Source organism: Rhizobium sullae (assembly GCF_025200715.1).
GTDB lineage: Bacteria > Pseudomonadota > Alphaproteobacteria > Rhizobiales > Rhizobiaceae > Rhizobium > Rhizobium sullae.
The window spans coordinates 2136125-2248464 of sequence record NZ_CP104143.1 but is presented as its reverse complement, the minus strand read 5'-3'; the positions used below and the strand labels follow the sequence as shown (position 1 = coordinate 2248464).

Genomic DNA, 112340 nt, shown 5'->3' with positions numbered 1-112340 from the left:
ATTCCTTTCATGCTCAATGCCTTGACCGTCGCGGGCTATTCCGTCCTGCACAAGGGTGAGATTCCGGGCGAGATCGAGCAGGCCGACCGGCCAAACTGATACCAGCTATTGGGTCGCGATGGCGTCAGCGATGATGCCATCGTTGAGCATTACGCTACCGACCTTGCCCCTCACGGTGATAGAGCAGCCGCCCTCGCAGTTTTCTAGAATGTATTTCCGCTCCTCGCGCGACAGCTTTTTGTTGTCGACGAAGAGCCTATTGGTGCTGAACGGACTGTCCCCAAGCATTGCCATGTCGCCCATCGTGATAAGGACGCCGGAAACTTCCACCTTCTTGCCTTGCATCTGTTTCGCATCGAGCTTGACGTCCGTGAGGGACATAGCCTCGTATCCGCCAGGCTTTACATCAGCGGGTTTCGCCGCGAGAGCATCCACGGTTTTCAATGAAGCTGCCAAGCGCAACACGGTCGCAGACACGCCGTCGTTTGGATGCGCCGAGCATTCTCCGACCACCTTCTTTTCAAACTCGCCAAGACCCGAAGTGTTGGCCTTTCGAAATCAGCGCCGGTCTTTGCGAAGTAGGAACCCATCAGGAAACCGGCCGCCTGGGCGAGGTTTACATTACTGCTCGATTTCAATTTGTCAGTTGAGGAGATCGACATGAAGTCGGCCACGAAATTCTTGCATCGATATTGGTCTTCGCCGTGCGCTTAAAACGCGGCACTCATAAAGAGTGCGAAATAAGCGATAGTCTTCATAAAAAGTTCCCCCCGTACAGCGAGCGGCAATCTGCTCGAAAACAATAAGGGTTGCAACCGAAGTCGGCGGATACCGCCCTTCGTGCAACCTGAGAACGGCGATGGCGGACAGCTTTGTCATCTGGCGGCAGTCCAGTGGGTTAAATCTAAACAAATTTGCGATCCCCGCGAGGCCTAATCCCAGGTCTTCGCGCCGTCGGACGCCAATTTCCCCACCCAGATTTGAAATGGGTCAATTCGGTTGCTGCGTTTGGATGGCGATAAGTGTTACCCCCGCCAAACGACACCGCTGCGAAGCCCACTGTACCGATTCGGGCTATTGGGACGCTACCCACGGGCATCGCTGCTCCGTGATGGCTGACGAGTAGATAATCCACGGGTGCTGTCATAGTGGCAGGAAGAGTTGAATAGTCAGCATCGCCAGTCAGCAATGCCTCTCGTCCTGCACGCAATCTAGCTCTCAGCGTGAGGCCAGTATTGTTCGCGTTTCCAAATTTCCCAGCGCATTCTGCGATAGACAAATCGGGAGTGGTGAAGGCGGCACCGTATGGCCACACAAAAAGGTTTCCGCGCTTTGCAATCGCCATCGCTATTCGGGCAGCGCCCGGGCCCAGCCGCTGACTGGGAACGATCCATTTGGCATCGTAGAGGTCCTTGATCGTACAGGGAGCATGCAAATGGTCCCAGTCCCAGTGAGACAGTATCACGATCTGGTCTTTCGCAAGGTCAACGTCAAGTTTCTTGGGCGCTGTGTATCCGTTCCATGAGACAGGAAGGCCAGTGTCGAAATGGAGGTAGGATCGGCCCTCCTTGTCGACAAATGACACGAAACTTGCTTGTCCGACGTCGCGAACTACGATCTCCGTAGGAGCAGCGATTGACTTGAGGATTGGCTCGATATCGCTCCATTTCCTGCCTACCGTGAAGCGGTTCGAAAGCTCCGCAATGCACGTCGGCAGCGGTTCTTTCGCAGAGGCTGCGCCCAGTGATTTGGGTGAGGGGCCTGAAGGCGGCGACAACGGGTCAACAAGAGGGCTGCCGCCAACGGTGACGACGCGCGTTTGGGCGTAATATCCAAGAGGTCCCAGTTGCGCTTGCCAAGTCATCAAGCCATCTCCGCTCGGCTCAATCTTCAGGCGAAACCATGATCCTACAACCGGTGGAGCCCCCATGACCTCTTCAAACCGACGCGGCGTCGTGACGATACGGGTCAACGCGAAAGCCTTGAACTCCTTCTCGTTGAAAAGCTCACCTTCCGGGTTCCTGGAATCATCGACTTGATCGGCGTCTACACCATCAAATTCTATGGAGGCTCGTCGGTATGGGGATGCGCTCAAAAAGTCGATGCGGGACAGACGGGCGTAAAGGGCTCGCGGTCTGTCGTCTTCAGGGAAAGTGGGCGTAGGTATATCGATTCTCACGGGTTGGCTCCATCAAGCAATTCACGTCATGAATGATAGATGCAAATGTCGCGAGGTAATTGCAACCGGTCAAACGAAACTGATGGGAAGACCGGACGTTTCATTCAACTCGTGAAAATCGAATAGTGGCCAAGATCATTAGGGGAAGTCTACTTAACAGCGTCCGGTCGCAAAGCAGGTGTCCACGCAGTTTGGTTCTAAGGGCGAGCCCATCGAGGTTTTCAAGCAGCTTGATCGATATCTTGATATTTGGCGCTGGACCGTTGATGGCGTAAACCTTTCTTCAGTTGTTGATTTGGGCAAACTGGCAACAGCCAAGACATGCCTGCTTCTCACTCAGGCTTTCCAATCCGTCATGTAGGAATAACCTATATTTTCAAGCCTGAGCACTGACGAGCAGTTTTTCCAAGAAATATTGATAAAACAAGCGTGGATACCGTGAGATGTATTGGCGGAATCATTGTCCAGTCATAGGTTGTGATAACACCAGCTGGGAGTCATCTTCGCATGACGGGCGTCTATCATCATAGAGAGCAGACAGAAGCCAAGCATTTCATCTTGCGGAAATATCTGCAGACATTGGCATTCAAAACCTTACACGGCGGTTGGAGCACCCTTGCTTATATCGACGGCTTTTCAGGACCATGGCAGTCAAAGACGCCGGACCATTCTGACTCCTCTTTCATGATCGCAATCGAAGTGCTGAAGGATGCCCAGGCCAAGGTGCGGGCGTCAGGAAAAAAACCTCGCGTCAAATGCCTTTTCATTGAAGAGAACGCTGCGTCGTTCGCTCAGCTTCATCCGGTGGTGACTGCCCATCACGACCCAGCGAACGATTTCTTTGTCGAGACCTTCAATGGCAAGTTCGAGAATACGCTGCCCCAAATCCGACGGACCATTTCTAACGCCTTCGCTCTGACGTTCATCGATCCGACCGGCTGGACCGGATACGAGTTCAATAAGGTCAGACCGGTTTTCGAACATGCGCCTGGTGAAGTGTTGCTTAACTTCATGTTTGACTTCGTCAACCGGTTCACGGCCTCTTCAGACCCTAAGACGCTCGCCTCATTCGAGGGTATCCTTGGTCCAAACTGGAAAGCACGGCTCAACCCGTTGGTGCCGCGTGAAGAGGCCTTGATGGGCCTTTTCAATGAACAGTTTTGGAAAGCTGGCAAATTCGCACACGTTCTCAGCACCCCGATTGAGAAGATATCTGATCGCACGCACTTTCACATTGTGTACGGAACGCGCAGCCCTGAGGGGCTGGCGGCCTATCGCGATGTCGAATATGCGGCTCTCAAGGATCACGGTATGCGCCGCGCAGCAGCTCGCGAGGTTATCAGGGAAAGCAAGACGGGGCAGACCGATCTGTTCGGGGCTGAGGGAGCGGCTTCTCTAGCGGAAGACTCGATGGAAACTCAAATTGCGAGCATCAAGGTCCAAGCGAAGGACTGGCTTCGCCAACAATTGCCAAGCTGTCCGAAGCCATTTTCCGATATCTGGCCGCCAATGCTTGATAATTTTATGCTCAGAAAAACCGACGCTAGAGACATATGTGTAGAGCTAGGGAAGGCCGGAGAAATCAAGGAAACCTGGCGCATGAATGGGTCCAGGCGGCGTAAGCCTGACGACACCGATAAGATCGAGCGGTCTTAGGCTGCGACAGCGGGCATATTGTCCCAGGTGCGTCCTCGATATGATCGGCCGGTCTTCTTCTTGTTGTAGCCGCCCCACTGCTTAAAGAAGAAGGCAGTGTCAGCATCGGTGCACATGTCGAAGATTTCGTCGATCCAAGCACGGTCCATGGGGCGAGCCTGCGGACCTGATTCACCTCCGACGATGGCCCAATGAATTCCTTTAAGACTCCCTGAGAAGACTGAGCCGATGAGCGGCTCGAACGATACGAAACGGACCTCCGCAGGGACTTCGCGTAGCTCGTCGAGACGATGGATCACCCTGCCGTCCTCAACACTCGCGCCGAGCCAGACATTCGGCAGCACCTCGAAATCATTTTGCAGTATAGCAGCCATCCGATCAGGTCGCTTCGTCAGAATTTGATAGGTGTGGCGGGGTGTCTCCGCCATCACCGACCAAACTTTGCCGATGAAGTCGACCGGCACATCCGGATGGAAAAGGTCCGACATGGAGTTGACGAAGACGTTCCTGGGCCTAGACCAGGTCGTCGGGATTCGGAGAGCGTTCTCATCGAGGTAAAGCGCCCCCGTCCATTTCGCGCGACCGCCTGTTTTCCGCGTCAGACTTCGATACTTCTCAACGCCCATTGCCTCCAGGCGTGCTGCCATCCTCATAGCATAACAGTTGGTGCAGCCAGCGCTCATGATCGTGCAACCTGCCACCGGGTTCCACGTTGCATCCGTCCATTCGATAGTTGTGTCGGCCATCGCCCAGCTCCAGAATGTTTGGCATTGTACCGCGTTTGGTAAACAAACTGATAAAAAGGCTCACTCATGTTGGAACGTGGTGGCACACGAGGATGGATGCTAGAGGCGGCTCTGATCATAAAAAGTCGAATGCCCACGCCATCGCGCCTACGCCGGATCGAAACGTCGTCCCGCTGACATAGGATACCCATGCAGCGGTCGGAAGAGTGGACGATTGACGTGGTACAATACTTCTTACCGCACTTATTATCGTCGATACGACTGCCGTAGGAAACGATGGGACCGCATCATGCTCCGTTTTGAGAAGCGACGTCGCATGTTCAAAGGCGTTGACATTTTTTTCGCGTAGGAGCCCATCGCCCAAATCGACGGAGCGACTACACTTGTTCCGGATGACATCGTCATTGGAAAATTGCACGTTTTGTCAGAAGCTCTTTCTCGACAAACCGTGCGGTTGAGGTGTCGATGCGTAAGTAAACCTTGAGATGCACATTCCCACTTATCGAGTCTGTTGCGGTCGTCACATACTGAGCGTCGCCCTCTTCGACGTCGGGGTCTTCGTAAATATAGTCTACCGACGCTTGTAGGACGCATGGTACATCGAGAATGAGAGAAACGAAGATGTCATCGACTGCCGCGAGAGTATAACCGTCAACCGCCAAAATCTCATCAAGCCAGATGTCCTTTACGCTCCCGTCTGTTAGATCGCCGAAATAGAGGCCTTCAAGATAAGGCGCTTCGTTAGACAAGACCTCAAATAGCTGATCATCGAATCCAGGATGCTCAAAAAGCTGGTCTACTAAGGGCTCCAGATCAATGTCACTTTCGGCAGCGCACGACGCCAAAAGGTCATCAATGGAACCTAAAGGGATCAGCGCGGGGTGCGATCCTGCGGCGGAACGGAGCTGCGCATCCCCTGAGATGACATACATTCTTGCGGAGTTTTCGGCGCAGAAATCCGCAAGCGCCTCTACCATAAATGCGTCCGGGAATTCCTTACTGCCTCGTTTTGCGAATGGGGCAGCGCCAGCGAAATACTTCTCGAAAATCCTGCGAACAGGTATCTGCTGCGCCAAAATGTGGTTGGCGTTGAAGTCGTTGATAATGACGTCGAGGAACGCTTTCCAGAGAGACTGGCCCAACTCCTTCTCATCGACTTCCGAAAGCTTGGGAAAGGCATTGCTCAATTGGGACATGCGTTGAAAGTCATGGGCAATCTTCTTCAACCGCGCGGCGCGTTCCGAAACCAATTCCATAATTTGGCGGCTGACTTCAGCGTACGTGATGTCTGTCGTGTGAAGGACAAGCTTCCCTGCGAGGATATAATCTCCAAAGACTTTGAACTGGCTGTTGCGGACGTTGTATCCTGCCCGCCTATACACCTCGGTATCGAGAAATACGTGTCTGGTCTTTAAAGGTCGAACCTCCTGACGGGTGGGTTTAGAACTCACGACTCGCTCCTGTTTTTAGAGGCCTTTTTAACGCCTGGCGGACAATATGATACCCGCAAAAAAGGTGAGGCGTTTACGGGGCGAGATATTGGATTTCATCGACCGATCTGACGGAGCAGATTGGGCATATTTATCAAGCCGTCGACGTGGGCGGGTACGCCGAAGATGCAGCAATCGGAAGCGACTTGCGCGGCTTCTTCGCGCTTGCCTGCGAAAGAAAAGCGGTTATCGCCAGCGCGACGACAAGCAGGAATCTGAAGCGTTTCACGAGACCTCGCTACGTGCGTGTCGGCCTGGCCAGTACGACCAGAACAGCGGGTCTTCCATCCTGATGAGATCGTTTCCCTGCCAAGCACCTATCTGATGCCTAGTGGCATCGACTGCCGTAGCCATCGTGCCATCGGGCCGCAGCACGGTGAGGTCAACCGCGTCGATCCAGCTATCAATCATCAAACCCCGTGGAAGCCCCTGCACCTTAATTGCGAAGTTGGGGGATTGGCCCTTGGCGTCAGGGCCGATTGGAAAACCTGCCTCCCGCAATACGCCGCGAAACGATGGATGATTGATCACGTCGCCATCGAATCTGATCCCAAGGTGCTGCCATGCCCTCGTGAAGTGTTCACCCTCAAAATTTAGGGTTTCTTCCTTCTGTGATCCAGCTGGAGCGGAATCGTCGAAATTCTTGCCAAATGGTGCCGTCACTGACGGATCGGTTTCGTAATAATCGATTGCATTGTTGACGTGCACGAAATTCGAGAAGCGCTTCTTCTTCGCCAGCGGTGCACGCAGCACCCAGCTGTTGTTGAAGACGTAGTGGGGGCCGTCGGCGACGTGCTCTGTCGGGAATTTGAAGAACTGACCCCTGGTGTGCGTGTCTTCTTCGGGACCGGGCTTACGCAGGTTCCAACCGATGTTTCCGTAGATATAGAAGTAGCCGGAGCGTGCCATTTCCAGCGAGAACGGCACGTAGCAATCGACGATCACGTTGTGCCGGACCGTCCAGTTCCAGGCAAAGTGCTCGGGTTCAATGGCATTGTCTCGGATGCGAATGAACCAATTTCCTTCGATCAATACGTTGCGCGAACAGCTCTCAACAATGGGCTCGGCCACCTGGTTGAAAAAGTGAATCCCATTGAAGGCGTCAGCGATGATGTTGTTTTTGATGACGACGTAACCTGCGATGCTCCAGGCGCGAAAGAAGTCGCCGTCATACGCCCGCGCGTCGCTCTCGACGTTGACCAGCTTTCCCGTTTCTTGACGCTCGCCATGCACTTGCTCCCAATCTATATCTCGCCAAAGCCGCGATGGAGTGCCTTCCAGCTCTTTTTCGATTGTTCGTCCGCAGCGGATCGCCTCGCATATTTCCCAGCCATTTCCACTGGGGTCCTGCACCCAATCACAATCGACGACCAGTATATGCCGAGTGTTGATACCCGTGGCACCTATCGCAAAGGTGCCACCGCTGATTTTTAGCCCGCGAATTGTAATGTGCTGGCAGTTCTCCAGATAGATCGCTGTCGGCCAGCAACCTTCGAAATGCAAGTTCTCGATGGTGACCCACTGGCAGTTCTTCAGGACAAACGCGCCATTGTCCGCAAGATAATAGAGACCAGGGAAACGACCTCCGGCCTCTTGCGCGGCGGCGAGCCTGTTGCCGGTTTCTTTGTACTCCTCAAACCTGACTTTCGGTCCGACCACCGCACCGGAACCGCAGATGATGATCGGGTCGGATTCGCTCCCGGCAAGCGACGACAGTACGATGGGCTTTCCGTAGTCCCCCTTCGTCAAGTGCAGCTTATCGCCCGCTGTAAGTTGTCGAACCTTTCTGTGCACGTTGTCGGGACGTGCGTCGCGCGATCTTCCCATGCTGGTTTTCTCCGTTCGAACGGGCGATCAGGGACCGGCAGTCCAGGCGGTGAAAATTGGGAAGTGATCGGAGCCGAATGTATCCGATGCCACTTTTGGCGCGGCAAAAGACGCAGCTTGGGCGGCCGGTGCGGATATATGGTCGATTGCTTTGTCCGCGAATTCGGTGTCCTTGAAAGTCCGGCCAAGGTCCTTCGTCAGCATCGTCCACTTTTGGCTACCCGCCAGCGGCACTGTCATTACCGCAAAGGTGTCGTCGAAGCCATCACCCGTACAAGTGCTGGCAGGAAAGGGCGCTTTCGCGCAAGTGAAGGCTGCCAGTTGGCAATCGTCGAACGACTGGCCAAACTTGCCTGGTTCGAAGGATGTGTTCCAATCCCCGGCGATCAACACCGTACGGCCATCGGCAACAGCGTGGTCGGCGACCACTTTGGTCGCTGCTATCACTCGCTCGCGTTTGAAGGCGTTGTCCTTGTCTGCCTTGGCCTTCACGTCTGAACCGTTGTCCAGAATGCTTTGAAGGGCAGGGGCCGGAGGTAGGTCGAGCTTTTTCAAACCCTTGATTGCGTCGCCTGCGGCGAAGCAAGCGTCATTGGAATTGGATTTCAGATGAACCGGGAAGAGGGTCAGACCGTTTGCCAGGTCAACACGCAAGGTTCCTCGATCCGTAGCCGCCAAGCCCATCATGTCGATGCCCTTCAGCGGCATCTCGCTTACGGGTATCGAGCTGTCTCCATCTGGCTTGGAGTTCGTGAAGACCTGGACAGTGCGGCCTTCGGGCTTGGGATCGAACTCGATGACCGAAGTGATCGGTATCTTCGAGAGGACACCGACTTCCAGACTTGCATGGATTTCGTCGCCCTGGACCTGACCATCAGACGTTGTTGCATAGTACGTCGGCCACCCGATGGCCTCGGCGATTGCCTTGATGTCAGGCCGCCCGGTCAGCTCGATCAAAACGATCACGTCAGGGGAGAGGGTGTCCGCCATCTTTTTGTAGTCGGACGCTCGTACGAGAAGCTTCTCGTAAGGTGACGCAGCGATGTTCCAGGAGACTATTTTGACGTCGGCAGCCCAGGTATTGGTTGCAAGCAACGCACCGGACGCGAGAAGAAGCGAACGCAAGCAGTTCATTTCGATAACCCCTCAAGTTTGCGAAATGCGGATGCGATGTAGATTTTTGGATGCCCAAGCGATATTACTCGCCTAACGTGAATTTCTCAAGGCTGTAACTACCAAGGCGACAAGACTATAATTGGTATTATTCGCTTGCAGTGATTAAACGCGCGATGATCGGGCCCGAGCGAGCACCCTGTCCCCCAGCCTTATGATCCGGCTCAAGTTTTCGGCTTTACGAAGGTCCCGTTGATCCAACCTTCCGCGCCGGAGGCGGCGGACTTCACACGCCACCACTTCCCTTGTCTTTCCAATACCGTCAGTCCGCTCCCTTTTCCAAGGGTTTCGATTTTCAGATAGGCAGGTGCAGGACCCTCGCGCAGGTTGAGGTCGGTCGTCGTCACGAACGGCTCGACGGAAGCGGGGATATTATTTTCGTCACTTGAGGCGACCGGCGGCGGTTCATCGAATATTCTAGGCGACGAAGAAACCTCTTTTCTTTCCAAGGGCGGCAGAAATGGTTCCGAAGAAGATGCGGGTTCGTTTAAAATCTGTGTCTTCACGGCAGGGGGAACAGCAAGGGAGATTTCCATTGCCTTGTCGAAGGCCGCTTGAAAATCGGGCTCGATCGATCGTGTCTCAACGGCGGATTTTGACGGATCGGCCGAAACTGAAAGGTTTTCCTCAGGCTGACTAGCCGACGGGGAGAGGGTGGTTCCGGTTGGCTCGGGCGTGATTGGGGTGGATGCTGTTGTTGATGACTGCGGGGACGAAGAACTCGGAAAAACAGACTTCGCGCTGCCAGACTCGCTGTAACCCGAACGACCGAAGTTCGACGAGTGGCGAGGCTTCGCCGTCGACTGCGCGATGACGACTGCGCCGACAGTCATGCCGATAATTATCCAGAAGCCCTTATAAGATGTAGACACTCGTCCCCCTAACCGATGTCCAACTCGACTTGTTTGAGGCGTGTGTAAGCATCGACAAGTTGCTGCGGCGGCTTGACGCGAAGTGCTGAGGCGGCGTCAGCGATCTGCTTTAAGTCGACCGGAGCCTTCAACAGCTCACGTTCAATTTCAGCTCTCTGCTTGGCAATCTCGGATTTGACCGCCTGAACGGCTTGTGGGTCTGTCGGTATCGATGCATTGAACACGAATTTGCGTTCAACAGATCGCGCCCATGCCTCGATGTCACTAGCAAGTGACGGGCCAAAGCCGGGCACGCCCGTCACAGACCTTTGCCGAACATCCAACGCGCTTTCGAAACCATAAGACGCAAGCGTTGCTTTTCGTCCCTGGCCAATGCGCGGGATTTTGGCCCGGTCGACAAGGTGCGAGTCCATGTGCTTTTCAAGCTGCAGCTGCCTCTTCTTCTGCTCCAGCGCAGCGAGTTTTTCCCGTTCTTTGGTGGGCAGGGCCGAGTGAGCGTTCGCAAGGGACAGATAATGGCTACGCCGTGCTTCGAATGTTTCTGGCCCTGCCTTGCTAAGCCATATTTTCTTCTGTTCCTCCCAGCCCGATTTGGCATTGTTATGCTCGGTGGCAAACTTTGCTTTCAGGTCGAGCGATCTTGCGGCAACGATACCCGCGCCTATTACCAAGGCGAGACCCCAGAAGCCGCTGACCTGCGACATAAGATAAAGCCCCACTACGATCGCCCCAAGACCAGCGAGCACGGTTAGATTTCGTTCGCTGCGAGCACCTCTTCCTGCCGAAGACATGGCGAGTTGGGGAAGCGGACCCAACGCCGACTCCGGGTTAGGCGGAGAAGGTGGAGCTGGCATTGTTTTGATAGCGGTCAGGAGCTGCCCGATGTCCATGATCGGAGCAGTCGGAGAGAACTGGGCTGGGAACAGGGACCTGCCCATTGAGTGCTCAAGCTTGCACCAAGGGCAAGCCCCAACATCTCGCTTATACGCGTGGGATTTGTCTACTGTGCAGATTGCCAAGATCGCTTCGGCGTTCTTGAGTAGTCTCACCCAGTCAGCGGCAGCGGGCCGACCTCCAGGTTGTCGGGCAGGCGGCATGAAGGCTGCCTCGAATGCTCTGCGGATGTCGTCACCGTAATCGCCAAGACCTGGCACAAAGGGCGGCGGCTCCATCATGGTTTCCGACTTGCGTGAGCTGTAGGCAAAGCGCCCACCGCCTATCGCCGTCTTGATGTCCATGTCGCCTTTGCCCAGGTACCTGCCAGCATAGGGATGGCGACCAAGGAATAGAAGCTGGAAGAGCAGGACAGCGAGACCGAAGTTGTCATGGTTTGGCGTGCGATCCACCTTGTCGAAAGACGCCCCCTGCAATTCAGGCGGGGTATATTCTGCTACGCCGACAAGCGACCTATATGTTGTCGATCCAGAACGGTACTGGAAGGAGTCGCTGTCGATGAGTGTGACCAGCGCCTTGTTACTGACAAGGATGCCCGAATGATTGATATCCCCGATTACGCACCCGGTCGCATGGATGCTGGCGACCGCACTGGCCAAGTTGATCGCCGACCGCAAAAGGAACTGCGAGTCCGCCGTTGGGAACTCGGTCTTTCGGCTGCCAGGACCGTAGAGGTCGTGGACACTCTTATACCCGGCGACTTTTTTCATTGTGAAACCCAGAAACTCACCGGATGGTGACTTGAGGGTATCGATAGGGAAGGCGACATAATCGGACCGGACATGCAGCCGGTCTGCCACCATCGCAGTTACCTTATCGCGCCTGTCTTTCGCCTTGCCTGGATTGTAGATTTTCGCAGCGAGGTCTGCGGTTTCAGCGATGTGATGGACCGCGCCTTCACCACCCTTGCCCAACGTCGCGCCCAGCGTCAATCGGCGGCCATCAGAGGAAATTACCGTAGTCACGTTCGAAGCCCCAGGATCAAAGATTTGTCATCGTCGGTCCGTTCACAAACATTTGGGCTGTCGAGGTACGCCCGAAGCGCGTTGGAAAGCTCCTTATCGACGGAGCGGGCCGAGGACAGTTTCAGGGGCGCGAGCATTCGATTGAAGAAAGGGCCATGGGCGGTCTTGGCTATGTGATCGAGGACGAGACGCTCTATGCCGTCTGAGAAGACTGCAAACTCCGCGATTTGTCCTTCGACCACCACGACCTCAAGGCGAGGCTGGGGATCGTCGGTCACAAACGATGTGGTAGATGCATATTCGCCCTGATAGGGCCAGGACGGGACCTCCCATTCTTCTGAAGCTGAGCGCCGGATTACTGCGGCTCCATCGCCAATATGAATGACGACCGACGCCCGATCTCCAACAAGTACCGCAACCAGCGTCGCAGCAAAATCTCGCGGCCGAGCCTCAGCAGCTTTGGCTTTGTGATTGATGGCTTCCCGCACTGTGTCGATCCAATCCCACACGACATCCTCGTCCAGCTCTGCGAGCGAGGATCGAACGAGAAACTGGCGGCAGGCCTTGAGAAAGGCGATGCAGACGGTGCGAGAGCCAAATTCCGCCAAAGAGGCGCTTCCGGCACCGTCGGAAACGACAGCTACCATTACCGAGCCGTCGCCTGTGAGAAACTCTTTTGCGCAGGCGTAGTCCTGGCACGGCGCATTTTTCTTTATGTGGGACGTGCCGATCGAACGGGCTCCCGCCCATCGCCATGTGCCATTCATGAAATAGAGGCCCACCCATCCGGCGTTGCCGGGTTCGACAGCGGAACTGCATCGCCGGGGTTCGATTGGGAAACCGAGCTGAGGGAGCTGGACAGCCAAGAGAACAAATCGCGGAAGCGGAGTTCCTTCAAGGCGAGCGGCGCACGGGTGCTGATCTGTGAAAGCACCTCCATATTCGCGCCTTCGACACCAACCGCAAAGAAGGAGAAGGCCTTTTCAGCTTCACCGGCTTTCACAAGACTCGCGGCATTCTTCCAAGCGTCGGTCGGGCCACCGTCGGTGATGAGGAATACCCAGGGACGGTAGTAGGAGATGCCATTCTGACGATACTGGTTTTTGCGATCACGGAGCAGCTGCAAGCCTTGCTCGATCGCGGCACCCATGGGCGTGTCACCGTGCGATTCAAGGTTCGGCGCATACCAGTTCTGAACGCTCTGGAAATCGTTGACGATGCTTACCGGGCCGAAGGTGACCACCCCGACCTCAACGCGCTTTGCTGCCAGAGCGTCAGCAAAAAGCTCATCTTTGAACTGAACGAGGCCATCGTTCAGTTCTCGGATCGGCTTCCCGTTCATTGAGCCGGAAACGTCAAGTAGCAGGAGGCACGGGCAGCGCGGTTCCGGATTGTCAACGAATTCGGCACCTTCAAATGGCTGCTGCTCGAAAGGATTGGTCATTGGGAACCTCGTTGATGGAAATGATTAGTTCGCGGCGATACCGAAGGCGTCCAGAACCTCGGGGGTGATCGTCCCCGTCGCCCGCAGGCGATAGTCTGTCTGCATGGCGAGTAGCGCGGTCTTGCAGGCTGGACCAACCTTTCCGTCGATCAGACCGGAGTAATAGCCATAAGCGGTCAGCGCCGTCTGCACCCGCATCACGATGCGGGTGAACTTCTCGCTGTTGCCGGGTAAGGTCTTTAAAGGTGCTGCTAGTGCCGGTGCAGCCGGTGCAACCGCATAGGCAGGCGTCCGTGCTGCCGGAGCAGGAGCGGGAGCCGGGGCGGGTGGCATGTAGGTCGGAGCAGGCGCGGTGTACGTTGGTGCAGTGTAAACGGTCGAGGGACGTGTGTAGGTCGGCGAGCTATACGTTCGATAGCTGTATCCCCCGCCGCTGCTCGAACGATGGCTCGAATGCGATCGATGGGAACTATGGGAACGGTGGCCAGCTAGCGTGTAGATATGTTTGAGCTTCAGTCGCTCAAGCACCGACGGCACCGGATTTGGCTTTGCGACGAGGTCGCCTGGAAGCATTGCATCTGCCTTCGACGGCAGGAAGCCCGCCGCAAAAAACGACGGAATTAAAAACAGCCTCTTTTTCATATTGAACCTAGCCCAGCGAACCCCTCGTTGTGACTATACCATTCGAAAAAACCACCACAAGCTGCGCGAGAGCCACACCCCGAGCAAAAATCGAGATACTTCCGTTTCCAATCAGAGATGGTTGAAGGAGCGTAAGGGCGATACTCAGGTGGGACCGAACAAAGCGGGAAATTATACAATGCAACCGATGTGCCTCGGGCCACGCTTCGATCGATAGCCGTCGCAACTGGCAGAAAGTCAGAGGATGTATCGAAAAACGACTTGGTCCAGTTCATCCGGCCATAGCCGATGCGTTCCATTTGCATCAGAGCCCAAACGTGGACGAAACTCAAACGGGTGAAGACGAAATCTGCTAGGTCGGCAAGGTCCGAAGCGTTCTGTCGCATCACTACTGTCCGCAGTTCGACGGACGCCCCGCAGCGCATCAAGATGCCAAGCCCCCTCTCAAGCCGTCTGAATGCACCAGCCTTACCGACGATTTTATCGTGCGTGTCCGCGTGGGCGGAATAAAGGGGCACACCCCACAAGATGCGACTTGTTCCGATTTCCAACAGCTCAGCGACGTCGGATGCCTCAAAGTGCTGCCCATTGGTCAAGATGTGGAAGGTCACGTCCGGTCGCGCAGCGGTCACGGTGCGCAACATCTCGAAGAGCCGATCCTTATGGAGAAGGGGCTCTCCGCCTGAGATTCCGATCACTGCTCCCTTGGGTGAAAGCAAGGCTGCTTCAGCAAATTGACTGAACAGGTCCGTATGATGCCGCTTTGGCGGCTGGGAGCACATAACGCAGAGCTGGTCACATTGTTCGGTGACGAGGAAGGTATTGTGCTGCGACGAAGCGCGGATCAGCCTGTGCGCGGTCGCTTGACCAGGCAAGACAAGGATGACGTCGCCGTCGTACTCTTCGGGCTCTGCCGGATGGATCACAAGGGAAAAGCCGTGGAAGTCATATTCCAGGCGACCATCATCGCGAGCGATCAGGATCGCGTCGGCCTCGGACGGGGTGTTGGAAAGTGAATTGCGCAGCCGAACCACGATGGGCTCGTCCAACGGTAGGGGATCGATTTTGACCCGGAGATTGATCATCGATGCCACCTTGCCAGAGCCTCATCGAAGTGAGGAACACCAGCCCAGATTGCCATGGATTTCCTGACCTTCGGATCGTCGGAGTAGATCATTGAGAAAATTTTATCGAAGATATGCGTATGCCGCTGACAGAAGTCAGTTAGGTGCTTTGGCATATCGATCCGGCCATAGCGGGAGAGATCGTCGATGAGGTCGACGCCGCAGAATGGCTGATAAGGGCAGTGCAGGCAGTCTGGGTGATAATTGTTTAGAGCTTCCGAGTTCAACGTATCGATAGTCGTTCGCTCAATCCCGTCGAAGACGTTGCCCATGGATAGATCAAACTGGCCGACGCGGGTGACCATCCTCGCTTCATCCGTTGGGTAAAATTTGCCGTCGTAGTCGACGACGAGGTATCCGTGACCAACGATGTTCGGATTTCTGAGGTCTACGTGCCCGTTGTGTCCTGACCTCAGGACCCGGCGAAGACAGTGGACGAAATAGTATTCCTCCACAGCGAGGTTAGCTGTCCAGTTGTACTCGATGAGGTCGTCGATAAATGCCGAATGATAGACGTTCCAGACCTCGGCCGCCGCCGCCGCGTCGAACTTCTTACGAGCAAACCCCTGAAAATTTATGGGCCGCAAATAGATCGATCGCATTCCAAGGGACGCGTAGGTTTCGATCACAGATCGCGTTGGCGGTGGACGATGTGGATTGATCGTCGGCAACGCGGACACCTTGTCACTGCCCAACTGTTCAAGAGCGCGATGAAGGTTCGATGAGAACGCCTGGGTTTTATCGGGGCTGAAAGTCCTCTGACTTTCGTGCGTGAACATATCACCGTCAAGTGACGTGCTGACGAATACGTCCGGCAATTCCAAGAACCGCCAAGCGTCTTCGCTCATATCCTGCAGGTTCGTACAAACGACGAACTCGCAGGTTTCGAACTTCGTCAGACAAAAGTCGCGAACCCTGTCGAGCACATCGAGCCGCAGCGTAGGCTCACCGCCCTGAAACTCGATCTTGATTTTTCGGGTAGACAATCCGTTCAAAAAGCGAATGCCTGCGTCTAGCGTCGGCTCATCCCAGTCAAATCCGGATGTGTTTTCGTTGACCCGTGAGACCTGACAATAACCGCAAGCGAGGTTGCAGCGTAGTGTGGGGACGAGGATCACGTAGTCCAGCTGGCCAGGGGTGTAGAGACGGCTTGCAAACCTGTGCTCGAACCCCGCGTATGCGAGATCACCAACTTCCTCAAAGGCATGGCCGTTGTGGTTCAAGAAAAATTTATCTTCTGCGGTCAGGCGACCGAGCGCGTAGCGCGTGAGAAAGTCATTGTCGGATTTGAAGTAGGTGCCTGCGTCGTCGGCAAAGAGCAAGTCGCCGGATCGAGATGGCCTGAAACGTAATGGGAAGACTGTCATCGGCCGGTCACACCGGCGAGCAGCGTGCGCCTTAAGGACAGAGTCTCGCTATAAATCTTTTGGCGATAGAGGCAGTACAGGAACTGCTGTTCAAGCTGCTCAGCGGACACGCCGGTCTCCCCATCGATCGTTACGATATCCCCAGCGATTGCCACATTCGATCCAGGAATCAGGTAACGAAAGCGCACGGTCGCTTCGGCGACGTGGGGCATCAGCTCGGGAGCAATCTCAAAGTTCATGGCATCTTACACGCTGGGGCTGTGCGGTCTCTGAGCGAAATCTATCTGGCTAAAATTGCGCCAGCAATCGCTAAATCTTCTGATGGTTGCGAGGTTCAATGGACATTTTCGGCGATGGTCTTGTAGCAGTTGTTCAGTGGACCTACCTCGTGCTTCAAGAGGTCTGTCCAGGTATCATCGTCCAAGCTAAAAAACTGCACGTAGCATTTGCTGGCATCGTAATCGCCCCACTGAGCGACGATCAGGCGACTATCGAGTTGGTATTTCAGCGTGAGATACACGTTGCCTTCGCCTCCGACCGGAAGTTCGTGTACCTCTCCCGTGCGATTGTTGCCGATGTAAGCGAATGAGCACCCGGTCCCGCAACCAATCTGAATAACCGAATATTCCCCGGCGAACGAGGGGCCGTCGGTCATGCCATTCGTGATGCGGGTGCGAAAATTGCTGAACTCCTTATCCCTGCCGCTGAAGTCAGGGAAATTGTTAGGGCCGGAGTAAATGCGGAATACCGGCAGCTGCGACGGCTTGATCTTCGCCAGGGATATAGACCGGTGCGTTGCAGGAGCAAGATCGGAGGATGTCCAGGAAATAGGCTTATACCCGATGTCGATGGTTCGATCTGACCCCTGGCTCTTCTCTAGGTACTCTCGTCGCGAAATTCCTATGGCGCTCAGCTTGGCAGATGTCCCGGCATTCCGATATGCATCTTGATTATATTGCTCTTGTAGCTTTTTGGCCTCATCGCGGCTGATCGACGTGACAAAGGTCGCGACGTAGTCGGTCGCGCTCACATCGTAATAACTCACGATCTTAATCGTCCCCGATAATGACGCGACAACCGGCGGCGTTGCACGGTAAAGAATGCCGCTCGCTCCCGTTTTCGATCGCAGGTCAGCGAGCGAGGTCTTTCCGAAAGTGAAGCCTTCATAACTAGCGGAAGGACCGTCGCCGGTTCCGTCCCAGGATGCCAGGAGTGCCACGAGCCGGTTGGATGGCTTTTGGTAGGTCACGTCGAGATCAACGCGATTGTTCAAATGGAAAGTCAGGGTGGTGAAGGCACCATCAGCTTTAATCGCTGCCGCAGTACCGAGGCGCTGCAGCACCCCCTTGTCGTCTCCCAAACGGAAGCCCTCAATGGACTGGGCTGAAAGGGATGTGGTCGAGAAGATTGCAAACAGCGCTGCCACGGCAGCGTAGATCAGATGCATGACGATTCCGCGACTAGGGGAGATAAGCAGTTAAGCGCACAATAGACGTTGAGCCTCATTAGCCGAGCACCTGACGTCTGTTCGGCCGGACGATATTCGAGAAGAAGCTGACGATCTTACCTTCACGGCTGGCGTTTTCGGCCTCCCAGCCAAATTTCCAGGCGTCGTGGCGAGCGATCCAGTCTTCGAGAGCGATGGTGTCCTTGGTCGGCGTTCGACCTGGCTTCAGGTATGGATTTTCGTGCGATGCAAGCCCGAGCACTCGCGCTCTCGAACCGGCCTCCTGCAGGTCAATAAGTTCTTCGATGGTCACAGTTCGTCCCCCACTGTGCCATCATGCTATCATCCGAGGGTTGGTATGCAAGGTCTCGCTAATTGAATAGTAGAAGTTGGGTTAACCTCAGTGATATCGACTGGTTAGGCGTTCGAACCAAGGAGTATGAGCTGCGACCTAAACTTTGGTCATCGCTGGATAATGACCTGCGTTCCGGGCTGTACCATCTCGTAAAGCTCCTCCTGACGGTACATTCGAAAGCAGCCGCTCGATGCATTGGTGCCAATGGAGGAGGGGTCGTTGGTGCCGTGTATGCGTAGTAGTCCGTCGGCAAGGTAAATCGCGCGGGTTCCAAGCGGATTTGCGGGGCCAGGCCTCACAACCGCTGGAAGCCTTGGGTTCTTCTGGCGCATGCTCGCCGTCGGCCGCCATTCGGGATGCTCTCGCTTAGAAACCACCCGAGTTGATCCGTACCATTTCTTGCCTTCACGGCCAACGGCAATGGGGTAAGCGAACTGTTCACCCCATGACGTCGTGTAAATAAGCATATGCTCGCGTGTGGCGATTACGATGGTTCCCCTCGTGCTTCGCGTCGATGGTTCCCGCCGTTCTTGCAAAGGTTCCCGATAGCCAGGTTCTGGCTCGTAGTAGGGAGGAGGGGGATAGGGGCTGTAAGGGTCCTCATAGCCATAGCCGTCGTATTCATCGTATCCATCATACGGCGCGTAAACTTGGGCTTGGGCATGCATCGCTGTCAGAAAGAGAGCCGCAGCAAGGAGAACCAGCAATCTCATTCGTCGCCATCCGCTTGTTATACAGGCATGATTGGGCGGAATTCCGTGGCGGTACTATGGCCGCTGGCTCGCAAGAAAATCGAAATGGTACTGTCGCTCGGGATCGAACCGCCTCCTTCATTTCCGCTTTCGCCGAGATCGCCCAGCTGGCATCGATCAATGCCATCGGGCTGATTCATCCGTGCGCATCCCAAAGTCGCTCTGCGGGACTTTGCGAGTGAGATACTTGCGCCGTACTGTTTAACGAGCACCTGACGGTCGACTTCCTCGCTGCGTGCACAGGCTTCACAAGCGACGACAAGAACCTGACATCGACCGTGCCAATGTGATCATGCCTTCTTCCGCCCCCTGAGATCGGCCTCCACGCTCTTCCGAAGGGCGTCCATGATGTTGATCACGTTCGGACCCTTGGCTTCGGCCTCATCCTTGCCTTTCGCCACTTTCTTCTTCGGCTTCAAAGCCTTCTTCTTCTCGGCAATGATCTTCAGTAGGCTTTCCTGGATCGGATCGCTGACCATGGCGGGCGACCACTTCTTCGTCTTCTGCTTGATCAGCTGCTGCACGAGCGGAATTAGGTCCGGGTCCGCTTCTTCGTCAATGTCTTCGAAGTAACTTTCCTCCGGCCTTACCTCGTCGCCAAAACGAAGTGTCCAGAGTACGATGCCTTCATCGCGCGGCTCAAGCACGACGGCTCGCTCGCGGCGGCCAATCACCAGTCGTGAGACGCCGACGACGTTGTCGGCCTCCATGGCATCGCGGATGACCGCGAACGCTTCCTGTCCGACCGGATCGTCGGGCATCAGGTAGTGCGGCTTTTCCAGGTAGACCCATTCGATGCTGTCTTGCGGTACGAACTTCTCGATGTCGATCGTACGCACGGTCTCAAGGGCGACGGAATCCAGGTCATCGTCCGTCAGGATGATGTAGTCATTTTCACCTCGGGCGTATCCCTTCGCCTCGTTCTCGTCTTTCACCGGCTTTCCGGTAACGGAATCGACGTACTGCGATACGACACGATTGCCGGTCGCCTTATTCAGTGTGTGAAACCTGACTTTCTCGGATTCCGACGTAGCGGGGGACATTGCAACGGGGCAGGTGACCAGCGAAAGCTTCAGGTAGCCCTTCCAGTATGGACGTGGTGCCATGACCGATCCTCCTCAGCTGGCCTTGCGGTGAGCGGCAGCGCCGGAAGCGGGTTTCGAGTGCGATGCCCGGCGACGCCCTGCGCTTGCATTCGCGTTGGCGGCCGTGCGCTTTGGCTTGTCGGTCGCCTTCATCATCCCGGCACTCTCGCGCAGTGCCGCAAGGAGGTTGTTCGGCTGGGAAACCTTGACCGGCTTCTTCTTCGGAAGCGCACGGCCCTCCATCTTTGCCTTCACCAGTTCGGCGACCGCATTCTCGTAGCGGTCGTCGAACTCGGCGGGATTGAACGTCCCCTTCTTGGTTGAGATGATGTGCTTGGCGAGATCGAGCATTTCGCCAGCGATCTTCATCTTGGGCATCTCCTCGAAAGCTCTTTCCGAGGACCGGACTTCGTAGTCGTAATGCATCGTGGTCGCGATCAGCCCCTTTCCATGAGGACGAATAAGCACGGTCCGCATCCGGCGAAAGAGAACAGTTTGCGCGATTGCAGCGACGTTCGACTTCCGCATGCCGTCGCGCAGGGCGGCGAAGGCATCTTCCGACACCTTGTCGGTCGGCGTGAGGTAATATGGCTTGTCGAAATAGACGTCGTCGACGTCGGAGCAGGGGATGAAGGCCTCGATCTCCAGGGTCTTGTTGCTCTCCGGAATGACGGCTGCCACTTCTTCGGGATCGATCATGATGTACTGGCCGTTCTCGATCTCGAACCCCTTGACCTGGGCCTCGCGCGGCACGGGGTCACCTGTTTCGCCGTCGATGAACTGGCGGTTCACCCGATTGCCGGTCGCCTTGTTGACAGTGTTCAAGGCAATGCGCTCTGAGGTGCTTGCGGCCGTGTAGAGGCCAACCCCGCAACTCACTTGGCCGAATTTTATGAATCCTTTCCACTGAGCGCGGTGACCGCCTGGCATGACGCTTTACTCCCGAATCACTGAGTCACGAATCAATCGTTTCGCTGGCGATTCGTTCCGAATCGGAGCACTTCGGTTTAAGATTTTCGCCGGGTTGCTTCCTCGGAACGAACTGTCTTGCAGAAGCGACCTCCGGAACGTGCTTGTCCCTGGACATTACCGTTGTCGGCCGAAGCGGACGTTTGTTTGGCACAGACCATACGTCGTCCGTGGTTTTGAAGTCGTAGGAAGACCTCGGACATTGGCGTTGCCCGCCACTGCCGCTATCCCCATGCAATCAGGAGCGCACGAAATTCGTTGACCGGATATTTGTGGCACTTGCTCCATAAGTCCCAGAATTTCTGGTGTCCTATTCAACCGTGAGTGTGCCGCCCTTCTTGGAGTAGTCTTTTCCTCCAAGCGAATTGATCGTCGCGCATGCTTCCTTGGCGAACTTCTCGCACATCTGGTTCCCCTTGATGCGCCAAGTCCCTGTGTAGCTGTTCTTGTCCCCGTCGACCGTAGCTTCGATCGTTCCATCTTCTTTGTAGATTGTGATGCCCGATCCGCTCTTAGACTTCCAATGGATCGTGTGGCCCACCAACTCGCTTTTCAATTGCTCACCCGTCAGGGTCGCTGCATACGCACCAGATACGAGGGCTAGCATCATGCAGCCCGAAACTGTGATCGTCTTCATCGTTCTCTCCCTGGTTTGACGCCGCATCCGTCGACGAGTGACGGGATACTTTTCGAAGGCCACCTTTAATCTATTCGATTGTATATTCTATTTGCCTAATATAGGTAGCAAGCCACATCCCATGCTTCGTCTTGCCCGCGCAGCTACCTGTGGTCTCCTTCCACCGAAGCGGCCGCTCTCAGTTGTGAAAGCAAAATCTTCGCGGCATACTGTTTAAATGATGGATGCCCAGCAGACGAGATTCTAAAGGAGCTTTCGGCCCGTGAACCTGCAATGCGCAAGTCACCGAGCTTTTCGTAGCAGTCGCCCAATTTTTCGCCCAGATACCCAGCATCCAAGGATTTATCGCCGTCCGCCGTGAAAAGATATATTTTGATGGCATCAGCGATTTCACCAGCTTCGACTAATTTCGTCGCGCGACCTTCCAAGTGATTGAAGTCGTACCGGGCCATTGTCGTTCTCACTTTTTCTTCTCGCTACCCTCGCTTGAGTCGTGTTCGCTGCTTTCTGAGCGACTCGATGGTTTAACCCATGATGAGTAATATGTTATATCTACAATCAAGGCTCTGGTTACTACAGCAAATCCGCCTATAATTAAAATAACCGCCCATTCCGGCAAGGTAAATAACAACAGCGCTGTTGTTGCTAATGAAAGATATGAAATTGAGGCAATAAATACTATTCTCCTCTTTAATTGATCTAATTTGTACGGTTTCGTTTTACTATTCATCTTCAGTAAATACCCATGCAAACGCGTACCTTCGCCTTAAGAAGGTGGGCCCTATCATTGGCACCTGACTGACTTCTTCTCACGATGCCCTCCCCAGTCGCGGCGCGACAAGAATCAAGTATTCAACTTACGCTACTCCCAAGCAAAAACATGAATTGACGAATGCCGCCTGCGTACATACGCGTTTTCTCTACCAAATCTCTTCGAAGAGAAAAATTCTTTCAACTTGTCGACGGCTGCAATTGGCGCTTTCCGACCAAGGCTAAGCTTCCGCAGTCGGCCCCCATTGCCGCCGTTTGCCAAAAGCTGCAAATGTCTCCACATGGATAGTACGGTGTCGGCCAGCCAAAGGCCACGGAGGCGCAGGAGCTTGATTGCGATGGGAAATCTCTGCTTCATGACACCATTCGCTCATCCGACAGTCATTCCTATCCTTTCGATGGTTTGACCTGTTTCTGAGACGGCCTCGCTCATGAAGGCATCTGGCGCGTTCCGAATATGGTCGAGGTAGCCTCTCGGCCCAAAGTGGCCAAAACCCTTTGAGTTCACGGGGATGCCGCCTTTGCCCCAACTGGTTGAAATAACGACGATTAGAGGAAGATTATGTCCGATCTGTTGGTAGCCCAGCGACGATTACAAACTGAAGCTGATGAAATCGTACGAGCACTCCACCTTGATGAACTTCTTTCCCATGTAGGGTATCCTACCCGTGTTGGCAGCTCCGCCATGGGTCTTATGGTCCGGCGCGACATCGATATTACAGTTGCCTGCCCCAAGTTAGATATCCGCGCCCTCGAAGCATTTGCTGGTATCGGCGCTCGCCTCATGCAGATGACCGAAAGCGTTGTCGCGGTGCGCTTTCGAAATGACACCGGGAAATGGAACGCAGAGCCTGAAAAGTATCCGGATGGGCTTTATCTTTGGCTATCGGTTCGAGCACCGGACCAAGCGATGTGGACCATCGATATTTGGTTGGTCGATAAGCCGGAAAGGCAGCCCGACCTCGCACATCTGAGGACGCTGATGCCTCGCCTCACGGACTCAGATCGGGAAACGATCCTTCAGATCAAAAGCGTCTTGGCGGAACTGCCAGAGGGGTCGAACAAGATTTCGAGTGCATTGGTCTATGAGGCAGTCATGGATCATCGCGTCCGCACCGTTGCTGAGTTCAAGGACTGGCATTCCCGATATTCCGCTTGAGATTGACGAAGCCACACCAGCCGTGACCTCTTCTGAGACGTCCTTCGAACTTCTGCAGCAAACTCCTTTAGGAGGGCAGCTCATACCCGATGCTTTCCTCGATCTCCAAAGTCTTTCTGACTGCGGGGCGGTCCATCATGCGATCGTGAAACACTTCCAGGAGCGGCAGCGTTCCTGGCGCGAGATTTGCCGAGTTTCGGAACCTCCAGAACAGTCGGAACAGATGGATATCTGCCACCGACATCTTCGAACCGACAACGAACGGGCGCTCGCCAAGGCGTTTTTCGACGATGCGGTAAACGTCGAGCGCATGTTCCACACCCCTCCGCCGCGCCGGATGCACTGTTGAAGCCAGAAACGACATCCACGACACTACATGAGCCTCCGCCTCGGGATCATCTACAGGCAGGAGTCCGGCATGAGGGAATCTCTTTGCGAGAAAGAAAAGAATTCCTGCCACTTCGGTCAACGGTCTGCCATCGACAAGCAGTGTCGGCACTTTTCCCTCCGGATTGATTGCCAGGTAGGCCGGATCACGATGCTCCCGACGCGCAAACGACAGCGAGCAGATTTCAAAGGCCGCACCGACTTCGTGCAACGCAATGTGCGCAGCCATCGAACTTGAGCCTGGAGATAAAAAGAGCTTCAGCATGTTTCGTTTCCGATAGCGGCGTTAGCGATTAGGCGGTCAGCGGACATCGCATTCCGAGGCTAAACGCCAAACTTCACTCTCGTACGACAAAGTTCACCAATCGCCCCTGAACGACAATTTCTCTCACGATCTCCCTGTCAGCGAGCAACGCCATTACCTCAGGCTCTGATCGCGCGGCTGCAAGCAGACCGTCTCCCATTTCGGCAGTCGCCGTGAAACGATGACGGACCTTGCCGTTGATCTGCACAACGTACTCGCGCGTCTCCTCGTGAACCAGTTCAGGATCGAAACCTGGCCATGGAACGAACGCCAGCGTCTCTTTGTGGCCGAACTTGCCCCACAACTCCTCCGCAATGTGCGGAGCGAAAGGCGAGAGCAGCAGCACGAATGTCTCCACGACGTCGCGCGGTCGCACGTCCGGTGCCGCCAAAGCGTTGGACAGCTCCATCAACCGCGCGATGGCAGTGTTGAAGCGCATGGCTTCGATATCCTCAGTAACGGATTTCACGGTTTGGTGGCGCAGGCGAAGAATGTTCGGGTCCGCCGTTTCGTCCCGCACCGCCGGGTGCAGTATGTCAGTCTCGTCACAGACGATGCGCCAAGCGCGGTCCAGAAACCGGCGCACGCCATTGACGCCCGACGTCTGCCACGGCTTGGTCGCATCCAAGGGACCCATGAACATTTCGTAGAGCCGCAGCGCGTCAGCGCCGAATTCGTCGACGACATGGTCTGGATTGACGACATTCAGCCGCGACTTGGACATTTTCTCGATGGCGCGATGTACTTCGGTCGATCCAGCAAACCATCGGCCGTGTCGTTCAACGACAACAGCGGGCTCGCAGTATCGGCCCGCCGCATCTCGGTAGGAATGGGCAAGGATCATGCCTTGGTTGAACAGCCGCTGGAACGGTTCTTCGGTTGAAACGACCCCGATATCGTAGAGGACCTTATGCCAGAACCGGGCGTAGAGCAGGTGCAGCACTGCGTGCTCGGCTCCGCCTACATAGAGATCGACCGGCATCCAGTACCGTTCGGCCTCTTTCGCAACAAGTTCGCGCTCGTTATGCTGATCGAGGAAGCGCAGATAGTACCAGCAGGAACCGGCCCATTGCGGCATGGTGTTGGTCTCCCGCCACGCCGGAAAATCGGTGCCGGGGACGGTCGTGCGCACCCAGTCCTCTGCACGGGCGAGCGGCGGTTCACCGTCGGCCGTGGGCGCATAATCATCCAGTTCCGGCGGCAGCAGCGGCAGGCACTCTTCTGGCAGCGGCATCACCGAACCGTCCGCCAGATGGAGCACCGGAATCGGTTCGCCCCAGTAGCGCTGGCGCGAGAAGAGCCAGTCGCGCAGGCGATACGTGATCTTGGCACTGCCCAACCCGTTCGCCCGCAACCAAGCGATCATCGCCTGTCTGGCCTCCAGGACGCCCAGGTGGTCCAGAAAACCGGAGTTCACCATCTGCCTGTCACCGTCGTCAGCGGCCTTGTCGACATCCCCATCGCCTGCGATCACGCGAACAATCGGCAGGCCATGCGTGGTAGCAAAGGCATGGTCACGCACGTCGTGGCCTGGTACTGCCATCAAGGCACCAGTGCCGTAGTCAGCCAGCACGTAATCGGCAACCCAGATCGGCAGGCGAGCATTCGTAACGGGATTGATCGCGTAGGTACCCGTGAAAACACCTGTCTTCTCTCGACCAGCATCGACCCGTTCCGTCTCCTGCAGCGCCTCCGCCTTTGCGACATAGGCGGCCACCGCTGCGCGAGCCGCTGGCATGGTCATGGTGACCAGCAAGGGATGTTCGGGAGCGAGCACGATGTAGGTTGCGCCGAACAGCGTCTCGGGACGGGTCGTGAAGGTAATTATCGTCCCACCGCCATCGTCGATCGGAAAGGTGATTTTGGCTCCCTCTGATCGTCCGATCCAGTTGCGCTGCATCGCCTTCAGGCTCTCGGGCCAGTCGAGATCATCCAGCCCCTCTAGCAACCGGTCCGCATAAGCCGTGATACGCAGCATCCACTGACGCATCTTACGGCGGACAACCGGGTCGCCGGTTTCGACGTAACGTCCGTCCTTGACCTCCTCGTCGGCGAGCACGGCGTTTTGGGCCGGGCACCAGTTGACCGCCATCTCGGTCTGGTAGGCGAGGCCGCGCTCAAACAGCTTCAGGAATATCCATTGCGTCCAACGCACGTAACTCGGATCGGTCGTCGCAAGCTCGCGGCTCCAGTCATAGGAAAAACCCAGTCGCTGTACCTGGCCGCGAAACGTCTCAATGTTGCGCTTCGTCGTGATAGCGGGATGAACGCCAGTGCGCATGGCGTGGCGCTCTGCGGGCAAGCCGAAGCTGTCCCACCCCATCGGGTGCAGCACATTGAAACCCTTCATGCGTTTGTAGCGACACAGAATGTCCGTCGCCGTATAGCCCAGAGGATGACCGACATGCAGACCCGCACCCGAAGGGTAGGGGAACATGTCGAGTGCATAGAATTTCGGCTTGGCCGGATCGATCTCGGCTCGAAAGGTATGATGTTCGGCCCAAAGGGCCTGCCATTTGGGTTCAATCGCCCGTGGATCATATGGCATGCGTCGCTCCTCGCCCGGTCAATAGTGGCGGCCTCTTCTGATGATGGAGATTTTGATGGCGGTTCAGGAGCCACTACGGCTGCCGGTGCTCCGGTGATTTCCGGCAGCCGCCACGAAGTCGATGCGCCCTGGAGTTTGCGATGCACAGCGCCATTTCGCCGTGTCGGACGGCGGGAGTACGACGAGACTGCTGGGACGATCTGGTGTCCATGGATGACAACTCACATAAGGATATAAAGGGCAAACAGCAAAACTGGCCCGGCTCCAATTAGGAGGCCGGGATCGTAAGTCGTGCGTCAAGCTTACGGACGCATGTTGCTGCAAATGCCTGTGTCATCGTCGCTAAGAATGCCTGAAATGATCGCGCTCGCCAAGAGCGCGTCTATTCGATGCGTTTTGAGAAATGTATTTCGCGCCAGCAATGTCTGGTTTTTGGGCACAAAGGCGACATCGAGAACCGCACGGCAGGCGCTATGCTGCGTGAGATTTCATTTACCACATCCCGATCACATGCCTCGTACACTCCCAAAAGATGATATCGGGCGAGTTCACTACCCGACGTGGCCGCTAGAGACAGTTATCAAGCAGCGAACGGTGACCGGAGCAATCCGATTCGAGATGGAAAGGGGCCGGTACGGGTGTTCACGCAATCTACCGTCATCGTCTGCCTGCTTGGAACCATTGCGCTTGTTTTGACAGCGATCTCGACAGGGCATCGGCGCAAGCAACGGCGAATAGGACCACGGGCATTTCAAGCCAGGCTGGCGATGCCAGCCACTTTGTCGCTGGGCGGCTTTGTGATTCTAGCTGTTACAGAAATCCCGCCGCTGCAAGACGTGTCGAACACGCTTGGGGTGCTGCTGTTTTTCGTCATGGGAATTTCAAGTTTTACGATCCCGTTCGCGCTCACTTTTTGGGTCATGCTTCTCGCATTAGCCAAGTGGGTGAATGTATTTGCGGCTATTGCCGTTGTCTCGATGGGAGTGACCGTTGGTCACGTCGTAGGGTACGTGTTGGGTGGACAGGCTTCGCAAGGGAAGTGAAAATCCGAAAGCAAATTCCCCAGTTCTCGCCCGGCGATCATGTTGGGCGGAATAGGGTTTTTGCAGATGTCGCAATGACCAGCCCATGGCGCATTCCGGTGGATGTCGGCCCATTGCGGATAACCGCTCTTTACGAAAGCCATATTTTGGTTGAACTCTCATGGAACCAGAAATCCGGCTAATCGGAGATTGCCTATGCCTTGTAACGCATTTCTGCTGTGTGCAGGGCTGTTGGTCACCGGAGGCGCGGCTTCTGCCGAAGAGACTGCTCCCGCCAGAGCGTTTCGGTACGCCATCCTCGTCAACCAACAAGAGCCGATTTACGGCGAGGTGATGCGCGAAATATCCATGCCAATTGGTCGATCACAAAGCACCTGCCATCAATCTTTCGCTCAGCAGCTATGATGGTGCTTTCGTCCGGCCGATTGTCTCTTGTGGGATAGGGAATTGTTTCGTTTCGCACAGGTCTGAGAATATTGACGTGCGACAGACCGGGAAGCTCCTGAAGTTCAAGTTGGACGAAGGCAACGAGCCGGGCAATCACGCGGTCCTTCTTAAAAGCCGCCCGATGGGTGAAATTATCATTTCCTTCTGACGTTCAATGGCCGGTGTTGGCGCAACGGAGGCGTAGCCACGGTCTCGTCACGGGTCCAGAGCTGACGTTGTCTTGTCGTGACGCACCAGGTAACGGTTTAAGCATGGATAAGGGTCTTCAAATACGTGCGGCGCATGCTGACGATGCCTCCGCAATCAGTGATGTCATCGTGACGGCGCTGAGAGAGAGTAATGCCAAGGACTACCCGCCCGCCGTGATTGAGCGCATAGAACAGAACTTCTCTCCGACTGCGGTCCTTGCACTGATAGGTCGGCGAAAAGTCTTCGTAGCCGTTTCAGGTAGGCGTGTTATCGGAACTGCTAGTCTGGAGGGAGACGTTGTCCGGACAGTTTTTGTTTCTCCCGCTTCGCAAGGCCAAGGCGTGGGAAGGCGACTGATGGCTGCTGTCGAGGATTCAGCGCGAGAGGTGGGCATGGAGACGCTCTCAGTCCCTTCATCTGTAACAGCCGAGCAATTTTACGCAGGCCTCGGTTATCGGGCTATTCGAGAAAGCTATCATGGTGAAGAGCGCACTATCATCATGCAGCGCCATTTAGTCCCGAAGGACTAAAAATCATCCGACTAATGAAGCGCTGATGGCGCGAAGTCGACCGTGGCCGGTTGACCCGATGAGGCGTCCGGACGGCAGAGACTTCTACCATTGCCACGCCTTTACGATAGGCGATGTGGAAAAGCTTGCAGCACGCAAATGCGATGGCGGTAATAGCAACGTTTGCGACGCCGCCCGGATGCGGGCCATCTCGATGTAGGCAGGCTCCGCTTGAAAATGATGCCATCCCGCCTGTAGTTCGAGACGACCAAAAATTCACTGGATCGCGGACGCATTCGCGCTATCGTGGCTCTGTTGGTCGCGTAACGACCAATTGGGAGATGATTGACGCTCCCTGCCTCTGAGGAGGTGGGAAATGGGCCTGTTTTCAGATTTCGCGATTGATCTTGACGACCTCGAACTGCTCCAGGGGATCATCACGGACGCATGCCAAGAACTCAAGATTTCTCCAGATCAGCGGGGCTTTATCGCGCGGGTGGTAGACCTGCATTCGCAGGGCCGCTCCCGGAAGGAAATCCTGGAAAGGCTAAGGGTGGAGTTTGGAAAGTCGCTTGCCGATGGGACCGGCTGCGGGAAGTGCGACGTCCGGGGCTCGCTTCGAATTAATAATATTTAATGTTCAAGTGGCGGAACAATAACGTCCATTTTTCTGTTCCGGGTGCATGACATCGAAACCAGACGAATCCGTGCTGCGCTATATCCCGTTCGAAACGGACGAGGATATGGTGCGTCACTTGCAGGCGCTGCCAGAGTTCGCTGTACCCGCGAACTCTGACCACGTCTTCGGTGCTTTCCTTGAACGACTTGAAGCCGTCAACGAAGGCGGAGGGCAGAGTCCCTCAGCGGGGCAATGCCGTCGTTTCGAGTCTTAGCTTCCGATTTAATAGCAATTTCACGAAGTTTCGTTATCAACTTCTCTATGCGCAGCATCACCAAGACAATCTTGTTGAAAGCGAGCCTCGTGACCCTGCTGGCGATTATCGTGACGTACATGATTTCGTTCTCCACCAGGATCGCCTTCGGCATGCCAATCGACGCGCTAATCTTGGTCAACTGCGCAGTTATCCCGACCGTTATCTCCATGCCGGTGGCCAGCTACGTGTTTTGGCAGGGAGAAAAACTCGCCGAGGCGCATGAGGCGCTTGCCCGTGCCCATGCCGAACTTACCCTGCGGTCGAGAGTCGACCAGATGACGGGAACCTTGAACCGCGAGACCTTTCTTGCAACGCTTGAGGCCATGCGGCGCAAGCGTGATACGGGTACTCTTCTCATCATTGACGCCGATCACTTCAAGAAGATCAACGATTCCTACGGTCATCTCAACGGTGACCAGGCGCTCCTGCAAATCTCCTCGGCGATCTGTCGCGCCGTTCGGCGCGATGACATCGTTGGCCGGATCGGGGGAGAGGAATTCGGTGCCATCCTGATCGCGGCCGACAAAGATGATGCCATTCAGGTCGCGGAACGAATCCGCCAGGAAGTAGAGAACGCGACGCTAAGTCTGTCGGAGGGGGCGACGCTGCGCCTTACTGTCAGCATTGGCGGCACTACAAGCGACTTTTCCGAAGCCTCGCTCGCCGATCTGATGCGCAAGGCCGATACCTGTCTTTATGAGGCCAAGCGGCAGGGCCGGAACCGCGTTATCCTTGATGTTGCAAGGGCCGCGTGAGTGTCGCCTTGCACCATCGCTCAAAAAATGTCGAGAATCTTGCCCAGCAAGTTCACCGGCAAGCCGAAATTCCCGTTCTTCAGTCTGCAGGAACTTCGTGATATTCAGGCCGCTTTCCGGCTGATAAACAAGCCGGTTTCCTTCTCGGTTTCAAGCACGCCGCCGCCTACCCGAAATGCCTCGGTGATGGCATCCCGAAACGCGTCAACCTGCGCCTCGTCGGCCTCGTCACCGGGCGGATAGGACGTGAGCGCCAAAAACACGTCTTCCGGCTCAGTTACCCGTAGGCGGGCAGGATGCTGCGTCATGGCGACATTTCCGAAATGGGCTTGCATGAGCCGTTCAGCAGTATCGTAGCCGAAAGCAGCTCCGGCCGGATCATACGGAGGACTGCCGAACACGGTCGTCAGCTCATACATCTTGCGCATGTTGCCAGCCCCGTTGGTGGTCACCGCAAGGAAACCGCCCGGCTTCAGCACACGATACATTGCCGCGATGGCCTGCGACTGGTCTGGCACATGGTAGAGCATGTGCATTGCTATGACTGCATCAAAAGCGCCATCCACGAAGGGCAAAGCAGTCGCGTCGGCTTGTTGACCTGTGACGCTACCGAATGCCAATGGCTGGCAGCGCTCAACCGCGTCTTGCACCATGCCGGGGGAGAGATCGGAAAGAGTGAGGTCCAGACTTTCCGGTAGCTTGTCCACCGCCGCCGCCCAAAACCAGCCAGGACCGCAACCGACATCAAGAATGCGATCTCCGGCTTTGAGGGGTAGCTGTCCTGCCACCCATGCAAACCAGCCGATTTCGGCAATCGTATATTCCCGGTTGAGGCGGGCTCGCGCGGCGAGCTTTCGGCTGTCGCTATACTGTCTATCGTTGCCTGTGGTTATAGATGACATGTGGAGCCCTTGAACTCGAATTCGCCAAAGTACGACAGCATTGCGACGTGACAAGAATAGGCTTTTGCAACATTTGCGTGTATAAAGTGCACGACGCGGAAATTTTTAGCAAGAAAAACCGCCGGGAAAAACCGATGGGTCGAGCGGAGCTAGGTTATCGTCGAAGACGCGGGCCTGAGGGCGTATGGGTTGATCCGGACCATCATCGACATGGGATAGGTTCGACAGGGGAATTATGCGGGAACGGAAGCCTTGAGTATACGACCGAGCTTGGAAGGACAGCACGTCAGACTTCGCATACCCCGTGTAGCCGACGCCGAGGCTCGATTTCGATTGGGATACAATCCAGAAATTGTCGAGATGTTCGGGGTCAGTCGAAAGGACGTGCGACCAATAACGGTGGAAGGCGCAGCGGGATGGGTGCAAAAGCTCATTCAGCATCCCCATGCCTGGGTTATTGAAGCCGGAGGGGTGCTTATCGGCGAGATCAGATTGGATAGAGTTGATCCGCAGGATCGTCGAGCCTCGATGGCGATAGGCATCTACGATGCGGCGTCGCTCGGGCGCGGCTTCGGTACCGAAGCGATCATGCTGTTGTTGGATCACGCGTTCGGGACGATGGAGCTTCATCGGATCGCTATTCGCGTGCTTGCCTACAATGCGAGGGCCATCCGAGCCTATGAGAAGTGCGGGTTTATCGTCGAAGGTCGTGAACGTGAGGCGGCATTTGTTAACGGACATTGGCACGATGACATAATGATGGGTTTGCTTAGCCGAGAATTCATTTCGCCGCATGCGCCACGAGTCGCGTGCGGAAACACTGGCGAGGGTGAGTGAAGAGGAAATCGGATACAAGGCGAGCATTTGGGCCTTTGCGCGTTGTCATCGAAAGCTTTTCCGAATTGGGCGGCCGAAAGGCTCCCGAGATTGGCTTTTATTTCGATGTCGAGCATGTCCGATAGTCTGCCTGAAAGTGGATGCTGGTGGTTCAGGGCTTGGGGGAGGGGCATGAGAAATTTACCTGACCTGCTGAATGAAATCCGGTCTCTCGAAGAAGCCTTGCACCGTCCCGAAATACGCCGTTCAAGAACGGCGGTCGAAGCGCTTCTCGCGGAAGGGTTTGTTGAGTTCGGAGCTTCGGGGAGGGCATATCGCCGTGCGGAGATCATCGATCTTCTCGTGCAGGAAAACGACGGTGAAGACGCTGGCGAATTGCTGACCTACGATTATGCACTCAGCTTCATTTCTTCCGATGCGGTGTTGCTGACCTATCGCACCCGGCGCACGAAGGGCGATGGGTCTGAGCGACATGTTTTGCGCAGCTCAATCTGGAAGCTTTCTGATCTGGGCTGGAAAATGCTGTTTCACCAGGGAACTGTGATGACAGACCCGTCAATTTGAAACGGGCACCCGTCATTCGGTTCGTTCCGCCCGGATCATAAGCACGAACGCCGCCAAGTCACGCCATCTCGCGAAACGGGGTGCGGCCCCGCACGCCTCGGGCGTTGGTTGCGGCTCACGGACGTCAACAATCCGAAACCCTGCCTGGGCGATCCCGTTGAGATATTCGCTGAGCGTGCGGGGAAAGCGAGGCACCTCAAACAGCACTACGTCCTCATCGCTCGGCCGGTCACCAAAGCGCCAACTCTCGACAAACTTGGTTTGGTCGAAATATCGAGCAACGACCAAGCCGGTCGGCTTTTCATTGATATCCTTCTGCCACTGTAACCCCGGGGTAATGAAACAAGGGTGCAGAACGCTAAACGCAATGAATCCACCGGGCCGTAGCAGTCTGAAAGCCTCTCGCATCGCCGCTGGGAAATCCGGCCCGTCCATCAAGGCCATGGTCGAGACGACGGCATCGAAGGAGGCATCCTCGAACCCGGTGTTCTGGCTGTAGGATGCAACCTCGTATCGGATACCGAGTGGAAGGTGGTGTTCAGCCTCCCGTGCATGACCAATCATTTTCTCGGAAAGATCGATGCCGGTCATTCGCGCACCGATCTCGGCGAACCGCCTCGTGTTGGAGCCTTCACCGCAGCCGAAATCGATGATTTCCAATCCTGCGATGCTTGGCAGAAAGGCTTGAAACGCCGGAAAAGTGAATAGGTCGCGGTAAGTGTCGTAGCCGTTCCGGACATCATGTGCCCATTGGTCGGCGTTTTCGTTCCAGCGGGCGGCGACTTCGGTTTCGGATACCAGGGTCACTCTGTGCTCCTTATGGAAGTCGGTGGTGTCAATGAACTTGTTTCGTACGAGGAATCCAGCGGTGTCGCGAACGCAGCGGGCTCTTCATCTGGTGCTGCGAGCTGTGGCGACGACACGGTTCACAAAATCGGCTTTCGCCCGCGTGTAGCCATCACCGTCATAGGCATATTCTCGTGCGAGTTTTTGCTTGAGCGCCGAGTATTCCGCCATGATCTGCGGATGCGCAATCAGATAGTCTCGAAAAATTATACGTTTCTGATGCGTTTCGTTTCCCTGCGGCAGTAGATAGACCCGCCGTTTGGGATTCGTCGATGTCATCAAGAATGCGTAAACGTCCCGCTCATAACGATTCCCACGGTTTTCATAGCCTGCGTCCTCCATCGTGCTGATGGCCGCCAACACATGTTCAGGACTTGGCAATGTGACGTCAATGTCGATCAGAGGCTTTGCTGAAAGGCCGGGAACCGCAGTGCTGCCTATATGATCGATGGCAATAACCTCAAGTCCGATCAGGGCCTGGAGGCTTGCCGCGATATCGCGAAAATGGCCGGGCCACTGTTTGTCATATGTAGCGATTTCCACACGCTCTGCCATGACCCCCCCTTGTTGCGGACGTTCGTCGGAAGCCAACCGACCAATCTGGACTTTCGATAGCGTCCAGGTTGCGGCAATCACCTCATGACATCCAAGAATGTAAAGCGTGGGTAAGCTCAAACGCCGAGGTCCAGCGACCATGAAGCCATCGGAAAAACAGGAATTGGCATCGAGTCGGATATCGCCGTTCAAATTATGGAATCAAATTTGCGCACCGGCAATAACGTGATGCTGGCGCAGGCAATGCGGATGGCCAATCTATCGCCGCAATGAGCGGGCAAGAGCGCCGCCTCTGCAGGCAGACCCTGCAAGAGAATGCAGGGCCGGTTATGAGAGCGTTCCGTTTACGAGGGACGAACCCCCTCTCACGGGCCAGTCCTGCTGAATGCGCCAGCTACACCTCGGCCGAGTTTCGATCGGCGGCCTAATTCTGGCCTCCTGCGAACGCGATCAGATTTCCGTCGACGTCGCGCACGATGAATGTGCGAGTGTCCCAGGGCTCAGTCTTCAGCGCTTGGTGAAAAGTGACGCCCGCGCTTTGATACTCTAGGGATAGCGGTTTCGGATCATCGATGATGATTGTTGCCGAAAGCGCGTCACGTTCCCTTGCTCGAAAATCGCTGTCGAACACCGGGCCGCCGACCTTTCGTAAGTTCAAGCGGCCGCCGTCGCGAAACACCGTAAGCGGTGTCCCCATCACACTGCCGAGTACGTTCGTTCATTGCAAGGATCGAACAGACCCTCCATAGTTGCGCTTGATGCGAGGGTGGGTGGTGATGCTTCGACAAACATACGATGCAAAGGCGACGCGACAACTCGCAGTGATGAGAGTCGTGTTTCCATTAGTTGGATTGGTGATCTGCATAGCCATTCTTGGTCTTTATCTATGGCGACTGCACTCTTTTGAGCGCACGGTGGCGACGATAGAAGCCGTTTGGGAAGAGGAAGTTAATCGTCGTGGGGTGAAGATCATAACGATGGCAGAACTTTCTTTCTCAAGGACTGCTCCCACTGGGGAGCCCCTCGCATGCAGATACAATTTTGAGATCGGCACGCCTCGTGATGGTTTTAAGGTCGGGGATAAGCTCGACATCGTGCCAGCTACCGGAACTTGCCAGCGGGCTGATATCCTTGGGCGGAGCGAGCAAAGTCCTTAGCGTTTCCTGGTTTCGCCGAAATATGCATTCGTGAATACGCAAATCGCTGCACAGCACAATCGGTCCCTTTCCTTGAAGGAATCTGGGTTGATCCGATGCACCGTCGACACCGTATCGGCCGTCCACTCCTCGATGCGATATCTGATGATTTGAAAGAGCAAGGGTTTCACGAGCTTTGCTCAGACGCGGAGATCAAAAACCGGCGCTCACACAAGGCGCATGAGAGTTGGTGTTTTGCGAGACGGCCCGGGTCATCTATTTCCGAAAGTCGCTGGCGTAGGATCACTACCGGGACTAGCGTCGGAGTGAAACGCATTGAGTTCAAAGCAAATTGAGGCCACGGTCAGATGATGAAACTGTGGCCGTCTCCCGTAGCGGCGACTCGGGCGCAAAGGATCGCGGTCACTAATATCGGCCAGGAGAGCACACGCGAGACGTTCGCGCTGGCTTGCTTTAATGAAGGAGCCCTGAAAGGGACGCGATCAACTATGTCTATCGACATTCGCCCCGCTCACGAACGCGACATCCCGAAGATCGCCAAAGTCGTTGTCGACGCGTGGCGTTCGACATTTGCAGGTATCTTGCCCGCCGATTTCCTGGACGGGATGTCATACGATCAGCAGGAGCAACGGCATCGCAGAACCTTTGGCAGGCCGGGCGTGACTTATTATGTCGCCTGTTCAGATGATGTCGTTGTCGGTTTTGCCAGTGGCGGGCCGACGCGCCGTGAGGCGTTTCCGTCGGAGAACGAGGTTTACGCCATCTACGTATTGGCCGAATTCCAGCAGCACCATCTTGGATCGATTCTCTTCAGGTATGTCGCTACCGACCTCAAGCGGTCAGGCCGCAAGGGCTTGGCGGTGGTCGCACTCAAAAAGAATCCGCATCGCAGCTTCTATGAGCGGCTAGGAGGGTTACCATCTGCGGCAGGTCCGATCACGCTTGGTTCGGCCACTTTTAATCAGATAGCTTACCTCTGGGACGACGTCGCAAGCCTGGCGTTGGAGGTTGTGCGCGTGTCGGCTGATGCTCATTGGCAAGCTTATCATGCCATTCGCCGCCGCGTGCTGTTTGAGGATCGCGGGTTGTCCGGGTACGATGAGAATCATTCCGATGATCATCGGGATGGACATTTCCCGCTCTTGCTTCTGCAGGGAACAATCCAGTTGGAGCCGCCCGTCTCGATCTGACGTCTAACAGCAAGGGCGTGGTGCGGACGGTTGCGATCAAGGCCGCGTTCCAACGCAAGGGGCTTGGACGCGTACTGATGACTGGGCTCGAAACCTTCGCCGCGCAGCAGGGTGTTATCAGTCTGGAGGTGAACGCTGCGCCCGACGCCGTCCCTTTCTACGACAAGCTTGGCTGGACGATGATGGACCGATCGAGAAGTAATCCGTTAATGACCAAAGTCTTGTCCGGTTTCGAGGCGGATGCCACCGAGGGCTACAACCAGCCTGCGGTGGTTGTTCTTGAAAACCTGGAGCCGCCACAAAAGCGCCCGGATTACTACCTTGCAAGCTTTGGCGACATCACTTTCGATCATGTGAACCCTAAGACCGTTCACGACATCCTTTGGAGCTGGTCGCAAGGCTACATGACAGCCACTGCTGCAGAGGAAATGCTGCGCCTCGACGAAAACAAAAGCTTGGAGGCGCTTGCGCGGGTCAATGGCATCCCGGAACCGGCCGAGGCCGTCCTCTCGCCGGAAGAGGCCGCTGCGATCCTTGGCGATGAGCCCGTGGATGGCGATATCACCTTTCATGTTCGTAAGCGCATCAGGGATGCTCGCCTCCCATCTTATCGCCGGAGCGACGTCGAAGCCCGCAAGCTGTTCGAGGACCTCGTAAATGGCAGATAAACCGACCATCCATTGGCGGACGGAATGGGCTAACGGCACCCCCACCCATTTCATCATGTTCTCTGACACCTCCGCAGAGCAGCGCAGCGACATCGAGCGAGCTGCTGACAATGAAGGCTTCCGTCGCGAGGGTGAGCATTGGAGCCCAACCGAAGGACCAAAGCTTCACGGGTTCTTCGAGGTCGCACGAGCGAAGGGCTTCGATCTGGATTTCGAGAAAGAGGACGAGGATGCGCTGTTCGATCTGCAGCGCCTGAAGCTTGAGCGGGAAACCAGGAAGAAGCTCGAAACCTTGCAGGATTTCACATTGGGCGAACTGGCGGGTTGGTGCCCCGTTCAAGCCGAAGGACAGCTGGACGGGCAATTTTGGTATTTCCGAGCCCGGGGAGCCTATTGGCGGTTCGAACTCGGCGGGAATGAAAGTCGCACAAAAGGTCCGAAGTGGTGGCATGAAGAGGATTGGCCGGGCAAGACCGGGTTCGAGGCTGGGTATATGTCCGACGAGGACGCGATAACCAGCATATTGAAGTCAGTGAATGCCTATCGAACGGAGAATCGCAGCCGGTTCGAGAGGGGCCATCCGGAGTACGAGCGCACGACCCTCGAAGGCTGGGCCATTGGAGCCTTGAGTCTCCAACGTGCCATCAGAAGGCTTGGGATCAGCGGTCAAGACGCTCTCGATCGGGCAACTGCCTACGGGATCGAGCTGCCCTACCTGGCGGATCGCGAACTGAAATCGCTGGGTTCAGCGCAGTCCACCGTTCTCGGTCTAGACAGGGCTTCCGGGAAATGGGTTGAGCTGAGGGACGAGGACGATTGATGAGCGAGCCCGAGGATTTGGAGACCATGCACGCTGAAGGGAGAGTTACTGCGATGACGCATCTCGATACGATCCGAGAAGTACGGCGGAAACTGGCCATTAATGGCCCTTCACGCGCCCGCACTGTCGACGATTTCGCAAACGTAACACTGCCCGAACGCGACTGCGACGCAATTCGCGATGTAACGGCTGCCGAAAATCCCGACACGGTTATAGAGATTGGCCTTGCGTATGGCAGCTCGGCCCTGGCGATCGGTGAGGCTCTGATTTCGGTCGGCGGCAAACGGCATTTAATTCTCGATCCGTTCCAGGAAAGCGAGTTTCGCAATGCTGGCTGGGAAGCGATCCGTGCAGCCCAGTTGGACGGTATCGCTGCGTTGTTGAGGGAAAAATCCCAAATCGCACTACCCCGGCTTGCCACAGAGGGGTTGTTGGCCGATGCTGCGTTCGTCGATGGCAGCCACGTGTTTCACAACGTATTCATCGACCTTTATTACCTGCAGATCGTGGTAAGGCCCGGCGGACTCGTTGTTCTCGATGATTACTGGTGGCCGGGGGTAGCGACGGCGTCACACTATTTCGAGACCAATTTGGGTTGGCAGTCGCAAGAAGTTGCGAACGGCACGCCGGGACGACTGCGTGCATTGCGGCTGCCGGAATCGCCGGTGAAGTCGGACTTCAGGAAATTGACGCCGTTTTGGCTCTGAGCATCATAGTGAATTGAAGAACGTCTGGTGGAACATCGGCGGCTGCAGTCAAGGCGATCGCAGGCAGTCACAACGAAGACGAAAGCTCCTATGCCCTTCAGCCTTAGACGTCTGAGTCTGGAAGAGATGGACCGCGCCGCCATTATCCTTCGGGCCTCATTTGACGAGCGGCTTCCGTGGTTGGCGGGGCTCCATACGCCTACCGAAGATCGCGCTTACTTTCGAGAGCACGTATTCAGCGAATGCGAGGTATGGGGTGCGCTGGAAGATGAAATCGTCGGCTTTATTGCATTCCGGGCTGATTGGATTGACCTGCTGTACGTATTGCCGTCTTGGCAGGGGCAGGGCGCTGGTGACGCGCTTCTCCAAGTGGCCAAGGGGGCAGCGTCAAGCCTCCAACTATGGACAGCGTTTCAATCATTGGAAATCGATCAAGATGAACAGAATAAATTTTCAGCTATACACCTACGACAACTGGTCGGCGCGATGCTGGCGAACGACGAGCCACTGCTCCTTTGAGTAGGATCGCTCACGAAGCCAGTGCGGCGTGATACGATACGCCCTTACCCTGCTGATCTTGTCTCCGGTGGGCTTAAAATTCAGCACCAACTCTGCTGCCCCAATGATGAAGTCAGCGTAGTTCAGCATCCAGTGTGTTGCCTTTTGGAGGATGCGAAAGAAATCGTCTGGATGAAGTGTTCTCGTTCGGTCTGCCTCGCGGGCGACCTCGGCAGCAATTGAGCCCACGCTGCGGCCATGGAACACGTCATTTTCGATTCCGTTGGTCTCCAATACGTGCTTCTCAGACAGAGCATAGATTGTTCGCCACACGGTGAGATATCGCATGACAGTGTTCTCGGTTTTCGGATCGCGAACATTGACAGTCTTGGCAGCAAGGCATCGCTGGATGCGCCTTGAATGCGTATCTTTGACCTTTGCCAGCCGTTCCAGGAGTGCATGCTGAAACCTTGCCGAGGACGAGAGTGCCAGGTTGGTCACTCCAATCCATCCAGCCATAAGGGCCCAATCAAAAAAGTCGGGATCGTCAGAAGCAGCCGTTAGATCGGAGAGCACCTTGGTTTCCCGCTTGAATTCAGAAAACAGGTTATCCAGCCGCTCTTCGAATGGGACCAAGTTGAGGATGTCATTCGTTGCGAGCAATTCGCAAAAGTTGTCGAAATCCGATTGCACGAGGCCGTGGTTATAGTAAATACCGCGACCGTTCCTCCATCGGATGAACCAATCATATGCTCCGCTAAACTCAAGGCAGATCCGAGCACTGAGTGGCTCGCTGTCAAATCCCACGCCGAGTTTATGCAAGATGATGGTTTTCTTGTTCAGTCTATCCAGACTCAAACTGGGATGATTGAGCCTGATCCCACCATAATCGACGAAGCCGTCAAACAAGATCGTGACCTCCGTGTCACGTTTCTTCGTCGGGTCGTCCGTCTCAATCACCCACCGGTCATCAAGCTTGTTTCGTCTGCCTTCGATGGCTTTCTTATCTCCGGTGCGCTTCACGGTTTCTGGAAGGTAGAGCCTTTCCATCCCACTCGCGTAGCGTCGCAGGTGGTTGTTCGAAAGCCGGTTCGAATAAAAACTGTTATCCATAATCAAATCTCCAATACGGTGGGGAGGGCGATTTCACCGGCCGCAAGCAACTTCAATGCTCGTCGCACGCCTTGGCGGTACATCTCACCGAACCCCTTTTCGAAAACCCACTGCCGGATCGCCAATACGAGCCCGAGAAGAGGAACGCCTTGGACATTCCAATTCGATGCAGGAGCCGTTAGTTTGGACGACATTAGGGCTCGGTGCGCGAGATAAAGGTCGAGCATGTTTTCCAGGGTTGGCGCGAATACGAAGTCTGAACGGACTGCTCCGTCAGCCTCAACCCCCGAAAGACCGCATGCGCTCTCAATGCCGCTGGCGATCGCCAGGCGCTTGAACCACTCGTGTGCTTCGGGATCAAACCCGAAGCGTGCCACCTGTTGGCCATTGATCAACAGGGACTGCAAGCATTCCTGAAAGAAACGGACTGATGCCTTGTAATCCGCAACATCGCGCGGGCTATTCCGATAATATCGCTGTGTCACTGCGGAGTTCGCATGACCTGCCGTGGCGCTGATCTCCATGGACGATTATTTCGTCCGGTCCGATGCTAGGGCGCTGGCGCAGCGTGTCCTCGATGAAATCGAGAAGCCGATCGCATGGGATGGCATTTCGCTTTCGGTCGGCTCCAGTGTCGGCATCTCGACCTATCCGGGGCAGGCCGAGACGATCGACGACCTTCTCTCACAGGCCGATATCGCGATGTACCGGGCGAAATCGACCGCAACCAACACCATCTGCTTCTATGATCCTTCGATGGACCAGGCTGCCCGTGACCGCAATGCGCTTGCGATCGAGATGCGCGAAGGCCTCAGGAGAAATGAGTTCGAGCTTTTCTACCAGCGGCAGAACGATACCGTCACACGCGCGGTTCTGGGCTTCGAGGCGCTATTGCGCTGGAACCATCCGGTACGCGGCAGCATCTCGCCGGTAGAGTTCATTCCGATAGCGGAGCGGACGGGCTTCATTCTGGAACTGGGCGAATGGGTTCTCCGCCGGGCGTGCCAGGAGGCGGCAGGCTGGAAGAATCCTCTGCGCATCGCCGTCAACGTCGCGCCGCAGCAGCTCAGCGACAACCGGTTGCCGCAGATCATCCACGAAATCCTCCTCGATACCGGGCTTGCCGCGTCACGCCTGGAAATCGAGATCACAGAATCCGGCATCCTTGCCGACCACCAGCACGCGCTGCATGCTATCCGGCGCCTGAAGGCGCTCGGCGTGAAGATCGCGATGGACGACTACGGGACGGGTTATTCGTCGCTTTCGACGTTGCAGAGCTTTCCCTTCGACAAGATCAAGATCGACCGCTCCTTCGTGGATGGCATCGTAACCAACAAGCAGTCGGCCGCGATCGTTCGCTCGACGCTGATCCTCGCCGCAAGCCTCGACATCCCGGTGCTGGCCGAAGGCGTCGAGAACGAACAGCATATCGATTTCCTTCGCCGCGAGGGCTGCCTGCAAGTGCAAGGATTCCTTTTCGGCAAGCCGGTGCCGCGTTCGGGGATCGAGGAGATCGTTAACGCCGCACCTGCCGCCAAGGCAGAGGCTGAGACCTCGGTCGTCGAGGGGACGGCTGAGGAAGCGCGCCCGGGAGCCGCAGCCGCGGCCTGAGCAAAACATTCATCGCGCGCCAAGCCGGCTGGCTTGACATCCGGACCCGCGCATTCTCACATGGCCGCCGATCGATGCGGCGGAGGAGCACATCCATGCGGTACAGGCTGATCACGACGGCAAGCGCCGTTGTTCTCGGATTGATGACGGCAGTTCATGGCGCCGAGATCACCCAGGATGGCGCAAATGCCATCCGCGACAATCTCAACAACCTGCTGCCCGAGGACATTGCAAAGAGCGGTGTCGTGGCCGTCAATCCGGCTGGCACGCGTTACGAGATCATCTACGATCTGGCCAAGCTGCTTTCCAAGGTCAATCCGGCGGATTTCACGATCGGGGGCCTTAAGCCAATTTCGATGTTCGCCACGCCGCAGGACAACGGGCTCTGGAATGTCGAAGGCGACAATAGCTTGAACGTTTCCGGACATTTCAAGGGACCGGACCAGAAGCGCACCGAGTTCACCTATTCCATCGCCTCTCTGGCCTACACCTCCATCTTCGATCCGGCGATCAGCTATTTCCGCTCCGGCGACTTCAGTGCCAAGGATATCAAAGCCACGTCAACGACCGATACCGAACAGGTCAATGTCAGCGTTGGCGACGTGAAATACAAGCTCACCTCCGCCGATAGCGCTGCCGGCAGGATGGACTTTGCGGTGAACGGCACTTTGACGGCCTTTGCCGAGCAGGTGAGCGGGAAGGAAATGCCGCCGGTCCACATCACTGCCGATGCCATCGATTTCGACGCCAGGGTCTATAGCCTGCCGGCGAAGGAGTTGAGGGACATTGTCGTCTTTGCGCTCGACCATGCCGAGGAAAAGCAGATCAGCAAGGAGAACGAGGAAAAGCTGAAGGCTATGCTGCGCGACGCTTTTCCCCTGATCTCTTCGCTCGAGGAAACCATCGATCTCCACAATTTGGCTGTCACAGGTGCTGCCGGTAGCGGCGGCGCGAAGAGCTTCGGTTATCGCCTGACAATCGACGGGCCGAGCGACGCGACACGGCTTGGCGTTGCAATGAATGCTGCCGACGTGACATTTGACAGCCCGATGGTTCCTGCCGCCTATTCCGCCTTCCTGCCGCAGGCAGTCGATGTGCAGTTCGGCATTCCGGATATGGATTTTGCGGCTTTCGGCGATGAATTCATGAAGCTCGATTTGACCAAGTCGCGGGAAGAAGGAGAGGACGCGGGCAAGAAGGCCGTGGAGCGGCTTTTCCGCGACGGGAAGTTTGTGATGGACTTTCCGAAGATCAGTGCCAAATCAGGCGTCTACGATATCGATATGTCCGCAAAGGTCGAGAGCCGCCTCGATGCCGGCAAGGATGAGTATGCGCTACAGGCCTCCATTCTGGCGCGCGACTACGACAAGACCATCGCCGCGGTCCAGGAACTCGCCAAGGCCAATCCCGAGCTCAATCAGGCGTCTTTCGGAATGTTAATGGTCAAGGGTTTCGCCAAGACCGACCCGGACGGCCGTCAGCGCTGGGACGTGACGGTCACCCCCGACGGTTCGGTGACGGTCAACGGCCAGCAGATCAAGGGGCCGGATAAGCCGGAATAATATTGCCGAACATCGGGCGGCAATTGCTTATCAAGGCGCTGATGTTGGAGACACTCGGCCGTGCCTCACGGGATAAGCCTGAAATGCTCGAACGAAACTGCATTGCCGATAGTCGAGCTTTGGCACGAGGCGGCGACGTTCGAACCTGCTCCGTCGATGAAGGCGCTAAATTATCCGCCTCATATAACTTTGGCGATTTACGAGGATTTCGTGCCTGATGAGAGCATCGGCGTGCTCTCCAGAATTTTTGGTACTCAGCCTGCAGTAACAGTGACCTTTTCAGGTATTCGTTATTTCCAAAACGAGTTCCTAGTATTATGGGCGCGTCCGGTATCGAATGACCGGCTGCTGCAGCTTCACGCGGCCATCCATAGCGAAATAGACCCGACACTCTGTCGTGAGTACTATCGCCGCAGTTGCTGGGAGCCTCATTGCACGATTGCTATGAAGATCCCCAGGTCCATGTTCGAGCCTGCCATCAATTGGGCAGAGCAAAAACGGGCCGAATTTTCCGTTACATTCGATGCGGTGGATATCGTGCGGTTTCCGCCGGTCGAAGTATTGAGCGAGGTCAGGTTGACTCCATAGTCACTGCTTCCGACGTTTTCAAATCGCTTTGATAAGCGGCGAAGTTGCATGAGCGCCGATGATCAGAAGCGGCACTCGCCGCCGCTGATGATCCGGAAGCCTGCATTGCCTGCCTCGCAGGGGTTCGGGAAGGTCTGGGTCTGGCGGCCGCGCTGGCCGCAGACAGGCCTGTATTCCCGCGTGCAGATGCCGCCTGGGCGTCCTGGACCGTCAGGCCTGTCCGGGCGATCCGGCCAGTCGGGGCGGCCGGGACGATCCGGTTCGGGGCGCGGGAAGGGCGGCGGTTCGCGGCGGCATTCGCCGCGGCCGACGATCATGAAACCGCTGTTGCGGGCCTGGCAGGCATTTCCGAAGGTTTGAAGCCGGCCGCCGCGTTCACCGCAGACCGGCGCATATTCCATGGTGCACATCTGCTGCTGGGCTGGCCACGGCCGGGGCGGCGGACGCGAATAACCAGGATCGACATCGACCGTGCAGGCGGAAAGCAGAGGAATCAGCGCGAGGAGCGCTAAGCGCTTCGAGCTTGCTGAATGTCTAGCTATCCTAATGATTTCCGTCATGTCGCTCCCCGTACAAATCTGAAGGCAGACTAGCGGATGAAGGCAAAAATACAACCCTGCCTATTTTTTACCGGCGAGTGAAACTCTCAGTCGAAGAGGCTGGAAACGGATTCTTCCTGACTGGTGCGGTTGATCGCTTCGCCGATGAGGGTCGCGGTCGTGATGACGCGGATATTATGCGCCGACTGGACGGCGGTGGTCGGCTGAATGGAGTCGGTGATCACCAGTTCGCGCAGCTTCGACGACGTGATGCGGGTGACCGCGCCACCGGAAAGAACGCCGTGGGTGATGTAGGCGGTGACGCTTGCAGCACCCTGGGCGAGAAGCGCATCGGCGGCGTTGCAGAGCGTGCCGCCGGAATCGACTATGTCGTCGATCAGCAGGCAATCCTTGCCTTCGACTTCGCCGATAATGTTCATGACTTCGGATTCACCCGGGCGGTCGCGGCGCTTGTCCACGATCGCCAGAAGACAGTCGAGGCGTTTGGCGAGCGAACGGGCGCGGACGACGCCGCCGACGTCCGGCGAAACGACCATGACGTTGCTGATGTCGTAATTGGCCTTGATGTCGCGCGTCAGCACCGGAACGGCGTAGAGGTTATCCGTCGGGATATCGAAGAAGCCCTGGATCTGGCCGGCATGCAGGTCGAGCGTCAGCACGCGGTCGGCGCCAGCCTCGGTGATGAGGTTGGCGACCAGCTTGGCGGAGATCGGCGTGCGCCCCGAGGCGCGGCGATCCTGGCGGGCATAACCGAAATAGGGAAGAACGGCCGTGATGCGGCGCGCGGACGAACGGCGCATCGCGTCGATCATGATGAGCAGTTCCATCAGATGATCGTTCGTCGGGAAGGAAGTTGACTGGACGACGAAGACGTCTTCGCCGCGGACGTTTTCCTGGATTTCGACGAAGATTTCCTGATCGGCAAATCTTCTGACGCTGGCCTTGCCCAAGGGCACATTGAGATAGGTGCAGATCGCTTCGGCGAGATGCCGGTTCGAATTGCCTGCGAAAACCTTCATTTTGGCCCGCCTGTTGTCCGCTGATAGCCGCGCTTTTTAGCCAGCTTGCTTCCGAATGCAAGCGCAAAGGCGCCACAGGCTTTGATATTTGTAAAAAGCCTGTTTCTAACCGTCGCGCGTCTGGCGCCACGAATTGAATTCGGTGATCGTTTTCGTGGCGATCTGCTGCATGACGGAGGCGGGAACGCCGGCCCAGGGATCCTGTGCCGCGGAAGGCACTTTTTCCTGTCCCTGGATGCGGTGCAGACGGGCGCCACTGCCGTCGAGGATATCCCACACATAAACGACGGTCACGTCGCCCTCATCGGTAAAGGCGGAGAGGTAGCCCTTCAGGATATAGTCGCTGCTGGTGTCATTCGAACTCTTGATCGAGAGACCGTGCGAGCGCGCCTCGGCGCCAAGCTGGCGGGAAAGCGGCGTTACTGCCTGAACGGGAGCGCCGATAATCGGCAGGAAGCGGACGGTGCTGCCGCGGATTGCGGACGAGGCGGCAGGATCGATGGCGGCAACCTGTTGCGGCTGGCGGGCAGGGGCCCGATTGCCCATGTCTTCTTCTTCCGCCTGCGCATTGGAAACCGGTTCGGTAAGCGTCTGGCCTTCGGCAGGCTGCGGAGCGGCGGGGGACGCGCCGCGCCGGGCAAGGGCATCGGCCTGCTCCTGCATCGTCGTCGGCGGTACGCCGGGGCCGGATCTGGAGGTCTGATTGTTGTAGGCCGGGTGATAGCCGGCCTGGCGGGATTCGCCAGCAAAGGCCCGCTGTGGCTCGGCGCCTGCCATTCGTTCGACTTCGCGCTGGGTGACAGGTGAGGAACGACCCTTCGACGAGTCGCCGATATCGACTTGCGGCGTCAGCGCATCGGTGGTGTTGCAAGCGGAAAGCGCGGCCAGGCAGGCAAGGAGCATCGGCGCAGTCTGAACTCGCGTCATCGCTGTCGTCGTCCTTCCCTCGTTCGCATCAGCCCTGCTGATTTATGGGGGCGGGGGCTGTCCGCTGTCAATTCCGGATTCTTGCCGGTGATTGCCCGTCATGCGCCGATGAAGTCGAGCGAGTGGCGGGAAAGCGTGCGCGGCGCATGCTCCGTCGTCAGGTAGGTCTGGCCAAGCGTCATGGCCGTTCCGGTATCGGAATCGGCGATGATCATGTGCACGAAGAGCGACATGTTCGGCTCGATCGGTTGCGGGTTGCCGACATGAAACATCTGATGTTCCATCCAGGACGGCGCGAAGCGGGCGCCGAGGGAATAGCCGCAGGCATTCAGCCGATGTCGGGCAAGCCCGCGCTCGTCCATGATCTTCGCATGCATGTCGAAGACGTCGCCGAAGGTGTGGCCGGGTTTCAGCACGGTTTCGATCGCCTGCAGGTTTTCCAGGCAGGCGTTATAGAGTTCGCGATGGCGGTGTGTCGGTTCGCCAATCACGATCGTGCGCATCATGGCGGCGTGATAGTGGGCATAGGTGCCGGCCCATTCGAGCGTAAGCTGGTCGCTCGCATCGAGCTTGCGGCGGCCGGCCTTGTAGCGGCAGAGCAGGGCGTCCGCGCCGGAACCGATGATGTACTCGTTGGCTGGATAATCGCCGCCGCCGGAAAAGACCGCTCCCTGCATGGCGGCAAGGATGTCGGCCTCGTCTGCGCCGGGCTTCGTCAACTTTATCGCCTCATCCAGTGCGTCGTCGGCCAGGGCTGCGGCACGCTCGACATAGGCCACCTCCGCCGGGCTTTTCACGAGGCGCAGCCTGCTGACGAGGTATGAGGCGTCGGTGATCTGGCCGAAGGTGGAAAGCTGGGCATCGAGCAAGTGGGCGATGCGCCCGGTCATGCCATGGGTGTCGTATTCGACGCCGATGCGCGCGCCGAGCAGATCCATGTCGACCAGCAGGTTCCTGAGGTCGAGCGTCGGGTCGGCATTGATGCGATCGACCCAGACGTGGATGTCGTCGAGGATCGACGTGTGCTTGGCCTGGCGAAGGTCCGCCGAGCGGGTGATCAGCGACATCGTGCCGTCGGCTTTGACGATCAGCGCCTGGAAGAAACAGTAGCCGAAGGTGTCGTAGCCCGTCAGCCAGTACATGCTTTCCTGCGCGAAGAGCAGGACGGCGTCGAGCTTTTCCGCGCGCATCTGGTCGGTGAGGCGGGTGAGCCGGCTTGCGAATTCGGCTCTTTCGAAATGCAGTGCCATTCGGTCAAATCTCCCTGATGCTGATTGCTGAAATCTGGCGGCCGTAATCCGGCTCTTTATTATGTGTAGTGCGCCGGTACGAGAAAAAACGCTCGTTGTCCGGATAGGTGCAAATACCAAGGCTTTCGGCGCGCACGCCGGCCTTCCGCAGCCGGTCGACGGTCAACGCCGGAAGATCGAACATCGCATGGGCGGGCTTTCGCGACGGAATGAAATAGCGCTTGTAGGACGAATCTTGAGTGACGAAACGCTCAATGAATTCGGGGCCGACTTCGTAGCTTGCCTGACTGATCGAAGGGCCGAGGCAGGCGACGATAGCCTGGCGCTTCGCTCCGAGCCTCTCCATTGCTGCAATGGTGTTTTCCAGGACGCCGGTCAGTGTGCCTTTCCATCCGGCATGCGCCGCGCCGATTACCCGGTTTTCCGGATCGACGAAGAGGATCGGGCCGCAATCGGCGGCAAGAACGCCGAGCACGATGCCGGGCGTTGCCGTAACCAGTGCATCGGCTTCGGGGCGCGTGCCGTCATAGCTGCCGTCGACGGTGACCGCATCCGGCGAATGAACCTGATGGACTGTCGCGAGCCTTTCCAAGGGCTGTCCGAACCAGGCGGCAACGCGGCGGCGGTTCTCCATCACCTTTGTGCGGTCGTCATTCGAGCCAATTCCGACATTCAGACCGCGATAGAGCCCGTCCGAAACGCCGCCTGCGCGCGTGAAATAGCCGTGGCGGATCGCTTCGCCGGCCGCTTCGTTCAACAGCGCGCTTTCAATCGGTGCGGGAGAGGCCGCGTCTTGCATCAGTGATTCCGGGGTGTTTCGAACGGTGCCATTGTTCGCCGGTCCGCCCGGCGAAGCATTGTTGATTGCGCTGGATGTTGGCCCAGGGCCGAGCGTCCTGTCAATCCACGGGGCGGAACGGCATGAGATCGACGACCGGATAGGAGACGGCCATCACCTTGAAAAGCTCACCCATCCGGCCTTCGCCGGAGCCGGCCAAACGGTCGACCGCGCTCTGGATTATCTGCTGCGTGCGCGGTTCGCGATCGCGGCCGAGAGCGGCGGCGCGCTCGAGAATGCCGAGGCCGATCAGGAAATCGCCCTGATGCAGCGCACCATTGAGATGCAGCCCTGCGGCGACAGCGGTTTTGGCAAGATCTTCGAAATCCACATGGCTCGTCAGATCCGCTTCACCGGGATGGGCAAGCGGCGGATCGAACTCGTGCATGCGCACGGCCTGCAGCGTGTCACCGAAGCCGGTGACCAGGTGTCCGTAGTCGATCGCCAGCGCCGTGCCGCCGAAGGCCCTCAAGCGATCGCAGATGGTGATCATCACGGCCTGCCTGGCCGGTGAAATCTCAAAGAGCGTGCCGGCCGGCACGGCCTGCGGCGATTCGGGTAGCAGTGCCGGATCGATGCTGGCGATCCCGGCAGCGAATGCCAGTTCGCCATCCGCGTCGAGGCCAACCATGCGCTCGCGAAAGCCGGTCGACGTCTTGACGAATTGGCGGATCGGAATAGCGTCGAACAGCTCGTTTGCCGCAATCAGCGTGAAGCCCGGCGGCACCTCCTCAAAATCGAAATGCCAGCTGATCTTGCCTCCATGTGCGACAAGCGTCTGTTGCTGGATGTCGCGAAGGCGTTCGCTCGTTTCGACGAGATGAACGGTCATGTTCTCGAAAAGCGGCGGGGCGAGACGCTCGATGACGCGCAGCATATCAGCCATCATCGTCCCGCGGCCCGCCCCGATTTCAACGAGGCGCACGCCTGACGGGGTGCCGTGCCGCTGCCAGGCGTGCACAACGAAGACTCCGATCATTTCGCCGAAGAGCTGGCTGACTTCGGGCGCGGTAACGAAATCTCCGGACCGGCCGAAGGGCTCGCGGGTGCGATAGTAGCCGTATTCTGGATCAGCGAGGCAGAGCGAAAAATAGTCCGTGACGCTGATCGGCCCGTTCGCCTGAATGATCGCCTTTATCTTTTCACCGAGTGCGGTCATCATGATCGTACCGTCCTGACAGGCTCAATGCTGCAAAGCGGCCTGGCTGAGGGCCCGCGCCATCGCCCAGATTCCGAGCAGCACCATCGGGAAAGAAAGGACCATGCCCATGGTCAGCCAATTCGTGCCGAGTAGGTAGCCGAGCTGCGCATCCGGCTCACGGAAGAACTCGACCAAGATGCGCGACAGCCCATAGCCGCAGACGAAGACCCCGGTAACGAGTCCAGGTGCTTTCAGCGCCCGGAATCCATAGACGAGAAGGGCAAGCGAAAGCAGCAGCACGATGCCTTCGAGGCCCGCTTCGTAGAGTTGGCTTGGATGGCGTGCAAACGGCCCTCCGGTCGGGAAAACGACTGCCCACGGCACATCCGTCAGCCGTCCCCAAAGCTCGCCGTTGACGAAGTTTGCGATGCGGCCGCAGAACAGGCCGATCGGCACCACGGCGGCAACGATGTCGAAAAGGCTCCAGACCGGAATGCCATTGCGGCGCGCAAAGACGATCATGGCGATCGTCGTGCCGGTGATTCCACCGTGGAAAGACATGCCGCCGTTCCAGATCTCGATGGCGCGGAGCGGGTTCTCGACCACGGACGGCAGATCGTAGAAAAGGATATAGCCGATGCGGCCGCCGAGAACGATGCCGAGGGCTGCCCAGACGATGAAGTCGTCGATCTGCACCTTGGTGATCGGCGAGGCATTGCCCGGCCAGAGCTCATCGTTGCCGGCGATCTGCCGGGCATAAAGCCATCCGAGCATGATGCCCGCGACATAGGCGAGGCCGTACCAGTGAATAGCCAGCGGGCCGATCGAAAAGGCGATCGGATCGATATCCGGAAAGGGCATGATCGAAAGAAGATTGGCTGCAGTCGGCAAGGCTTTTCCACCCGTTGATGTGCGCGGAACATGGCGTTGCGATACGAAGCGGTCAAGTCGATTGTGAGGCGGAGCATGCCCGGTGCGTGCTTATCCAGAGCAAAGCGCTTGCATCCTTAACGGCAAAGCCCTACCTCCTTTCTAAGGCTTCAGGCCTATCAAAATCATGTGGTGGGAAGGAGAAAAACCGCCATGACGAGTGGAACAAACCGCATCATGGACGAATTCGCCAAGCTGATGACGGATGCAGCGGGGGCCGCCCAGGGTGTACGCAAGGAAATCGAGACCGCCTTCAACGCTCAGGCCGAGCGCTGGCTAAACACCATGGATGTGGTCAAGCGCGAGGAATTCGAGGCCGTCCGCGAAATGGCGATCAAGGCTCGCGACGAAAACGAAGCGTTGCTTGCCCGCGTCGCCGCGCTTGAAGCAAAGCTTGCCGCAAGAACGAAATAAGTCTCATTCTAGCACAAGTGCGGTGTGGCGCATAAGCGGCACGTCGCCTCTTCGACAAAAAAACAGGTGCCGTTTTCCACCTGTGGACACTGCCAAAAAAGCCAATACGCAGAGTCGTTTACAACCTCCTTCTGAAATCAAATTCCGAACGGCTGTCCACAGTACCTTTCCGGAAATGACCGGAGAGGGGCTGGCTTGTCACCGGGGGCGTTATACACTGATTTTAAATGATGATTCGAAGCGGACATTGGTAAGCTCCGGGCAGGTTCACTGCGTTAGGTCTGGCAGCGGTTCAACGAACATCCGAGTGGTGGTTCCGGTATTTGCGTGTGTCTTTTCTTGTGTTCGTAAACCCAAGTTCAGTCGCATTCATTCCGGTCAAGAAGGTGCTGCATGAGCCTTATGGAATTGGAATTCGAGCGTCAGTCGAACCCGGTCGATATGATCGAGTATGTCGCCGCCAACAACGACTGGGCGTTTGAGCGGTCGGGCGAGGACGAGATCGCAATGACGGTCGAGGGGAAGTGGGCCGATTACCACGTTTCCTTCTCCTGGATGGAGGAATTCGAGGCGCTGCATCTCGGCTGCGCTTTCGACATCAAGGTTCCGGAGGCCCGCGTCAACGAGGTCACCAAGCTCTTGGCTGCGATCAATGGTCAGGTTCTGATGGGCCATTTCGATTTGTGGCGGCAGGAAGATGTGATCATCTTCCGGCAGTCGCTGCTGCTGGCGGGCGGGGCCGAGCCGACGAACCGTCAGGTGGAAGTTTTGCTTTCCAGCGCCCTCGATACCTGCGAAGCTTACTATCAGGCGTTCCAGTTCGTCATCTGGTCCGGCCTGGATGCCGCCAAGGCTATGGAAGCAGTTCTCTTCGAAACGGTCGGCGAAGCGTAAAATGTCACCATCGTCTTCCGATACAGTCGTTCTCGTCGGCGCCGGCAATATGGGCGGCGCGATGCTCTCCGGCTGGCTGAAGAGCGGTGTTCCGGGATCCTCCGTTGTCGTGATCGATCCGGGTCCGTCACCCACGATGATGAAGGTCATCGGCGATGCGGGCGCGACGCATGCCTCAACCGTTCCCGCCGGTCTGAAGGCGGATGTCATCTTCCTCGCGGTGAAACCGCAGGTGATGGAAACAGTCCTACCGCCGGTGAAGAGCGCCGTCGGATCCAAGACGGTGGTCGTTTCAGTGGCTGCTGGCAAGACGCTGGCTTTCCTCGAAAAGCATCTCGGCGAGGCCGCTATGGTTCGCGCCATGCCGAACACGCCCGCCATGATCGGCCGCGGCGTCACCGGCGCCTTCGCCAATGCGCGCGTCAGCGCCCGGCAGCGTGATCGCGTTCATTCCCTTCTTCGCGTCTCTGGTCCCGTCGAGTGGGTCTCGGCCGAGTCCGATATCGATGCCGTGACGGCATTGTCCGGTAGCGGCCCGGCTTATGTGTTCTATCTCGTCGAGTGTATGGCAGAAGCAGGCCGTAAACTTGGCCTGCCGGCGGACCTCGCCATGCGTCTTGCGCGGGAGACTGTCGCGGGGGCTGGTGAACTCCTACACCAGTCCCCCGACGACGCCTCGAAGCTTCGCCAGAACGTCACGTCGCCTGGTGGCACGACGGCCGCGGCCCTTTCCGTGCTGATGGCGGAAGAGGGCATGCAGCCGCTGTTCGACAAGGCTCTTGCAGCTGCCCGCAAGCGTGCTGAAGAACTGGCCGGCTGAAGGGCATCGCGATGGCTGAGGAAATCACCTATGCCGATTTCGAACGTGTGGACATTCGTGTCGGCACGATCATTGAGGCCGAACCCTTTCCGGAAGCCCGAAAGCCGGCGGTCAAGCTGCTGATCGATTTCGGCCCGCAGATCGGCGTCAAGAAATCCTCGGCACAGATCACCGTGCACTACACGCTGGAAAACCTCGTCGGCCGCCAGGTTCTAGGAGTGGTGAATTTCCCGCCACGCCAGATCGGGCCGTTCCGCTCGGAGGTCCTGACCCTCGGCTTCGAGGACGAAGCGGGCGCGATCGTTCTCGCCGCGACAGACAAAGCGGTGCCGAATGGCAAGAAGCTGATGTGATCAGTGAATGTCGCGCGAGACCGGATCGGTCAGCGTAAAATCGTGAAAGACGGCCTCGAAGCCTGCGCGCTGCGGCGAGCAGAATGCCGGGCCGACCATCACCTCTTCAATCGACGGATTGAACCAGGCGAGGCGCGCCATGCGCCATTCGCTGATCCGGTCGGTCCGGTACTGAATAAAGAGCGCGTCCTTGTTGCGGGTCACGCGAAGGGAGAGCCGTTCGAATTCATGCTCGATGCGAAAGGCCGACCAGTCGGAATTGCCATTGGTGACGACGGTGCTGAAGTGCTTTGCGCCATCGGTGTATTCGACCCCGCATTTCATCCAGCGTGCTGAATCCGCACGGACCATCAGGCCGGCCTGGTCGTAAAGCTCCTGATAGCGGCCTGAGAATGTCACTTCTGCCGTGAAGTCGCCCTTGCGCTGGTGATGCAGAAAATGACCGTCGTCGCGATGGAAGCCGTAATAGGTGCCTTGCCAGAAGTCTGTCTTTTTGCCTGATCGGACGTGCAATGCACCCTCACAAACCTCCGCCAGGGGCGGAGAATTGAGCCAGATCATCTCTTTCGGGTCGATCGCCATCTGGACCTCACGCCGGGATGCGGATGGTGGCGCGGAGGCCGCCGAGAGGACTGTCGCCGAGCGTGACGTTGCCACCGTGGCTGCGGGCGATATCGCGGGCGATGGCAAGGCCGAGGCCGGTGCCGGAAGCGTCCAGATTGCGCGCTTCATCGAGACGGAAGAAGGGCTTGAAGACGTCCTCGCGATTTTTCTCGGGAATGCCGGGGCCATCATCATCGAAGTTCAGCGTCAGCCATTTCGCACTGTGCTTTGCTTCAATGTTCAGCGCATTCGCATAGCGGCGGGCATTGGAGGCGAGGTTAGCCACCAGGCGCGTGAATGCGTTCGGCCGAACCAGGATTTCATCTTCGCCTTCGATCGAATAGCTGAGCGTCTTTTCGTGCAGGGCGAAGTCCGTTTCGATCTTTCCGAGCAGTTCGCTGAGCTTCAGTTCTCCAACATCCTCTTCGATCTCGCTGCGCGCAAAGGCCATATAGGCCTCAAGCATCGATTGCATGTCGTTGACGTCGTCATTCAGGCCTTGGAGTTCGGGACTGTTGCCGGCAAGGGCTAGCTGCAGCTTGAAGCGGGTCAGCACCGTGCGCAGGTCGTGACTGACGCCGGTCAGCATCGCGGTTCGCTGTTCGATCTGCCGTTCGATGCGTTCGCGCATCAGGATGAAGGCAAGTCCTGCGCGTCTGACCTCGTCGGCGCCGCGCGGATAGAAGTCATCGTGTTTATGTCCCTTGCCAAAGCTCTCGGCGGCTTGCGCGAGCGTCAGGATCGGCCGAATCTGGCCGCGCAGGAAGAGGATCGATACGCCGATCAGCACGAGAGAGGCGCCGACCATCCAGACGATGAAGATATGCGTGTTCGACGCATAGGTCTGGTTGCGCTTGGTCAAAACGCGCAGAATCTTGGCGTCCAGCTTTATCCGGATTTCAACGAGGCTCGAATCTCCCACGGTGTCGATCCAGTAGGGCCGCTTGATCTGGTCGCTGATCTCATCGCTCAGGATGCCATCGAGGATGGAGAAGAACGGCTTTTCGCGCGGTGGCGGCAGTTCTCCGTCGGGCTCGATCGAAATCTGCAGGTTCAACTGCTCGCGGGCGATGCGCGTGGCTTCGCTGAAATCCGCATCCTGCGGATAGGTTTCGATGATTTGAATGATCGCTGCGATATCGCGGGTGACCGCCATCGACAGGCGCTGCGTCACCATTTGCCAATGGCGCTCCATGAAGACCGCGGCAACGATGGACTGCAGCAGCACCATGGGAATGATGATGATCAGCAGCGAACGGACGTAGAGGCCGGTCGGCAGACGGCGGCGCAGCCAGCGGCCGAACCCTTTCCATCCGGAGGCTGGCGAGCGCTCTTCGCGGCGTAGGGAGTCGAAAGTCACCATCACAGTCGCGATCCTGACGTTGAGGCCATCAATCGATGCTCAGCCTGTATCCTATACCACGAACCGTCTGCAGCCAGACAGGATTTGCGGGATCGTCCTCGATCTTGCGGCGCAGCCGATTGATCTGCACGTCGATCGTGCGCTCGCCGACGTCGACGTCATTGCCGATGAGCTCGTGGCGCGGAATGGTATCGCCGGCACGCCTGGCAAAAAGCAGCATGATCTCCTGCTCGCGGTCCGTGAGGCGGATCACTTCCGTCGCCTTCTTCAGTTCCTTGCGAGTGAGCGAGAAAGTGTACGGGCCGAACATAATCTGCTCGATTTTCGGCGCGTCGGAGGCGTTGCGGCGCAGGATATTGTTGACGCGCAGCACCAGTTCACGCGGATCGAAAGGCTTCGAGAGATAATCGTCGGCGCCGGCTTCAAGTCCCGCGATGCGATTGTCGGACTCCGCGAGCGCTGTCAGCATGATGATCGGCACGTTTTTGATGGCGCGCAGGCCGCGCGTTACGTCGATGCCGGATTCGCCCGGCATCATCACGTCCATGATGATGAGATCGAAGTCGAGCCCGGCAAGCTTGCGTTGCGCCTCGGCGCCATCCGCAGCCACGGTCACCCGGAAGCCGTTCTCCGTCAGGTAACGGTTCAAAAGAGCGCGGATTCGGGTGTCGTCATCGACCACCAATAGATGTGCCGCGTCATCCGAAATGATTGTTTTTCCCGCCATTCAACCCGCTTTCGTTGTTTGTCTGTCCCTCATACCCCTTAGAAATGCCTTTACGCTTTCGCGCACCTCCGGAGCGGCACCGTCGAATGCTCTCTCAATGCGGCGCGATTGCGGCTCCGCCAGAGCGAGGGCCAGTTCGCGCCCGGTCTTTGTCGGATATAGCTTACGCTGGCGCCGGTCTTCAGGCCCCGCCACCTGACGAATATACCCCGAATCGATCAGTTGTTTGAGCACCCGAGCGAGGCTCTGTTTGGTAATCTTCAACGTATCCAGAAGATCGGCAACGGTCATGCCCGGTTCACGGTTAACGAAATGCACCACCCGGTGATGGGCCCGGCCGAAGCCGCTCTTTTCCAGGATCGCGTCCGGATCGGAGACGAAATCGCGATAGGCAAAAAAGAAGAGCTCGATGATCTCGAAATCGATGATTCCGGTGTTTTCCATCGGCGCGGCCAACGGTTCGGATTTGGCTGCTTTCGAGCTGGTCTGTCGTGGCGCCACGTCATTTCCTTTCTCGTTCTGCGCGCCCTGCGAAACTATAGCAAAGATATGTCAGCTTTGTTGACATAATTTTGCGCCGCTGTTAGCTTCCCCGGACTTTGCGGAGGCGGGCGTTTGTTCGAAACCGGCCCGTCTTCCCTCCCCATACAACGCTTTTTTTCCCCACTGCGCAGTGGATAAAACGTAATATGGGCAACAATCAACAGGTATGGCGCGCGAGCGCCGGAGGATACGAGAATGGCTTCAGTTCCCTTCGACCAGCTGGATGGGGAAATCTGGTTCAATGGCGAATTCCTGCCTTGGAAGGACGCGAAGATCCACGTGCTGACGCATGGCCTGCATTATGCGAGCGCGGTCTTCGAAGGCGAGCGTGCCTATGGCGGCCGGGTATTCAAGCTGACGGAACACAATCAGCGTCTTCACAAGTCCGCGGAAATTCTTGGTTTCAAGGTGCCTTACCCGGTCGAGGAACTCGATGCGGTAACGATCGAACTCTTGAAGCGCCAAGGTTTTTCCGAGGCCTATGTGCGGCCGATCGCCTGGCGCGGCAGCGAAATGATGGGGATCTCGGCCCAGTCGAATCGCATCAATGTCGCGATCGCCATCTGGCAGTGGGGCAGCTACTTCAATCCTGCCGAAAAGCTCAAGGGCATCCGCCTCGACATCGCCGAATACCGGCGTCCCGACCCGATGACCGCGCCGGCTTCGTCAAAGGCTGCCGGTCTCTACATGATCTGCACCATTTCCAAGCATGCCGCAGAGGCAAAAGGCTACGCGGACGCGATGATGCTTGATTACCGCGGCCAGGTCGCCGAAGCGACGGGTGCCAACATCTTCTTCGTTAAGGACGGCGTCATTCATACGCCGCTTCCGGATTGCTTCCTGAACGGCATCACGCGCCAGACGGTGATCGAGCTTGCCAAGCGCCGCGGCTATCCAGTCGTCGAGCGCGCGATCCAGCCGGAAGAGCTCTCGGGCTTCAGCGAATGCTTCCTGACGGGCTCTGCCGCGGAAGTGACGCCGGTCTCTGAGATCGGCCCTTATAAGTTCGCGCCGGCGACGATCTCCGAGACGCTGATGAACGACTACATGACGGAAGTGTATTCGGCGGCGTCTATCGCGGCCGAATAACCTCGACAAGGAAACCCGGCCGCGCCTTCCGCGGGCCGGGCTTTTATATTACCGCGCCCGCGCCATCACCATTCCGACGATGGTCGACAGGATACCGCCGCCGATCAGGCCGCCGATGCCATCGGCAATTAGTCCGGTCAACGCCGCTTCGCCGCCGACCATGCTGAGAAGCATGCCGCCGCCGATACCGCCAATTGCACCAGCGATCGTCCGGGCGACGACGCTGACCGCCTGCTGTTTCAGCGCCGCGCTCGCGGCATTGCCGCCGACGGCGCCGGCAATCAGTTGCGTGATGAGCGGAAGTAACGCTTCCATGATTTCCCTCCAAATGGCGATCGATGCGAACCGCCTGCACATCGCTCCCTGCGACGTATTAGAATTTTATCATGTCCTGGAGGGAAAGGGGAGCTAAAAACAACCCATACGAGAGATTCGGCTAGCGAGGCGATCTACGGACCGCCTCGCGCCACATCTCATTGATAGACGTAGACAATGCGGCGGGTGCCCGGATCGACGAGGACGGGTCGCTCATTGATGCGGACGTAGCGATACTCGTAGTTCGGAATCTCCTGGAACGTCACGCTCTCCGGAACCTCGGCACCCACGACGACGTCGCCGCTCAATTGGACTGTCTGCGCCGGTGTGGTTTCGATATAGGTGCGGACCGTCTCAGGCGGAGTTATCGCCTCCACGGAGCCGACGGGACCAAGCAGTTCGTCGCCCGGTGCGGGATCGGCAGGGATGCTTGCGGTCGATTCATAAGTCACGGTCGGGACGCCAAGCACCGCTTCGTTCTCTTCGACAATGACAGGATTGCCGTCGCGCAGGACCTGCAGATATTCGGCATAGACCCAGCCGCGCATGCCGTTCACATCGACGCGGCACCAGCGGCTGCCCTGGATGCAGCCGTCGAGCAAGGCGGGCGAACCGCGCGTTGCGACGCCGACCGAGGGATACTGCGGGCCAGGCCCGGAACGCACATTGAGGTCATTGATGGCCGTCGCGGTCATTTCCGCATGGGCGAAGCCAGCGCTCGCGGCGAGCACGGCGCCTGCCAGGAAAAGATGTCTCGTGAAGGTCATTCTTTTTCTCCTTGCTTTTTGCTGGAGTGAAACGCTCCGTTCACCATCTGGTTCCGCCTTTCGAGAGGTCGGGTTGAAAACCGGATTCACCAGAACGCCTCAAGACATTGAAAGTTAATAATAAAGATTAATGCTGCGTGCCATTTTCTGCTGCGATGAACAGTTGTTACGAGGCGTCTTGATAGTGTGAGTCAGTGTGAGGATCGCCAAAAAAGCGGCTGGATTTGGCGATCTTTCCGGCTATATCGAAGCAGGCAGAGAGACCAAGCGAGGCATATCATGGGCATGCTCCAAGCCGGCGTCATTCCGGTAACACCCTTCCAGCAGAACTGCACCGTTCTCTTCGATCCGGACACGAAGGAGGGCGTGGTCGTCGATCCGGGCGGCGATGTGTCGGTCATTCTCAAAGCGCTCGAGGAGAACGACCTGGTCATCAAGGAGATCTGGCTGACACACGGGCATCTCGATCATGCCGGCGGCGCCAAGGAACTCAAGGAAGCGCTCGACGTCGATATCGTCGGTCCGCACGAGGATGATCGGCCGCTGCTGGAGCGGATCGAGATACAGGCGCAGAAATATGGCATCACCGGTCTGCAGAACGTCGTGCCGGACCGCTGGCTGAAGGATGGCGACAGGATTTCCTTCGGTAGCCATGAGTTCGAAGTTTATCACACGCCCGGCCACGCGCCCGGCCATGTCATCTATTTCAATCGGGCCCAGAACTTCGCGCATCTCGGCGACGTGCTCTTCAATGGCTCGATCGGCCGAACCGATCTGCCAGGCGGCAATCACCAGCAACTGCTGGATTCGATCCGCGACAAGGTGCTGCCGCTCGGCGATGACGTCGGCTTCATCTGCGGGCACGGCCCCGGCAGCCGCATCGGCGACGAGCGACGCAGCAACCCATTCCTCAGCGGCATCTGATCTCGTCAAACGGCCAAAACAAATGCGCCGCTCGATGAGCGGCGCATTGCGTTTGGAGGGGGTCTCGGATCAGCCTGCGGTGCAGAAGTGCTCGCGGCCGTCGTTGCCGACAAAGGTGCCACTGCTCGGATCGAAACTGCGGTAGCGGTAAGAGCAGTAGCGCTCCCACTGCGGCGTCCAGGGCTCGATATCAGCGCGGACAGGGGCGTAGTAACGCGGCGGTGCGCGGTAAACCGGCACGGCTTCATATTCCGGCTCATAGGGCGGATCGATATAGCGCGGCTCTTCATAATAGCGCGGTTGATTGGCAATGGCCGAGCCGACGATCAGGCCGGTTGCAAGGCCGACCGCGCCGCCGACAAGCGCTGCGTCGCCATTGCTGTGGCGATGCCAGCGGTCACGGGCGGATGCTTCGCCGATTACAGAAAGGGTGAGGGCTGCGGCAGTAGCTGTCAGAAGAAGTGTCTTGGCGAGCCTGTTCATGGTCATATCCTATTCTTGGAACCCCGTGAGCGGTTCCTGCGCCGTGATGATGACAAGATAGTGGCGGCTATCTGAACGGACGCTGAATGATAAAACCCGGCATAGCTGCCGGGCCTCAACTCGAATTAGGCGGTCTTGTTGAGGCTTCAGCCGTCAATCTGCAGATTGACGGCCTTGGGCCCCTTGCCGCGGCGATCCGGCTCCGTGTCGAAGCTGACCTTCTGATTTTCGGTCAGACCGGCAAGGCCGGAAGCCTGAACGGCGGAAATGTGAACGAAGATATCGGCGCCACCCTTGTCCGGCTTGATAAAGCCAAAGCCTTTGTCGCTATTGAAGAATTTAACAGTGCCAGTCTCGGCCATGCGTCAGGTCCTTTTCTCTCTGCCCGCCATCCACACGGGCAGCATCAACTATGTCCCTTGCGGGGCGTTGGCAGGCAATTCTTGAAATTCGAGAAAAAGGTCCCCTCTACCCCGGCCTGTCTCATGACGGGATTATTCCCCACCTTGGCGAGACCGGCTGACCGGAATATTAGCGTTTCCGGCGCGCACATTCTTAAGGACTTCCCATGCTCGCAAAATGCCCGAACGCCGTGAGATTGCTGCGATTATCGGGAATTGGCAAGCAAAAGTTTTTTAACGTGTTAGCGAAAGCACATTTAGTGCGGCTATCCTATTTGCGTCAAAACGCAAATTTTCGCTCACAGCGGACGCATGATTAACGTTTTGTATTGTTCGCAATATAAGTTGAGAGCAGATTTTCCCAAAAATGCAACGATAGCGCGTCCTCGATGAGGCGAGAAATTTTTTCCGAATTCGCCGTCCAACGCAGAAAAAGCCATAGCTCAAGCGGGCTGGCTGCGCCTTTTTCCGAGTTCCGGTACCAGTTCGACCACAAGCATAGCGGTAAACATCAGCGCACAGCCTGCATAGCCGAGCCGGGGCATAGTCTCTCCGAGCAGCAGCGCGCCGAGCACCGAGCCGAAGAGCGCTTCGGAGGAGAGGAAGATGGCAGCTTGCGACGGTGTCGTGTAGCGCTGGCCGATCACCTGCAGCACGAAGGCGACGCCGGAGGAAAAGATGCCAACGTAGAGGATTTCGGGTGCTGCATCCGTGACCGCTTCCACGCTGATCGGCTCGATGGTGGCGGCCACGACGAGGGCACAGACTGCTGTCACTCCAAATTGGGCGGCAGAAAGCATAAGCGGCCGTTCGGTCTCGGAAACTGTCGTGCCTGCGAGCGTGATCTGGATCGCCCAGAAGGCGGCGCAAATGACCGTCAGTCCGTCGCCCATGGTCAGCGCGGAAAGCTGTCCGCCGGACAGCATGTAGATGCCGGCGACGGCCGTGACGGCAGCCGGCCAGATGATCCAGTGCGGCGGGCGGCGCACGAAGGCGACGGCGATCAGCGGCACGAAGACGACATAGAGACCCGTGATGAAGCTCGAATTCGTCACAGTCGTCGTCTGAAGGCCGATCTGTTGGGTCGAGGCGCCGCCGAAAAGGGCAAAGCCGATCAGGATATAAAGCCCGAGATGACGGCGCGTGGTCTTAACCCCGGCCTTGCGTGCCTCAAGGAGCACGAAAGGCAGGACCGCGACCGTCGCGACCCCAAAGCGCAGTCCGATAAACCAGAAGGGACCGATTGCCTTCATGGCCGTCGACTGCGCGACGAAGCCGCCGCCCCAGATCGCGGCAGCAAGCAACAGAAGGAGGTTCGCCTGGACGCGCGTCATGTCAGTCCTTGATGTGGGGCAGGTTGTGGCAGCGACGGTTACCAGTTGCATTTCGTTTCGGCAAGGGCGAAGAGGGGCGCGTTCAGAGTGCCAGATTGCTCGCATGGCCGCATGAATCACCGCCGGCTACTCCGGAACTCCGCTTGCGAAAAGCTTGGCCTGAGGGACGGGCAGGCGGCCTTTCTGGTGACCGCAAGGAGCTTCGTCCTAACCGTTCTGACGGTCGGCGCGCGAGACGCGCAGCAGCGCGCCATCGGCTTCGTCCGTGACCATCAGGAGCGCTCCGTCCGGTGCGATGACAATGTCGCGGATGCGGCCGTAATCGCCTTCGAAAATCTGCTCTTCTGCAACGAAAGCACCGCTATCATCGCGCTGCATGCGGGAGAGCAGTTCGAATTTGAGGGCTGCGACGAGGAAGTTGCCGTCCCATTCCGGAAACATCTTGCCGCGATAGATCGCGAGCGCGCCGGGGGCGATGGACGGGTCCCAATAGTGCAGCGGCTGTTCCAGCCCTTTCTTGGCCGTGCCTTCGCCGATCTTTGTGCCGGAGTAATTCCGTCCATAGCTGATGATCGGCCAGCCGTAATTCTTGCCGGGCTCGATGACATTGATTTCGTCACCGCCGCGCGCACCATGTTCGACGGTGTAGAGTTTGCCGTCGGCGGTGTCGAAGGTGATACCCTGCGGGTTGCGATGGCCTTTCGACCAGATTTCCGGCAGTGCCTTGCCGCCGTTCTTGAACGGGTTGTCCGCAGGGATGCTCCCATCGGCATTGATATGCACGATGGAGCCGGCATCATCCTTCCAGTCTTGAGAGCGGTCGCGGTCGCCGCGGTCACCTATGCTGATAAAGAGACTGCCGTCGCGGGCGATGGCGATGCGCGCACCATATTGGATACTGCCGCCGGTGAACTGGTCCATGGTGAAGATTGGCTTCACGTTCTCGAGCCTGCTTCCGTCGGCGGCAAGCGTGGCGCTGAAGGCTTCGGTTCCCGAGCCTCTGCGATTGGCGGTCGATGCCGTGAAATAGATCGTGCGGCTCGTTGCGAAGTCCGGCGCGAGCGCTACGTCCATCAGGCCGCCCTGGCCGCGGGCACGGACGTCCGGCACGCCTCCGATCGGATCTGAAAGCTTTCCCTCCCTGACGATCCGCATCCGGCCTGGCCGCTCAGTCACCAGATAGGCGCCGTCGGGCATGACTTCCACGGCCCAGGGATGCTCCAGCCCATTCGCCAGGGTTTCGACGCTAACTGCGACCTTCTCGGTCTCGACCCTGTCTGCTGCCGCGGCGAAGCCGGGTGCGAAGACGGGCACGCCAGCAAGCAGGGAAGCGGCGAATGTTCTGGCGATAGTCATGTGGCGTTCCCCGTCGCGGTCATACGCTTTCAACGTGGAGCGGCGGGCAGGGCTCTTCAACCTTATTGCGGCGCAGATAACGGCTTTGTGTTTTGCGGTTGAATGGAGGCGGTCGGCGTCGTGTCCACCACGTCGGCTTCGGCAAAGGAGCGCTGCAGCAGGATCTGCGCGACCGCAGCCTTTCCCTTGATGTAGAAGCCGTCGCTCATCAGCGCGACGCCATACAGGGCAAGCCCGGCGATGCCGAGCGCAATCATCCGCTCGACCATCGAAAGGCGCGAGAAAAGGAAGCCTTTCTCGCGCTGCCGCGGCGCGTCGTGGGCCGTGGCCGCAGCGGTCGCCATGGCCAGTTCGAGGTAAGAGGGAAGCGGTTCGAACTCGCCCGCGTCCTGAAGCCGGTTTCCGTTGCGGCCCATTACCTGCTCCTCACCGTCATCAGGCGCTTGATGCGGCGGCGCCACACGGCCAGTGCGCCCGCTGCGGTCAGGGCGAAAAGCAGCAGAGTCAGCCCGCGCATGATCTGTCCGTCGGCATGCGTCGCCGTCCGCGGTTTGGCCGAAGCGGCGGGTTGGGCGGTCGCGTCGTTTGTCGCCACCGGTGCGGTTAAGGAGCCGGCAATTTGCTCGGTCTTCTGCGGCTGTGGCGCCTCTTCGGCGCGGGCGGTCGAAATGATTCCGAACGCAATCGTCGAAGCGGCGACGACGCTTACTGCAATCAAAAATGAAAGCGAAACCCGGCGGGCGCGAAGCCGCGCTGCGGCCCGCTCTTCCTCCAGAAACATTGGCATACCCTCAACAACCAATTAGGAGCGCTAAAGATGAGGCTTCGATCCCGGCGGGCTCGCGACCGAATTGTGGCATGCCGCGTCATTTGTTGCGGCATAATCATGGCAAAGGCCGAATCCGCGAAGTTTTTGATTTCAGGGACGAAATCCACATCCCTTCAGAGATTGGTTCAAGTTCTTCGCAAAGTGATTCATGCTTGCGCCGCCGCGCGTGGCCAATGATCAATAAGAATCATTGGCACCATCACGCCTTTGCGCTTGAAATGCTGCTGTACATTGGACATAGAGCTAACCGCAGAACTCCGGTCCCGGCCTTCTGCCCGTTTCAACCGTATAGGACCGTTATCATGGCCTTTCTTGCCGATGCTCTTTCCCGTGTGAAGCCTTCAGCCACCATCGCCGTCTCCCAGAAAGCGCGCGAGCTGAAAGCCAAGGGGCGCGATGTGATCGGCCTTGGCGCCGGCGAGCCGGACTTCGATACGCCGGACAATATCAAGAAGGCCGCCATCGACGCTATCAATCGCGGCGAGACGAAATACACGCCGGTTTCCGGTATCCCGGAGCTGCGCAAGGCGATCGCCGCGAAGTTCAAGCGCGAGAACGGCCTGGAATATTCCTGGGAGCAGACGATCGTCGGCACCGGCGGCAAGCAGATCCTGTTCAATGCCTTCATGGCGACGCTGAATCCGGGCGATGAAGTCATCATCCCGGCGCCCTACTGGGTGTCCTATCCGGAGATGGTGGCGCTTTGCGGCGGCACACCCGTCATCGTCTCGGCGACGCAGGAAAACAACTTCAAGCTCCAGGCGGCCGATCTCGACAAGGCGATCACGCCGAAGACCAAGTGGTTCGTCTTCAACTCGCCGTCGAACCCGTCGGGTGCTGCCTATACGCATGCGGAACTCAAGGCGCTGACCGATGTGCTGCTCAAGCATCCGCATGTCTGGGTGCTGACGGACGACATGTACGAGCACCTGACCTATGGCGACTTCAAGTTCGTGACGCCGGTCGAAGTCGAGCCTGAGCTCTACGACCGCACGCTGACCATGAACGGCGTCTCCAAGGCCTATGCAATGACCGGCTGGCGTATCGGCTATGCGGCCGGACCGCTGCCGCTCATCAAAGCGATGGACATGATCCAGGGCCAGCAGACCTCGGGCGCCACCTCGATCGCTCAGTGGGCCGCCGTCGAAGCGCTGAACGGCACGCAGGATTTCATCCCGGTGAATAAGAAGATTTTCGAAGGCCGCCGCGATCTGGTGGTGTCGATGCTGAACCAGGCCAAAGGCATCGTCTGCCCGTCGCCGGAAGGCGCCTTCTATGTCTACCCGTCCTGCGCCGGCCTGATCGGCAAGACCACGCCTTCGGGCAAGGTCATCGAGACCGACGAAGATTTCGTGTCCGAACTGCTCGAAAGCGAAGGCGTCGCCGTCGTGCACGGCTCGGCATTCGGCCTCGGCCCGAACTTCCGCATTTCCTATGCGACTTCGGAAGCCCTGCTCGAAGAGGCCTGCAAGCGCATCCAGCGCTTCTGCGCGGCCTGCAAGTAAGGCAGTTGGCAGAAATTGAAGAGAGGCTCGTCAGCAATGGCGGGCCTTTCTATTTTATAGGATCGTTGACGATGTGGCTGCATGTGGCTACATTTGGCGTATGAAAACCGTATCGATCCGCGATGCCAAGAACCGCCTGACTGAACTCGCTCGCGAGGTCGAGGAAGGGGAGACGATTGTCGTGACGCGAAACGGCCGCCCGGTCTTTGATCTCGTCCCGCACAAGCCGCGCGGCGGTTTGAATTTGGAGGCTGGCCAAGCCTACCTCCGGTCGAAGGGCATTACCAATCCCGTGCCCTTCATAGCCGACGATTTCGACGATCCTTTGCCGGAGGATTTTCTCCTTAGGCCCCTGCCTGAACCATGAGGCTGCTGCTCGACACGCATATCGTGCTTGCGATCTTGCGAAAGGACGTTGCACAGCGATTTCCTGTGGTCACGACCTTGTTAGGCGAGCCGCAAACAGTCGGATTTGTGAGTGTCGCGAGCCTATGGGAAACTGCGATCAAGGCAAGACTAGGCAAGCTGGATCCCGGTATGCCTCTTGAAGAGATGGCGCAATCTCTTCAGAAAATAGGATTGTCGCTCCTTGGGATCGATGTCAGCCACGTCATAACCGCGGCCGATCCCGAGCCGGATACCCGCGATCCCTTCGACCGCCTTCTGCTTGCCCAATGCCAGATCGAAGGGCTGCGGCTTGTGACGATCGACCGGGCACTGGCTGACCATCCGCTGGCCCTGAAATTCTGATCCCGCTCTTCGGCAGCCGATGATTTTCCGTATCAGGCAGGGCAGGTGCGGGGTGAATTTGCAGTCTTGTGCATTTAATGGAATACTGCCGAAAATTGGTCAGCCGGAAGCAATCGCGGCGTGCCTCATAACTCTCGCCTTGCCGCCCGCGATGGAGCCGGATGCAGTCCGGAAGCCTTCGGCTGATCGCCGATAAATCGGGCCACTGAAAAAGAGGAGAGGTGCATGATCAAGGTGGTTTACGAGGTCGTTCCCCACGACGGCGGCTGGGCTTACCGGCTGGGAGACGTCTATTCCGAAGCGTTCCCCTCGCATGCCGAGGCGCTGGAAGCAGCCCGCATCGTCGCGGCCGAGCAGCAGGTCGGCGGCGATTCCGCCGAGATCAGCTGGCAGGACGAGAAGGGCAAATGGCATGAGGAATATGCCGAAGGTGGCGACCGGCCGGAGACGGAAGTCGTCGACAGCAAATGGAAGAGCGGCGGTTCCGCCGAGGCCTTTCCTCGTGCCTGAGCCGAGCGTCCGTTCGACGATCGTGTTGATCAACCCGCGGCATTCAAGCGCAGGCTCCCTCGCGCGCGGCACGATCTGCCACATGATGAAACTTCCTCTGACCTCTATTGAAGGAAGCCGCTAGGCTTGCTGCAACTCCGCCAGCGCGATGCGCGCGACGGCAAGCGGGCTTTCAGCAGACGTATTCATATTGTCGCCGAGGAACCAGGCCGCAGACAGGCCGGAATACGCGACGATCCATTGGAGCAAGCGTTTGGGTTCCATGCCGGCTTCGGCACAAACGATCCGAAGCTGACGCTGCAGCCGTCCCGGCACTCTGACGGCCGGAAGATCTTCGTTGGCGAAAGTATTGGCATAGTCGAAGCCGCGTTCGCCGAATAGACCCTTCGGGTCGATCGCAAGCCACCCGTCCTCTTCAAAATCGAGAATGTTGCTGTGGTGAATGTCGCCGTGCAGCACGCCCGGATCGCGCGGATCGGCAAGCAGCGTCTCGGCGATCGCGCTGCATTCGGCAAGCACGCCGCCATAGGTTTTCGCGGCGGGCTCCAGTTCCCTGAACCAGCGGCGAAGAGGAACAAGTTCGGGCAAGGGCTTTTGTCGTGGCGCATGCAGCCTTTCGACTGTGCGGCAGATGATGCGGCTAGCCTCGTCGTCTTCACCGTCCGTCGCCATCTTGAATAGGGAGCGGTTGCCGGTCGCCCGCTCGAGCAGAACGGCTTCGTCATCGTGGGCATAGACCTTGGCGGCACCGTCACCATCCCACCAGTGCATCAACGCGCCGCCGGCCCTTTCGGCCTCGTCACGAGACTTCTTGAGCATTGCCGGCCGGCCGCTCCAGAGGACCGGCAGGAGGTGGCTGGAATGGGTGATGATCGGTTCGCCGTCCGGTATCAGCGACCAGCGGCGGAGATGGGATTCGAACATGGCCGCATCCTAACGGCAGCAGTCGAAAAAGAAATCCCGCGTGAGGCGGGATTTCGTCCGGTACGCTGGGAGATCAGGCGACCTTTTCGAGCAGCGGATAGTCGATGTAACCCTTTGCGGTGCCGCCGTAGAAGGTGGCCTGGTCTGGTGTGTTGAGCGGCAGGTTCTTCTTGAGGCGCTCGACCAGATCCGGATTGGCGATAAAAGGCTTGCCGAAGGCGACGAGATCGGCGCGACCGCTTTCTGCGGCGTCGATCGCCATGTCGCGGTCGTAACCATTGTTGACCATCCAACCCGCCTTGCCGCCGGCCTTTTCATAAGTCTGGCGCAGAGCCTTGTAATCGAAGGGGGGATTTGTGCCCTGCGTGTAATCGCGCTCGCCACCCGTCTGGCCCTCGATAACGTGGAGATAGGCGAGGTCATATTTGGCGAGGCCTTCTACGACATAGGCAAAGAGCGTCTGCGGCTCGGAATCATAGCTGTCGCCTGCGGGGGTGACCGGCGAGATGCGGATCGCCGTGCGGCCTGCGCCGATTTCCTTGGTCACCGCGTCGACCACTTCGAACGTGAAGCGGGCGCGGTTTTCGATAGAACCGCCATACTGGTCGGTTCGGTCGTTGACGCCGTCGCGCAGGAACTGGTCGAGTAGATAGCCATTCGCACCGTGGATTTCGACGCCATCGAAGCCTGCGTCGATCGCCGCGCGTGCGGCCTTGCGATAATCCTCGATGATGCCGGGGATCTCCGATGTCTCGAGCGCACGCGGCTCGGAGGTATCGGCAAAGGAGCCGGTGCCGTCCGCATTGACGAGGTAGGTCTTGGCCTTGGCAACGCGGCTGGTTGAGGAGACCGGCTTGCCACCGTCCGGCTGCAGCGTGGTGTGCGAGATGCGGCCAACATGCCACATCTGCACGACGATCTTGCCACCGCCTGCGTGCACGGCATGTGTCACGTGCTTCCAACCGTTGAGCGCTTCCTTCTTGTAGAGGCCGGGAACGTCGGCGTATCCTTGGCCCTGATGCGTGATCGCAGTTGCCTCGGTGATGATGAGGCCGGCCGTCGCGCGCTGGCGGTAGTATTCGACGTTCAAATCGTTCGGGATCGCGCCCGGTGAGCGATTGCGCGTCAGCGGTGCCATGACGATGCGGTTCCTGACGGCAATGTCGCCAATCTGCGCGGGTTCGAAAAGCTTGTTCATGGAAGTCCTTTCTTGTTTCGGCGGGAGGATCACTCGGCCGGAGCGGGGCAACTCGATCCGGCGGAGAGATTGGCAAAATGCAGTGGCACCGAGGCCGATCAGGCCATCACAGATCCTGGCTTAATTGCTTGAGGAAGGCAGCTATCATCTCTTCGTTGCGCCGGTAGAAAACCCATTGGCCGACGCGCCTGGTGGTGACCAGGCCGGCGCGGCTCAATGTTGCAAGATGAGCGGAGACGGTCGATTGCGAAAGGCCGCAGCGTTCGAATTGGCTGGCACAGACGCCCATCTCCAAGGGATGCTCCTGGGAAGCAAAATGCTCGTTCGGATTTTTCAGCCAGTTGAGGATTTCCACCCGCTTCGGGTGCGAAAGCGCCTTCAGGATTTCGTCTCTGTCCATCGTCCAATACCGATCTATAAATCGAACTCTATCGATACATGGATCGTCAATTTCCGATATGCAAATCACGAGGGCGTGAGCTGCGCAGTTTTGACTGGCGCCTAAATTTTCGGCAAAAAAAGAGGGCCACCGAAAGCTCGGGGCCCTTTAAGGTGTGAAGGTCAAAAACCTCCAGAGGGGAACAGCTAATGCGGTGGCACTGGGAGAGAAGCCACCGAAGTGCATCAGCTATAGGCGATATGGTGCTTTGCTGGGCATCTTTCAATGCATTTTTATGCATGCCTGCCATGCCCTGCACAAATTATGCTGCAATGCAGCGATTATGGGCAAAAAAAGAGGGCCACCGAAAGCTCGGGGCCCTTTAAGGTGTGAAGGTCAAAAACCTCCAGAGGGGAACAGCCAATGCGGTGGAACTGGGAGGAAAAGCCACCATGTGCATCAGCTGAGTGCGATATGGTGTTTAATTGAGCAAACGGCAACCCTCTTTTGTGCATGCCAGTCATGCGCTGGTTGCATGGTCGGCATTTTAGTGAACAAAAACGGGAATCAGAAGTTCCAGTTTCTCGCCTTGCTGACGATGAAATCGCGGAATGCCTTCAGCTTTGCGGCATTCTTGATTTCGTCAGGATAGCAGAAATAGGTGTCGAAGGAGGGTACGTCTGCGTTGATCGCGAGCTGGATGAGGCCGGGGTCGCGTCCGACGATGTAATCCGGCATGCAGGCGACGCCGATGCCAAGCAGGCAGGCGCGCTTGATCGAGGTCTGGCTGTTGATCTGGAGATGCGGAATCCGCTTGTTGTCAGACGAGCGCCCGGCGATCTCGAGCCAGTTCACATCGAGAAGATAGCTGGGGGCGGGTTCACCGAAGGTGATGATGCGGTGACTGTCCAGATCCTCGACCGACTGAGGCTCGCCGTAGCGGTTGATATAGGAAGGGGCCGCATAGACGTGCATATGCACGGTGAAGAGTTTGCGCTGAATGAGATCGGACTGCTGCGGCTGGCGCAGGCGGATGGCGCAATCCGCGTGGCGCATGTTCACGTCCAATTCCTCGTTGTCGAGAATGAGTTGGATCTGGACGTCCGGATAGAGCTGCATGAACTCCTGGATCTTGTCCGTCAGCCAGCCCTGGCCGAGACCGACGGTGGTCGTCACGCGCAGCTTTCCGGATGGCGTTTCCGTCGTCTCGGTGAGCTGCATCTTCACCGTCTCGAGCTTCAGCAGCACGTCATGAGCGGTGCGATAGAGCAGTTCGCCCTGTTCCGTCAGGATCAGGCCGCGGGCATGGCGGTGGAAGAGCTTGGTGCCGACGTCCTGCTCCAGCGCGCTGACCTGGCGGCTGATCGCGGACTGGGAGAGATGCAGCTTGTCGGCCGCATGCGTGAACGATCCGGCCTCGGCAGCTGCGTGAAAGATACGCAGCTTGTCCCAATCCAATGGCATTCCCCCACCCCTCATAGCCGATCTTACTCCGCGGCCACGGCGACGGGCATGTGGCCCGTCAGATAACGTTCGGCTTCGAGGGCAGCCATGCATCCCAGGCCGGCGGCGGTGACCGCCTGCCGGAAGGTATCGTCCGTCACGTCGCCCGCAGCATAAACCCCGTCTATGCTGGTCGCGGTGGAATCCGGAGCGGTCCAGAGATAGCCGTTGTCCTTGAGCTTGAGCTTGCCCTTGAAAAGTTCAGTTGCCGGCGCATGGCCAATCGCCACGAAGACCCCGTGGATGGCAACGTCGCTGACGGCGCCGGTGCGGGTATCGCGCAGCCGCGCGCCGGTAACCGATGGCGGCATCGGCGGCTTGGCCGGCGTGCCGGTGATTTCGGCGACTTCGGTGTTCCAGAGAACCTTCACGTTCTCCTTCGAGAACAGGCGCTCCTGCAGGATCTTTTCGGCGCGGAATGCATCGCGGCGATGCACGACCGTCACCGACTTCGCGATGTTGGAAAGATAAAGCGCTTCTTCGACGGCGCTGTTGCCGCCGCCAACGACGATGACGTCCTTGTTGCGATAGAAGAAGCCGTCGCAGGTGGCGCAGGCAGAAACGCCGAAGCCTTGGAAATGCTGTTCACTTTCGATGCCGAGCCACTTCGCCTTGGCGCCCGTCGCGATGATCAGCGTATCGGCGGTCCAGACCTGGCCGCTGTCTGTGCGGGCCACGAAGGGGCGCTGGTTCATCTCGACTTCGGTGACGATGTCGCTGACGATCTCGGCGCCGACATGCTTGGCCTGCTGCAGCATCTGGTCCATCAGCCACGGGCCCTGGATCGGATCGGCAAAGCCCGGATAGTTTTCGACATCCGTCGTGATCATTAGCTGCCCGCCTTGCTCCATCCCGGCAATCAGAACCGGCTTCAGCATCGCACGCGCCGCATAGACGGCGGCGGTATAACCGGCGGGACCGGAGCCGATGATGAGCACCTTGGTATGGCGGGCGGACATGTCATTTCCTTTCGATTGGCGGGAGGCGTCGGCTAAAGAGCGAATGCGGCCGTATCGCGATCCTCAGCCATTTATGAACGACCAATGCTATTATTCAAGGGCAGCCTTGCATTACCAACAAGGCATTGCGCCCGCCTGTGTAAGATTCGGTCATGCGGGCGAAAGATTCTTGCGTATTCCGCCGCTTTATATAGAAGCTGCCTCCGGAAAATTAAAGAAAGGCAATGCGGTGGTTCGCGCCGAACTCGACGTCATCGACATAAAGATCTTGCGGGAACTCCAGGCCAACGGCCGGATGACGAACGTGGAGCTCGCCGACCGCGTGGGCATTTCGGCTCCGCCCTGTCTGCGGCGTGTCCGTAAGCTCGAAGAGGCCGGCGTGATTGAGGGCTATCACGCGATGCTGAACAGTCCGAAGCTCGGCTTTGACCTCGTCGCCTTCTGCATGGTCGGCCTCAAGCATCAATCCGAAACCAACCTCAAGGCCTTTGCCGCCGCCACTTCAAACTGGCCGCTGGTGCGCCAGGCCTGGATGGTCTCCGGCGACAGCGATTTTCTGCTGCATTGCGTCGCAGAAAACCTGACCCGCTTCCAGGATTTCGTCATCGAAGTACTGACCGCCAACGAGCATGTCGACACGGTGCGCACGATGCTGACGATCCGGCAAGTGAAGAGGCTGGGGCTGGTTGAGGTTTGACAATGATCCCGGTTCGGGCAGTGCCGATAATCAGGAGATTTTTGTGAGCATAGAGTTGACCATCGTCGCGACCCGCCGGCCCGAGTTGCTTCGCGCAACGCTTCAAAGCTTCAACGAGAAAATGTTCAAGAACTTCAGCTTTTCGCGCGTTTCGATGAATGTCGATAAGCTATGGGGCGATGAAGAAGATGAGCGCAACTGCATCGAGGTGCTGAAAAGCTTCTATCCGCAAGCGATCGTCTATGCACCGCCTGTGCCGGGCTTTGCTGCTGCCGTGAAGCGCCTCTGGCTGAACAGTGAAGCAGATTTCGTTTTTCACATGGAGGATGATTGGGAGCTTCTGGAGGAGATTCCGGCTGGAATTTTGGACCTTTTTGGGGAGAAAAGCATCTCTCAGGTCTCGCTGATGACGAAGGAAAAGAACTGGAGCGTCGAGCGCCGGGGGATGTTCCATTACGCTAGAAAGAATTACCGATTTCTGGGATTCGAGCTTCCGATAAGGCTCAAGTATCCGAACTTCACGACGAGTCCTGCTTTTCTTCGGGGAGACTTCGCGCGCGGTTGGGGCAAACTGCTGGACGAGACCCTCGATCCGGAGAAGCAGGTTCGTTCACTGCGAAACCCGCAACTGATGCAATATGTCTCCAAATTTCGGAATCGGCTGTATGTCGGAAAGTCCGAGTATTGTGTCGCCGAGGATACCGGCCGAGTTTGGCGAGACAGAATGGGAATTGAGAAAGTCGTTGTCGATGATGCTTCGGCTTGGTTGTCGAAATAGCTTGCTCGCCGGCGCCTAGCAGCCACGACAACAGGAGCCATATGGGCGAACTGCACATTCTTTCTTTTGGGGACTACTCTTTTGAAGCTGCCGATCTCCGCCTTTATTATCTGCCAGAACGAAGAGCAGTTCCTGGGTGGGTGTATAGAGTCACTGGCCGAATTTTCGGAGATCGTCATCGTCGACTCCGGATCAACGGACGGGACAGTTGGGCTCGTGCAGTCCTATATCGACAAGGGCTGGCCGATCACGCTGTTTCATGAGGCATGGCATGGCTATGCCGGGCAGAAGCAGTTCGCGCTGGAGCAATGCAGCCAGCCGTGGTGCTTCAACATCGATTCCGACGAGCGGCTTGATGCACCGTTGCGCAAGCTGCTGCCGGAATTGATCGCAGGGCCGGAAGAGATCGTCGGCTGGCGTGTGGCGCGGCGGCCTTACCTGATCGGCTATGGCTACACGCCGGAAAATGTGCTTGAACGCAAGAACCTCCGCCTTATCCGCAAGGGCAGGGGCGGCTACGACCTCGGCCAGGCCGTGCATGAGGGCATCGTGCCCGACGGGCGGGTGGAAAAGGCAAAGAGCGGCAGTCTGCTTCACTACCGCCCGCTGATCATTGACGAGCAGATTCTCAAGGAAAACAAGTATTCGACACTGAAGGCGGACCAGCAGGTCGCAGCCGGCAGGACAGCGCGGTTTTCCGGCCTTGTCTTCAGCCCTCCGCTCTATTTTCTCCGTCTCTATTTCAAAAACGGCCTGTGGCGCTGCGGTGCGTCAGGCTTCATAGAGGCGATGACGGGAGCTGTTTATGCGTTTCTCACGCAGGCGAAGATCTACCAACGGCAAGCGCTGAAGCGGCGTCCGAATATCGACGACGCGAAACAACGATAGGGTCGGGGACCGCTCATGAAGGTCATGCATATCCATTTTGGCAAAGAGGGGGGAGCCGAGCGCTTCTTCGTCAATCTCGTGAACGCTCTCTCCGACCGGGGCGTGGAGCAGCGGATGCTCATTCGTCCGGACCGGAGCTGGAAGAAGGATGTCGAAAGTTGCGGCACGGTCTACGAAGGAATCTTCCGCAGGATATCGCTGTCACGTTTCGTCCTGTCTGCTCGCATGCGCGGCATCCTGAAAGAATTCCAACCTGACGTGATCATGACCTGGCAGCTGCGCGCGAGCCGCTTCATGCCGAACTACAACAAGGCCCGGCGTATTTCCCGCCTTGGGGATTACCCTGAACATCTCGGCTACTACACGAATTCACAAACCCTCGTCTGCATCACGCCGGATATTGCCGCCAAGGTGCGGGAATTCGGCTGGACGGGCGGCGTCGAGGTTATAGCCAACTTTACGCGTTCCACGCCGAGCGCGCCGATTTCCCGGGATGCTCTGCAGACGCCGGAGAACGCATTTGTTGTCATGGCGATGGGCCGCTTCGTCAAGCGCAAGGGCTTCGACGTGATCATTCGGGCTATGGCGAAGGTCGAGAATACCCATCTTTGGCTCCTCGGGGACGGGCCGGAACGGGAAAACCTGGAAGCCCTCACCGATCAGCTGGGTTTGCGCGACCGGGTCCGTTTTGCCGGTTGGCAGACCAACGCTTATCCCTATCTCGCGGCTGCCGATGCCTTTGCGATCACATCGCTGCATGAGCCTTTGGGGAATGTCTGCCTCGAAGGGTGGGGCGCGGGAAAACCGACGATCTCATCGCGCGCCGAAGGTCCTTCATGGGTGATGACCGACGGCGAAGATGCCGTTATGACCGATTGCGGCGACGTCGATGGGTTGGCGAAGGCCATCATGCGCCTGCGCGACGATCCTGCGCTGCGCGAGCATCTCAAGAACGGCGGATGGCGGACGCTTCGCGAGCGCTTTTCCGAAGAGGCGATCACCAACGCCTATCTTCGCCTCTTCGAGACCGGTTCGAGCGCACCATGAAGGTCCTGCATTTTCATTTCGGCAAGGATGGCGGCGCCGAGCGTTTCTTCGTGCATTTGGTCAATGCACTGGCGCGGCGTGATGTCGAACAGACGGCCATCATTCGGCCGAACAGGCTGTGGCGCAAGGATATCGAAGCTGTCACGAACATAACTGAAAGCAATTTCCGCAACCTGTCATTGGACCGCCTGCTTCTTCCAATGAAGGCGGCCCGCATGGCGCGGACCCAAAAGCCGGATGCCTTGGTCGCCTGGGCGCAGCGGGCGAGCGAGTTAATGCCGGATTACAGAGGCTGTATCAAGATTTCCCGTCTGGGGGACTACCCGACCAATCTCCGCCATTTCAAGAATACCGACGTCATCGTCTGCAATACGCCCGGCATCGGCCAGCATGTGCGCGAACTGGGCTGGACGCGCGGCGTCGAGGTGATTTCCAATTTCACGGATACGGAGCGCGTCGCGCCCGTCGATCGGGCGGCGCTTAAGACACCGGAAGATGCTCCCGTCGTGATGTCCATGGGGCGGTTCGTTCCACGCAAGGAATTCGCTTTGCTGACGGCTGCCGTTGCCAAGCTGCCGGGCGTTTATCTCTGGCTTGCCGGGGACGGCGAGGAGCGGAAGAATGTCGAGAAGGTTGCGGCCGATCTCGGTGTAACCAATCGCATGCGCTTCCTCGGCTGGCAAAAGGATACGCGGCCGTTTGTGGCGGCCGCCGATATTTTCGTGATGCCGTCGAACCATGAGCCGCTCGGCAACGTCATCCTCGAAGCCTGGGCGCAGCACAAGCCGGTGGTTTCGAGCCGGTCGGAGGGGCCGAGTTGGTTTATGCACGACGGCGAGAACGGACTTCTTGTCGACATCGGCGATGCCGATGGCTTCGCGAGCGCGATCGAGCGGCTGATCAATGATTCGGTTTTGGCGACCAAGGTGGCGGCGGGCGGCTACGCGACGCTGATGAGCCAGTTCTCGGAAGATGCGATTGCCAATGCCTATCTCGAACTTTTCAAGCGCAAGCCGTAGCCGATAGAATTGACGGCTACTTTACCGGCGCAGAAGATCCTCATAGACAGCCTTCAATGCTTTCGCTTCGCCTTCCAGCGCGAAATGCGCCCGCACATGCGCGAGCGCCGCCTCGCCATGGGCGAGGGCCTTTTGCGGATCGGCAAGGTAGGGGGCGACTGCCCTGGTGAGGGCTTCGCCGTCGCCGGCCGGAACGATGTTGCCGTTCATTCCTTCCTCGATCATTTCGGCATAGGCCCCGGCATCCGACGCAACGACTGCCGTCTTTGATGCCATGGCCTCCAACGGCGTCAGCCCGAAACCTTCGTTGCGGGAAGGAGCGACATAGAGGGTGAGCCGGCGATACCAGACCTTGATGTCTGGCACTTCGCCCAGAAAGACGATCCGGTCGGCGAGACCGGCGGCGGCGATATCAGCCTTCAATTTGTCGGCAAAAGCGGTATGCTCCGCCGCTACCCGGCCGGAGATCACTGCCGTCCACTCCGGATGTTCCGGCAACAGTCCGATCATCGACCGCACGAAGAGGTCGGTGCCTTTTTGGTGCCTGATGCGACCGAAGCAGCCGACGAGATACTTGCCGGGCAGGCTAGTGGCCTCGGTGCTGTCCTCGGCGGTTTGTGGCGGATGGAAAAGTTCCAGGTCGATGCCGTGGCGGATCACGGTGTGCGGCACCTCAAGAAAGGATCCTGATCGGGCATTGGTCGCAACGACGGCGTCCATCCGGCGGATCAACCAGCGCGTATAGGCGGTATGCCGGCGCTGCGCGGCCGACGTGAACAGCAGCTTTAGCGGCATGCGGAACATATGCCGCAGCACGACGCCCGCGGCCATTTCATTGTTGCGGCGTGCGTGCCAAACACGCTGCTGGCGTCCAGCAGGCGGACGCCAGGCGGAAAGAAGCTGGCTCCACGACAACTTCGGAAGGCCGTCCGGCAGGCCGGGGCCGAGCGTTGCGATCTTGATGCCGAGTTTGATCTGGCAGGGAACCAGCTGGACGATCGTCGACGTGACGCCGGATAATCGCTGCTTGAAGTTCGGCGCGATGATTTCGACGTCAGCTATATCTATCGCGGCCGGCTTGACCGTTTCCGCCACAGGCTATCAACCCCAGGAGATCGACAGGACTTCGTAGGCTTTGGAGCCGCCCGGTGCGATGACCTCGATGGAATCGCCGACAACCTTGCCGATGAGTGCGCGGGCGATCGGGGAGGAGATGGAAATGCGGCCGGCCCTTACGTCGGCCTCCTGATCGCCGACGATCTGGTAGGTCTTTTCTTCCTCGGTGTCCTCGTCGACGAGCTTGACCCTGGCGCCGAATTTGATCTTGTCGCCGGACATCTTCGCAAGGTCGATCACTTCGGCGCGCGCCGTGAGGTCTTCGAGCTCGCTGATGCGGCCCTCGTTGTGGCTCTGCGCTTCCTTGGCTGCGTGATATTCGGCGTTTTCCGAAAGATCGCCATGAGCACGGGCTTCGGCGATCGCTTCGATGATACGCGGGCGCTCCTCCTGCTGACGCCAGCGCAGTTCTTCCTGCAGCTTGACGAAACCACCCTGTGTCATCGGAACCTTATCAACCATTTTCCTGTCCTTTGATCTTCGTGTCCTATAGTCAGGCAGCGACACAAAAGAAAACAGGTCCCGAAGGGGACTTCGGAACCGTGCAATAATCCTAATCACTCGCTTATAGCAGATCGTTGCGGCCGATTTCCATAAAATTCGTAATGTGGCGCGCTGCCCGCTAACCGCCCGCTCTCGGCCAGCGTTCCCGATTGGGCTGCCCTGGAACGGGTGAGTCGGATCAAAGAATGATTCAACCATTAAGGGACAAAGACGGGATTTGCAGGCAGGTTCGGCGGATTGTAGGCGCCGGCATCCTTCCGCTCCTTGACCGAAATATGGATCAACGCGTCGTCAGGAATGAAGCGCTGGTCGCTCAGAGGGAGATAGATGGCATTCCGGTTGCCGCGCTTGCGCCAGGAATTTTCCGGCACGCGCCGAGGGATGTATTCAAGGATTTTCCATCCGGCGGTCATCGAATCATGGAGCGGAGCACTGGAGTTCAGCGGCACATACTTTTTGTGGTTCTTGCCGAGTACGATGTCGTTGACGGTGCGGGTGCGATAGAGGAGCCCGGCCGGCTGCGTTTCCTCTATCATCCAGGCGAGGGGAATCTTGACGGCTCCGCTTTGCGCTTCCGGATAGCCGCCGCCGATATCGCCGTGGACGCCGGCAAACCACACTTCCTTGAAATTCTGCTTTGCCGGCGTCTTTGGCCGGAACGGGCGGCCCCAATATTCCTGGTCTCGCTCCCAGATCTCCGGTTGGAACATGGTCCGCCGCTCATCGATGGCGACCGCGTGCCGCACCCATTCGACACTCGGGTTCTTGCGGGTGAAAGGGTGGGTCTTGAATTGCGGAAGCCATTTCCCTGCTTCGATCACTGAGGTCACCGTATCGAAAAGACCAAGCAGCTTGATCGGCGGGCGATCGTTTCTGAGCATGCGTTCGTAGAGACGCATGGCCGCGAAAGCAGAGGAGGTATCGTCGCCGCTATCCTCTGCAGCGCCGCCGGCTTTCTCTTCCTGCGCGGGAATTCCCTTGTAGGTTCTGTAGGCATAATCGAGCAGGTTGAGATGATATCGGCTTGTCAGACCGAAGGCATGGATAAAGCCTGCCAGGACACGCGCCGAATAGGCGCCGCGGCTAAAGCCGAAGATGTAGATGCGGTCGCGGCCGGAATGCCGCCCATCGGCGTCAGGCGGGCCGCGATCGTAGGTCTCGACCAGGAAACGGTAGGCTTCCTTGACGTTCTGGTCGAGGCCCCAGCCGGTGACAAGTCCGAAAACCTCATAGGATTTGCGAAGCAGCCTCGACCAGGCATTCGCCGCGCCGAACGTGCCGATGCCTGGATCATAATAGACGATCTGCTCGTCCGAGCGTTTCAGGGTGCCGAACAATCTGACAATATTGGTCCGGTCGGCCGAAATCTCGTTCGACGTGCCATCGAACAGAATGACGATGTTCTTTGCCATCAACCGCTCCGGATGTACCGCCGAAAGGGTAACATCCGAGAGATTTTGCGGCAACTTCCGGTCGTCTAATACTCAGAAATAGCTCTGCAGCGGGCGGACTTCGAGATTGCCCGCCTTCAACGCCTTGATCGCCTGTGCGGCGGCTTCAGCACCCGCCATCGTCGTGTAATAGGGCACCTTCTGCATCAGCGTCGCACGGCGGAGCGACTTCGAGTCGGAGATCGCCTTGTTGCCGTCCGTCGTGTTGATGACGAGCTGGACCTGGCGGTTGCGAATCGCATCCTCGATGTGTGGCCGGCCCTCGAGCACCTTGTTGATCTTCGTCGCTTCGATGCCGTTTTCAGCCAGGAACCGTTGCGTGCCGCCGGTGGCAAGTACCTTGAAGCCTTCGCCTACGAGAACACGGATCGCAGGCAGGACGCGCGGCTTGTCGTGATCACGAACTGAGACGAAGACCGTCCCGTCGCGCGGCAGTTCGACACCGGCGCCGAGTTGCGACTTGGCGAAGGCAAGAGCGAAATCGGTGTCAAGGCCGATGACCTCCCCGGTCGACCGCATTTCCGGCCCAAGCAGCGTATCGACGCCCGGGAAGCGGGCGAAGGGGAAGACGGCTTCCTTGACGGCAATGTGCTTCAGGGCGCGCGGATCGGGCTTTTCGCCGTAGGCTGCGAAGGCCGCATCCAGCTTCTCGCCGGCCATGACGCGGGCAGCGATCTTGGCGATCGGCGCACCGATGGTCTTTGCCACGAACGGCACGGTGCGTGAGGCGCGCGGGTTGACTTCGAGTACGTAGACGGTGCCATCCTTGATGGCGAACTGCACGTTCATTAGACCGCCGACCCTCAGCGCCTTCGCCATGGCCTTCGCCTGGCGCTCGAGCTCGTCGAGCAAGTCCGCCGACAGCGAGCGCGGCGGCAGCGAGCAGGCCGAGTCGCCGGAGTGGATGCCTGCTTCCTCGATGTGTTCCATGATACCCGCGACATAGACATCCGTACCGTCTGACAGGCAGTCGACGTCGACCTCGATGGCATTCGTCAGATAGCTGTCGAAGAGCAACGGGTTCTTGCCGAGCAGCGTGTTGATCTGGCCGGTCTTGTCGTTCGGATAGCGCTGCTTGATGTCTTCCGGAACCAATTCCGGAACCGTGTCGAGCAGATAGGCCTGCAGCATCGATTCCGAATGGATGATCTGCATGGCACGGCCGCCTAGGACGTAGGACGGGCGCACGACCAGCGGAAAGCCGATTTCGGCGGCGACGAGGCGGGCCTGCTCAACCGAGTAGGCGATGCCGTTGTTCGGCTGGTTGAGGTCGAGCTTCATCAGGAGCTTCTGGAAACGGTCGCGGTCTTCGGCAAGGTCGATCGCATCCGGTGCGGTGCCGAGGATCGGGATGCCGTTCTTCTCCAGCGCTTCGGCAAGCTTTAGCGGCGTCTGGCCCCCGAACTGGACGATGACACCGACGACTTCGCCCTTTTCCTGCTCGGCGCGCAGGATTTCGATCACGTCTTCGGCCGTCAGCGGCTCAAAATAGAGGCGGTCTGACGTGTCGTAGTCGGTCGAGACCGTCTCCGGGTTGCAGTTGATCATGATCGCTTCATAACCCGCATCCTTCAGCGCGAAGGCGGCGTGGCAGCAGCAATAATCAAACTCGATGCCCTGACCGATGCGGTTCGGGCCGCCCCCGAGGATGACGACCTTCTTGCGGTCCGAGACCTGCGCTTCGGAGCGCGCGACGCCGACAAAAGGCGTCTCGTAGGTCGAGTACATGTAAGCAGTCGGCGAGGCGAATTCGGCGGCGCAGGTGTCGATGCGCTTGAAGACCGGGCGGACATTCAGACTGTTGCGAAATTCCGCCACTTCCTTCGGACGCTTGCCCGTCAGCGTCGCGAGGCGCGCGTCCGAGAAGCCCATGGCCTTCAGCATGCGCAGGTTCGCAGCATCCGCCGGCAAGCCATGCTCGCGGATACGGGCCTCCATATCGACGATTGCCTTGAACTGGGCGATGAACCAAGGATCGATCTTGGAGCCCTCATGGACTTCGGCCTCGCTCATTCCCTGGCGAAGCGCCTGGGCGACCATGCGCAGGCGATCAGGCGTCGGCGTGCCGATGGCGGCGCGGATGGCGTTCTGGCTGGATTCGCCCTCTTCGACGTCGGGGATTTCGATTTCATCGAGGCCGGTCAGACCCGTTTCCAGCCCGCGCAGGGCTTTCTGCAGCGATTCTGCGAAGGTGCGGCCAATGGCCATGACTTCGCCAACGGACTTCATCGCTGTCGTCAGGACCGGCGAGGCGCCCGGGAACTTCTCGAAGGCAAAGCGCGGGATCTTGGTGACCACGTAGTCGATCGAGGGTTCGAACGACGCAGGCGTTGCGCCGCCGGTGATGTCGTTTTCCAGCTCGTCGAGCGTATAGCCGATCGCGAGCTTGGCGGCGACCTTGGCGATTGGGAAGCCGGTGGCCTTCGAGGCAAGCGCGGAGGAGCGCGACACGCGCGGGTTCATCTCGATGACGACGAGGCGGCCGTCTTTCGGATTGACGGCGAACTGCACGTTCGAGCCGCCGGTTTCGACGCCGATCTCGCGCAGCACCGCGATCGAGGCGTTGCGCATGATCTGGTATTCCTTGTCGGTCAGCGTCAGCGCCGGCGCGACGGTTATCGAGTCGCCCGTGTGGACGCCCATCGGATCGATGTTCTCGATCGAGCAGATGATGATGCAGTTGTCCGCCTTGTCGCGGACGACTTCCATTTCATATTCCTTCCAGCCGAGGACCGACTCCTCGATCAGGACCTCGGTCGTCGGAGACGCATCGAGACCGCCGCTGACGATGTCGAAGAATTCCGAACGGTTGTAGGCAATGCCGCCGCCGGTGCCGCCGAGCGTGAAGGACGGGCGGATGATGGCCGGCAGGCCGATGTCGTCGAGCGCCTGCGCGGCGATCGCCATGGCGTGGTTCAGATAGCGCTGCTTGCGGTCGCTCTCGCCGAGGTTCCAGTGGTTTTCTAGCTCGTCCAGCGCAGTGTCCAATGCCGCGCCGGAGAGGCTTTCGCGCAGCTTCGTGCGTTCGGCCTCGTGCGTCTTGCGGTCGGTATCCTTGATGTCTGTGGCGTTCGCCAGCATCGAGCGCGGCGTTTCCAGCCCGATGCGGGCCATGGCTTCGCGGAAGAGGGCGCGGTCTTCGGCCATATCGATTGCGGCTGGCTTGGCGCCGATCATCTCGACACTGTAGCGGTCGAGCACACCCATGCGCTTCAGCGACAGAGCGGTGTTCAGCGCCGTTTGGCCGCCCATGGTCGGCAGCAGCGCGTCCGGCCGCTCCTTGGCGATGATCTTGGCGACGACCTCCGGGGTGATCGGCTCGACATAGGTCGCGTCCGCGAGACCTGGGTCGGTCATGATCGTCGCCGGGTTGGAGTTGACGAGGATGACGCGGTAGCCTTCCTCCTTCAGCGCCTTGCAGGCCTGGGTGCCGGAATAGTCGAATTCGCAAGCCTGGCCAATGACGATCGGTCCCGCGCCGATGATGAGGATCGATTTGATGTCTTGGCGCTTCGGCATGGCGATATCCGTTTCTAGCTGCGCAAAAAGCCGGCCAGGGTGGGAGGCACCGGGTCGGGTCGCGCATGGAGGGTCTTTTCAGGCTAGAAGCGGCTTATAGGCAAATGTATTTGCAAACGGAACCCCATAAATCGCGGAATCGACAGGAATCCGAAAACTCCTGAAATGCCGGTCAGGGAGCCGGCACGACGATCACGCGAATTTCGCCGTTTCGCGCCGGATTGGCGATCGCGTCCGGTGCGTCATCAAGCCCGATCCGGCGGGAGATGAGAGGCTCGACCTTGATGGCGCCAGAGGCGATCAGGTCCGCGGCGCGGCCATGGGTGAACGGGTTTAGGAACGAGTTCACCAGCTTGATCTCGCGAAACAGCAGGTCGAAGGGCTGCAGCGAAATTCTGGCGCCTTGCGGCATGACACCGAGGACCACGACGGTGCCGCCGCGGCGGGCGAGGAGAGGCGCCTGCTCCATGGTCTCAGTCACCCCCGCGCATTCGAATACGATATCGGCCCCGCCCGGCAGAAGGCCGTCGTCAGGCGTCACCAGACCGGCGGTGTCGCCTGCCAACGGATCGACCGTGACCGTCGCGCCAAGCTCTTCGGCGAGCCGCCGTTTAGCGGCGTTGCGCGTCACGAGCACGACGCGCGTTGCGCCGGCAAGCCGCGCAAGCTGCACGACGAGCAAGCCGATCACGCCGCCCCCGAGCACCGCCACGGATGCGCCGGCCTTGATCTCCGCCAGATCGACGCCGTGCAGACAGCAGGCGAGGGGCTCACAGAAGACGCCATGCAGCGGTACCAGCGACTGTGGCAGCTCGAACGCCTGTTGCTCCGGTATGCAGACATATTCGGCAAAACCGCCATCCCGGTGAATGCCGATCGCCTGCAGGTTCCGGCAGAGATTGACACGTCCGCGCTGGCAGTCCGGGCAGCGTCCGCAGGCGATGTTCGGGTCGCCTGTCACCCGCATGCCGGGACGAAAGGCGGTTACGCCTTCTCCGGCGACTTCGACGATGCCGGTGAATTCATGCCCGAGCGTCACCGGCGGCTTCGACGGAAATTCACCCAGGAACAGATGACGGTCAGTGCCACAGATGCCGCAGGCCTCGACCTTCACCAGCACTTCGCCAGGCTCCGGTACCGGTTTTGCCACACGGCTCACCGCAAGCCGTCCCGTCGCTTCCAGGCGCACAGCTTTCATTAGATCCTCCTGCATCCTCTCCTTCAGTGAGGGCGAAAGCAGGAGTCCCGTCAAGCATTTGCTGCAATTTCCTCAACCAAAGTGCCGCCGCACCTCTGCCGCGTAGCTGCGGCTGACTGGAATTTCGAAGCCGTCGCGCGTCAGGATAAGCAGCTTTCCGTTGTCCCGCTTCAAGCGCTCGACATGGGCATCGGCGATCCAATGCGAGCGATGAACCTGAAGCCCGGCTGTGCCGCCCGTCTCCCTCAGCGCGTCGGCAAAGCGCAGCAGCACGAGTTCGCGCCCGAGACTTGTCACGACCTCGGTGTAATGATCTTGCACCGAGAGCCTGAGCAGTTCGCCCCGGTTCTGCGGCTTCACCCGGTCAAGAATGGAAGGCGGTCGCGGCGTACTGCCTGATGTCGCAACCACTTCTTTGATCCGCTCGTTCATTGCCATGTAGGTGAGCAGACAGAAGAGCGCGCAGAGCGGTACGGCAAAGAACGCGCGTTGCAGGCCGCTCTGCATCGAATGCCCGGTGCCGTCGAAGATGAAGTCTATAAGGCTAAGAACATAGCCGATCGGCAGCGCTGCGGCGACCGCGCCGAGCATCATCCGCCAGAACATGCTCGCGATATGGCGGCGCAACAGAACCTCCGCAATCACCGAACAGAGGATCGCGATCGACCAGGCCGCCGCCTGAATGACCAGCCAGTAGCCGAGCCTTTGGCCCGCTGTCATTCGCTCGGACGTCCCGTAGGGACCGCTGACCGCAAAGATCAGAATGACTACGGCAAAGGTTCCCCAGAAGCGCGGCGAACGGATGAATAGCCGCAATTCGCGAAGCGTGGATTGCATGAAGGAGTGATCCACGAATTTTTCCTGCCGTTCACGGCAAATCGATTGAGAGAGAGAACTCATGGCGGAAAGATCGCTCAAGTTCAACCGGATACCAACCATGACCCTTGAGCCGCTTCTTCAAGCCCCGCTTGCCATCCAGATCCACGTTGCTGCCGTCACGCCTGCAGCACTCCTCGGCGCCTACATTCTGCTTCGCCCGAAAGGTACCCGCCGCCACAAGGCGCTTGGCAGGATCTGGATGATACTGATGGTGGTCACGGCGCTTTCCAGCTTCTTTATTCATGAGATCGATCTGTTTTTCGGCTTCGGCCCCATCCATCTCCTTTCGACTGCAACGCTCTTCGGCAGCTGGCAGGCGATAGCTGCGGCGCGCCGGCGCGACATTCGTACGCACAAGCGTATCGTCAAAGGCCTCTATTTCGGCGGCGTTGTCAGCGCTGGTCTGTTCACGCTCGTGCCGGGGCGAATCATGAATGAGGTGATCTTCAGCGGGAATGATACGGCTTCGGCCATGGCCGGCATTGGGCTCGTGACTATCGGCGCTATTCTCGTGCTTCGTCCGCGTCTAAAGCTCTTCGCCTGAAACCTGCTGGCATTCGCACCCTTGCCGGATATATAATTGCACTTAGAGCGCATGCCTGCGCATCGTCGGGGGAGAATTCAGATGGAATGGAAGGGGCGCCGCCAGTCGGACAATGTCGAGGATCGCCGCGGTGATGCGACAGGTGGCGGGCTCCGGCGCAATCCGTTCGGTCGCAACGGCGGCTTCAGCTTTCCGTCCGGCGGCGGTGTGGGGCGCAGGGGTGGCGGGCTTTCGATCGGCACGATCATCTTCCTCGTCGTCATCTATCTGATCTTCAAGGCGATGGGCATCGACCTGATGCAGGCGTTGGACGGCGGCATGACGGGCGGCTCCGGCTACGAGCAAAGCCAATCGGAGGGCACGAGCACGCCTGCCAATGACGAGATGACCGCGTTCATGCGCACCGTGCTCGCCGAGACCGAGGACACCTGGCGCGGCATCTTCCAGGCACAGGGCAGGGAATATGAAGACCCGACGCTGGTGCTCTTTGCGGATGCCACACGATCGGCCTGTGGTTTCGCATCCGCCGCCACCGGGCCGTTCTATTGCCCAGGCGATCACAAGGTCTATCTCGACACCGCATTCTTCCAGGAGCTTGAGAGCAAGTTCGGCGCCTCCGGCGATTTCGCCGAAGCCTATGTCGTGGCCCACGAAGTCGGCCACCACGTCCAGAACCTTCTCGGCATCCTGCCGAAGTTCAACGAAGCGCGCCAGCGCATGAGCGAAGCCGACGCCAACAAGATGTCGGTGCGCATCGAGCTGCAGGCCGATTGCTTTGCGGGCATCTGGGGCAAATATACCGAGCAGAAGGGCATCCTCGAAGCCGGCGACCTTGAGGAGGCGCTGAACGCCGCCCAACAGATCGGCGACGATACGCTGCAGAAGCGCAGCCAAGGCTATGTCGTGCCGGAAAGCTTCAATCACGGCACGTCGGACCAGCGCATGCGCTGGTTCAAGCGTGGCTTCGACAGCGGTCAGCTCGCCGCCTGCGATACGTTCTCCGGCCCGGTCTGAGTCGAGCGGCGTTGCCGCTTGCTCTCTCACCTTTCGAAGGGAGGGCAAGCGGTACTCGCAGTCGACGGACTGTCGCTATCTCTCGCTATCCATATGCTTCAACTGCGCATCCGGGTAGCGCGCGCCTGCCGCGGCATCCTTTGGCACGGCGCGTTCGATCGCGGCCATATCGTCGGCCGAAAGCTCGACGGCTCTTGAACCGAGCGCTTCTGTCAGCCGGTCGCGGCGGCGGGCGCCGACGAGCGGGATGATGTCCTTGCCCTGTGCGGCAACCCAGGCGATCGCGATCTGTGCGACCGAGACCCGCTTTGCCTCGGCGATTTTGCGGAGTTCTTCGACGAGTGCCAGGTTCTGCTCGATATTGCCCTCTTGGAAGCGCGGGCTGTCGTTGCGGAAATCGCCTTTGCTGCTGCCCAGGCCCTTGTGCCAGTGGCCGCTGATCAGGCCTCGTGAAAGGACGCCGTAAGCGGTGATTGAGATGTCGAGTTCGCGGCAGGTGGGCAGGATCACATCTTCGATGCCGCGGGAAACCAGCGAATATTCGATCTGAAGATCGACGATTGGATGGACGGCGGCCGCTCTGCGGATCGTGTCGGCGCCCACTTCGGAAAGCCCGACATGCCGGACATAACCAGCCTTGATCATATCGGTGATCGCGCCGACGGTTTCTTCGATCGGCACATTGGGATCGAGTCGGGCGGGGCGGTAGATATCGATGTAATCGACGCCGAGACGCTGCAGCGAATAGGCGACGAAGTTCTTGAGTGCCGCGGGCCGGCAATCGTAGCCGAGCCACGCGCCCTGCGGATCGCGAAGCGCTCCGGTCTTGACGCTGATCACGACACTGTCCCGTTTGCGGCCTTTCAATGCCTCGCCGATCAGCATCTCGTTATGGCCCATGCCGTAGAAATCGCCAGTATCCAGCAGGTTGACGCCGGCATCCAGCGCGGCGTGGATGGTGGCGATGCCCTCTTCGCGATCGGAAGGGCCGTACATGCCCGACATGCCCATGCAGCCGAGGCCGATGGCGGAAACTTCGGGCCCGGTCTTTCCCAAACGATAGGTCTGCATCTCTTTCTCCTCTTCGATACCCGAGCGGCATCCTTGAAGTATTTTTACTACGGCAGAATTTGTGCGATAATCTGGATAATCTTGAACAACCTGTACGGAAATATGCACAATGGATGACTTGCCTCTCAGTGATCTGGCTGCCTTTGCCGCCATTGCAAGAGAGCGGAGCTTTCGCGCGGCAGCCCGCAAGCGCGGAGTGTCGCCTTCCTCGCTCAGCGAATCCCTCCGGCGCCTCGAAGAGCGGCTCGGCGTACGTCTTCTCAACCGCACGACCCGCAGCGTGACGCCGACCGAGGCCGGCGAAAGGCTGCTGGAGCGCCTCGCGCCGGCGCTTGGCGAGGTCGCTTCGGCACTCAGCCAACTCGATACCTTTCGCGACAGTCCGGCGGGGACGCTGCGCCTTAACGTGCCGGTGATCGCCGCAAAGCTCTTCCTGCCGGATCTCGCCAACCGGTTTCTGCAGCGCTATCCGCAGATCACCCTTGAAGTGGTTGCCGAAGACAGCTTCATCGACGTGCTCGCCGCGGGCTATGACGCCGGCATACGCTATGGCGAGCGGTTGGAGCGCGACATGATCGCCGTGCCGATCGGCCCACGCCGACAGTGCTATATCGTTGCTGCGTCGCCTGCCTACCTCGAACGACGCGGCGTGCCGCAGCACCCGAAAGACCTGCTCGGGCACGATTGCATCCGCCACCGTTTCCTGAGCGGCGCACCGTTCGCCTGGGAATTCGAGCGCGGTGGCGAAACACTGGTGATCTCGCCGTCCGGGCCGCTGGTGGCCAACGTCATCGAGATGGAGGTTGGTGCTGCCGTCGCTGGCCTCGGCGTCATCGGCTCCTTCGAGGAAGTCCTCGCTCCTGCCATCGCGCGCGGCGAACTGGTGCCGATCCTTCAGGAGTGGATCACGGAATTCTCCGGTCCGTTTCTCTATTATGCCGGCCGTAGGCACATGCCGTCGGCGTTGCGCGCATTTGTCGATTTCGTGAAGGAGCAGCGGCGGACCGGCTAAAATCCCCGTTTGTTCCGCCCGCCAATCAATTTCGCTGGCGGCTTGATCAAAAACTTTGAAATGTTCACGTATTGTTTCATTTTTCTCGATGAGCTATGTAACAACCCCGGCGACGAGATCGTCTTTCCAGAAAGCAATTCCCTGTTGAGAGATGTTCCATGCTTGATCCCAAATTCGTTCGCCGCGGCCTCTTCCTCGTTTTCGTGATCCTGTTTCTGGACGTAATGGGCATTGCGATCATCATGCCGGTGCTGCCCGCCTATCTGGAGGAACTCACCGGCGGCACCATCAGCGATGCCGCACTCGACGGCGGCTGGCTGCTGGTCGTCTATGCCGGCATGCTATTCTTGTTCTCGCCCCTGCTTGGCAATCTCAGTGACCGTTTCGGCCGCCGCCCGATCCTGCTTCTCTCCGTATTGACCTTCGCGATCGACAATCTGATCTGCGCGGTCGCCACCAGCTTCTGGATGCTTTTTGTCGGCCGGGCGCTCGCAGGGTTCAGCGGCGGCAGCTATGCGACGTGTTCGGCCTATATCGCTGACATCAGCAATGACGAGAACCGCGCCAAGAATTTCGGCCTAATCGGCATCGCCTTCGGGGTCGGTTTCACCATCGGCCCCGTTATCGGCGGCATCCTCGGTGAGTTCGGCCCGCGCGTTCCGTTCTTCGGCGCGGCGGCGCTTTCCTTCCTCAATTTCGTCGCGGCCTATTTCCTGCTGCCGGAAACGCTGGACGCCAAACATCGGCGCACCTTCGAATGGAAGCGGGCCAATCCGCTGGGCGCGTTGAAGCAGATGCGCAATTATCCCGGCATCGGCTGGGTCGGCGCCGTCATGTTCCTCTTTTGGCTGGCACATGCCGTTTATCCGTCCGTCTGGTCCTTCGTTTCGACCTATCGCTACGGCTGGAGCGAGGGCCAGATCGGCCTTTCGCTTGGCATCTACGGTATCGGCGCCGCGATCGTCATGGGCCTCGTGCTGCCGAAGATCGTGCCGGTGCTTGGCGAGTGGAAGACGGCGGTCGTCGGCCTTTCTTTCTCGGTCGTCGGCCTGACGGGCTATGCTTTCGCCTGGGAGGGCTGGGTTGTCTATACGGTCATCATCCTGACCGTCATGGAAAACGTCGCCGATCCGCCGCTTCGCAGTATTGCCGCCGGCAAGGTGCCGCCGTCTGCACAGGGTGAATTGCAGGGAGCGCTCACGAGCCTCAGTAGCATCACGACGATCGTCGGCCCGCTGATCTTCACGCAGATGTTCGGCTATTTCACCAAGCCGGATGCTCCAGTGACCTTTGCCGGTGCGCCCTATCTGCTGGCCGCTTTCTTTATTCTCTCGGCGGCTCTGGTCTTTCTCGCGAAGGTTAAGACTGCGAAGCGCCCGGAAGCCCTGGAAGCGGCGGCAGAGTGAGCTATCAGAATTCGTGATGATGTGATGAATTTTTCATCATTTGCCTCTTTCGGGGTGGCTCTTTGCGGGGCTTTGATCTAAGGCCCGGTATTACTTTGCCGCGAAATGCGGCCCAAACTGATTCAACCAAACAGGAATGGCTCTGATGGACGCGCCGATCGAGGTGCACAGGCTTGCGCCGCAAACCGACAACCGTTGGGGTGCGCATTTCCGCGCCACGCTGGCGCTCGGCATTCCGTTCATTGGCGCACAGCTTGCCCAGCTTGGCATCAACACGACGGACGTGATGATCGTCGGCCGCCTCGGCGCCGAGAATCTCGCTGCCATGGTCCTTTCGGCGCAGTTTCTGTTCACGATCCTGATTTTTGGTTCGGGCTTTGCCATCGCGGTCATTCCGATGGTCGCGCAGGCTTACGGCCGGGGCGATATCGTCACAGTTCGCCGCTCGATGCGCATGGGCCTTTGGATGGTCACCGTCTATTGGCTCGTCATGCAGCCGGCCTTTTTCTATGCCGAGGAGATATTGCTCGTCGCTGGCCAGAAGCCGGAAGTGGCAAAGCTTGCGCACGGCTATATCCTGATCGGCCATTTCGGCGTGCTGCCGGGGCTTCTCTTTAACGTCGTGCGGGCGCTCGTCAGCGCGATCGGCAAGGCTGCCGTCGTCCTGAACGTGACCATTGCCATGCTGGTGATGAACGCGATCTTCGCCTACGCCCTCATCCTCGGCCATTTCGGTTTTCCGGCAATGGGCCTTCAGGGCGCTGCGATCGTTTCGGTCGCGGTGCAGACCGCGGGCTTTGTCTTCATCCTCGCCTATGTGCAGATGAGGGAGGAGACACGGCGCTATGAAATCCTGGTGCGTTTCTGGCGGCCGGACTGGCACGCGCTTTGGGATGTCGTTCGTCTCGGTCTGCCGATCAGCGTGACCATTCTTGCGGAGGTCAGCCTCTTTACGGTTGCCTCGCTGCTGATGGGTTATATCGGCACGATCGAGCTTGCGGCACATGGCATTGCGCTCCAATGGGCGTCGATCGCCTTCATGATTCCACTCGGCCTCTCGCAGGCCGCAACCGTCCGCGTCGGCATTGCGCACGGGCAAGGGAACCATTCCGCTCTGGTTCGCGCCTCGATCGCGGTTCTGATCATCGCGGCGGCGATCTCGGGTATCGGGGGTATCCTGTTTGCGGTCATGCCGGAGTTCCTGGCGCGCTGGTTCCTCGACGTCAGTCGTCCCGAGGCTTCGCAAGTGCTTGCCTATGCCGGCCCGCTGATCGTCGTCGCCGGCCTTTTCCAACTTGTCGACGGCATGCAGGCTGTTGCCAGCGGTTTGCTGCGCGGCCTCAAGGATGCGCGCGTGCCGATGATCATGGCGCTGATCGCCTATTGGCCGATCGGCTTCTTCCTTGCCTGGTTCTTCGCTTTCCCGATGGGCTTCGGCGGCGTCGGCATCTGGTTCGGCTTCCTCGTCGGCCTTGCGGCGGCTGCCATCATGCTCTGCGCACGTTTCTACATTCTCGTGCGCCGCGAGGAGAAAATGGCCGGCGCCTGAGCCGCATCGAGCTTCCCTAGCCATTTCGCGTCTTCCCGATGCCGTTTCCATCGTGATACGAGAAAGCGGCGTGCCGGTACCTCGATCACATAGTAACTCACGCAAGCAAGCCCGAAGGCAGTGGCTAGTCCGACGGCGATAACGAGATCCGACGGTGTGGTACCGCCGAGCGCCTTCTCGACGAGAAAGAGCGCAGGCGCGTGGAAGAGATAGAGCGAGAAGCTGATTCTGCCGGCGAAGCGTAACGGAGCTGCGCCGAAGGCTACTACGGAGATCGGATGCTCAAGTGCCACCAGAAAGACCGATAGCGCAGCCGCAAAAGCCGTCGCCATATCCCAGAGTGAGCTCGCGGTTTGCGGTGCGACGCCCTGACGAACCAGTAGGAACAGCGGTAACAGCAGCGCAAGCATTCCAATGATGATGTTTGGCTCTTGTCTGTCGATGCGCCGGTGCATTCGACCTGCGACAACGCCGAATAAAAAGAACGGCAGCTTGGATGGCAGCATGATGCCGCTACCGGGAAATCCGAGTAGTCCGTCGACCGCCAGGAAGGTGGCGATGGCAATCGCGATATTCCGGTAGCGAATGGGATTCGATAGAAAGAGCCATATTAATGGGAAGAGCAGATAAAATTGAATCTCGGGCGGGACAGACCAGAAAACCCCGCTGGAGCCCATTAGTGCCATATGGCGGAGGACCTGACCTATACCGTTGATCGGCTGGAAATAATTCAGGTCCTGAAAGAGCGACAGGAGCGCAATGGCCAGCACTGCAGCAATATAAACAGGATAGATGCGCGCGAAGCGAGTTACGAGAAAGTCGGCACAGCTTTTCGGACTGAGCGGCCGATTGCCGTAGATGTACGCCATCAGGAAGCCACTTAGTGCAAAAAATAGGCCTACTGCATTGCTGCCGATATCGCGGATAGGCATGGAGAGAGCGGAGGGAAACATCAGATTGACGTGCGCGACAATCACGCCTGCGGCAGCAATGCCACGCAGACCGTCAAGGCTAGCGATGTGGCGTTCCCTGTCCATATCCAACCTCTGAAAAGCCCTGAGGCTCGCCGCAGAGGTTGTAGAGTAGCGATCTTAAGGCCCCATTAAGGCTTGTTGACCGCCGGGCCGATGCCATGTTCCTACGCCGCAACTGGCTTGTAATTGGCGATGTCGGCGCGAATGCCGAGCCGTGCGAAAAACGCCTGCGGATCGAAGTTCCGTGCCCGGTGCGCCGCTTGGACAGCGGCCTTCACCCGCTCGAGGACCTCAGCGCTTTCCCACTCGGCGATCGTCACGAAATTGAATTCGCCCGGTCCCGAAACCTGCTCCAAAACGGTGTGCCGAATGAAGCCTTCCTGGGCCTGCAGCACCTCGTGCGTCTTCAGCACATTGATCAGAAACTCCTCGCGTGCCGCCTCCGGCACCACAAACTTGTCCACGCGATAAAAAGCGCCGTTCATCACCATCTCCTTGGTTTTCGATGTCACGGCAACCGGTCTAGTTCCTCAAGTTAAGTTGAGGTCAAGCGACGCAGAAAGAAAATCCCGCCTTGTAAACTTACTCCCGAAAGTTGGACCACTTCGGGGGCAGGTTTACAAGGCGGGCCTTTTCGTCAACTTACTGGTTCGCCGTTACCTTCACACCAAGCACGTTCGGCAAAGTGTTCGGTGCGCCCATGGCAGCGCCCATGATGGTCGGGAAGGGGACCGGCTGAGGCGGCGCGGCGCTGACGGTGAAGCTATTCGGGTCGTCGAGATAGGTGTTGACCGCTGCCGAAATCGCGTTCTGCAGTTCCGGGATGTTGAGCTGCGTCAGCGCGATCGGCGCCATCGCCTTCAGCGCGTCTGCCATCTGCTGTGCCGAGATGTTCTGCTTAGAGCCTGCATATTCCAACGCCCGCTTCGTGATCGACGCGTCATCGAAGCGGATTTCGGCACCGTTGAACGAAAGCTGCTGCATGAGGCCGAGCATGGCGAGGCCGAGCGCCTGCTGCGCTTCTTCCTTGTTCGGATTGGTTTCGGAAGCCTTGGTTGCCTCCTGCAGCGACTTCACGAAGGGCAGGGTGTATCCCGAAATCTTGAAGGCAAGGTTCAGGCGGCCGACATTCGTGACGTCGAGGGCGAATTCGGAGATATCGATTGCACCGGGGCCGAGGTCCCACGCGCCTTTCATGGTGATGTCGCCGTTGAGGTGCTGCAGGGCGAGTTTCTCGATCGCTTCCTTCGCCTGCGGGTCCGGAGTATCGCTGAGGTCTGCCTTCATGCTCTTGAACGCGCCGTCGAAGTCGAAGCCGGATTCGTCCTCGCGCAGCGTCAGGTTCATCTCCGTCTCGCCGAGTGAGAAGACTTCCTTGCCGCCGTTGACCACTTTTATCGGACCGGCATGAGCGGTTTCATAAAGCAGGATCGAATCGAGGCGGTCACCGTTGGCGTCTGCCGGGATCGAGATGCCGCCGAGTGTCAGTTCGGAGGCGCTGACCGTCGTGCCATCCTTGGTCACGTTGATGTCGGGGAAGGCTGCTTCCTCGATGTAGTAGCCGCCGTCTTCGTCTTCCTCGACGCCGGTCATCGTTATGTCGCCGATGTTGAGGGCGTCGCTGCCAGTCGGCTTGAAGCTCGCGTTCTTCAGCGTCACCGTCGTGTCGTTGACGTCGACACCATCGGCAGTGATCGTTCCGCCTTGGGTACTATAGGCGGCATTCAACTTCTTCAGAATATCCTGCCCGTCGAGGGCGACTGCGGAGCCGGCGAGCGACAGAAATGCGGCGCCAGACAGCATCAGCCGGGTTGTCCGGTAAAAAGTCATCGGTAAGTCCTTTGGTCGCGGTTGCAAATTGCAGCGAATTATTGCGGATCGAACGCGGTTTATATTTGGAGGGTTCTAAATTTCTGTTGAAGGGGAAAGCAAACGAAGTCCAAATTTGTGGCGATGCATGATGACCCATTCATGTCGTTCCGGGACGTCATCCACAGGCCAAAGCCCTCGATTCCTTGCCGTGAATCGTCTTCTAGGCTAGGCAGAGCCTATGGGACAAGAGATTTTGCCGCCCTCCGGCGGAGACGACGACAGCATTCACCCGGTTGATCTGAAGGCCGCGCTCGAAGAGCGTTACTTGGCCTATGCGCTTTCGACCATCATGCACCGCGCGCTTCCGGACGTTCGCGATGGCCTGAAGCCGGTCCATCGGCGCATCGTCTATGCGATGAACGAGATGGGGCTCAGACCCAACTCAGCCTTCAGGAAATGCGCCAAGATCGTCGGCGAGGTGATGGGTAACTTCCACCCGCACGGCGACCAGTCGATCTACGACGCACTCGCCCGGCTGGCCCAGGATTTCTCGCAGCGCTACACGCTTGTGAACGGCCAGGGCAATTTCGGCAACATCGATGGCGACAGTCCCGCCGCCATGCGCTACACCGAATCGAAGATGACGGCAGTCTCGGAGCTGCTGCTCGAAGGCATAGATCAGGATGCCGTCGATTTCCGCGACACCTACGACGAATCCAACTCCGAGCCGGTCGTCCTGCCCGGCGCTTTTCCTAACCTGCTCGCGAACGGCTCCTCCGGCATCGCCGTCGGCATGGCGACCTCCATTCCTTCGCACAACGCCCATGAACTTTGCGATGCGGCGCTGCACCTCATCAAGCATCCGGATGCGACTGTCGAAAAGCTCGTCGAATTCATTCCGGGACCGGACTTTCCGACGGGCGGCATCATCATCGACAACCGCGAAAGCATCATCGAGAGCTACCGCACCGGCCGCGGCGGCTTCCGGGTGCGCGCCAAATGGCAGATCGAGGATCTGGGACGCGGCGGCTATCAGATTATCGTCACCGAAATCCCCTTCCAGGTGCAGAAGTCACGTCTGATCGAAAAGATCGCCGAGCTGCTGATTGCCCGCAAGCTGCCGCTGCTGGAAGACATCCGCGACGAATCCGCCGAAGACGTCCGCGTCGTGCTGATGCCGAAGAGCAGGACCGTCGATCCGACGATCCTGATGGAGTCGATGTTCAAACTGACGGAGCTGGAGAACCGCTTTCCGCTTAACATGAATGTTCTTTCCATGGGGCGCATTCCGCGCGTCATGGCGCTGAACGAGGTGCTGAAGGAGTGGCTGGCTCACCGCCGCGAGGTCCTGCAGCGCCGTTCGCGCTTCCGCCTCGCCGCAATCGACAGACGCCTCGAAATCCTCGACGGCCTGTTGATCGCCTACCTGAACATCGACGAGGTGATCCGCATCATCCGCGAGGAGGACGAGCCGAAGCCGGTGATGGTGGCCCGCTGGGGACTGACCGACAACCAGGTCGAAGCGATCCTCAACATGCGGCTACGCTCCTTGCGCAAGCTCGAAGAGTTCGAAATCCGGACCGAGTTTGCCGAGCTCACCACAGAGAAGGCCGGCATCGAGGCGTTGCTCGCCTCCGAGGAAAAGCAGTGGCAGACGGTCGCCTGGGAAATCGGCGAGGTGAAGAAGAAGTTCGCCAAGGCGACCGAAATAGGCCGCCGCCGCACGCAGTTCGCGGAGGCGCCCGAAGCCGACGAGCAGGCCATTCAGCACGCCATGATCGAGAAGGAACCGATCACCGTCGTCGTTTCCGAAAAAGGTTGGATACGTGCGCTGAAGGGCCACATCGCGGACACGGCGAGCCTGACCTTCAAGGAAGGCGACGCGCTGAAGATAGCCTTTCCGGCACAGACGACGGACAAGATACTTGTCGTCACGACCGGCGGCAAAGCTTTCACGCTCGGCGGCGACAAGCTGCCCGGCGGACGCGGTCACGGAGAGCCGCTGCGCATCATGGTCGACATGGATAATGATCAGGACGTGCTGACGGCCTTCGTCCATGATCCGGTGCGCAAGCAGCTGATCGTCTCGACCGCCGGCAACGGCTTTGTCGTGGCGGAATCCGAAATGGCTGCCAATACCCGCAAGGGTAAGCAGATCATGAACGTTGCGATGCCGGACGAGACCAAGCTCATCGTGCCCGTCAGCGGTGATCACGTTGCCGTCGTCGGTGAGAACCGCAAGATGCTGGTCTTCCCACTGACCCAGGTGCCGGAAATGGCCCGCGGCAAGGGCGTGCGCCTGCAGAGATACAAGGATGGCGGCATTTCCGACGTTCGGTGCTTCGCGATCGCTGACGGCCTTGTTTGGGAAGACAGCGCGGGCCGTACCTTCACAAAAAACAAGGAAGAACTGGCTGAATGGTTGGCTGACCGTGCGTCCGCGGGCCGCCTCGTTCCGAAGGGCTTCCCGCGCAGCGGCAAATTTTCCGGCTGAATGCGATGACAAATTGGCGATCCGCTCTTGGCACGCGGGTCGCGTCCTCTATCTCCTTCCTGTTATCAAATATTGGGAACGGGTTCATTCCGAAGGCGGACGGAATGGCCGTTGGGCTTTGCGCGCGAGCGCTGCCCTGAAACGGAGGAGCCTCAATGTCTGCCAACACTATCAAGTTGCATGTCGATCACACTTACAACGTGCCGCCTTCCGTCGTCTATGACGCATGGCTTAATCCGCAGATGGCCAAACGTTTTCTTTTTGCGACGGAGCAGGGGCATGTTGTCCGCGCCGAAATCGATCCCCGTGTCGGCGGCCGCTTCCTGATCATCGACCGACGCCCGACCGGCGACGCGTGCCACTGCGGCATCTTCCTCGAACTTCGTAGGCCGAAACACATGGTTTTTAGCTTCTCAGCTGAAGAGCACGACCACAATCCCGACCGCGTCGAAATCGACATCGAGCCGCTGGGCGACGGCAGCCGCCTAACGCTGACGCACGAAATGTGCGCCGAATGGGCGGCGTTCGAAGAGAAGACGCGCCAGGGCTGGATGCACGTTATGGACGGCCTGGAACGGGTGCTGGAGCAGACGGACCGGCTGGCGAGCTAGGGGAACGGAGAAATCACTCAGAAAGCGCGTCGCGCCTGCTTCGTCTATCTCGCCGGCGGCAACAGCGAGGACGAACTCGTATAGACGCGCGTCTGTCGTTTCTATTTCGTAGCCGTTCCGCAGCAGAAAAACACCGCATGCCGAAGACGGCTTCCGCACGCATCCAGGTGAGGGGCATTTAATCGTGCGTGCTTTCGGGCATGGTAGAGGGATCGAAGCGTTCCCAGCCGCGTGGCGTCAGGTGTTCCTGAGGTTGGAAGCGCGTCTTGTAATCCATTTTGCGCGATCCCTGAACCCAATAGCCGAGGTAAACATGCGGAAGGCCGAGCGCCTTGGTGCGCTTCACATGGTCCAGGATCATGAAGGTGCCGAGCGAGCGCCTGTCATATTCCGGATTGAAATAGGAATAGACCATGGAAAGGCCGTCGCTCATTGTGTCGGTCAACGCGGCAGCCAGGAGTTCGCCGCGCGGGCGGGCATCGAGACCCGAGCCTTCTTCCCGTTTGCGGTATTCGATGATTTTGGTGTTTACGTGCGTATCTTCCACCATGATCGCATAGTCGAGAACGGTCATGTCGGACATGCCGCCTTGCTGGTGGCGGTCGTCGAGATAGCGGCGGAAGAGTGAATACTGCTCGCTGGAAGGCTGCGCCGAAAATTCGGTCGCAATGACATCTGCGTTGTGAGCGAGCACCCGTTTCATCGATTTTGTCGGCTGGAACTCCTGCGCGAGGATGCGCACCGAGACGCAGGCGCGGCAGGATTCGCAAGCTGGGCGGTAGGCGATGTTCTGCGAACGGCGGAAACCGCCTTGCGTCAGGATGTCGTTCATTTCGGCAGCGCGCGGACCGACAAGATGCGTAAAGACCTTACGCTCCATCTCATGCGGCAAATACGGACATGCAGCCGGAGCCGTCAGATAAAACTGCGGTGATGGCGAGGCCTGCGTATTCATTTGCCGGAGAGACGTCCTTTCGCATTGATTGTTTTACTATGACAGCATGACCTAAGAATAGAAAACGTCAACAGCGCGGCTGGTCTGTCCGCGCTATCATCTTCCCATTCTTTTTTGATATGGCGCCTCCGGCTGGTCGGCAAAGACCGGCGGCGGGCTTTATTTCGCCGCGTCAGGCGGTTCGCACCGTGACCGTGCCCACAAGCAGATCGTGAATGAGTCGGCTGCGCTCGGTAAACAGACCGGCGAGCAGAATCAGCGGCGTCAGCACAGAGTTCAGGATCCAGAAAAGCGCCAGGTGTGCGATCGCTAGGAGGAAATCCATCGGGCGGCCATCGACGCGCACGATTGCGATCCCCATCGCCCGCATGCCAGGCGATGCCTGACTCGGCCCGCCGACCGTCAAGCCGAAATAGAGGCCGGCAACCAGCACGAAGAGCGCCGGATAGAGAAAGAAACCGAGGCCGAGCGTCAGAATCGACAGGAAAAACAGCACGACTGCGGCAGGAATGCAGAGCAGCAGCACGATGATGTAGTCGAGAATGAACGCAAAGACCCGCCGGCTCAGCGTGCCGCTATAGGCGCGCCAGTCTTCCGGTGCGGCATAAAGCGGGTTCGGGTTAAGGCTCATCTGCGGTCTCCTCTGGAAATCGGTGCCACTGATATGGTGTCGGTGGCCGGAGATACAATAATGCGTGAAGATCAGCGCTTTGCCAGCAGTCTGGCGACCTCGATCGCGAAATAGGTCAGGATCCCGTCGCAACCGGCGCGCTTGAAGGCGAGCAGCGTTTCCAGCATCGCCCGTTCGCCGTCGATCCAGCCGTTCATCGCCGCAGCCTTGATCTGCGTATATTCGCCGGAAACCTGATAGGCGAAGGTCGGAAGGCCGAAGGCCTCCTTCATCCGCCAGCAGATATCGAGATAGGGAAGACCAGGTTTGACCATCAGCATATCCGCGCCCTCCTCAACGTCGAGTGCTGCATCGCGGATTGCCTCGGTGCCGTTGGCGGGATCGATATAATAGGTCTTCTTGTCGCCCTTCAGCAGGCTGCCGGTCGAGATCGCCTCGCGGTACGGGCCATAGAAAGCGGACGCGAACTTGGTCGCGTAGCTCATGATCCCGACATTCTGATGCCCGGCGGCATCGAGTGCCCGGCGGATCGCTCCGATGCGGCCGTCCATCATTTCCGACGGGGCAATGATGTCGGAACCGGCATCAGCCTGCATGACGGCAGCGCGCGCCACCTGATCGACGGTCTCGTCATTGACGATTTCTGAGCCGCGCAGGATGCCGTCATGGCCGTGGCTGGTGAAGGGATCGAGCGCCACATCGGTGATCACGCCGATGTTCGGGACGGCCTTCTTGATGGCAATCGTCGCCTGATTGATGAGATTGCTGGCCTGAAGGCTGTTCGAGCCCGTCTCGTCGCGCAGTGCCATCTCGATGTTTGGGAAGGTGGCGATCGCCGGGACGCCGAGATCGGCCGCCTCCCGGGCGGCTTCCGCTAATTTGTCGACGCTGATGCGGTTGACGCCCGGCATGGCCGGAATCGGTTCCACGATACCTGAACCGGGGACTATGAAGACCGGCCATATCAGGTCGTCCACCGTCAGCCGGTTTTCCTGCACAAGGCGCCGCGTCCAATCCGCCTTGCGGTTGCGGCGCATGCGGCGGTGTCCGGTGATCTCGTCAACGAGGTGGGTCCTGGTCTGCATTGTCTTTCGTCCCTGGCCATTCCATTTATAGGTCCGCTCATTATCATGACGATCCGGAAAACCAAACCGGGCGATTGGCCGCGGCGGATAAGCCGCTGGTGGAGCTGCAACGGGAACCCTAAAGTCTGCGCCATGGAAAATGATTCTCCGACGATGCCGAAGCGGACGCTGATAGACATCCTGTTCATCCTCTTCTTGAGGCTGGTTGCGATCTCCTGCTTTTGGTTCGGCCTGCAATATTGGGCGATGCTCGTCGGCTATTCGCTGGTGGGAGCAGGGCGCTTCGATCTCCTGAGCCTGCCGTGGAAGGTTGCGGCCACCAGCCTTGCCGTTCTCTTCCCCGTCGCGTCGCTCGGCCTCTGGCTGACGGTATCCTGGGGGCCGGTCGTTTGGGTGCTCGCCGCAGGCGGTCAAATCCTGATGTACGGCCTGCTGCCGCAGACCTTCGGCTCCAACCGGCTCATCCTGCTGATGCATGGCGCGGTTGCCGCTGTCTACCTGGTTTTCCGCCTGGCGCTCTGGCTGGAGAAGCGCCGCCAACGCCGCAAAGTAAGCGTTGATTTACCCTGATACAACGCGGGGTTTTCGGTAAGGTGCTGTTAAGCCTGCAGTTTAAGTAGAATTTTATTTGTATTCGATAGGGTCTGTCTCAAGGCGGGAAGAAAACCAACGCCGCCAAACAAAACAGTGAGGCAGTCATCATGAATACGAAAATCAAGCCGCAGGCGGTATCGAACTTCCGTGATCAGCAGGACCACGACATCCGTGATCTTTACATGGAATCCCTTCACCTTGTCGAACGTCTTCACCGCCGCCTTCTGGATGTCATCAAGGACGAGTTCGACCGTCAGGGCCGCAGCGACGTCAACGCCATCCAGGCCCTGCTCCTTTTCAACATCGGCAATTCCGAGCTGACCGCCGGCGAGCTGCGCTCGCGTGGCTACTATCTCGGCTCGAATGTGTCCTACAACGTGAAGAAGCTGGTCGATCTCGGTTTCATCAACCACCAGCGTTCGCGCATCGACCGCCGCTCCGTCCGCATCAGCCTGACGGAAACCGGCACGGAGATCGCCGAAACGGTGGCCAAGCTCTACGAACGCCACATCACTTCGATCGACAAGGTCGGCGGCATTGGCACCGACGAGTTCACCCAGATGAACAAGCTCCTGCAGCGCCTCGACCGCTTCTGGAACGACCAGATCCTTTATCGGCTCTAAGGTAAGAGACCTCCTCCAAGGTCGAAGAAAACCGGATGCGTCCCTGCGCGTCCGGTTTGCCGTGTTCGCAGCCAGCGTGTCATCTTTGCAACGCATCGCGCCCGCGCGCAGCGGCCCTGTATTCAGGCGGTCTTTTAGCCGTTATTAACCAGCACCGATTACGGATCGATATGGTTTCGTCCGTGCCGCTCCCTACCAATGGTAGGCATATTGGACGTCGGCGACACGAATTGGCCATATTGGTATGACAGCGGAAATGCACGGCAAAGCGGCGCTTTCTAACACAATAGTTCAAAGTCGTCCGCGCTTCCGGCTCGCAATCTTGTGATGGCCAGGCGCGGAAAACTTGTGATGCGCCGGAGAACGGAATGGTAGTGATCTGCGCCGTGGCGCAGTGAATCTTAAAGCCCGCGGTTTTCCTTATCAGGCTGCGGCATTCAGTGGTTGGGATTATGTCGAAGAAAAACCGAATTGAAGCTCTTTCGCGCCGCGCCTTTCTTGCGTCTGCGGCAACCGTCGGCGCCAGCGCAATCGCCGCCCCGGCTTTCGCGCAGTCCGCGCTCGATGCGTTGATCAACGCGCCCCGCCGCGGCGATTGGGACGATCAGTTCGACGCCAAGGCCGCATCGCGCACGGCGAACGCCGCCGTTTCCAATACCCCGATCCTCAGTCCGCAATCGGTTCCGAGCATCCAGCTGGCGATCATGGAATATCAGCAGATCGCGTCCGCAGGCGGTTGGCCTGAGGTCAATCCTGCTGGCGTGCGTCTCCAGCTCGGCGTGACGGATCCTTCCGTTCAGGCGCTGCGCCAGCGCCTCGCCATCACCGGCGACTTGCCGCGCGAAGCCGGCATGTCTTCCGCCTTCGATTCCTATGTCGACGGTGCGGTCAAGCGCTTCCAGGCCCGTCATGGCCTTCCCGCAGACGGCGTCATCGGCGAATTCACGTTAAAGGCGATGAACATTCCGGTCGACGTGCGCCTGCAGCAGCTGAACACCAACCTCGTCCGGCTACAGACCTTCCCGGAAGATCTCGGCCGCCGCCACGTCATGGTCAATATTCCGGCCGCCTATGTCGAGGCGGTCGAAGACGGCAGCGTGGCGACGCGTCATGCGGCCGTCGTCGGACGTATCAGCCGTCCAACGCATATCGTCAATTCGAAGATCTACGAGGTCATCCTCAATCCCTATTGGACTGCGCCGCGCTCGATCGTCGAGAAGGACATCATGCCGCTGATGCGCAAGGATCCGACCTATCTCGAGAGGAACGCCATTCGTCTGATTGACGGCAAGGGCAACGAAGTCGCCCCGGAAACGATCGACTGGAATGGCGAGGCGCCGAACCTGATGTTCCGTCAGGATCCGGGTAAGATTAACGCCATGGCTTCGGCGAAGATCAATTTCCATAACAAGAACGGCGAGTACATGCACGACACGCCGCAGCAGGGCCTGTTCAACAAGCTGATGCGCTTCGAGTCGTCCGGTTGCGTGCGCGTCCAGAACGTCCGCGACCTGACGACCTGGCTGCTGCGCGACACCCCGCCGTGGTCGCGTCAGCAGATGGAGCAGGTGATCGCGAGCCGCGTCAACACGCCGATCACGCTCGCCGAGGAAATCCCGGTCTATTTCGTCTACATCTCCGCCTGGGGCATGCCCGACGGCCTCGTCCAGTTCCGCGACGACATCTACCAGATGGACGGCAACGCCGAACTGGCGCTCGATACGACCGCTGGAATGGAGCAGCCGGTTCAGTAAAAATTGATGCTTGTAGCTTTCTGAAAGCCGCGTCTTCGGGCGCGGCTTTTTGTTGTGGAGGCCACGCCGCAAGTCAGTCGAGGGCGAGGGCAGGCGGCATTCTTGACTTGAATCGCAGGCAAGGGCCGCCGTGGTTGGATCTCTGTGACAAGCACAGAGATGAGGATATTGCGGGAAGCGCAGCGAAACAGCCACATCGCTAAGCATGCGACGCCGCTGAAAGGGCGCCCACAGGAATGGCGCTGGGCGAGGGACTCAGCTCTCCAAATCCTAAGATACTCAGTTGGGAGCATAGGCTGCGCGTAGATTGCCCAGCAAATGTCGTTCTTCGTATTGCTCTCTGCGGGGTGGAACGCTAAACCTTCGCGCATTCCAGTTGAGGAGCCCGCCCATGACAAATGCTTCCACGCAGACCTTCTTCAATCGTTCGCTTGCTGACACCGATCCGGATATCTTCGGCGCGATCGAAAAGGAGCTCGGCCGCCAGCGGCATGAGATCGAATTGATCGCATCGGAGAACATCGTTTCCCGCGCGGTGCTGGAAGCCCAGGGCTCCATCATGACGAACAAATATGCGGAAGGTTATCCGGGTAAGCGCTACTACGGTGGCTGCCAGTTTGTCGATATCGCCGAGGAACTGGCGATCGAACGGGCCAAGAAGCTCTTCGGCGTCAACTTCGCCAACGTCCAGCCGAACTCCGGTTCGCAGATGAACCAGGCGGTCTTCCTGGCGCTGCTGCAGCCGGGCGACACCTTCATGGGCCTCGACCTGAATTCGGGCGGTCATCTGACGCACGGCTCGCCGGTCAACATGTCCGGCAAGTGGTTCAACGTCGTGTCCTACGGCGTTCGCGAAGGCGACAACCTGCTCGATATGGACGAAGTCGCCCGCAAGGCCGAAGAGCACAAGCCGAAGCTGATCATTGCCGGCGGTACGGCTTACTCCCGTATCTGGGACTGGAAGCGTTTCCGCGAGATCGCCGACTCGGTCGGTGCCTATCTCATGGTCGACATGGCCCATATTGCTGGCCTCGTCGCCGGTGACCAGCATCCGTCGCCATTCCCGCACTGCCACGTCGCGACGACCACGACCCACAAGTCGCTCCGCGGCCCGCGCGGCGGCGTCATCCTTACGAACGACGAAGATCTGGCGAAGAAGTTCAATTCGGCCGTTTTCCCTGGTCTGCAGGGCGGTCCGCTGATGCACATCATCGCCGCCAAGGCCGTCGCCTTCGGCGAAGCGCTGCAGCCGGAATTCAAAGACTACGCCGCTCAGATCGTCAAGAACGCCAAGGCACTTGCCGAGACCCTTATGGCGGGCGGCCTCGACGTCGTCTCCGGCGGCACCGACAACCACCTGATGCTCGTCGACCTCCGCAAGAAGAACGCCACCGGCAAGCGCGCCGAAGCAGCGCTCGGCCGCGCTTACATCACCTGCAACAAGAACGGCATTCCGTTCGATCCGGAAAAGCCTTTCGTCACTTCCGGCGTCCGTCTCGGCGCTCCGGCAGGCACGACGCGCGGCTTCAAGGAAGCGGAATTCAAGGAAATCGGTAACCTCATCGTTGAGGTTCTCGACGGCCTGAAGGTCGCCAATTCCGACGAAGGCAACGCAGCAGTCGAAGCAGCCGTTCGTGGCAAGGTGGTCGACCTTACCGGCCGCTTCCCAATGTACGACTACATCGGCTAAGGATAGCGCATGCGCTGCCCATTCTGCGGATCGGAAGACACCCAGGTTAAGGATTCACGCCCGGCGGAGGACAATACGTCCATCCGCCGCAGGCGTATCTGCCCCGATTGCGGCGGCCGCTTCACGACGTTCGAACGCGTGCAGTTGCGCGAGCTGATGGTCGTCAAGAAGACTGGCCGCAAGGTGCCTTTCGACCGCGACAAGCTGGTGCGCTCCTTCGAGATCGCGCTGCGCAAGCGTCCGGTCGACCGCGACCGCATCGAAAGGGCCGTTTCCGGCATCGTCCGCCGTCTCGAAAGCTCCGGCGAAGTCGAGATCAGCTCCGAGGCCATCGGCCTTCAGGTGCTGGAAGCGCTCAAGAGCCTCGATGACGTCGGCTTCGTCCGCTATGCGTCCGTCTACCGGGATTTCTCGCATGCCGAGGATTTCGAAAAGGTCATTTCCGAAATCAACGCCAAGATCAGCCGCGACACGCTGGAGACCTGAGCCATGAGCACGGGGCCGCAGGACGAGCGTTTCATGGCCGAGGCAATCCGTCTTGGTCTTTTGCATCTCGGCCAGACCTCGACTAATCCCTCCGTCGGCTGCGTTATCGTCAGAGACGGCGAAATCGTAGGGCGTGCGGTTACCGCGCTTGGGGGCCGTCCGCATGCCGAGCCGCAGGCGCTTGCCGAGGCAGGCGATCTTGCCCGCGGCGCCACCGCCTATGTGACGCTCGAACCCTGCTCGCATCACGGCAAGACGCCGCCCTGCGCGGAAGCGCTGATCGCTACTGGTGTCGCCCGCGTTGTTATCAGTGTTACGGATCCTGACGCCCGCGTTTCCGGCCGCGGTATCGCCATGCTGCGCGACGCCGGTATTGAGGTTGACACCGGCGTGCTGGAGGAGGAAGGCGCTCGCTCGCTTGCCGGCTATCTCACCCGGCAGGCGAAGAACCGGCCCTATGTGACCGTCAAGCTTGCCGTTTCGGCCGACGGCATGATCGGCCGCAAAGGCGAGGGACAGATCGCCATCACCGGCCCGCTTGCGCGCGCGCAGGTTCAGGCGCTCCGCGCCAAAACCGACGCCATCCTCGTCGGCATCGGCACGGCGATCGCCGACGATCCGGAACTGACGGTGCGAACGCCGGGCTTGCAATCGCTGTCGCCGGTGCGGGTCGTGCTTGATCCTTGGCTTGACTTGCCGCTCACGAGCAAGCTGGTCAGGTCGGCGCGAGACGTGCCGGTCATCGTGGTTGCCAGCGAGGCCCCCCCTTCTGTCCGGCCGGACATCTCCCCCACAACGGGAGAGATTGGCGAGCAGCACGATCCTAATTCCAGAAAATCCGGCGGCGATAGTTCGACCCCCGTGACCGAGAATGAGGGGCAGGCAGCCCACGCTCGTCCAATCTTTCCACTTGTGCGGGAGATGCCCAGCGGGGCAGAGGGGGGTAAGCCATTCGCCGAAACCTTCGAAATCGAAACCCGCCGTTCAGCCCTGGAATCCGCAGGCGTCGAAATCCTTTACTGCAATCCTTACCATCCCGAAGTGCTGCTCCCTGCACTTGCCTCGCGCGGCATCTCCTCGCTCCTCATCGAGGGTGGCGCGAAGACGGCGCGGCTTTTCCTCGACGTCGGTCTCGTCGACCGCATCCAGCTTTACCAGGGGCAGGTGATCATCGGCGAAGGCGGTATTGAATCGCCTTTGACGAAGACCGATATGCCACCGGGTTTTGTCCACAAGGGCACATTCATGTTCGGCGACGACCGGCTGGACGAATACGAAAGAGAATCCTGATGTTCACCGGAATTGTCACCGATATCGGCACGATCGAATCCATTTCGCCCATGAACGAGGGTGTGAAGCTCCGCGTCGCGACTAATTACGACCCCAAGACCATCGATATGGGTGCGTCGATTTCCCACTCGGGCATTTGCCTCACGGTAACCGGCCTGCCGGGCGAAGGCAGCAACGGCCGCTGGTTCGAGGTGGAGGCCTGGGAAGAGGCGCTGAGGCTCACGACGCTCACGAACTGGAAATCAGGCACCCGCGTCAATCTCGAGCGCTCCCTGAAGATCGGCGACGAACTCGGCGGCCACATCGTCTCCGGGCATGTCGACGGCAAGGCGGAAATCCTGTCGGTGACCACCGAGGGTGACGCGACCCGCTTCCGCCTGCGTGCGCCGGAGCATCTTGCAAAGTTCGTGGCGCCCAAGGGCTCGATCGCGCTCGATGGCACGTCGCTGACGGTCAATGCCGTCAATGGAACGGATTTCGACGTCCTGCTGATCCGCCACACGCTCGAGGTCACCACCTGGGGCGAGCGCCAGGCGGGCGACTTCGTCAATTTCGAAGTCGACACGATGGCGCGCTATGCGGCTAGGCTGGCTGAGTTCCCTGCCGCGAGAACAGAATGATTTCGCCGTGATAATTGGTGCGTGTCACTTCACGGAAGCCGAGCTTTTCCGCGACGCGTAGCGATGGTTTGTTATCAGGGCTGATAATGCAGGTCATCTCCTTGCCGGGGATATGACGGTCGGCCCATGCGATCAGCGCCGCGAGCGCTTCAGTCGCATAGCCCCGTCCGTGTGCTGAAGGCAGCAACACCCAGCCGGTTTCCAATGTTTCCTCGATGGAGGGAAACATGTCGCGGCGGGCTTCATGGAAGCCCGCTTCGCCGATCAGCCGCCCGCTTTCCTTTTCTTCGATGATTAGAAAGCCGAAACCCATATGATGCCACATTCCGCTCGCCCTTATGAGGCGGGACCATGTCTGTTCGCGTGTTGATGGCACACCGCTGATATAGCGGACGACGTCTTCATCGGCCCACAAACCGACATAGACGTCGAAATCATCGAGCCGGTGCGGGCGCAGAACCAATCGCTCCGTTTCGATGGTCGGAATATCGATCATGAATATCGCTCTCTGAAAAACTGCGCGTTACGCGCAGGGCTCCCCGTCCCAATAGTCAAGATTGCTCTCTTCGCGTCCGATGACGGCGAAGCGGCCGGATCTTGTGCCGTCACGGTTCGTCTTGGCAAGGAATTTTCCGGAATCCGGGTATTCGACGATCTCAGTCTTCGCCATCGTGGAGATGCCGAGATAGATCAGAGTCGTGCTGCCGGTGTTGAGGATCTGATGCGCCGTTTCCTTGCCCCCGGCGGGCGCGCCGAGCGTGTCGCCTTTCTTGATCGGATAGCGTTCGCTTCCGAAGCGATATTCCCCTGTTCCTTCGATCACGAAGAACAACTCATCTTCGACATGATGGTTGTGGAACGGACAGCCCGACTTGCCGGGCGGCACCTCGTTGTAGCTGATCCCGAGATTGGAAAGGCCGAGCAGGCGGCCGAAGGATGTGTCGGCGCTCTCGTAGAGCGCGCCCTGTTTCCATTGCTCCAGTGTCAGGTCGGCAATGTTGAGAACTGGTTTGATGTCCCGTGGCATGTCTTCTTCCCTTTTGTAGAGGGAACAGACCATTAATCCGGGATAGTTTTCAATAGGCGCCAGCAGAATTGTCGGGGAGAGGCGGCGCAAATCGCTGTGCCGCCTCATGCCCATCAGTCGATGTAGAAGGTGATGCTGCCGTCGGCCGCCTTTTCGGCATTGATGACGTTGCGGACATTGACACCGTCATTGGCGAGCTTGCGCGTCAGCATCCTGTTGGCGCCGATCGATGCCTGGATCTGCCGCACATCCTGTGCTGAGCGCGGCGGAGCGGAGCGCGGACCATAAGCTTCGGGACCTGCATCGCGCCAGTTATAGAAATGCTCAACGTTGAAGTCGTTGCCCCGGAAATTGCGGAGCGTCTGTTCGATGCCCGATGGGCTGTTCATGCCAAAGCTTTCCGCCCGGCTGGCGCCGGCAAGCGCGAGGGAGGAAAAGGCGGAAACGATGGCGATTGTGGCAACGCGGTTCATGATGGTATCCTTTCATCTGCTATGACGGTCGGCTGTCGCGCAGGGGATCGTCGGCGTTACGCTTCTTGAGTTGGGTCGGCCGCGGCGCTAAATCAATAGCTAACTACCTGAAATAACATTACAAATTGTTCATGCCGATTGCCCTCGATTTGCCGTTTTCAACGTGCTTGCGAGGCGCGGCGTAAGCGGCCTGCGTATATTTCTGATATCCTGTTGCAGGGATTTCCGGATTTGCATTCCGGCCATGATCCGAATTTGCTTGCCATTCGTCGAAAGGCATGTTTTGACCGCGGCCTGCCGAATGGCAAGTCCTCAGAAACCGAAGGTGATGCATGGCGCGAGATAACGCTCCCCATATTTTGATCGTCGAAGCCCGCTTCTACGACGACATGGCCGACGCGCTTCTGGAAGGAGCCACCTTTGCGCTCAAGGAAGCGGGCGCGACCTACGATGTCGTCACCGTTCCGGGCGCTTTGGAAATTCCGCCGACGATTGCCATGGCCCTCGATGGGGCCGACAATGGCGGCACGCATTATGACGGCTATGTCGCGCTCGGCATGGTCATCCGCGGCGAGACCTATCACTTCGACATCGTGTCGAACGAATCCTCGCGCGCACTGATGGATCTCGCCGTCAGCGAATCCCTTGCCATAGGCAACGGCATCCTGACGGTCGAAGACGATGAGCAGGCCTGGGCACGCGCCCGCCGCTCGGAGAAGGACAAGGGCGGATTTGCCGCTCGCGCAGCTCTCACGATGATTGAGCTGAAGAAGAAACTGGGTGCATACGAATGAGCAATGAAAATCCGGAGCGTCAGGTGAAAACTGCAAACCAGCGCGGCGCTGCGCGTCTGGCTGCCGTTCAGGCGCTCTACCAGATGGATATCGGCGGCACCGGCGTCTTGGAAATCGTCGCCGAATACGAGGCGCATCGCCTCGGCCAGGAAATCGACGGCGAAACCTATCTCAAGGCCGATGCCTCGTGGTTCCGCTCCATCGTCTCGGGCGTCGTGCGCGAGCAGGTTCGTCTCGATCCTTTGATCGCCTCCGCCCTGCAGGACGACTGGGCGCTGTCGCGCCTGGATAGCACCGTGCGGGCCATCCTGCGCGCTGGCGTCTTTGAACTTCTCGACCGCAAGGACGTGCCGGTAGCCGTGATCGTAACGGAATATGTCGAGATCGCCCAGGCCTTCTTTGAGGATGACGAGCCGAAGCTCGTCAACGCCGTTCTCGACCGCATCGCCAAACAGGTGCGCGGCGAGACGAAGAAGTAGGCCTTCCGTCCTCTATCGGACCATTTCGCTCTTTACGCTGCACTGCAAGGGTTTTCGTCCCTTGCGGTCTTGACGTCCTGTTTCTCACCCCGCAATCTCCGCACGCAAAGCTAGAGCGTTTCTGTGGAGAGAAGACGATTCGGCTGCGTTCGTGGCCGGAGGGAGGAGTGCTCCGGCACTTTTGGAGGAAAGAGCGAAATGATCATTCTTTTATGCGTAATTGCATGCGGTCTGCTCTCGGTGGTTTATGCCATCTGGGCAACCCGTTCGGTGCTGGCCGCCGATCAGGGAAACAGCCGCATGCAGGAAATCGCGGGTTATATCCGTGAAGGCGCGCAGGCCTATCTCATGCGCCAGTACAAGACGATCGCGATCGTCGGCATCGTTGTTTTCATTGCAGCCTGGCTGCTTCTCTCCGGCATGGCCGCCATCGGCTTTCTGATCGGCGCTGTGCTTTCCGGTGCCGCCGGCTTTATCGGCATGCACGTATCCGTTCGTGCCAACGTCCGCACGGCGCAGGCCGCATCGCACAGCCTCTCGGCCGGCCTCGATATCGCCTTCAAATCCGGAGCCATCACCGGCATGCTGGTCGCCGGTTTGGCGCTGCTCGGCGTATCCATCTATTATTTCATCCTTACAATTTTGCTCGGTCATGAAAGTGGTGCGCGCGAAGTCATCGATGCGCTTGTCGCGCTCGGCTTCGGTGCCTCGCTGATCTCGATCTTCGCCCGTCTCGGCGGCGGTATCTTTACCAAGGGTGCCGATGTCGGCGGCGATCTCGTCGGCAAGGTCGAGGCAGGCATTCCGGAAGACGATCCGCGCAATCCGGCGACGATCGCGGACAACGTCGGCGACAATGTCGGCGACTGCGCTGGCATGGCTGCCGACCTTTTCGAGACCTATGCCGTCTCCGTCGTCGCCACCATGGTTCTCGCCTCGATCTTCTTTGCCGGCGCGCCGATCCTGCAATCGGCGATGATCTATCCGCTGGCAATCTGCGGCGCCTGCATCCTCACGTCGATCGCCGGCACCTTCTTCGTCAAGCTCGGCACCAACGGCTCGATCATGGGCGCTCTCTATAAGGGCCTTGTCGTCACCGGCCTCCTGTCGATCATCGGTCTCGGCGCCGCAACATCGTTGACGGTGGGTTGGGGTTCGCTCGGACAGGCCGGCGGTGCGGATATTACGGGCACCAATCTCTTCTTCTGCGGCCTCGTCGGCCTCCTGGTAACGGCGCTCATTGTCGTCATCACCGAATATTATACCGGCACTAACAAGCGCCCGGTCAATTCGATCGCCCAGGCATCCGTGACCGGCCACGGCACGAACGTCATCCAGGGCCTTGCGGTCTCGCTGGAATCGACGGCGCTGCCTGCGATCGTCATCGTGGGCGGCATTATCGGCACCTACCAGCTCGCCGGCCTCTTCGGCACCGGCATCGCCGTTACCGCCATGCTCGGCCTTGCCGGGATGATCGTCGCGCTCGATGCCTTCGGTCCTGTGACCGACAATGCCGGCGGCATTGCCGAAATGTCCCATCTGCCGCCGGAAGTCCGCAAATCGACGGATGCGCTCGACGCCGTCGGCAACACGACGAAGGCCGTGACCAAGGGCTACGCGATCGGCTCTGCCGGTCTTGGCGCTCTCGTGCTCTTTGCGGCCTATTCCTATGACCTCAAGTATTTTGCGGCAAATGGCGACAAGTTTCCCTACTTCGCCGGCATAGGGGAAATTTCATTCGATCTCTCCAACCCCTATGTGGTGGCTGGACTGATTTTCGGTGGGCTCATTCCCTACCTCTTCGGTGGTATCGCCATGACGGCCGTCGGCCGCGCCGCCGGCGCGATCGTCGAGGAAGTGCGCCGTCAGTTCAAGGAAAAGCCGGGCATCATGCAGGGCACGGAAAAGCCGGACTACGGTAAAGCCGTCGACCTTCTGACCAAGGCCGCAATCCGCGAGATGATCATCCCCTCGCTGTTGCCGGTCCTGGCGCCGATCGTCGTCTACTTCGGTGTTCTGCTGGTCTCCGGCTCCAAGGCCTCGGCCTTCGCCGCACTCGGCGCGTCGCTCCTCGGCGTCATCATCAACGGCCTGTTCGTCGCCATCTCGATGACGTCCGGCGGCGGTGCATGGGACAACGCGAAGAAGTCCTTCGAGGACGGCTTCGTCGACAAGGACGGCATCCGCCACATGAAGGGTTCGGACGCACACAAGGCTTCCGTCACCGGCGACACGGTCGGCGATCCTTATAAGGATACCGCAGGTCCGGCCGTCAATCCGGCTATCAAGATCACCAATA

117 protein-coding genes and 3 pseudogenes (1 of these 120 cut by a window edge) are annotated in these 112340 nt (G+C 58.5%); 49 read left to right on the top strand and 71 right to left on the bottom strand.

All coding sequences use genetic code 11. From position 1 onward, the window contains the following. Positions 1-105: 105 nt before the first annotated feature. On the bottom strand, positions 106-381 hold the full coding sequence (locus tag N2599_RS11500) for a hypothetical protein (RefSeq protein ID WP_156915209.1): 276 nt from the start codon (positions 379-381) through the stop codon (positions 106-108). A 523-nt stretch (positions 382-904) separates the two neighbouring features. Beyond that, complete coding sequence (locus tag N2599_RS11495; protein ID WP_027508376.1) at positions 905-2179, bottom strand: ComEC/Rec2 family competence protein; 1275 nt, start codon at positions 2177-2179, stop codon at positions 905-907. Positions 2180-2686: 507 nt separating this feature from the next. On the opposite strand from N2599_RS11495, the gene tcmP reads away from it, so the two are divergent. Then, complete coding sequence (gene tcmP / locus N2599_RS11490; protein ID WP_027508378.1) at positions 2687-3835, top strand: three-Cys-motif partner protein TcmP; 1149 nt, start codon at positions 2687-2689, stop codon at positions 3833-3835. Here tcmP and N2599_RS11485 read toward each other — a convergent pair. The 20 genes from N2599_RS11485 to N2599_RS11390 all read right to left on the bottom strand — a co-directional run bounded on the left by N2599_RS11485 (position 3832) and on the right by N2599_RS11390 (position 22414). Further along, complete coding sequence (locus tag N2599_RS11485) at positions 3832-4581, bottom strand: DUF5131 family protein (protein ID WP_027508379.1); 750 nt, start codon at positions 4579-4581, stop codon at positions 3832-3834. The two genes, tcmP and N2599_RS11485, sit on opposite strands and share 4 nt — an antisense overlap. Before the next feature lie 401 nt (positions 4582-4982). After that, complete coding sequence (locus tag N2599_RS11480) at positions 4983-6032, bottom strand: PIN domain-containing protein (RefSeq protein ID WP_027508380.1); 1050 nt, start codon at positions 6030-6032, stop codon at positions 4983-4985. Positions 6033-6296: 264 nt separating this feature from the next. After that, positions 6297-7898, bottom strand: a complete 1602-nt coding sequence (locus N2599_RS11475; protein WP_037141049.1) for a right-handed parallel beta-helix repeat-containing protein — start codon at positions 7896-7898, stop codon at positions 6297-6299. 27 nt (positions 7899-7925) lie between these two features. Beyond that, entirely contained in the window at positions 7926-9032 is a 1107-nt protein-coding gene (locus tag N2599_RS11470; protein ID WP_027508382.1) for an endonuclease/exonuclease/phosphatase family protein, read from the bottom strand. Positions 9033-9235: 203 nt separating this feature from the next. Then, complete coding sequence (locus N2599_RS11465) at positions 9236-9904, bottom strand: SH3 domain-containing protein (protein ID WP_027508383.1); 669 nt, start codon at positions 9902-9904, stop codon at positions 9236-9238. A 47-nt stretch (positions 9905-9951) separates the two neighbouring features. Then, entirely contained in the window at positions 9952-11862 is a 1911-nt protein-coding gene (locus N2599_RS11460) for a helix-hairpin-helix domain-containing protein (RefSeq protein ID WP_027508384.1), read from the bottom strand. Then, positions 11859-12629, bottom strand: a complete 771-nt coding sequence (locus tag N2599_RS11455) for a PP2C family serine/threonine-protein phosphatase (protein ID WP_027508385.1) — start codon at positions 12627-12629, stop codon at positions 11859-11861. The genes N2599_RS11460 and N2599_RS11455 overlap by 4 nt, the downstream gene beginning before the upstream one ends. Continuing rightward, positions 12626-13306 carry a vWA domain-containing protein gene (locus tag N2599_RS11450; protein ID WP_027508386.1) on the bottom strand — a complete coding sequence of 227 codons (681 nt, stop codon included), beginning with the start codon at positions 13304-13306 and terminating at the stop codon, positions 12626-12628. The genes N2599_RS11455 and N2599_RS11450 overlap by 4 nt, the downstream gene beginning before the upstream one ends. Before the next feature lie 24 nt (positions 13307-13330). Next, positions 13331-13948, bottom strand: coding sequence for a His-Xaa-Ser repeat protein HxsA (gene hxsA, locus N2599_RS11445; RefSeq protein ID WP_027508387.1), 618 nt, complete (start codon positions 13946-13948; stop codon positions 13331-13333). Continuing rightward, positions 13945-15033: a His-Xaa-Ser system radical SAM maturase HxsC gene (gene hxsC, locus N2599_RS11440; RefSeq protein WP_027508388.1), complete on the bottom strand. Its 1089-nt coding sequence runs from the start codon at positions 15031-15033 to the stop codon at positions 13945-13947. Before hxsC ends, hxsA begins: the two co-directional genes overlap by 4 nt. Beyond that, positions 15030-16439: a His-Xaa-Ser system radical SAM maturase HxsB gene (gene hxsB / locus N2599_RS11435; RefSeq protein WP_027508389.1), complete on the bottom strand. Its 1410-nt coding sequence runs from the start codon at positions 16437-16439 to the stop codon at positions 15030-15032. The genes hxsC and hxsB overlap by 4 nt, the downstream gene beginning before the upstream one ends. Continuing rightward, positions 16436-16678: a hypothetical protein gene (locus N2599_RS11430; RefSeq protein WP_027508390.1), complete on the bottom strand. Its 243-nt coding sequence runs from the start codon at positions 16676-16678 to the stop codon at positions 16436-16438. Before N2599_RS11430 ends, hxsB begins: the two co-directional genes overlap by 4 nt. A gap of 95 nt (positions 16679-16773) precedes the next feature. Then, on the bottom strand, positions 16774-17886 hold the full coding sequence (locus tag N2599_RS11425) for a hypothetical protein (protein WP_051336456.1): 1113 nt from the start codon (positions 17884-17886) through the stop codon (positions 16774-16776). Between the two features lie 58 nt (positions 17887-17944). Further along, positions 17945-18199: a CrpP-related protein gene (locus tag N2599_RS11420; protein WP_027508391.1), complete on the bottom strand. Its 255-nt coding sequence runs from the start codon at positions 18197-18199 to the stop codon at positions 17945-17947. Positions 18200-18348: 149 nt separating this feature from the next. Beyond that, the gene (locus N2599_RS11415; protein ID WP_027508392.1) at positions 18349-18954 is read right to left on the bottom strand and encodes a L,D-transpeptidase; all 606 of its coding nucleotides are present in this window, start codon (positions 18952-18954) and stop codon (positions 18349-18351) included. A gap of 329 nt (positions 18955-19283) precedes the next feature. After that, a complete protein-coding gene (gene ku / locus N2599_RS11410; protein WP_027508393.1) occupies positions 19284-20099 on the bottom strand; it encodes a non-homologous end joining protein Ku in 816 nt (271 codons plus the stop codon). 12 nt (positions 20100-20111) lie between these two features. After that, positions 20112-21008, bottom strand: a complete 897-nt coding sequence (gene ku / locus N2599_RS11405; protein WP_027508394.1) for a non-homologous end joining protein Ku — start codon at positions 21006-21008, stop codon at positions 20112-20114. Between the two features lie 349 nt (positions 21009-21357). Beyond that, positions 21358-21684: a hypothetical protein gene (locus N2599_RS11400; RefSeq protein WP_027508395.1), complete on the bottom strand. Its 327-nt coding sequence runs from the start codon at positions 21682-21684 to the stop codon at positions 21358-21360. Between the two features lie 143 nt (positions 21685-21827). Beyond that, positions 21828-22136, bottom strand: a complete 309-nt coding sequence (locus N2599_RS11395) for a nucleoside triphosphate pyrophosphohydrolase family protein (protein ID WP_037141052.1) — start codon at positions 22134-22136, stop codon at positions 21828-21830. An 8-nt stretch (positions 22137-22144) separates the two neighbouring features. Continuing rightward, positions 22145-22414, bottom strand: coding sequence for a hypothetical protein (locus tag N2599_RS11390; RefSeq protein WP_156915210.1), 270 nt, complete (start codon positions 22412-22414; stop codon positions 22145-22147). A 603-nt stretch (positions 22415-23017) separates the two neighbouring features. Here N2599_RS11390 and N2599_RS11385 point away from each other — a divergent pair. Next, positions 23018-23614 (top strand): hypothetical protein, encoded by a 597-nt coding sequence (locus N2599_RS11385; protein ID WP_027508397.1) that lies wholly within the window; start codon positions 23018-23020, stop codon positions 23612-23614. A 67-nt stretch (positions 23615-23681) separates the two neighbouring features. Here N2599_RS11385 and N2599_RS11380 read toward each other — a convergent pair whose 3' ends face one another. Continuing rightward, the gene (locus tag N2599_RS11380; protein ID WP_027508398.1) at positions 23682-24266 is read right to left on the bottom strand and encodes a glutathione S-transferase family protein; all 585 of its coding nucleotides are present in this window, start codon (positions 24264-24266) and stop codon (positions 23682-23684) included. Positions 24267-24339: 73 nt separating this feature from the next. Beyond that, positions 24340-26853: a leucine--tRNA ligase gene (gene leuS, locus N2599_RS11375; RefSeq protein WP_027508399.1), complete on the bottom strand. Its 2514-nt coding sequence runs from the start codon at positions 26851-26853 to the stop codon at positions 24340-24342. Between the two features lie 638 nt (positions 26854-27491). Between leuS and N2599_RS11370 the strand changes: the two genes are divergently transcribed. From N2599_RS11370 to N2599_RS11355, 4 genes are all read left to right on the top strand, one after another. Next, a complete protein-coding gene (locus tag N2599_RS11370) occupies positions 27492-27896 on the top strand; it encodes a hypothetical protein (protein ID WP_156915211.1) in 405 nt (134 codons plus the stop codon). 698 nt (positions 27897-28594) lie between these two features. Next, complete coding sequence (locus N2599_RS11365) at positions 28595-29062, top strand: GNAT family N-acetyltransferase (protein ID WP_027508402.1); 468 nt, start codon at positions 28595-28597, stop codon at positions 29060-29062. A gap of 355 nt (positions 29063-29417) precedes the next feature. Next, complete coding sequence (locus N2599_RS11360; RefSeq protein ID WP_027508403.1) at positions 29418-29678, top strand: hypothetical protein; 261 nt, start codon at positions 29418-29420, stop codon at positions 29676-29678. A 330-nt stretch (positions 29679-30008) separates the two neighbouring features. Then, the gene (locus tag N2599_RS11355; protein WP_245209207.1) at positions 30009-30731 is read left to right on the top strand and encodes a GGDEF domain-containing protein; all 723 of its coding nucleotides are present in this window, start codon (positions 30009-30011) and stop codon (positions 30729-30731) included. Positions 30732-30835: 104 nt separating this feature from the next. On the opposite strand, the gene N2599_RS11350 is transcribed toward N2599_RS11355, so the two are convergent. Then, on the bottom strand, positions 30836-31633 hold the full coding sequence (locus N2599_RS11350) for a class I SAM-dependent methyltransferase (RefSeq protein WP_027508405.1): 798 nt from the start codon (positions 31631-31633) through the stop codon (positions 30836-30838). 252 nt (positions 31634-31885) lie between these two features. On the opposite strand from N2599_RS11350, the gene N2599_RS11345 reads away from it, so the two are divergent. After that, positions 31886-32470 (top strand): GNAT family N-acetyltransferase, encoded by a 585-nt coding sequence (locus N2599_RS11345; protein ID WP_311319492.1) that lies wholly within the window; start codon positions 31886-31888, stop codon positions 32468-32470. A 171-nt stretch (positions 32471-32641) separates the two neighbouring features. Further along, positions 32642-33034 (top strand): nuclear transport factor 2 family protein, encoded by a 393-nt coding sequence (locus tag N2599_RS11340; protein ID WP_037141059.1) that lies wholly within the window; start codon positions 32642-32644, stop codon positions 33032-33034. Positions 33035-33046: 12 nt separating this feature from the next. Here the strand turns inward: N2599_RS11340 and N2599_RS11335 are convergent, their stop codons facing one another. The 3 genes from N2599_RS11335 to N2599_RS11325 form a co-directional block, all read right to left on the bottom strand. Beyond that, on the bottom strand, positions 33047-33694 hold the full coding sequence (locus N2599_RS11335; RefSeq protein WP_245209208.1) for a class I SAM-dependent methyltransferase: 648 nt from the start codon (positions 33692-33694) through the stop codon (positions 33047-33049). 231 nt (positions 33695-33925) lie between these two features. After that, positions 33926-34627 (bottom strand): GrpB family protein, encoded by a 702-nt coding sequence (locus N2599_RS11330; RefSeq protein WP_311319491.1) that lies wholly within the window; start codon positions 34625-34627, stop codon positions 33926-33928. Positions 34628-34859: 232 nt separating this feature from the next. Further along, the gene (locus tag N2599_RS11325) at positions 34860-35114 is read right to left on the bottom strand and encodes a VOC family protein (RefSeq protein ID WP_245209209.1); all 255 of its coding nucleotides are present in this window, start codon (positions 35112-35114) and stop codon (positions 34860-34862) included. Positions 35115-35612: 498 nt separating this feature from the next. Here N2599_RS11325 and N2599_RS37815 point away from each other — a divergent pair, with 498 nt between their 5' ends. The 6 genes from N2599_RS37815 to N2599_RS11300 all read left to right on the top strand — a co-directional run bounded on the left by N2599_RS37815 (position 35613) and on the right by N2599_RS11300 (position 39496). After that, positions 35613-35927: a GNAT family N-acetyltransferase gene (locus N2599_RS37815; protein WP_084606385.1), complete on the top strand. Its 315-nt coding sequence runs from the start codon at positions 35613-35615 to the stop codon at positions 35925-35927. A 153-nt stretch (positions 35928-36080) separates the two neighbouring features. Next, positions 36081-36782, top strand: a complete 702-nt coding sequence (locus N2599_RS37600; protein WP_051336459.1) for a GNAT family N-acetyltransferase — start codon at positions 36081-36083, stop codon at positions 36780-36782. Beyond that, positions 36779-37450, top strand: coding sequence for a GNAT family N-acetyltransferase (locus N2599_RS37595; protein ID WP_311319499.1), 672 nt, complete (start codon positions 36779-36781; stop codon positions 37448-37450). The genes N2599_RS37600 and N2599_RS37595 overlap by 4 nt, the downstream gene beginning before the upstream one ends. Continuing rightward, positions 37440-38270, top strand: coding sequence for a hypothetical protein (locus N2599_RS11310; protein ID WP_027508410.1), 831 nt, complete (start codon positions 37440-37442; stop codon positions 38268-38270). The genes N2599_RS37595 and N2599_RS11310 overlap by 11 nt, the downstream gene beginning before the upstream one ends. Continuing rightward, positions 38270-38977 (top strand): class I SAM-dependent methyltransferase, encoded by a 708-nt coding sequence (locus N2599_RS11305; RefSeq protein WP_245209210.1) that lies wholly within the window; start codon positions 38270-38272, stop codon positions 38975-38977. Before N2599_RS11310 ends, N2599_RS11305 begins: the two co-directional genes overlap by 1 nt. A 90-nt stretch (positions 38978-39067) precedes the next feature. Further along, positions 39068-39496 carry a GNAT family N-acetyltransferase gene (locus N2599_RS11300; protein WP_051336460.1) on the top strand — a complete coding sequence of 143 codons (429 nt, stop codon included), beginning with the start codon at positions 39068-39070 and terminating at the stop codon, positions 39494-39496. Here N2599_RS11300 and N2599_RS11295 read toward each other — a convergent pair. Both N2599_RS11295 and N2599_RS11290 read right to left on the bottom strand, forming a co-directional pair. Beyond that, on the bottom strand, positions 39443-40588 hold the full coding sequence (locus N2599_RS11295; RefSeq protein ID WP_027508412.1) for a hypothetical protein: 1146 nt from the start codon (positions 40586-40588) through the stop codon (positions 39443-39445). The genes N2599_RS11300 and N2599_RS11295 overlap by 54 nt on opposite strands. Before the next feature lie 2 nt (positions 40589-40590). Beyond that, positions 40591-41112, bottom strand: coding sequence for a hypothetical protein (locus N2599_RS11290; protein WP_156915212.1), 522 nt, complete (start codon positions 41110-41112; stop codon positions 40591-40593). Here N2599_RS11290 and N2599_RS11285 point away from each other — a divergent pair. From N2599_RS11285 to N2599_RS11275, 3 genes and pseudogenes are all read left to right on the top strand, one after another. Beyond that, positions 41111-42199 (top strand): annotated as a pseudogene (locus tag N2599_RS11285) (putative bifunctional diguanylate cyclase/phosphodiesterase); the annotation flags it as partial. The gene N2599_RS11290 and the pseudogene N2599_RS11285 overlap by 2 nt on opposite strands. Positions 42200-42294: 95 nt before the next feature. Beyond that, on the top strand, positions 42295-43761 hold the full coding sequence (locus N2599_RS11280; protein ID WP_027508414.1) for a hypothetical protein: 1467 nt from the start codon (positions 42295-42297) through the stop codon (positions 43759-43761). Between the two features lie 102 nt (positions 43762-43863). Then, positions 43864-44349, top strand: a complete 486-nt coding sequence (locus tag N2599_RS11275) for a 2'-5' RNA ligase family protein (protein WP_311319490.1) — start codon at positions 43864-43866, stop codon at positions 44347-44349. A 62-nt stretch (positions 44350-44411) separates the two neighbouring features. Here the strand turns inward: N2599_RS11275 and N2599_RS11270 are convergent, their stop codons facing one another. The 7 genes from N2599_RS11270 to lgt all read right to left on the bottom strand — a co-directional run bounded on the left by N2599_RS11270 (position 44412) and on the right by lgt (position 50975). Further along, complete coding sequence (locus N2599_RS11270) at positions 44412-44909, bottom strand: Kazal-type serine protease inhibitor family protein (protein ID WP_063829582.1); 498 nt, start codon at positions 44907-44909, stop codon at positions 44412-44414. 86 nt (positions 44910-44995) lie between these two features. Further along, positions 44996-45928 (bottom strand): ribose-phosphate pyrophosphokinase, encoded by a 933-nt coding sequence (locus N2599_RS11265; protein ID WP_027508417.1) that lies wholly within the window; start codon positions 45926-45928, stop codon positions 44996-44998. A gap of 105 nt (positions 45929-46033) precedes the next feature. After that, the gene (locus N2599_RS11260) at positions 46034-46855 is read right to left on the bottom strand and encodes a hypothetical protein (protein ID WP_027508418.1); all 822 of its coding nucleotides are present in this window, start codon (positions 46853-46855) and stop codon (positions 46034-46036) included. A 98-nt stretch (positions 46856-46953) separates the two neighbouring features. Continuing rightward, the gene (locus N2599_RS11255; protein WP_027508419.1) at positions 46954-48105 is read right to left on the bottom strand and encodes a M24 family metallopeptidase; all 1152 of its coding nucleotides are present in this window, start codon (positions 48103-48105) and stop codon (positions 46954-46956) included. 4 nt (positions 48106-48109) lie between these two features. Further along, on the bottom strand, positions 48110-48904 hold the full coding sequence (gene pgeF / locus N2599_RS11250) for a peptidoglycan editing factor PgeF (protein ID WP_027508420.1): 795 nt from the start codon (positions 48902-48904) through the stop codon (positions 48110-48112). 100 nt (positions 48905-49004) lie between these two features. Next, on the bottom strand, positions 49005-50105 hold the full coding sequence (locus N2599_RS11245) for a class I SAM-dependent methyltransferase (RefSeq protein WP_027508421.1): 1101 nt from the start codon (positions 50103-50105) through the stop codon (positions 49005-49007). A 21-nt stretch (positions 50106-50126) separates the two neighbouring features. Next, the gene (lgt, locus tag N2599_RS11240) at positions 50127-50975 is read right to left on the bottom strand and encodes a prolipoprotein diacylglyceryl transferase (protein ID WP_027508422.1); all 849 of its coding nucleotides are present in this window, start codon (positions 50973-50975) and stop codon (positions 50127-50129) included. Between the two features lie 192 nt (positions 50976-51167). On the opposite strand from lgt, the gene N2599_RS11235 reads away from it, so the two are divergent. The 4 genes from N2599_RS11235 (at position 51168) to N2599_RS11220 (ending at position 53495) form a co-directional block, all read left to right on the top strand. Beyond that, complete coding sequence (locus N2599_RS11235; protein WP_027508423.1) at positions 51168-51428, top strand: accessory factor UbiK family protein; 261 nt, start codon at positions 51168-51170, stop codon at positions 51426-51428. A 393-nt stretch (positions 51429-51821) separates the two neighbouring features. Next, positions 51822-52322, top strand: coding sequence for a type III secretion system chaperone family protein (locus N2599_RS11230; RefSeq protein ID WP_027508424.1), 501 nt, complete (start codon positions 51822-51824; stop codon positions 52320-52322). 1 nt (position 52323) lies between these two features. Further along, a complete protein-coding gene (gene proC / locus N2599_RS11225) occupies positions 52324-53142 on the top strand; it encodes a pyrroline-5-carboxylate reductase (protein WP_027508425.1) in 819 nt (272 codons plus the stop codon). An 11-nt stretch (positions 53143-53153) separates the two neighbouring features. Continuing rightward, the gene (locus N2599_RS11220; protein WP_027508426.1) at positions 53154-53495 is read left to right on the top strand and encodes a tRNA-binding protein; all 342 of its coding nucleotides are present in this window, start codon (positions 53154-53156) and stop codon (positions 53493-53495) included. Here N2599_RS11220 and N2599_RS11215 read toward each other — a convergent pair whose 3' ends face one another. Genes N2599_RS11215 through N2599_RS11200 form a run of 4 tightly spaced genes read right to left on the bottom strand, consistent with a single transcriptional unit; the run spans position 53496 to position 56632 of the window. Beyond that, on the bottom strand, positions 53496-54077 hold the full coding sequence (locus N2599_RS11215) for a DUF1349 domain-containing protein (RefSeq protein ID WP_027508427.1): 582 nt from the start codon (positions 54075-54077) through the stop codon (positions 53496-53498). 7 nt (positions 54078-54084) lie between these two features. Next, positions 54085-55461, bottom strand: a complete 1377-nt coding sequence (locus N2599_RS11210) for an ATP-binding protein (RefSeq protein ID WP_027508428.1) — start codon at positions 55459-55461, stop codon at positions 54085-54087. A gap of 28 nt (positions 55462-55489) precedes the next feature. Next, positions 55490-56188, bottom strand: a complete 699-nt coding sequence (locus N2599_RS11205) for a response regulator (protein ID WP_027508429.1) — start codon at positions 56186-56188, stop codon at positions 55490-55492. Further along, a complete protein-coding gene (locus N2599_RS11200; RefSeq protein WP_051336468.1) occupies positions 56189-56632 on the bottom strand; it encodes a MarR family winged helix-turn-helix transcriptional regulator in 444 nt (147 codons plus the stop codon). Positions 56633-56926: 294 nt separating this feature from the next. Here N2599_RS11200 and N2599_RS11195 point away from each other — a divergent pair, with 294 nt between their 5' ends. Further along, positions 56927-57820, top strand: coding sequence for a branched-chain amino acid aminotransferase (locus N2599_RS11195; protein WP_027508431.1), 894 nt, complete (start codon positions 56927-56929; stop codon positions 57818-57820). 48 nt (positions 57821-57868) lie between these two features. On the opposite strand, the gene N2599_RS11190 is transcribed toward N2599_RS11195, so the two are convergent. Continuing rightward, positions 57869-58135, bottom strand: coding sequence for a hypothetical protein (locus tag N2599_RS11190; protein ID WP_027508432.1), 267 nt, complete (start codon positions 58133-58135; stop codon positions 57869-57871). Between the two features lie 158 nt (positions 58136-58293). Beyond that, a complete protein-coding gene (locus tag N2599_RS11185; RefSeq protein WP_027508433.1) occupies positions 58294-58902 on the bottom strand; it encodes a DUF1236 domain-containing protein in 609 nt (202 codons plus the stop codon). 279 nt (positions 58903-59181) lie between these two features. On the opposite strand from N2599_RS11185, the gene N2599_RS11180 reads away from it, so the two are divergent. Continuing rightward, entirely contained in the window at positions 59182-59826 is a 645-nt protein-coding gene (locus N2599_RS11180) for an MBL fold metallo-hydrolase (protein WP_027508434.1), read from the top strand. Between the two features lie 69 nt (positions 59827-59895). Here N2599_RS11180 and N2599_RS11175 read toward each other — a convergent pair whose 3' ends face one another. From N2599_RS11175 to N2599_RS11150, 6 genes and pseudogenes are all read right to left on the bottom strand, one after another. Next, the gene (locus N2599_RS11175) at positions 59896-60309 is read right to left on the bottom strand and encodes a BA14K family protein (protein WP_027508435.1); all 414 of its coding nucleotides are present in this window, start codon (positions 60307-60309) and stop codon (positions 59896-59898) included. A 146-nt stretch (positions 60310-60455) separates the two neighbouring features. After that, positions 60456-60671, bottom strand: coding sequence for a cold-shock protein (locus tag N2599_RS11170; protein WP_027508436.1), 216 nt, complete (start codon positions 60669-60671; stop codon positions 60456-60458). A gap of 482 nt (positions 60672-61153) precedes the next feature. Continuing rightward, positions 61154-62044: a DMT family transporter gene (locus tag N2599_RS11165; protein ID WP_027508437.1), complete on the bottom strand. Its 891-nt coding sequence runs from the start codon at positions 62042-62044 to the stop codon at positions 61154-61156. Between the two features lie 207 nt (positions 62045-62251). Continuing rightward, a complete protein-coding gene (locus tag N2599_RS11160; protein WP_051336461.1) occupies positions 62252-63400 on the bottom strand; it encodes a PQQ-dependent sugar dehydrogenase in 1149 nt (382 codons plus the stop codon). Between the two features lie 80 nt (positions 63401-63480). Further along, a pseudogene (locus N2599_RS11155) lies at positions 63481-63816 on the bottom strand (class GN sortase); the annotation flags it as partial. Beyond that, entirely contained in the window at positions 63816-64181 is a 366-nt protein-coding gene (locus tag N2599_RS11150) for a hypothetical protein (protein WP_027508440.1), read from the bottom strand. The pseudogene N2599_RS11155 and the gene N2599_RS11150, both read right to left, overlap by 1 nt. A gap of 350 nt (positions 64182-64531) precedes the next feature. Here N2599_RS11150 and N2599_RS11145 point away from each other — a divergent pair, with 350 nt between their 5' ends. The 4 genes from N2599_RS11145 to N2599_RS11130 all read left to right on the top strand — a co-directional run bounded on the left by N2599_RS11145 (position 64532) and on the right by N2599_RS11130 (position 66994). After that, the gene (locus N2599_RS11145; protein ID WP_027508441.1) at positions 64532-65734 is read left to right on the top strand and encodes a pyridoxal phosphate-dependent aminotransferase; all 1203 of its coding nucleotides are present in this window, start codon (positions 64532-64534) and stop codon (positions 65732-65734) included. Between the two features lie 100 nt (positions 65735-65834). Next, entirely contained in the window at positions 65835-66101 is a 267-nt protein-coding gene (locus N2599_RS11140; protein ID WP_027508442.1) for a type II toxin-antitoxin system Phd/YefM family antitoxin, read from the top strand. Then, a complete protein-coding gene (locus tag N2599_RS11135; RefSeq protein WP_027508443.1) occupies positions 66098-66484 on the top strand; it encodes a type II toxin-antitoxin system VapC family toxin in 387 nt (128 codons plus the stop codon). Before N2599_RS11140 ends, N2599_RS11135 begins: the two co-directional genes overlap by 4 nt. Positions 66485-66709: 225 nt before the next feature. Then, a complete protein-coding gene (locus tag N2599_RS11130) occupies positions 66710-66994 on the top strand; it encodes a DUF2188 domain-containing protein (RefSeq protein ID WP_027508444.1) in 285 nt (94 codons plus the stop codon). A gap of 120 nt (positions 66995-67114) precedes the next feature. Here N2599_RS11130 and N2599_RS11125 read toward each other — a convergent pair whose 3' ends face one another. From N2599_RS11125 to trxB, 5 genes are all read right to left on the bottom strand, one after another. Then, positions 67115-67918 carry an aminoglycoside phosphotransferase family protein gene (locus N2599_RS11125; protein ID WP_027508445.1) on the bottom strand — a complete coding sequence of 268 codons (804 nt, stop codon included), beginning with the start codon at positions 67916-67918 and terminating at the stop codon, positions 67115-67117. 73 nt (positions 67919-67991) lie between these two features. Beyond that, positions 67992-69116: an alkene reductase gene (locus N2599_RS11120; protein ID WP_027508446.1), complete on the bottom strand. Its 1125-nt coding sequence runs from the start codon at positions 69114-69116 to the stop codon at positions 67992-67994. A gap of 106 nt (positions 69117-69222) precedes the next feature. Further along, on the bottom strand, positions 69223-69516 hold the full coding sequence (locus N2599_RS11115) for an ArsR/SmtB family transcription factor (RefSeq protein ID WP_027508447.1): 294 nt from the start codon (positions 69514-69516) through the stop codon (positions 69223-69225). Positions 69517-70062: 546 nt separating this feature from the next. Next, entirely contained in the window at positions 70063-70959 is an 897-nt protein-coding gene (locus N2599_RS11110; RefSeq protein WP_027508448.1) for a LysR family transcriptional regulator VtlR, read from the bottom strand. 23 nt (positions 70960-70982) lie between these two features. Next, the gene (gene trxB, locus N2599_RS11105) at positions 70983-71957 is read right to left on the bottom strand and encodes a thioredoxin-disulfide reductase (RefSeq protein ID WP_027508449.1); all 975 of its coding nucleotides are present in this window, start codon (positions 71955-71957) and stop codon (positions 70983-70985) included. A 229-nt stretch (positions 71958-72186) separates the two neighbouring features. Here trxB and N2599_RS11100 point away from each other — a divergent pair, with 229 nt between their 5' ends. From N2599_RS11100 to N2599_RS11080, 5 genes are all read left to right on the top strand, one after another. After that, positions 72187-72654 carry an Lrp/AsnC family transcriptional regulator gene (locus tag N2599_RS11100; RefSeq protein WP_027508450.1) on the top strand — a complete coding sequence of 156 codons (468 nt, stop codon included), beginning with the start codon at positions 72187-72189 and terminating at the stop codon, positions 72652-72654. Between the two features lie 121 nt (positions 72655-72775). Beyond that, entirely contained in the window at positions 72776-73432 is a 657-nt protein-coding gene (locus N2599_RS11095; protein ID WP_156915213.1) for a hypothetical protein, read from the top strand. Between the two features lie 81 nt (positions 73433-73513). Next, positions 73514-74320, top strand: a complete 807-nt coding sequence (locus N2599_RS11090; RefSeq protein ID WP_244564422.1) for a glycosyltransferase family 2 protein — start codon at positions 73514-73516, stop codon at positions 74318-74320. A 15-nt stretch (positions 74321-74335) separates the two neighbouring features. Continuing rightward, positions 74336-75367: a glycosyltransferase gene (locus tag N2599_RS11085; RefSeq protein ID WP_027508453.1), complete on the top strand. Its 1032-nt coding sequence runs from the start codon at positions 74336-74338 to the stop codon at positions 75365-75367. Continuing rightward, a complete protein-coding gene (locus N2599_RS11080; protein WP_027508454.1) occupies positions 75364-76386 on the top strand; it encodes a glycosyltransferase in 1023 nt (340 codons plus the stop codon). The genes N2599_RS11085 and N2599_RS11080 overlap by 4 nt, the downstream gene beginning before the upstream one ends. Before the next feature lie 21 nt (positions 76387-76407). Here N2599_RS11080 and N2599_RS11075 read toward each other — a convergent pair whose 3' ends face one another. The 6 genes from N2599_RS11075 to N2599_RS11050 all read right to left on the bottom strand — a co-directional run bounded on the left by N2599_RS11075 (position 76408) and on the right by N2599_RS11050 (position 85074). Then, a complete protein-coding gene (locus N2599_RS11075; protein WP_027508455.1) occupies positions 76408-77448 on the bottom strand; it encodes a glycosyltransferase family 4 protein in 1041 nt (346 codons plus the stop codon). 39 nt (positions 77449-77487) lie between these two features. Then, on the bottom strand, positions 77488-77964 hold the full coding sequence (gene greA, locus N2599_RS11070) for a transcription elongation factor GreA (RefSeq protein ID WP_027508456.1): 477 nt from the start codon (positions 77962-77964) through the stop codon (positions 77488-77490). 239 nt (positions 77965-78203) lie between these two features. After that, positions 78204-79418, bottom strand: coding sequence for a T6SS phospholipase effector Tle1-like catalytic domain-containing protein (locus N2599_RS11065; RefSeq protein ID WP_027508457.1), 1215 nt, complete (start codon positions 79416-79418; stop codon positions 78204-78206). Positions 79419-79490: 72 nt separating this feature from the next. Continuing rightward, complete coding sequence (carB, locus tag N2599_RS11060) at positions 79491-82976, bottom strand: carbamoyl-phosphate synthase large subunit (RefSeq protein WP_027508458.1); 3486 nt, start codon at positions 82974-82976, stop codon at positions 79491-79493. A gap of 172 nt (positions 82977-83148) precedes the next feature. After that, complete coding sequence (locus N2599_RS11055; protein ID WP_027508459.1) at positions 83149-84174, bottom strand: zinc-dependent alcohol dehydrogenase family protein; 1026 nt, start codon at positions 84172-84174, stop codon at positions 83149-83151. Positions 84175-84246: 72 nt separating this feature from the next. Then, positions 84247-85074, bottom strand: a complete 828-nt coding sequence (locus tag N2599_RS11050) for a LytTR family DNA-binding domain-containing protein (protein WP_375714105.1) — start codon at positions 85072-85074, stop codon at positions 84247-84249. Between N2599_RS11050 and N2599_RS11045 the strand changes: the two genes are divergently transcribed. Together N2599_RS11045 and ypfJ are read left to right on the top strand one after the other, a co-directional pair. Continuing rightward, entirely contained in the window at positions 85073-85597 is a 525-nt protein-coding gene (locus N2599_RS11045) for a DUF2306 domain-containing protein (protein ID WP_027508461.1), read from the top strand. The genes N2599_RS11050 and N2599_RS11045 overlap by 2 nt on opposite strands. Positions 85598-85678: 81 nt before the next feature. After that, positions 85679-86611, top strand: coding sequence for a KPN_02809 family neutral zinc metallopeptidase (ypfJ, locus tag N2599_RS11040; RefSeq protein ID WP_027508462.1), 933 nt, complete (start codon positions 85679-85681; stop codon positions 86609-86611). Positions 86612-86686: 75 nt separating this feature from the next. Here the strand turns inward: ypfJ and N2599_RS11035 are convergent, their stop codons facing one another. Beyond that, positions 86687-87682 carry an aldo/keto reductase gene (locus tag N2599_RS11035; RefSeq protein WP_027508463.1) on the bottom strand — a complete coding sequence of 332 codons (996 nt, stop codon included), beginning with the start codon at positions 87680-87682 and terminating at the stop codon, positions 86687-86689. Positions 87683-87791: 109 nt separating this feature from the next. On the opposite strand from N2599_RS11035, the gene N2599_RS11030 reads away from it, so the two are divergent. The 3 genes from N2599_RS11030 (at position 87792) to N2599_RS11020 (ending at position 91649) form a co-directional block, all read left to right on the top strand. Further along, positions 87792-88694: a LysR family transcriptional regulator gene (locus tag N2599_RS11030; RefSeq protein WP_027508464.1), complete on the top strand. Its 903-nt coding sequence runs from the start codon at positions 87792-87794 to the stop codon at positions 88692-88694. A 158-nt stretch (positions 88695-88852) separates the two neighbouring features. Further along, on the top strand, positions 88853-90100 hold the full coding sequence (locus N2599_RS11025) for a TCR/Tet family MFS transporter (RefSeq protein WP_027508465.1): 1248 nt from the start codon (positions 88853-88855) through the stop codon (positions 90098-90100). A gap of 145 nt (positions 90101-90245) precedes the next feature. After that, the gene (locus N2599_RS11020) at positions 90246-91649 is read left to right on the top strand and encodes an MATE family efflux transporter (protein ID WP_027508466.1); all 1404 of its coding nucleotides are present in this window, start codon (positions 90246-90248) and stop codon (positions 91647-91649) included. On the opposite strand, the gene N2599_RS11015 is transcribed toward N2599_RS11020, so the two are convergent. From N2599_RS11015 to N2599_RS11005, 3 genes are all read right to left on the bottom strand, one after another. Beyond that, positions 91607-92686 carry an acyltransferase family protein gene (locus tag N2599_RS11015; protein ID WP_063829583.1) on the bottom strand — a complete coding sequence of 360 codons (1080 nt, stop codon included), beginning with the start codon at positions 92684-92686 and terminating at the stop codon, positions 91607-91609. The two genes, N2599_RS11020 and N2599_RS11015, sit on opposite strands and share 43 nt — an antisense overlap. 101 nt (positions 92687-92787) lie before the next feature. Further along, positions 92788-93108: an antibiotic biosynthesis monooxygenase family protein gene (locus tag N2599_RS11010; protein WP_027508467.1), complete on the bottom strand. Its 321-nt coding sequence runs from the start codon at positions 93106-93108 to the stop codon at positions 92788-92790. A 157-nt stretch (positions 93109-93265) separates the two neighbouring features. Beyond that, positions 93266-94453 (bottom strand): aq_1923 C-terminal domain, encoded by a 1188-nt coding sequence (locus N2599_RS11005; RefSeq protein WP_027508468.1) that lies wholly within the window; start codon positions 94451-94453, stop codon positions 93266-93268. A 220-nt stretch (positions 94454-94673) separates the two neighbouring features. Here N2599_RS11005 and parC point away from each other — a divergent pair, with 220 nt between their 5' ends. Both parC and N2599_RS10995 read left to right on the top strand, forming a co-directional pair. Continuing rightward, positions 94674-96929, top strand: coding sequence for a DNA topoisomerase IV subunit A (gene parC / locus N2599_RS11000; protein WP_027508469.1), 2256 nt, complete (start codon positions 94674-94676; stop codon positions 96927-96929). A gap of 155 nt (positions 96930-97084) precedes the next feature. Then, entirely contained in the window at positions 97085-97540 is a 456-nt protein-coding gene (locus N2599_RS10995) for an SRPBCC family protein (RefSeq protein ID WP_027508470.1), read from the top strand. Here N2599_RS10995 and N2599_RS10990 read toward each other — a convergent pair. The 4 genes and pseudogenes from N2599_RS10990 to hemB all read right to left on the bottom strand — a co-directional run. Next, positions 97526-97675, bottom strand: a pseudogene (locus N2599_RS10990) (type II toxin-antitoxin system death-on-curing family toxin); the annotation flags it as partial. The gene N2599_RS10995 and the pseudogene N2599_RS10990 sit on opposite strands and share 15 nt — an antisense overlap. A gap of 43 nt (positions 97676-97718) precedes the next feature. Next, a complete protein-coding gene (locus N2599_RS10985) occupies positions 97719-98495 on the bottom strand; it encodes an arginyltransferase (RefSeq protein WP_027508471.1) in 777 nt (258 codons plus the stop codon). A gap of 172 nt (positions 98496-98667) precedes the next feature. After that, positions 98668-99126 carry an RDD family protein gene (locus tag N2599_RS10980; protein ID WP_027508472.1) on the bottom strand — a complete coding sequence of 153 codons (459 nt, stop codon included), beginning with the start codon at positions 99124-99126 and terminating at the stop codon, positions 98668-98670. Positions 99127-99197: 71 nt separating this feature from the next. After that, complete coding sequence (gene hemB, locus N2599_RS10975; RefSeq protein ID WP_027508473.1) at positions 99198-100211, bottom strand: porphobilinogen synthase; 1014 nt, start codon at positions 100209-100211, stop codon at positions 99198-99200. 132 nt (positions 100212-100343) lie between these two features. Between hemB and N2599_RS10970 the strand changes: the two genes are divergently transcribed. From N2599_RS10970 to N2599_RS10940, 7 genes are all read left to right on the top strand, one after another. Then, the gene (locus N2599_RS10970) at positions 100344-100781 is read left to right on the top strand and encodes a DUF6163 family protein (protein WP_027508474.1); all 438 of its coding nucleotides are present in this window, start codon (positions 100344-100346) and stop codon (positions 100779-100781) included. 131 nt (positions 100782-100912) lie between these two features. Next, positions 100913-101428 carry a transcriptional regulator LdtR gene (gene ldtR, locus N2599_RS10965; RefSeq protein ID WP_027508475.1) on the top strand — a complete coding sequence of 172 codons (516 nt, stop codon included), beginning with the start codon at positions 100913-100915 and terminating at the stop codon, positions 101426-101428. 452 nt (positions 101429-101880) lie between these two features. Further along, a complete protein-coding gene (locus tag N2599_RS10960) occupies positions 101881-103182 on the top strand; it encodes a L,D-transpeptidase family protein (RefSeq protein ID WP_027508476.1) in 1302 nt (433 codons plus the stop codon). 391 nt (positions 103183-103573) lie between these two features. Beyond that, positions 103574-104872, top strand: coding sequence for a serine hydroxymethyltransferase (gene glyA, locus N2599_RS10955; protein ID WP_027508477.1), 1299 nt, complete (start codon positions 103574-103576; stop codon positions 104870-104872). Positions 104873-104881: 9 nt separating this feature from the next. Beyond that, complete coding sequence (gene nrdR / locus N2599_RS10950; protein WP_022714748.1) at positions 104882-105358, top strand: transcriptional regulator NrdR; 477 nt, start codon at positions 104882-104884, stop codon at positions 105356-105358. A 3-nt stretch (positions 105359-105361) separates the two neighbouring features. Continuing rightward, on the top strand, positions 105362-106648 hold the full coding sequence (ribD, locus tag N2599_RS10945; protein ID WP_027508478.1) for a bifunctional diaminohydroxyphosphoribosylaminopyrimidine deaminase/5-amino-6-(5-phosphoribosylamino)uracil reductase RibD: 1287 nt from the start codon (positions 105362-105364) through the stop codon (positions 106646-106648). Further along, complete coding sequence (locus N2599_RS10940; RefSeq protein ID WP_027508479.1) at positions 106648-107268, top strand: riboflavin synthase; 621 nt, start codon at positions 106648-106650, stop codon at positions 107266-107268. Before ribD ends, N2599_RS10940 begins: the two co-directional genes overlap by 1 nt. Here the strand turns inward: N2599_RS10940 and N2599_RS10935 are convergent. The 3 genes from N2599_RS10935 to N2599_RS10925 all read right to left on the bottom strand — a co-directional run bounded on the left by N2599_RS10935 (position 107231) and on the right by N2599_RS10925 (position 108768). Continuing rightward, a complete protein-coding gene (locus N2599_RS10935) occupies positions 107231-107764 on the bottom strand; it encodes a GNAT family N-acetyltransferase (protein ID WP_027508480.1) in 534 nt (177 codons plus the stop codon). The two genes, N2599_RS10940 and N2599_RS10935, sit on opposite strands and share 38 nt — an antisense overlap. 27 nt (positions 107765-107791) lie before the next feature. Further along, positions 107792-108295: a cupin domain-containing protein gene (locus tag N2599_RS10930; RefSeq protein ID WP_027508481.1), complete on the bottom strand. Its 504-nt coding sequence runs from the start codon at positions 108293-108295 to the stop codon at positions 107792-107794. Between the two features lie 113 nt (positions 108296-108408). After that, a complete protein-coding gene (locus N2599_RS10925) occupies positions 108409-108768 on the bottom strand; it encodes a hypothetical protein (RefSeq protein WP_027508482.1) in 360 nt (119 codons plus the stop codon). 332 nt (positions 108769-109100) lie between these two features. On the opposite strand from N2599_RS10925, the gene ribH reads away from it, so the two are divergent. The 3 genes from ribH to N2599_RS10910 all read left to right on the top strand — a co-directional run. Further along, positions 109101-109562, top strand: a complete 462-nt coding sequence (ribH, locus tag N2599_RS10920; protein WP_027508483.1) for a 6,7-dimethyl-8-ribityllumazine synthase — start codon at positions 109101-109103, stop codon at positions 109560-109562. Further along, the gene (nusB, locus tag N2599_RS10915) at positions 109559-110041 is read left to right on the top strand and encodes a transcription antitermination factor NusB (protein WP_027508484.1); all 483 of its coding nucleotides are present in this window, start codon (positions 109559-109561) and stop codon (positions 110039-110041) included. The genes ribH and nusB overlap by 4 nt, the downstream gene beginning before the upstream one ends. A 198-nt stretch (positions 110042-110239) precedes the next feature. Then, positions 110240-112340 carry the 5' portion of a sodium-translocating pyrophosphatase gene (locus N2599_RS10910; protein WP_027508485.1) on the top strand. 35 nt of this gene lie beyond the right edge of the window, so the window shows 2101 of its 2136 coding nt (coding positions 1-2101); it begins with the start codon at positions 110240-110242; its stop codon lies off the right edge, out of view.

Coding starts and splice junctions, on each gene's coding strand:
- N2599_RS11500 (WP_156915209.1), bottom strand. CDS start 381: ATGTCCCTCACGGACGTCAAGCTCGATGCGAAACAGATGCAAGGCAAG.
- tcmP (WP_027508378.1), top strand. CDS start 2,687: ATGACGGGCGTCTATCATCATAGAGAGCAGACAGAAGCCAAGCATTTC.
- N2599_RS11485 (WP_027508379.1), bottom strand. CDS start 4,581: ATGGCCGACACAACTATCGAATGGACGGATGCAACGTGGAACCCGGTG.
- N2599_RS11475 (WP_037141049.1), bottom strand. CDS start 7,898: ATGGGAAGATCGCGCGACGCACGTCCCGACAACGTGCACAGAAAGGTT.
- N2599_RS11470 (WP_027508382.1), bottom strand. CDS start 9,032: ATGAACTGCTTGCGTTCGCTTCTTCTCGCGTCCGGTGCGTTGCTTGCA.
- N2599_RS11465 (WP_027508383.1), bottom strand. CDS start 9,904: ATGACTGTCGGCGCAGTCGTCATCGCGCAGTCGACGGCGAAGCCTCGC.
- N2599_RS11455 (WP_027508385.1), bottom strand. CDS start 12,629: ATGAATGGCACATGGCGATGGGCGGGAGCCCGTTCGATCGGCACGTCC.
- N2599_RS11450 (WP_027508386.1), bottom strand. CDS start 13,306: ATGACCAATCCTTTCGAGCAGCAGCCATTTGAAGGTGCCGAATTCGTT.
- hxsA (WP_027508387.1), bottom strand. CDS start 13,948: ATGAAAAAGAGGCTGTTTTTAATTCCGTCGTTTTTTGCGGCGGGCTTC.
- hxsC (WP_027508388.1), bottom strand. CDS start 15,033: ATGATCAATCTCCGGGTCAAAATCGATCCCCTACCGTTGGACGAGCCC.
- hxsB (WP_027508389.1), bottom strand. CDS start 16,439: ATGACAGTCTTCCCATTACGTTTCAGGCCATCTCGATCCGGCGACTTG.
- N2599_RS11430 (WP_027508390.1), bottom strand. CDS start 16,678: ATGAACTTTGAGATTGCTCCCGAGCTGATGCCCCACGTCGCCGAAGCG.
- N2599_RS11425 (WP_051336456.1), bottom strand. CDS start 17,886: ATGCATCTGATCTACGCTGCCGTGGCAGCGCTGTTTGCAATCTTCTCG.
- N2599_RS11415 (WP_027508392.1), bottom strand. CDS start 18,954: ATGAGATTGCTGGTTCTCCTTGCTGCGGCTCTCTTTCTGACAGCGATG.
- ku (WP_027508393.1), bottom strand. CDS start 20,099: ATGGCACCACGTCCATACTGGAAGGGCTACCTGAAGCTTTCGCTGGTC.
- ku (WP_027508394.1), bottom strand. CDS start 21,008: ATGCCAGGCGGTCACCGCGCTCAGTGGAAAGGATTCATAAAATTCGGC.
- N2599_RS11400 (WP_027508395.1), bottom strand. CDS start 21,684: ATGAAGACGATCACAGTTTCGGGCTGCATGATGCTAGCCCTCGTATCT.
- N2599_RS11395 (WP_037141052.1), bottom strand. CDS start 22,136: ATGGCCCGGTACGACTTCAATCACTTGGAAGGTCGCGCGACGAAATTA.
- N2599_RS11390 (WP_156915210.1), bottom strand. CDS start 22,414: ATGAATAGTAAAACGAAACCGTACAAATTAGATCAATTAAAGAGGAGA.
- N2599_RS11385 (WP_027508397.1), top strand. CDS start 23,018: ATGTCCGATCTGTTGGTAGCCCAGCGACGATTACAAACTGAAGCTGAT.
- N2599_RS11380 (WP_027508398.1), bottom strand. CDS start 24,266: ATGCTGAAGCTCTTTTTATCTCCAGGCTCAAGTTCGATGGCTGCGCAC.
- leuS (WP_027508399.1), bottom strand. CDS start 26,853: ATGCCATATGATCCACGGGCGATTGAACCCAAATGGCAGGCCCTTTGG.
- N2599_RS11365 (WP_027508402.1), top strand. CDS start 28,595: ATGGATAAGGGTCTTCAAATACGTGCGGCGCATGCTGACGATGCCTCC.
- N2599_RS11360 (WP_027508403.1), top strand. CDS start 29,418: ATGGGCCTGTTTTCAGATTTCGCGATTGATCTTGACGACCTCGAACTG.
- N2599_RS11350 (WP_027508405.1), bottom strand. CDS start 31,633: ATGTCATCTATAACCACAGGCAACGATAGACAGTATAGCGACAGCCGA.
- N2599_RS11340 (WP_037141059.1), top strand. CDS start 32,642: ATGAGAAATTTACCTGACCTGCTGAATGAAATCCGGTCTCTCGAAGAA.
- N2599_RS37600 (WP_051336459.1), top strand. CDS start 36,081: ATGTCTATCGACATTCGCCCCGCTCACGAACGCGACATCCCGAAGATC.
- N2599_RS11310 (WP_027508410.1), top strand. CDS start 37,440: ATGGCAGATAAACCGACCATCCATTGGCGGACGGAATGGGCTAACGGC.
- N2599_RS11305 (WP_245209210.1), top strand. CDS start 38,270: ATGAGCGAGCCCGAGGATTTGGAGACCATGCACGCTGAAGGGAGAGTT.
- N2599_RS11300 (WP_051336460.1), top strand. CDS start 39,068: ATGCCCTTCAGCCTTAGACGTCTGAGTCTGGAAGAGATGGACCGCGCC.
- N2599_RS11295 (WP_027508412.1), bottom strand. CDS start 40,588: ATGGATAACAGTTTTTATTCGAACCGGCTTTCGAACAACCACCTGCGA.
- N2599_RS11290 (WP_156915212.1), bottom strand. CDS start 41,112: ATGGAGATCAGCGCCACGGCAGGTCATGCGAACTCCGCAGTGACACAG.
- N2599_RS11280 (WP_027508414.1), top strand. CDS start 42,295: ATGCGGTACAGGCTGATCACGACGGCAAGCGCCGTTGTTCTCGGATTG.
- N2599_RS11270 (WP_063829582.1), bottom strand. CDS start 44,909: ATGACGGAAATCATTAGGATAGCTAGACATTCAGCAAGCTCGAAGCGC.
- N2599_RS11265 (WP_027508417.1), bottom strand. CDS start 45,928: ATGAAGGTTTTCGCAGGCAATTCGAACCGGCATCTCGCCGAAGCGATC.
- N2599_RS11260 (WP_027508418.1), bottom strand. CDS start 46,855: ATGACGCGAGTTCAGACTGCGCCGATGCTCCTTGCCTGCCTGGCCGCG.
- N2599_RS11255 (WP_027508419.1), bottom strand. CDS start 48,105: ATGGCACTGCATTTCGAAAGAGCCGAATTCGCAAGCCGGCTCACCCGC.
- pgeF (WP_027508420.1), bottom strand. CDS start 48,904: ATGCAAGACGCGGCCTCTCCCGCACCGATTGAAAGCGCGCTGTTGAAC.
- N2599_RS11245 (WP_027508421.1), bottom strand. CDS start 50,105: ATGATGACCGCACTCGGTGAAAAGATAAAGGCGATCATTCAGGCGAAC.
- N2599_RS11235 (WP_027508423.1), top strand. CDS start 51,168: ATGACGAGTGGAACAAACCGCATCATGGACGAATTCGCCAAGCTGATG.
- N2599_RS11230 (WP_027508424.1), top strand. CDS start 51,822: ATGAGCCTTATGGAATTGGAATTCGAGCGTCAGTCGAACCCGGTCGAT.
- proC (WP_027508425.1), top strand. CDS start 52,324: ATGTCACCATCGTCTTCCGATACAGTCGTTCTCGTCGGCGCCGGCAAT.
- N2599_RS11220 (WP_027508426.1), top strand. CDS start 53,154: ATGGCTGAGGAAATCACCTATGCCGATTTCGAACGTGTGGACATTCGT.
- N2599_RS11215 (WP_027508427.1), bottom strand. CDS start 54,077: ATGGCGATCGACCCGAAAGAGATGATCTGGCTCAATTCTCCGCCCCTG.
- N2599_RS11210 (WP_027508428.1), bottom strand. CDS start 55,461: ATGGTGACTTTCGACTCCCTACGCCGCGAAGAGCGCTCGCCAGCCTCC.
- N2599_RS11205 (WP_027508429.1), bottom strand. CDS start 56,188: ATGGCGGGAAAAACAATCATTTCGGATGACGCGGCACATCTATTGGTG.
- N2599_RS11200 (WP_051336468.1), bottom strand. CDS start 56,632: ATGGAAAACACCGGAATCATCGATTTCGAGATCATCGAGCTCTTCTTT.
- N2599_RS11195 (WP_027508431.1), top strand. CDS start 56,927: ATGGCTTCAGTTCCCTTCGACCAGCTGGATGGGGAAATCTGGTTCAAT.
- N2599_RS11190 (WP_027508432.1), bottom strand. CDS start 58,135: ATGGAAGCGTTACTTCCGCTCATCACGCAACTGATTGCCGGCGCCGTC.
- N2599_RS11185 (WP_027508433.1), bottom strand. CDS start 58,902: ATGACCTTCACGAGACATCTTTTCCTGGCAGGCGCCGTGCTCGCCGCG.
- N2599_RS11180 (WP_027508434.1), top strand. CDS start 59,182: ATGGGCATGCTCCAAGCCGGCGTCATTCCGGTAACACCCTTCCAGCAG.
- N2599_RS11175 (WP_027508435.1), bottom strand. CDS start 60,309: ATGAACAGGCTCGCCAAGACACTTCTTCTGACAGCTACTGCCGCAGCC.
- N2599_RS11170 (WP_027508436.1), bottom strand. CDS start 60,671: ATGGCCGAGACTGGCACTGTTAAATTCTTCAATAGCGACAAAGGCTTT.
- N2599_RS11165 (WP_027508437.1), bottom strand. CDS start 62,044: ATGACGCGCGTCCAGGCGAACCTCCTTCTGTTGCTTGCTGCCGCGATC.
- N2599_RS11160 (WP_051336461.1), bottom strand. CDS start 63,400: ATGACTATCGCCAGAACATTCGCCGCTTCCCTGCTTGCTGGCGTGCCC.
- N2599_RS11150 (WP_027508440.1), bottom strand. CDS start 64,181: ATGTTTCTGGAGGAAGAGCGGGCCGCAGCGCGGCTTCGCGCCCGCCGG.
- N2599_RS11145 (WP_027508441.1), top strand. CDS start 64,532: ATGGCCTTTCTTGCCGATGCTCTTTCCCGTGTGAAGCCTTCAGCCACC.
- N2599_RS11140 (WP_027508442.1), top strand. CDS start 65,835: ATGAAAACCGTATCGATCCGCGATGCCAAGAACCGCCTGACTGAACTC.
- N2599_RS11135 (WP_027508443.1), top strand. CDS start 66,098: ATGAGGCTGCTGCTCGACACGCATATCGTGCTTGCGATCTTGCGAAAG.
- N2599_RS11130 (WP_027508444.1), top strand. CDS start 66,710: ATGATCAAGGTGGTTTACGAGGTCGTTCCCCACGACGGCGGCTGGGCT.
- N2599_RS11125 (WP_027508445.1), bottom strand. CDS start 67,918: ATGTTCGAATCCCATCTCCGCCGCTGGTCGCTGATACCGGACGGCGAA.
- N2599_RS11120 (WP_027508446.1), bottom strand. CDS start 69,116: ATGAACAAGCTTTTCGAACCCGCGCAGATTGGCGACATTGCCGTCAGG.
- N2599_RS11115 (WP_027508447.1), bottom strand. CDS start 69,516: ATGGACAGAGACGAAATCCTGAAGGCGCTTTCGCACCCGAAGCGGGTG.
- N2599_RS11110 (WP_027508448.1), bottom strand. CDS start 70,959: ATGCCATTGGATTGGGACAAGCTGCGTATCTTTCACGCAGCTGCCGAG.
- trxB (WP_027508449.1), bottom strand. CDS start 71,957: ATGTCCGCCCGCCATACCAAGGTGCTCATCATCGGCTCCGGTCCCGCC.
- N2599_RS11095 (WP_156915213.1), top strand. CDS start 72,776: ATGTTCAAGAACTTCAGCTTTTCGCGCGTTTCGATGAATGTCGATAAG.
- N2599_RS11085 (WP_027508453.1), top strand. CDS start 74,336: ATGAAGGTCATGCATATCCATTTTGGCAAAGAGGGGGGAGCCGAGCGC.
- N2599_RS11080 (WP_027508454.1), top strand. CDS start 75,364: ATGAAGGTCCTGCATTTTCATTTCGGCAAGGATGGCGGCGCCGAGCGT.
- greA (WP_027508456.1), bottom strand. CDS start 77,964: ATGGTTGATAAGGTTCCGATGACACAGGGTGGTTTCGTCAAGCTGCAG.
- N2599_RS11065 (WP_027508457.1), bottom strand. CDS start 79,418: ATGGCAAAGAACATCGTCATTCTGTTCGATGGCACGTCGAACGAGATT.
- carB (WP_027508458.1), bottom strand. CDS start 82,976: ATGCCGAAGCGCCAAGACATCAAATCGATCCTCATCATCGGCGCGGGA.
- N2599_RS11055 (WP_027508459.1), bottom strand. CDS start 84,174: ATGAAAGCTGTGCGCCTGGAAGCGACGGGACGGCTTGCGGTGAGCCGT.
- N2599_RS11045 (WP_027508461.1), top strand. CDS start 85,073: ATGGCGGAAAGATCGCTCAAGTTCAACCGGATACCAACCATGACCCTT.
- N2599_RS11050 (WP_375714105.1), bottom strand. CDS start 85,074: ATGAGTTCTCTCTCTCAATCGATTTGCCGTGAACGGCAGGAAAAATTC.
- ypfJ (WP_027508462.1), top strand. CDS start 85,679: ATGGAATGGAAGGGGCGCCGCCAGTCGGACAATGTCGAGGATCGCCGC.
- N2599_RS11035 (WP_027508463.1), bottom strand. CDS start 87,682: ATGCAGACCTATCGTTTGGGAAAGACCGGGCCCGAAGTTTCCGCCATC.
- N2599_RS11030 (WP_027508464.1), top strand. CDS start 87,792: ATGGATGACTTGCCTCTCAGTGATCTGGCTGCCTTTGCCGCCATTGCA.
- N2599_RS11025 (WP_027508465.1), top strand. CDS start 88,853: ATGCTTGATCCCAAATTCGTTCGCCGCGGCCTCTTCCTCGTTTTCGTG.
- N2599_RS11020 (WP_027508466.1), top strand. CDS start 90,246: ATGGACGCGCCGATCGAGGTGCACAGGCTTGCGCCGCAAACCGACAAC.
- N2599_RS11015 (WP_063829583.1), bottom strand. CDS start 92,686: ATGGACAGGGAACGCCACATCGCTAGCCTTGACGGTCTGCGTGGCATT.
- N2599_RS11010 (WP_027508467.1), bottom strand. CDS start 93,108: ATGAACGGCGCTTTTTATCGCGTGGACAAGTTTGTGGTGCCGGAGGCG.
- N2599_RS11005 (WP_027508468.1), bottom strand. CDS start 94,453: ATGACTTTTTACCGGACAACCCGGCTGATGCTGTCTGGCGCCGCATTT.
- parC (WP_027508469.1), top strand. CDS start 94,674: ATGGGACAAGAGATTTTGCCGCCCTCCGGCGGAGACGACGACAGCATT.
- N2599_RS10995 (WP_027508470.1), top strand. CDS start 97,085: ATGTCTGCCAACACTATCAAGTTGCATGTCGATCACACTTACAACGTG.
- N2599_RS10985 (WP_027508471.1), bottom strand. CDS start 98,495: ATGAATACGCAGGCCTCGCCATCACCGCAGTTTTATCTGACGGCTCCG.
- N2599_RS10980 (WP_027508472.1), bottom strand. CDS start 99,126: ATGAGCCTTAACCCGAACCCGCTTTATGCCGCACCGGAAGACTGGCGC.
- hemB (WP_027508473.1), bottom strand. CDS start 100,211: ATGCAGACCAGGACCCACCTCGTTGACGAGATCACCGGACACCGCCGC.
- N2599_RS10970 (WP_027508474.1), top strand. CDS start 100,344: ATGGAAAATGATTCTCCGACGATGCCGAAGCGGACGCTGATAGACATC.
- ldtR (WP_027508475.1), top strand. CDS start 100,913: ATGAATACGAAAATCAAGCCGCAGGCGGTATCGAACTTCCGTGATCAG.
- N2599_RS10960 (WP_027508476.1), top strand. CDS start 101,881: ATGTCGAAGAAAAACCGAATTGAAGCTCTTTCGCGCCGCGCCTTTCTT.
- glyA (WP_027508477.1), top strand. CDS start 103,574: ATGACAAATGCTTCCACGCAGACCTTCTTCAATCGTTCGCTTGCTGAC.
- nrdR (WP_022714748.1), top strand. CDS start 104,882: ATGCGCTGCCCATTCTGCGGATCGGAAGACACCCAGGTTAAGGATTCA.
- ribD (WP_027508478.1), top strand. CDS start 105,362: ATGAGCACGGGGCCGCAGGACGAGCGTTTCATGGCCGAGGCAATCCGT.
- N2599_RS10940 (WP_027508479.1), top strand. CDS start 106,648: ATGTTCACCGGAATTGTCACCGATATCGGCACGATCGAATCCATTTCG.
- N2599_RS10935 (WP_027508480.1), bottom strand. CDS start 107,764: ATGATCGATATTCCGACCATCGAAACGGAGCGATTGGTTCTGCGCCCG.
- N2599_RS10930 (WP_027508481.1), bottom strand. CDS start 108,295: ATGCCACGGGACATCAAACCAGTTCTCAACATTGCCGACCTGACACTG.
- N2599_RS10925 (WP_027508482.1), bottom strand. CDS start 108,768: ATGAACCGCGTTGCCACAATCGCCATCGTTTCCGCCTTTTCCTCCCTC.
- ribH (WP_027508483.1), top strand. CDS start 109,101: ATGGCGCGAGATAACGCTCCCCATATTTTGATCGTCGAAGCCCGCTTC.
- nusB (WP_027508484.1), top strand. CDS start 109,559: ATGAGCAATGAAAATCCGGAGCGTCAGGTGAAAACTGCAAACCAGCGC.